Source organism: Rhodoferax sp. U2-2l, from assembly GCF_020594515.1.
Classification (GTDB): Bacteria; Pseudomonadota; Gammaproteobacteria; order Burkholderiales; family Burkholderiaceae_C; genus Rhodoferax.
This window is the reverse complement of record NZ_JAJCTH010000003.1, coordinates 1-115,343: the sequence shown is the minus strand read 5'-3', so window position 1 is coordinate 115,343 and position 115,343 is coordinate 1. Positions and strand designations below refer to the sequence as shown.

At 62.2% G+C, this 115,343-nt stretch carries 100 protein-coding genes and 1 pseudogene; 47 read left to right on the top strand and 54 right to left on the bottom strand.

The genetic code is table 11. The features are described from left to right. Positions 1–4: 4 nt before the first annotated feature. From mreC to mrdA, 3 genes are read left to right on the top strand one after another with little or no spacing between them, the layout of a single operon-like run. Entirely contained in the window at positions 5–928 is a 924-nt protein-coding gene (gene mreC, locus LHU53_RS03735; RefSeq protein ID WP_227330744.1) for a rod shape-determining protein MreC, read from the top strand. Further along, on the top strand, positions 925–1,455 hold the full coding sequence (mreD, locus tag LHU53_RS03730) for a rod shape-determining protein MreD (protein WP_227330743.1): 531 nt from the start codon (positions 925–927) through the stop codon (positions 1,453–1,455). The genes mreC and mreD overlap by 4 nt, the downstream gene beginning before the upstream one ends. A gap of 5 nt (positions 1,456–1,460) precedes the next feature. Beyond that, positions 1,461–3,470: a penicillin-binding protein 2 gene (gene mrdA / locus LHU53_RS03725; RefSeq protein WP_227330742.1), complete on the top strand. Its 2,010-nt coding sequence runs from the start codon at positions 1,461–1,463 to the stop codon at positions 3,468–3,470. Here mrdA and LHU53_RS03720 read toward each other — a convergent pair. From LHU53_RS03720 to LHU53_RS03675, 10 genes are all read right to left on the bottom strand, one after another. Further along, on the bottom strand, positions 3,457–4,479 hold the full coding sequence (locus LHU53_RS03720; protein WP_227330741.1) for a diguanylate cyclase: 1,023 nt from the start codon (positions 4,477–4,479) through the stop codon (positions 3,457–3,459). The two genes, mrdA and LHU53_RS03720, sit on opposite strands and share 14 nt — an antisense overlap. Positions 4,480–4,528: 49 nt before the next feature. Then, positions 4,529–5,287 (bottom strand): TSUP family transporter, encoded by a 759-nt coding sequence (locus LHU53_RS03715; protein ID WP_227330740.1) that lies wholly within the window; start codon positions 5,285–5,287, stop codon positions 4,529–4,531. A gap of 297 nt (positions 5,288–5,584) precedes the next feature. Beyond that, positions 5,585–7,276, bottom strand: a complete 1,692-nt coding sequence (locus LHU53_RS03710; protein ID WP_227330739.1) for a GMC family oxidoreductase — start codon at positions 7,274–7,276, stop codon at positions 5,585–5,587. Positions 7,277–7,298: 22 nt separating this feature from the next. Next, entirely contained in the window at positions 7,299–7,700 is a 402-nt protein-coding gene (locus LHU53_RS03705; RefSeq protein WP_227330738.1) for a rhodanese-like domain-containing protein, read from the bottom strand. Between the two features lie 226 nt (positions 7,701–7,926). Further along, the gene (locus LHU53_RS03700) at positions 7,927–8,079 is read right to left on the bottom strand and encodes a hypothetical protein (protein ID WP_227330737.1); all 153 of its coding nucleotides are present in this window, start codon (positions 8,077–8,079) and stop codon (positions 7,927–7,929) included. A 73-nt stretch (positions 8,080–8,152) separates the two neighbouring features. Then, positions 8,153–8,563, bottom strand: coding sequence for a hemerythrin domain-containing protein (locus LHU53_RS03695; RefSeq protein ID WP_227330736.1), 411 nt, complete (start codon positions 8,561–8,563; stop codon positions 8,153–8,155). A 609-nt stretch (positions 8,564–9,172) separates the two neighbouring features. Further along, entirely contained in the window at positions 9,173–12,820 is a 3,648-nt protein-coding gene (locus LHU53_RS03690) for an EAL domain-containing protein (protein ID WP_227330735.1), read from the bottom strand. Then, positions 12,817–13,026: a circadian clock KaiB family protein gene (locus LHU53_RS03685; protein WP_227330734.1), complete on the bottom strand. Its 210-nt coding sequence runs from the start codon at positions 13,024–13,026 to the stop codon at positions 12,817–12,819. Before LHU53_RS03685 ends, LHU53_RS03690 begins: the two co-directional genes overlap by 4 nt. A gap of 654 nt (positions 13,027–13,680) precedes the next feature. Next, complete coding sequence (locus LHU53_RS03680) at positions 13,681–15,192, bottom strand: aldehyde dehydrogenase family protein (RefSeq protein WP_227330733.1); 1,512 nt, start codon at positions 15,190–15,192, stop codon at positions 13,681–13,683. Between the two features lie 201 nt (positions 15,193–15,393). Next, the gene (locus LHU53_RS03675; protein WP_227330732.1) at positions 15,394–16,488 is read right to left on the bottom strand and encodes a saccharopine dehydrogenase family protein; all 1,095 of its coding nucleotides are present in this window, start codon (positions 16,486–16,488) and stop codon (positions 15,394–15,396) included. A gap of 138 nt (positions 16,489–16,626) precedes the next feature. Here LHU53_RS03675 and LHU53_RS03670 point away from each other — a divergent pair, with 138 nt between their 5' ends. From LHU53_RS03670 to rocF, 3 genes are all read left to right on the top strand, one after another. Continuing rightward, complete coding sequence (locus LHU53_RS03670; protein ID WP_227330731.1) at positions 16,627–17,103, top strand: Lrp/AsnC family transcriptional regulator; 477 nt, start codon at positions 16,627–16,629, stop codon at positions 17,101–17,103. 153 nt (positions 17,104–17,256) lie between these two features. Further along, on the top strand, positions 17,257–18,804 hold the full coding sequence (locus LHU53_RS19660; protein WP_255631903.1) for a PAS domain-containing methyl-accepting chemotaxis protein: 1,548 nt from the start codon (positions 17,257–17,259) through the stop codon (positions 18,802–18,804). 10 nt (positions 18,805–18,814) lie between these two features. Then, positions 18,815–19,738 (top strand): arginase, encoded by a 924-nt coding sequence (gene rocF / locus LHU53_RS03655; protein ID WP_227330730.1) that lies wholly within the window; start codon positions 18,815–18,817, stop codon positions 19,736–19,738. 23 nt (positions 19,739–19,761) lie between these two features. Here rocF and LHU53_RS19790 read toward each other — a convergent pair whose 3' ends face one another. Further along, a complete protein-coding gene (locus LHU53_RS19790; RefSeq protein WP_304621920.1) occupies positions 19,762–21,402 on the bottom strand; it encodes a methyl-accepting chemotaxis protein in 1,641 nt (546 codons plus the stop codon). A gap of 154 nt (positions 21,403–21,556) precedes the next feature. Then, entirely contained in the window at positions 21,557–24,676 is a 3,120-nt protein-coding gene (locus LHU53_RS03645; RefSeq protein ID WP_227330729.1) for an L-glutamate gamma-semialdehyde dehydrogenase, read from the bottom strand. 166 nt (positions 24,677–24,842) lie between these two features. Here LHU53_RS03645 and LHU53_RS03640 point away from each other — a divergent pair, with 166 nt between their 5' ends. The 3 genes from LHU53_RS03640 to LHU53_RS03630 all read left to right on the top strand — a co-directional run bounded on the left by LHU53_RS03640 (position 24,843) and on the right by LHU53_RS03630 (position 28,883). Further along, positions 24,843–27,419, top strand: coding sequence for an EAL domain-containing protein (locus LHU53_RS03640; RefSeq protein WP_227330728.1), 2,577 nt, complete (start codon positions 24,843–24,845; stop codon positions 27,417–27,419). Between the two features lie 6 nt (positions 27,420–27,425). Beyond that, complete coding sequence (locus LHU53_RS03635) at positions 27,426–27,887, top strand: Lrp/AsnC ligand binding domain-containing protein (protein WP_227330727.1); 462 nt, start codon at positions 27,426–27,428, stop codon at positions 27,885–27,887. Positions 27,888–27,968: 81 nt separating this feature from the next. Continuing rightward, positions 27,969–28,883 carry a LuxR C-terminal-related transcriptional regulator gene (locus LHU53_RS03630; RefSeq protein ID WP_227330726.1) on the top strand — a complete coding sequence of 305 codons (915 nt, stop codon included), beginning with the start codon at positions 27,969–27,971 and terminating at the stop codon, positions 28,881–28,883. A 9-nt stretch (positions 28,884–28,892) separates the two neighbouring features. Here LHU53_RS03630 and LHU53_RS03625 read toward each other — a convergent pair whose 3' ends face one another. Beyond that, positions 28,893–29,669, bottom strand: a complete 777-nt coding sequence (locus LHU53_RS03625) for a transporter substrate-binding domain-containing protein (protein WP_227330725.1) — start codon at positions 29,667–29,669, stop codon at positions 28,893–28,895. A gap of 303 nt (positions 29,670–29,972) precedes the next feature. Here LHU53_RS03625 and LHU53_RS03620 point away from each other — a divergent pair, with 303 nt between their 5' ends. Both LHU53_RS03620 and dgcA read left to right on the top strand, forming a co-directional pair. Beyond that, complete coding sequence (locus tag LHU53_RS03620; RefSeq protein WP_227330724.1) at positions 29,973–30,980, top strand: DUF1611 domain-containing protein; 1,008 nt, start codon at positions 29,973–29,975, stop codon at positions 30,978–30,980. Beyond that, the gene (gene dgcA / locus LHU53_RS03615; RefSeq protein ID WP_227330723.1) at positions 30,977–31,960 is read left to right on the top strand and encodes an N-acetyl-D-Glu racemase DgcA; all 984 of its coding nucleotides are present in this window, start codon (positions 30,977–30,979) and stop codon (positions 31,958–31,960) included. The genes LHU53_RS03620 and dgcA overlap by 4 nt, the downstream gene beginning before the upstream one ends. Here dgcA and LHU53_RS03610 read toward each other — a convergent pair. Then, entirely contained in the window at positions 31,957–32,646 is a 690-nt protein-coding gene (locus LHU53_RS03610; RefSeq protein WP_227330722.1) for a YggS family pyridoxal phosphate-dependent enzyme, read from the bottom strand. The genes dgcA and LHU53_RS03610 overlap by 4 nt on opposite strands. 36 nt (positions 32,647–32,682) lie before the next feature. On the opposite strand from LHU53_RS03610, the gene LHU53_RS03605 reads away from it, so the two are divergent. From LHU53_RS03605 to LHU53_RS03595, 3 genes are read left to right on the top strand one after another with little or no spacing between them, the layout of a single operon-like run. Continuing rightward, on the top strand, positions 32,683–33,726 hold the full coding sequence (locus tag LHU53_RS03605) for a type IV pilus twitching motility protein PilT (protein ID WP_227330721.1): 1,044 nt from the start codon (positions 32,683–32,685) through the stop codon (positions 33,724–33,726). A gap of 47 nt (positions 33,727–33,773) precedes the next feature. Continuing rightward, positions 33,774–34,910, top strand: a complete 1,137-nt coding sequence (locus LHU53_RS03600; RefSeq protein WP_227330720.1) for a PilT/PilU family type 4a pilus ATPase — start codon at positions 33,774–33,776, stop codon at positions 34,908–34,910. A gap of 18 nt (positions 34,911–34,928) precedes the next feature. After that, the gene (locus LHU53_RS03595; RefSeq protein ID WP_227330719.1) at positions 34,929–35,846 is read left to right on the top strand and encodes an NAD(P)-dependent oxidoreductase; all 918 of its coding nucleotides are present in this window, start codon (positions 34,929–34,931) and stop codon (positions 35,844–35,846) included. Between the two features lie 7 nt (positions 35,847–35,853). Here the strand turns inward: LHU53_RS03595 and LHU53_RS03590 are convergent, their stop codons facing one another. From LHU53_RS03590 to LHU53_RS03580, 3 genes are all read right to left on the bottom strand, one after another. Then, the gene (locus LHU53_RS03590) at positions 35,854–36,486 is read right to left on the bottom strand and encodes a BON domain-containing protein (protein WP_227330718.1); all 633 of its coding nucleotides are present in this window, start codon (positions 36,484–36,486) and stop codon (positions 35,854–35,856) included. After that, positions 36,483–37,082 carry a phosphoheptose isomerase gene (locus LHU53_RS03585; RefSeq protein ID WP_227330717.1) on the bottom strand — a complete coding sequence of 200 codons (600 nt, stop codon included), beginning with the start codon at positions 37,080–37,082 and terminating at the stop codon, positions 36,483–36,485. Before LHU53_RS03585 ends, LHU53_RS03590 begins: the two co-directional genes overlap by 4 nt. An 84-nt stretch (positions 37,083–37,166) precedes the next feature. Further along, the gene (locus LHU53_RS03580) at positions 37,167–37,559 is read right to left on the bottom strand and encodes a YraN family protein (protein ID WP_227330716.1); all 393 of its coding nucleotides are present in this window, start codon (positions 37,557–37,559) and stop codon (positions 37,167–37,169) included. Between LHU53_RS03580 and rsmI the strand changes: the two genes are divergently transcribed. Then, positions 37,558–38,514, top strand: coding sequence for a 16S rRNA (cytidine(1402)-2'-O)-methyltransferase (gene rsmI / locus LHU53_RS03575; protein ID WP_227330715.1), 957 nt, complete (start codon positions 37,558–37,560; stop codon positions 38,512–38,514). The genes LHU53_RS03580 and rsmI overlap by 2 nt on opposite strands. Positions 38,515–38,527: 13 nt before the next feature. Here rsmI and LHU53_RS03570 read toward each other — a convergent pair whose 3' ends face one another. Then, the gene (locus LHU53_RS03570; RefSeq protein ID WP_227330714.1) at positions 38,528–39,373 is read right to left on the bottom strand and encodes a M48 family metallopeptidase; all 846 of its coding nucleotides are present in this window, start codon (positions 39,371–39,373) and stop codon (positions 38,528–38,530) included. A gap of 148 nt (positions 39,374–39,521) precedes the next feature. Between LHU53_RS03570 and LHU53_RS03565 the strand changes: the two genes are divergently transcribed. Beyond that, positions 39,522–41,645, top strand: a complete 2,124-nt coding sequence (locus tag LHU53_RS03565) for an acetyl-CoA hydrolase/transferase C-terminal domain-containing protein (RefSeq protein ID WP_227330713.1) — start codon at positions 39,522–39,524, stop codon at positions 41,643–41,645. Between the two features lie 111 nt (positions 41,646–41,756). Here the strand turns inward: LHU53_RS03565 and LHU53_RS03560 are convergent, their stop codons facing one another. The 5 genes from LHU53_RS03560 to sucC all read right to left on the bottom strand — a co-directional run bounded on the left by LHU53_RS03560 (position 41,757) and on the right by sucC (position 48,133). Beyond that, a complete protein-coding gene (locus LHU53_RS03560) occupies positions 41,757–44,132 on the bottom strand; it encodes an ATPase, T2SS/T4P/T4SS family (RefSeq protein ID WP_227330712.1) in 2,376 nt (791 codons plus the stop codon). 78 nt (positions 44,133–44,210) lie between these two features. After that, positions 44,211–44,855, bottom strand: a complete 645-nt coding sequence (locus LHU53_RS03555; protein WP_227330711.1) for an FHA domain-containing protein — start codon at positions 44,853–44,855, stop codon at positions 44,211–44,213. A gap of 59 nt (positions 44,856–44,914) precedes the next feature. After that, on the bottom strand, positions 44,915–45,721 hold the full coding sequence (locus LHU53_RS03550; protein WP_227330710.1) for a Stp1/IreP family PP2C-type Ser/Thr phosphatase: 807 nt from the start codon (positions 45,719–45,721) through the stop codon (positions 44,915–44,917). Between the two features lie 280 nt (positions 45,722–46,001). Further along, positions 46,002–46,895 (bottom strand): succinate--CoA ligase subunit alpha, encoded by an 894-nt coding sequence (sucD, locus tag LHU53_RS03545; RefSeq protein WP_227330709.1) that lies wholly within the window; start codon positions 46,893–46,895, stop codon positions 46,002–46,004. A gap of 68 nt (positions 46,896–46,963) precedes the next feature. Further along, entirely contained in the window at positions 46,964–48,133 is a 1,170-nt protein-coding gene (sucC, locus tag LHU53_RS03540; protein ID WP_227330708.1) for an ADP-forming succinate--CoA ligase subunit beta, read from the bottom strand. A gap of 160 nt (positions 48,134–48,293) precedes the next feature. Here sucC and argC point away from each other — a divergent pair, with 160 nt between their 5' ends. Together argC and LHU53_RS03530 are read left to right on the top strand one after the other, a co-directional pair. Next, complete coding sequence (gene argC, locus LHU53_RS03535) at positions 48,294–49,229, top strand: N-acetyl-gamma-glutamyl-phosphate reductase (RefSeq protein WP_227330707.1); 936 nt, start codon at positions 48,294–48,296, stop codon at positions 49,227–49,229. Positions 49,230–49,233: 4 nt separating this feature from the next. Continuing rightward, positions 49,234–49,500 carry a DUF2164 domain-containing protein gene (locus LHU53_RS03530; RefSeq protein ID WP_227330706.1) on the top strand — a complete coding sequence of 89 codons (267 nt, stop codon included), beginning with the start codon at positions 49,234–49,236 and terminating at the stop codon, positions 49,498–49,500. 18 nt (positions 49,501–49,518) lie between these two features. Here the strand turns inward: LHU53_RS03530 and recX are convergent, their stop codons facing one another. Beyond that, positions 49,519–49,968, bottom strand: coding sequence for a recombination regulator RecX (gene recX / locus LHU53_RS03525; protein ID WP_227330705.1), 450 nt, complete (start codon positions 49,966–49,968; stop codon positions 49,519–49,521). A gap of 49 nt (positions 49,969–50,017) precedes the next feature. Further along, complete coding sequence (gene recA / locus LHU53_RS03520) at positions 50,018–51,100, bottom strand: recombinase RecA (protein WP_227330704.1); 1,083 nt, start codon at positions 51,098–51,100, stop codon at positions 50,018–50,020. Between the two features lie 149 nt (positions 51,101–51,249). On the opposite strand from recA, the gene LHU53_RS03515 reads away from it, so the two are divergent. The 3 genes from LHU53_RS03515 (at position 51,250) to LHU53_RS03505 (ending at position 53,960) form a co-directional block, all read left to right on the top strand. Continuing rightward, entirely contained in the window at positions 51,250–51,723 is a 474-nt protein-coding gene (locus LHU53_RS03515; RefSeq protein WP_227330703.1) for a MarR family winged helix-turn-helix transcriptional regulator, read from the top strand. Positions 51,724–51,791: 68 nt separating this feature from the next. After that, positions 51,792–52,466, top strand: a complete 675-nt coding sequence (locus tag LHU53_RS03510; protein ID WP_227330702.1) for a response regulator transcription factor — start codon at positions 51,792–51,794, stop codon at positions 52,464–52,466. Between the two features lie 21 nt (positions 52,467–52,487). After that, positions 52,488–53,960, top strand: coding sequence for a sensor histidine kinase (locus LHU53_RS03505; protein WP_227330701.1), 1,473 nt, complete (start codon positions 52,488–52,490; stop codon positions 53,958–53,960). Positions 53,961–53,975: 15 nt separating this feature from the next. On the opposite strand, the gene LHU53_RS03500 is transcribed toward LHU53_RS03505, so the two are convergent. The 3 genes from LHU53_RS03500 to LHU53_RS03490 are packed head-to-tail and all read right to left on the bottom strand — an operon-like array spanning position 53,976 to position 56,056. Beyond that, on the bottom strand, positions 53,976–54,737 hold the full coding sequence (locus LHU53_RS03500) for an SPOR domain-containing protein (protein WP_227330700.1): 762 nt from the start codon (positions 54,735–54,737) through the stop codon (positions 53,976–53,978). Positions 54,738–54,746: 9 nt separating this feature from the next. Next, positions 54,747–55,568 (bottom strand): biotin--[acetyl-CoA-carboxylase] ligase, encoded by an 822-nt coding sequence (locus LHU53_RS03495; protein WP_227330699.1) that lies wholly within the window; start codon positions 55,566–55,568, stop codon positions 54,747–54,749. Between the two features lie 11 nt (positions 55,569–55,579). Further along, entirely contained in the window at positions 55,580–56,056 is a 477-nt protein-coding gene (locus tag LHU53_RS03490) for an SET domain-containing protein-lysine N-methyltransferase (protein ID WP_227330698.1), read from the bottom strand. 73 nt (positions 56,057–56,129) lie between these two features. Here LHU53_RS03490 and LHU53_RS03485 point away from each other — a divergent pair, with 73 nt between their 5' ends. Beyond that, the gene (locus LHU53_RS03485; RefSeq protein WP_227330697.1) at positions 56,130–59,111 is read left to right on the top strand and encodes a DNA topoisomerase III; all 2,982 of its coding nucleotides are present in this window, start codon (positions 56,130–56,132) and stop codon (positions 59,109–59,111) included. 349 nt (positions 59,112–59,460) lie between these two features. Here LHU53_RS03485 and LHU53_RS03480 read toward each other — a convergent pair whose 3' ends face one another. After that, positions 59,461–60,078 (bottom strand): ParA family protein, encoded by a 618-nt coding sequence (locus LHU53_RS03480; protein WP_227330696.1) that lies wholly within the window; start codon positions 60,076–60,078, stop codon positions 59,461–59,463. 77 nt (positions 60,079–60,155) lie between these two features. Then, entirely contained in the window at positions 60,156–60,986 is an 831-nt protein-coding gene (locus LHU53_RS03475; RefSeq protein ID WP_227330695.1) for a TIGR00266 family protein, read from the bottom strand. Positions 60,987–61,199: 213 nt separating this feature from the next. Here LHU53_RS03475 and LHU53_RS03470 point away from each other — a divergent pair, with 213 nt between their 5' ends. From LHU53_RS03470 to LHU53_RS03455, 4 genes are all read left to right on the top strand, one after another. Next, positions 61,200–62,267: an extracellular solute-binding protein gene (locus LHU53_RS03470; protein ID WP_227330694.1), complete on the top strand. Its 1,068-nt coding sequence runs from the start codon at positions 61,200–61,202 to the stop codon at positions 62,265–62,267. A 156-nt stretch (positions 62,268–62,423) separates the two neighbouring features. Beyond that, positions 62,424–63,587, top strand: coding sequence for an ABC transporter ATP-binding protein (locus LHU53_RS03465; protein ID WP_227330693.1), 1,164 nt, complete (start codon positions 62,424–62,426; stop codon positions 63,585–63,587). After that, a complete protein-coding gene (locus LHU53_RS03460) occupies positions 63,574–64,458 on the top strand; it encodes an ABC transporter permease (RefSeq protein ID WP_370632214.1) in 885 nt (294 codons plus the stop codon). The genes LHU53_RS03465 and LHU53_RS03460 overlap by 14 nt, the downstream gene beginning before the upstream one ends. Then, positions 64,455–65,327: an ABC transporter permease gene (locus LHU53_RS03455; protein WP_227330691.1), complete on the top strand. Its 873-nt coding sequence runs from the start codon at positions 64,455–64,457 to the stop codon at positions 65,325–65,327. The genes LHU53_RS03460 and LHU53_RS03455 overlap by 4 nt, the downstream gene beginning before the upstream one ends. A 124-nt stretch (positions 65,328–65,451) precedes the next feature. Here the strand turns inward: LHU53_RS03455 and LHU53_RS03450 are convergent, their stop codons facing one another. After that, positions 65,452–67,113 carry an RNA-directed DNA polymerase gene (locus LHU53_RS03450; protein WP_227330690.1) on the bottom strand — a complete coding sequence of 554 codons (1,662 nt, stop codon included), beginning with the start codon at positions 67,111–67,113 and terminating at the stop codon, positions 65,452–65,454. Between the two features lie 53 nt (positions 67,114–67,166). Beyond that, complete coding sequence (locus tag LHU53_RS03445; protein ID WP_227330689.1) at positions 67,167–68,147, bottom strand: hypothetical protein; 981 nt, start codon at positions 68,145–68,147, stop codon at positions 67,167–67,169. A gap of 877 nt (positions 68,148–69,024) precedes the next feature. Between LHU53_RS03445 and LHU53_RS03440 the strand changes: the two genes are divergently transcribed. The 8 genes from LHU53_RS03440 to deoA all read left to right on the top strand — a co-directional run bounded on the left by LHU53_RS03440 (position 69,025) and on the right by deoA (position 77,147). Further along, positions 69,025–70,575: an acetolactate synthase large subunit gene (locus tag LHU53_RS03440; RefSeq protein WP_227330688.1), complete on the top strand. Its 1,551-nt coding sequence runs from the start codon at positions 69,025–69,027 to the stop codon at positions 70,573–70,575. A gap of 6 nt (positions 70,576–70,581) precedes the next feature. Beyond that, entirely contained in the window at positions 70,582–72,009 is a 1,428-nt protein-coding gene (locus LHU53_RS03435) for an ethanolamine ammonia-lyase subunit EutB (protein ID WP_227330687.1), read from the top strand. A gap of 1 nt (position 72,010) precedes the next feature. Then, on the top strand, positions 72,011–72,979 hold the full coding sequence (gene eutC / locus LHU53_RS03430; protein WP_227330686.1) for an ethanolamine ammonia-lyase subunit EutC: 969 nt from the start codon (positions 72,011–72,013) through the stop codon (positions 72,977–72,979). A gap of 10 nt (positions 72,980–72,989) precedes the next feature. Then, entirely contained in the window at positions 72,990–73,427 is a 438-nt protein-coding gene (gene cdd, locus LHU53_RS03425; RefSeq protein WP_227330685.1) for a cytidine deaminase, read from the top strand. A gap of 39 nt (positions 73,428–73,466) precedes the next feature. Next, on the top strand, positions 73,467–74,261 hold the full coding sequence (locus LHU53_RS03420; protein ID WP_227330684.1) for a purine-nucleoside phosphorylase: 795 nt from the start codon (positions 73,467–73,469) through the stop codon (positions 74,259–74,261). 24 nt (positions 74,262–74,285) lie between these two features. Continuing rightward, positions 74,286–75,089: a deoxyribose-phosphate aldolase gene (gene deoC, locus LHU53_RS03415; RefSeq protein WP_227330683.1), complete on the top strand. Its 804-nt coding sequence runs from the start codon at positions 74,286–74,288 to the stop codon at positions 75,087–75,089. A gap of 97 nt (positions 75,090–75,186) precedes the next feature. Then, positions 75,187–75,810: a YbhB/YbcL family Raf kinase inhibitor-like protein gene (locus tag LHU53_RS03410; protein ID WP_227330682.1), complete on the top strand. Its 624-nt coding sequence runs from the start codon at positions 75,187–75,189 to the stop codon at positions 75,808–75,810. Positions 75,811–75,827: 17 nt separating this feature from the next. Next, complete coding sequence (deoA, locus tag LHU53_RS03405; RefSeq protein WP_227330681.1) at positions 75,828–77,147, top strand: thymidine phosphorylase; 1,320 nt, start codon at positions 75,828–75,830, stop codon at positions 77,145–77,147. Between the two features lie 58 nt (positions 77,148–77,205). Here the strand turns inward: deoA and LHU53_RS03400 are convergent, their stop codons facing one another. The 5 genes from LHU53_RS03400 to LHU53_RS03380 all read right to left on the bottom strand — a co-directional run bounded on the left by LHU53_RS03400 (position 77,206) and on the right by LHU53_RS03380 (position 81,621). Further along, a complete protein-coding gene (locus tag LHU53_RS03400) occupies positions 77,206–78,837 on the bottom strand; it encodes a B12-binding domain-containing radical SAM protein (RefSeq protein ID WP_227330680.1) in 1,632 nt (543 codons plus the stop codon). A 3-nt stretch (positions 78,838–78,840) separates the two neighbouring features. Beyond that, on the bottom strand, positions 78,841–79,554 hold the full coding sequence (locus tag LHU53_RS03395) for an RES family NAD+ phosphorylase (protein WP_227330679.1): 714 nt from the start codon (positions 79,552–79,554) through the stop codon (positions 78,841–78,843). Next, positions 79,554–79,949, bottom strand: coding sequence for an antitoxin Xre/MbcA/ParS toxin-binding domain-containing protein (locus LHU53_RS03390; RefSeq protein WP_227330678.1), 396 nt, complete (start codon positions 79,947–79,949; stop codon positions 79,554–79,556). Before LHU53_RS03390 ends, LHU53_RS03395 begins: the two co-directional genes overlap by 1 nt. 111 nt (positions 79,950–80,060) lie before the next feature. Beyond that, positions 80,061–80,468: a YchJ family protein gene (locus LHU53_RS03385; RefSeq protein ID WP_227330677.1), complete on the bottom strand. Its 408-nt coding sequence runs from the start codon at positions 80,466–80,468 to the stop codon at positions 80,061–80,063. A 7-nt stretch (positions 80,469–80,475) separates the two neighbouring features. Next, positions 80,476–81,621, bottom strand: coding sequence for a cupin domain-containing protein (locus LHU53_RS03380; protein ID WP_227330676.1), 1,146 nt, complete (start codon positions 81,619–81,621; stop codon positions 80,476–80,478). Positions 81,622–81,743: 122 nt separating this feature from the next. Between LHU53_RS03380 and LHU53_RS03375 the strand changes: the two genes are divergently transcribed. The 3 genes from LHU53_RS03375 to LHU53_RS03365 all read left to right on the top strand — a co-directional run bounded on the left by LHU53_RS03375 (position 81,744) and on the right by LHU53_RS03365 (position 88,522). Continuing rightward, entirely contained in the window at positions 81,744–83,570 is a 1,827-nt protein-coding gene (locus LHU53_RS03375) for a DEAD/DEAH box helicase (protein ID WP_227330675.1), read from the top strand. Positions 83,571–83,624: 54 nt separating this feature from the next. Then, positions 83,625–86,240 (top strand): hypothetical protein, encoded by a 2,616-nt coding sequence (locus LHU53_RS03370; RefSeq protein WP_227330674.1) that lies wholly within the window; start codon positions 83,625–83,627, stop codon positions 86,238–86,240. A gap of 332 nt (positions 86,241–86,572) precedes the next feature. Then, a complete protein-coding gene (locus LHU53_RS03365) occupies positions 86,573–88,522 on the top strand; it encodes a hypothetical protein (protein WP_227330673.1) in 1,950 nt (649 codons plus the stop codon). Between the two features lie 434 nt (positions 88,523–88,956). Here the strand turns inward: LHU53_RS03365 and LHU53_RS03360 are convergent, their stop codons facing one another. Further along, positions 88,957–90,084, bottom strand: coding sequence for a Fic family protein (locus LHU53_RS03360; protein ID WP_227330672.1), 1,128 nt, complete (start codon positions 90,082–90,084; stop codon positions 88,957–88,959). 305 nt (positions 90,085–90,389) lie between these two features. Here LHU53_RS03360 and LHU53_RS03355 point away from each other — a divergent pair, with 305 nt between their 5' ends. Both LHU53_RS03355 and LHU53_RS03350 read left to right on the top strand, forming a co-directional pair. Then, complete coding sequence (locus tag LHU53_RS03355; RefSeq protein ID WP_227330671.1) at positions 90,390–90,899, top strand: DUF1993 family protein; 510 nt, start codon at positions 90,390–90,392, stop codon at positions 90,897–90,899. Between the two features lie 136 nt (positions 90,900–91,035). Then, on the top strand, positions 91,036–91,416 hold the full coding sequence (locus LHU53_RS03350) for a VOC family protein (protein ID WP_227330670.1): 381 nt from the start codon (positions 91,036–91,038) through the stop codon (positions 91,414–91,416). Positions 91,417–91,476: 60 nt separating this feature from the next. Here the strand turns inward: LHU53_RS03350 and LHU53_RS03345 are convergent, their stop codons facing one another. The 4 genes from LHU53_RS03345 to LHU53_RS03330 form a co-directional block, all read right to left on the bottom strand. Then, a complete protein-coding gene (locus LHU53_RS03345) occupies positions 91,477–92,670 on the bottom strand; it encodes a Fic family protein (protein ID WP_227330669.1) in 1,194 nt (397 codons plus the stop codon). A 481-nt stretch (positions 92,671–93,151) separates the two neighbouring features. After that, positions 93,152–96,619: an AAA family ATPase gene (locus LHU53_RS03340; protein ID WP_227330668.1), complete on the bottom strand. Its 3,468-nt coding sequence runs from the start codon at positions 96,617–96,619 to the stop codon at positions 93,152–93,154. After that, positions 96,616–97,851: an exonuclease subunit SbcD gene (gene sbcD / locus LHU53_RS03335; protein WP_227330667.1), complete on the bottom strand. Its 1,236-nt coding sequence runs from the start codon at positions 97,849–97,851 to the stop codon at positions 96,616–96,618. Before sbcD ends, LHU53_RS03340 begins: the two co-directional genes overlap by 4 nt. A gap of 31 nt (positions 97,852–97,882) precedes the next feature. After that, the gene (locus LHU53_RS03330) at positions 97,883–98,518 is read right to left on the bottom strand and encodes a mechanosensitive ion channel family protein (RefSeq protein ID WP_227330666.1); all 636 of its coding nucleotides are present in this window, start codon (positions 98,516–98,518) and stop codon (positions 97,883–97,885) included. 168 nt (positions 98,519–98,686) lie between these two features. Here LHU53_RS03330 and LHU53_RS03325 point away from each other — a divergent pair, with 168 nt between their 5' ends. Continuing rightward, entirely contained in the window at positions 98,687–98,926 is a 240-nt protein-coding gene (locus LHU53_RS03325) for an OsmC family protein (protein WP_370632212.1), read from the top strand. Continuing rightward, positions 98,923–99,828 carry a pirin family protein gene (locus LHU53_RS03320; protein WP_227330665.1) on the top strand — a complete coding sequence of 302 codons (906 nt, stop codon included), beginning with the start codon at positions 98,923–98,925 and terminating at the stop codon, positions 99,826–99,828. The genes LHU53_RS03325 and LHU53_RS03320 overlap by 4 nt, the downstream gene beginning before the upstream one ends. On the opposite strand, the gene rarD is transcribed toward LHU53_RS03320, so the two are convergent. Next, positions 99,803–100,705 carry an EamA family transporter RarD gene (gene rarD / locus LHU53_RS03315; RefSeq protein WP_227330664.1) on the bottom strand — a complete coding sequence of 301 codons (903 nt, stop codon included), beginning with the start codon at positions 100,703–100,705 and terminating at the stop codon, positions 99,803–99,805. The two genes, LHU53_RS03320 and rarD, sit on opposite strands and share 26 nt — an antisense overlap. 104 nt (positions 100,706–100,809) lie before the next feature. Between rarD and LHU53_RS03310 the strand changes: the two genes are divergently transcribed. Continuing rightward, positions 100,810–101,421 carry a DUF1439 domain-containing protein gene (locus LHU53_RS03310; protein WP_227330663.1) on the top strand — a complete coding sequence of 204 codons (612 nt, stop codon included), beginning with the start codon at positions 100,810–100,812 and terminating at the stop codon, positions 101,419–101,421. Between the two features lie 81 nt (positions 101,422–101,502). Here the strand turns inward: LHU53_RS03310 and ypfH are convergent, their stop codons facing one another. The 5 genes from ypfH to LHU53_RS03285 form a co-directional block, all read right to left on the bottom strand. Continuing rightward, complete coding sequence (gene ypfH / locus LHU53_RS03305; protein ID WP_227330662.1) at positions 101,503–102,207, bottom strand: esterase; 705 nt, start codon at positions 102,205–102,207, stop codon at positions 101,503–101,505. Between the two features lie 96 nt (positions 102,208–102,303). Then, the gene (locus LHU53_RS03300) at positions 102,304–102,966 is read right to left on the bottom strand and encodes an ankyrin repeat domain-containing protein (RefSeq protein ID WP_227330904.1); all 663 of its coding nucleotides are present in this window, start codon (positions 102,964–102,966) and stop codon (positions 102,304–102,306) included. 80 nt (positions 102,967–103,046) lie between these two features. Then, positions 103,047–103,538, bottom strand: a complete 492-nt coding sequence (locus LHU53_RS03295) for a heme-binding protein (protein WP_227330661.1) — start codon at positions 103,536–103,538, stop codon at positions 103,047–103,049. Between the two features lie 156 nt (positions 103,539–103,694). Beyond that, positions 103,695–104,321, bottom strand: a complete 627-nt coding sequence (locus tag LHU53_RS03290) for a response regulator transcription factor (RefSeq protein WP_227330660.1) — start codon at positions 104,319–104,321, stop codon at positions 103,695–103,697. Beyond that, complete coding sequence (locus LHU53_RS03285) at positions 104,318–105,790, bottom strand: sensor histidine kinase (RefSeq protein ID WP_370632210.1); 1,473 nt, start codon at positions 105,788–105,790, stop codon at positions 104,318–104,320. Before LHU53_RS03285 ends, LHU53_RS03290 begins: the two co-directional genes overlap by 4 nt. A 181-nt stretch (positions 105,791–105,971) precedes the next feature. On the opposite strand from LHU53_RS03285, the gene LHU53_RS03280 reads away from it, so the two are divergent. After that, on the top strand, positions 105,972–106,745 hold the full coding sequence (locus LHU53_RS03280; protein ID WP_227330658.1) for a tRNA-uridine aminocarboxypropyltransferase: 774 nt from the start codon (positions 105,972–105,974) through the stop codon (positions 106,743–106,745). Further along, positions 106,742–106,999 (top strand): hypothetical protein, encoded by a 258-nt coding sequence (locus LHU53_RS03275; RefSeq protein ID WP_227330657.1) that lies wholly within the window; start codon positions 106,742–106,744, stop codon positions 106,997–106,999. The genes LHU53_RS03280 and LHU53_RS03275 overlap by 4 nt, the downstream gene beginning before the upstream one ends. Before the next feature lie 15 nt (positions 107,000–107,014). Here the strand turns inward: LHU53_RS03275 and LHU53_RS03270 are convergent, their stop codons facing one another. Beyond that, on the bottom strand, positions 107,015–107,659 hold the full coding sequence (locus LHU53_RS03270; RefSeq protein WP_227330656.1) for an NAD(P)-dependent oxidoreductase: 645 nt from the start codon (positions 107,657–107,659) through the stop codon (positions 107,015–107,017). Positions 107,660–107,771: 112 nt separating this feature from the next. Here LHU53_RS03270 and LHU53_RS03265 point away from each other — a divergent pair, with 112 nt between their 5' ends. Next, entirely contained in the window at positions 107,772–108,689 is a 918-nt protein-coding gene (locus tag LHU53_RS03265) for a LysR substrate-binding domain-containing protein (protein WP_370632209.1), read from the top strand. A gap of 44 nt (positions 108,690–108,733) precedes the next feature. Here the strand turns inward: LHU53_RS03265 and LHU53_RS03260 are convergent. From LHU53_RS03260 to LHU53_RS03240, 5 genes and pseudogenes are all read right to left on the bottom strand, one after another. Next, positions 108,734–109,293, bottom strand: a pseudogene (locus LHU53_RS03260) (alpha-ketoglutarate-dependent dioxygenase AlkB). Next, positions 109,293–109,715: a DUF4112 domain-containing protein gene (locus LHU53_RS03255; RefSeq protein ID WP_227330655.1), complete on the bottom strand. Its 423-nt coding sequence runs from the start codon at positions 109,713–109,715 to the stop codon at positions 109,293–109,295. Before LHU53_RS03255 ends, LHU53_RS03260 begins: the two are co-directional and overlap by 1 nt. A 27-nt stretch (positions 109,716–109,742) precedes the next feature. Next, positions 109,743–110,813, bottom strand: a complete 1,071-nt coding sequence (locus LHU53_RS03250) for a bifunctional 2-polyprenyl-6-hydroxyphenol methylase/3-demethylubiquinol 3-O-methyltransferase UbiG (protein ID WP_227330654.1) — start codon at positions 110,811–110,813, stop codon at positions 109,743–109,745. 41 nt (positions 110,814–110,854) lie between these two features. After that, entirely contained in the window at positions 110,855–111,445 is a 591-nt protein-coding gene (locus LHU53_RS03245) for an exopolysaccharide biosynthesis protein (protein ID WP_227330653.1), read from the bottom strand. Positions 111,446–111,674: 229 nt separating this feature from the next. Further along, positions 111,675–112,796: a DNA alkylation repair protein gene (locus tag LHU53_RS03240; RefSeq protein ID WP_227330652.1), complete on the bottom strand. Its 1,122-nt coding sequence runs from the start codon at positions 112,794–112,796 to the stop codon at positions 111,675–111,677. A 103-nt stretch (positions 112,797–112,899) separates the two neighbouring features. Between LHU53_RS03240 and LHU53_RS03235 the strand changes: the two genes are divergently transcribed. After that, positions 112,900–114,024, top strand: a complete 1,125-nt coding sequence (locus LHU53_RS03235) for a DNA glycosylase AlkZ-like family protein (RefSeq protein ID WP_227330651.1) — start codon at positions 112,900–112,902, stop codon at positions 114,022–114,024. A gap of 52 nt (positions 114,025–114,076) precedes the next feature. Next, a complete protein-coding gene (locus tag LHU53_RS03230) occupies positions 114,077–114,955 on the top strand; it encodes a PA4780 family RIO1-like protein kinase (RefSeq protein ID WP_227330650.1) in 879 nt (292 codons plus the stop codon). Positions 114,956–115,343 lie beyond the last annotated feature (388 nt).

The window sequence follows — 115,343 nt, the reverse complement described above, 5'->3', positions numbered from 1 at the left end:
AGCGATGCCCCTGGGTACGCTGGACAGGTCACCGCCCCCATTTTTCCGCCAGGGCCCGTCCGCTCTGTCCAAGCTGGTTTTTTTTGGCGTGCTGGCGGTGCTGCTGATGGTGGCAGACAACCGCTTCGGGCTCATCAAACCGGTGCGCTCGGCCATTGCCACCGTGATTTACCCCTTGCAGTGGTCAATGCTGCAGCCAGTGATCTGGACACGCAACAGCGGCCAGTATTTTGAAGCGCTGAACACCTCGCAGGCCAATGAAGCGGCGGCCCAATACCGGCTGGGCCTGCAATCCCAACGTGCCCAGCAGGTGGAACAACTCAGCCAGGAAAACACCCGCCTGCGCGCCCTGCTGGATTTGCGCGAGCGTGTCAACGCGCCCGCGCTGGCCGCCCAGATCCTGTATGACGCGGCGGACCCTTACCGGCGCAAAGTCATCATCGACAAAGGCGCCCTGGCCGCCGTGCAGCCGGGCTCGCCCGTGCTCGATGAGCTGGGTTTGCTGGGGCAGGTGACCCGGGTGTACCCGCTGGTGAGCGAGGTGACGCTGATCACCGACCGCAACCAGGCCATTCCGGTGCTGAACGTGCGCACCGGCTTGCGGGCGCTGGCGTTTGGCGATGCGGCCTCCAGTGCCGGCTCGCTGGAACTGCGTTTTCTGGACGCCAACGTCGACGTGGAAGTGGGCGACCTGCTGACCACCAGTGGCCTGGATGGTGTCTACCCGCCCGGCCTGCAGGTGGCGCGCATCAAGGCGATTGAACGCGGTGCCGACTCGGCCTTTGCGCAGGTGCAATGCGAACCGGTGGCCGCCGTCTCCAGTGGTCTGCATGTGCTGGTGCTGCAGCCGATGGCCGGCCCCTTCCTGGCCCGCCCGGACGACACCGCCGATCGGCCCAACGCCAAGTCCAAAGGGGACTCACCATGATCATGCCGCGTGGTCAGCAGTTGCTGCTGCCAGCCAACCCCTGGTTCATCTGGGGCAGCCTGCTCACCGCCCTGTCGCTGAACATGCTGCAAAACATGGGCCTGTGGGGACGCGCGGCCTGGGCGCCTGATCTGGTGGCCGTGGCGCTGGTGTTCTGGTCCATTCACCAGCCATTGCGCGTGGGTGTGGGTTCGGCGTTTTTGCTGGGGCTGGCGATGGATGTGCACCACAGCGCCCTGCTGGGCCAGCACGCGCTGGCCTACAGCGCGCTGAGTTTTCTGGCCATCGGCATCCATCGGCGGATCTTGTGGTTTTCAGTCCCCAGCCAGGCGGCCCAGGTGCTGCCGCTGTTTGCCGCCGCCCACTTGCTGACGCTGGCGCTGCGCATGGTGAGCGGGGATGTGTTTCCGGGCTGGTCCATCTTTTTGGCTCCGGTGGTGGAAGCCTTGTTGTGGCCGGTGGTGAACGTGCTGCTGCTGTTGCCGCAGCGTCAGGCGCCCGACCGCGACGATAACCGGCCGCTGTAAACCCGATGACGGTGATCCGTAACGTTCAGGCCGAACTGTCGCGCTTTCGGGTGCGGGTGCTGGTGGCCAGCATCGTCATGGTGGTGTGTTTCGGCCTGGTGGCGGCGCGGCTGGTGTACCTGCAGGTAACCCGCCACGACGACCTGATGGCGCAGGCCGAAAACAACCGCACGGCGATTGTGCCGATCGTGCCCAATCGCGGCCTGATCACGGACCGCAACGGTGTCGTGCTGGCGACCAACTATTCGGCCTACACGCTGGAGGTCACCCCGTCCAAAGTGGCCAACCTGGAGCAGACCATTGACGCGTTGGCCCAGCTCATTGAGATCACACCGCGCGACCGCCGCCGCTTCAAAAAACTGCGCGAGGAGGCCAAAAGCTTTGAGTCCCTGCCGCTGCGCAGTCGCCTGAGCGATGACGAGGTGGCCCGGTTTGGCGCCCAGCGCTACCGGTTTCCCGGCGTCGACATCAAGGCCAGGCTGTTTCGCAACTACCCGTTTGGCGAGGTGGCCAGCCACGTGGTGGGCTACATCGGGCGCATCAACGCGGCTGAAAAAGAGGTGATTGAAGAGTCGGAAGACCCGGCCAACTACCGCGGCACCGACTACATCGGCAAACTGGGCGTGGAGCAGAGTTTTGAGCCGCAATTGCACGGCATCACCGGTGTGGACGCGATGGAAACCTCGGCCGGTGGGCGCGCCACGCGACGCCTGACCACCCAGCCCTCGACCCCTGGCAACACCGTCAAGTTGTCGATCGACATCAAGCTGCAAAAACTCATTGAAGAGCTGTACGGCGAGCGCCGCGGCGCGCTGGTGGCGCTGGACCCCAAAACCGGCGATGTGCTGGCCTTTGTCAGCAAACCCACCTTTGACCCCAACCTGTTCGTGGAAGGCATCGACCAGGAAAACTGGCAACTGCTCAACGAGTCGATTGACAAACCGCTGCTCAACCGCGCCCTGCGCGGCACCTACCCGGCGGGCTCCACCTACAAACCGTTCATGGCCCTGGCGGCGTTGGCGCTTGGCAAACGCACGCCGCAAACCATCATCAACGACCCCGGCTTCTACATGTTCGGTGGCCACCGCTTTGGCAGCCCGGAGAACGAACGTGGCGGCCTGATGGACATGCACCGCGCCATTGTCGAATCGAGCAACGTCTACTTTTACTCGCTGGCCAACGAGATGGGCGTTGACACCATCCACGACTTCATGGCGCCGCTGGGCTTTGGCCAGATCACCGGTATCGACATCCATGGCGAAGTGCGCGGGGTGCTGCCCAGCCAGGCCTGGAAACGCAATTACTACAAACGCCCGGAGCAAAAAAGGTGGTACGCCGGGGAAACCATCTCGCTGGGCATCGGCCAGGGTTACAACAGCTTCACCATGCTGCAGCTGGCCCAGGCCACCGCCATCTTGGCCAACGGCGGCATCAAGCACAAACCCAAGCTGGTGATGGCCACGCAGGATGTGCGCACCCGCGCCATCACCGCACTCAACGCCGACCCGCCCGTCAACCTGGGCTACAAGCCCGAGCACGTCGAGGTCATTCGCCGCGCCATGGTGGGCGTGACGCAGGGCGGCACCTCCACGCGTGTGTTTGCCGGTGCCGGCTACCTCAGTGGCGGCAAAACCGGCACCGCCCAGGCGGTGTCACTCGGCAAGAACGAGCGCTACAGCGCCATCCGCATGGAAGAACGCAAGCGTGACCATTCGCTCTACATTGCCTTCGCTCCGGCCGACGACCCCCAAATGGCGCTGGCGGTGATTGTGGAAAACGCGGGGTTTGGCTCGACCTCGGCCGCGCCCATTGCCCGGCGCGCGTTTGATTACTGGCTGATGGGCCAGTACCCCAGCGAGCAAGACATCGCGGCAGTCAAACTGGGCCAGGCGGGTGCACCGATTGGCAAACCGCGCCTGGCAGCCGAGGTGCCGTTGCAGGCAGAAGCGTCAGCAACACCTGCCGTGCCAGCCAGCGCAACAGCGGCGCCTGCTGCCGATCTCAGCCGCAGGTAACCCGGTTACGGCCTTCCTGTTTGGAGCGGTACAGGGCCGCGTCAGCGCGCGCCGTCAGGCTGCGGGCATCGTCGCCTGCTTGATGCCAGGCCAGGCCGGCGGAAAGGGTGACCGTCAGCACCACGGTCTGGGTCCGCCGGTCGCGAATCTTCAGCGCTTGGGTGCGCAGTCGCACCAGCTCGGCCTGTTTGAGACAGTCGTCGGGGGTGCTGGCGGGCATCAGGATGGCAAACTCTTCACCGCCATAACGCGCCACACTCGTTGCTGATCCGCTCGCCACGCAGCTCTTGAACACCTGACCCACCGCCTGCAAAACCCGATCGCCCATGACATGCCCATGGGTGTCGTTGACTTTTTTGAAGTGGTCGATATCGAACATGATCAGGCCGTGGGCACAGCCCTCGGCCAGCGGCTGCACCAGCATGTGGGCCAGCTTGTCATCAAAACCCCTGCGGTTGAACACCTGGGTCAACGTGTCGATCAGCGACTCGTCGCGCACGCGGGCGAGCTCGCTTTGCAGCCGCTGGATCTCGGACTGGCTGCCTTTGACCTCACTCTCCAGCGCTTGGGCCGAATCACGCATGCGCGCCGTGCTCTCAATGGCCTGCAGCACCATCGGGGTGGTCAGCTTGTCATTGAGACTCTGCAAACCGGCAGCCAGGCTTTGCAACTGCACGCCAAACTGGTCAGCGTTGCTGCCGGTGCTGTCGGCTGCGCTGGCCAGGGTGGCCATGACCTGATGCAACTCACTGCCAATGCGGTGCATGGCCTGCGGATCCACCTCCGCGATGTGGGCTTGGTACAGGCCATGCACATCGGCATCGGTCAACCGGGGCCGACTGCGCAGCAACTGGTCCAGGGCCTGGTTGAGCTTCGCGTTCATGCCCGCAACATACTCAAACCAGACGGTGTAGGTGAGGGGGTTGAAGGCCGCATCATGCTGCCCCATATGCGTCAGCACGATACGCAGCAGCTCCGCGCTTTGTTCTTTGGACTGGGAATAACGCAAGATGATCTTTCTCGGGAGGGGGCGTCCGCGACGCCCGGATCATAGCCATTCAGCGCATGAAAGCGTCGTAACCTGTCTTCAAAATAAGCGCGCTCACCACCAGGATGAACACGCCTCGGACAAAGCCGGTGCCGTGTTTGAGGGCCAGGCGCGTGCCCAGCAGGCTGCCCACCACATTGGCCACGGCCATCACCAGCACAAAGTGCCACCAGATGTGCCCTTTGGAGATGAACAGCGCCAGCGCCGAGATGTTGGTGGCGGTGTTGACCAGTTTGGCGGCGGCCGAGGCGCTCAAAAAGTCGTAGCCCAGCACCCGCACAAACAAGAACACCAGAAAACTGCCGGTGCCCGGACCAAAAAAGCCGTCATAAAAACCGATCAGCAAGCCGATGCCCGCCGCCAGCCACTGCTCTTGCCGGCCTTCAAAATGCGGTGTGTGGGTGCGCCCCAGCTCTTTTTTGGCCAGCGTGTACAGCAGCACCGCCAGCAACACAAACGGCAGCGCCTTGCGCAAAAAGCCGGGCGAGATCACCGTCACCAGCCAGGCACCGGCAAACGAGGCCAGCAGCCCCGCCACGGCCGCGGGCCACAGCGCGGCCCAGCGCATCTGCACACGCCGGCTGTATTGCCAGGTGGCGATACCAGTGCCCCAGACAGACGCACCCTTGTTGGTGCCAAACAAGGTGGCCGGGTGGGCGGTGGGGAACGTGGCAAACAGCGCGGGCACCAGAATCAGCCCGCCGCCGCCCACAATGGCATCCACAAAGCCGGCAAACAGGCTGGCAAGCGAGACAACAACAAAATCCATGCGGCCATTGTCGCATTGACCTGCGCCCCGGAAACTTCAAACTTGATAGCTGCCAGCCCTCTCAAAACCGGGGCGAACGATCCATTTGACACACAAAATAAAAAGGCACCGGGGGTGCCGGTGCCTTGTCTCTTTTTATGTTGGACCACGTTGGGTTTGTCTCCTGGGGCCTTTTCACCACGGATGGACGTAGCGCCCGGGTGATGGGTTCAACTGTACGTGCCGCAGCCCGGCGGAGCCATCAGGACATACCCTTGTCGTGTTTACCCTTGGCGGTCGGCGCCTGTCATAGCCCGGTCACGCGGCTGCGCTGGCGTCAGCCAAGATCCAGCGCGCGGCTTTTTCAGCCAGCATCAGCGTGGGTGAATTGGTGTTGCCGCTGGTGATGCGCGGCATGGCACCGGCGTCCACCACACGCAAGCCCGCGATGCGCCCGCCCGGGCCGCGCACGCGCAGGCGCGCATCCAGCACCGCCAACGGGTCGCCATCACGGCCCATTCGGGTGGTGCCAACCGGGTGGAAGATGGTGGTGGCAATGTCACCGGCCAGCTTGGCCAGTTCATCGTCACTCTGGTATTGCACGCCGGGTTTGAACTCTTGCGGGTGGTATGGGGCCAGCGCGGGCTGGCTGACGATGGTGCGGGTCAGGCGCAGCGAATCGGCCGCCACCTGGCGGTCTTCCGGTGTGCTGAGGTAATTGGGCGCAATCGCCGGGGCTTGGGTGAAATCGGGTGAGGTGATCAACACGCTGCCGCGGCTGGTGGGGTTGAGGTTGCAAACGCTGGCGGTGAACGCGGCAAAGCGGTGCAGCGGTTCGCCAAACGCGTCCAGGCTCAGCGGCTGCACGTGGTATTCAATGTTGGGGTACGGCTGGGCCGGGTCACTGCGGGTGAAAGCGCCCAACTGGCTGGGCGCCATGCTCATCGGGCCGCTGCGTTTGAGCGCGTATTCCAGCCCGATCCGCGTCTTGCCCCACAGCGAACTGGCCTGCGTGTTGAGCGTCTTGACGCCTTGCACCTTGAACACGGTGCGGATCTGCAGGTGGTCTTGCAGGTTGGCGCCCACACCGGGGGCGTCATGTTGCACGGCGATGCCATGTTTTTGCAGCAGCGCGCCGGGGCCGATGCCCGAGAGCTGCAAAATCTGTGGCGAGCCGATGCTGCCCGCGCTCAGAATCACTTCGCCAGCGGCATGCGCGCAGACCTTTTGGCCATCTTTGACCACCTCGACCCCGCTGCAGCGCAAGCAGCCATCGGCCAATGTCTCGATCACCAGCCGCGCCACCTGCGCCTGCGTCCACAGCGTGAAGTTGGGCCGGGTGACACACACCGGGCGCAAAAAAGCCTTGGCCGTGTTCCAACGCCAGCCATTCTTCTGGTTCACCTCAAAGTAACCGACACCTTCGTTGTCGCCCCGGTTGAAGTCATCGGTGGCGGGAATGCCGGCCTGCTGCGCGGCTTGCGCAAAGGCGTCCAGAATGTCCCAGCGCAGACGCTGTTTTTCCACCCGCCATTCACCGCCGCTGCCGTGAAAACGTGCCAGGTCGGCCAGCTTGTGGGGTGTGGGAGCGCTTTGTGAGCTGCCGTCCAACTTGTAATGGTTTTCGTGCTGTTTGAAATCGGCCAGACAGTTTTCCCACGACCAGGCATCGTCACCGGTCAGCTGCGCCCAGGTCTCATAGTCACGCGCCTGGCCGCGCATGTAGATCATGCCGTTGATGCTGCTGCAGCCACCCAGCGTTTTGCCGCGTGGGTAACGCAGGGTGCGGCCGTTCAGGCCGGCATCGGGTTCGGTCTTGTACAACCAGTCGGTGCGGGGATTACCGATGCAATACAGGTAACCCACCGGGATGTGGATCCAGTGGTAGTCGTCGCGGCGACCGGCTTCAATCAGCAGCACGCGTTTGGACGGATCGGCGCTCAGGCGGTTGGCCAGCAGGCAGCCCGCCGTGCCAGCGCCGACGATGATGAAGTCAAAGTCTGTGGGCATGCGCACCCCTTGGCGCGTTGTTTTATTTGGACGCCGGTCCGGTGAGCACTGGCAGCCCGGCCTTGACCCAGGCGTTCATGCCACCTTCCACATTGAGGGCTTGGGTGAAACCGGCTTTGGCCATCAACTCTTGCGCCTGGCCGGAGCGGCTGCCGCTGCGGCAAATCAGCACCACCGGTTTGTCTTTGTGCGCGGCCAACTCCTGCAGGCGGCTCTCCAGTTGGCCCAGCGGGATCAACTGGGTGCCCGGGGCATGACCCGCGGCATATTCGCTGGGTTCGCGCACGTCAATCATCAGCGCGCCTTGGCTTTGCATGGACGCGCCCTGTGCCACGTCCACGCTGGGCGACTTGCCGAAGGCGGTCAGGGAAAGCGATAACGCGATCAATGTGACCGAGGATTTGAAAAATTTCAGAGAAAGCATGCTGTGGTGTCAACGTTGAAAAACGTGAAGCATAAAGGGTGGCGGTTGGGGTTGGGTGATGCGGGGTGAGATTTCTGGCGCTGTGAGGCGGCAGTTCAGCGGTTGCAGGCATTCACGAACGCCCGCATCCAAGTTGGCCAGTTCAATGCCGGTCAGACGCCGTCAGCAGGATTCAGGAAAACTCCCGGATGTGTGTCCAGACGTCTTTAGCACCCATCGCATCAACCTACGCTGGCAAAACCTCGTGCGCCTGTTGCGACAGGCGCCGGATGTGTTGAATCTGGTCGAAATCACCGCGCAATGCCGCCACCACGTCGCCGTCGATGGCGCCATCACCGACCAATTTGTCGAGCGCTGCCAGACACTGTGCGTGCGTCATGCCACTGCTCCAGCTCGTCCGACGGGCGTGGGGCAGTCATCGCCCTGGGAGGTGTCCAGAAGACGCCGACGCGTCAAAGGGCTTCAATGGCCGGATAGAACACCGTGTCTTCCTTGTGCATCCTGGCATGCACGGTCTTGAGGACCGAGTTGGCATCCTTGCGAAACCCCTCCGGGTCTCGGGCCACGTTACCGGCCTGGTTCCATCGTTCGGCAAACCCCATGTAAGCCGTCGCAATGGCGCCCATGTCGTCCTGAAATTTGGTGCCCATACGCGCCAGAACTTCGTTGTTGCCGTTGCGCAAAGCCGGGTACAGCACCTGATCTTCCACCGCCAGATGCAGCTTGATGATGGAGCTCATGGCGATGATGAGTCGGGCGATTTCCTCGGCGTTCTCACTGACGCCGGCCTGGCTGGCTTGTCTGAGTTGGGCAATACAGCCGAGGATGTCAAGGTGTTGACGTTTGAATTTGTCGATGTTCATGAAGTGGGGAGATCGAAGTTCAGGGCATCAAAGAGGGACCATCGTTTGACACTGATACACGCTTAATAGATTCATATTAAATGAATCTATTAAAGCATGCCAAGCAAAAAACTCAAACAATTTTTGTAATCACAGTGCTCAGAAGATGGATAAGCGGGGTGACCAGCTCGGCCGTGCCGAGATCGATCCGCACAGACCGGACGTCTGCATGGTCGATGTGGTCAAGTGGCGCAACCCAATTTGACGACATGGCCGCCACACAGCTGACCCCGGGTCATGTCAGCCAGCAGCGGGCTCGGGTGACGGCAGATCGCCTATCTCTGCTACCAGTATGGGTCTAAAGAGCCAGCCAACCCTTCCCTTCGTTGACCTTCAATAGTGAGCGGTTGCAGTGGGGAAAAAGTATGTCGGTTGTGCAGCGTTACCCGACGGCCACCAATGCCAGCTTCCGGGTGGGCCAATTCCATGCATTTGGAGGTCAGTCAAACGCTGTTCTCAGACTTTGGCCCGGTGCCAATGCGTTAGTTCAGAGCGTTGAGAGCCATCCTCCAGGGTGCGAGACAGCACCTGCTCATCTTTCAACCTCCAATGTCTTAAATTTTCCTTCAGCTATGGAGTACGTTTTCCGGGAGCAACCTCACGCAGCTTCTCTTCGCTGCGCAGCAATTTATCCGTCGCCAGCCGGCGCTCGGTAATATCAACCGTGACACACACCAGGTACAACGGATTTCCGGCCGCATCGAATACGGGTTTCTTGAAGGTATGGCCAAAGCGGTTTTGCTTGAGTTCAGCATTCCAGTAGGTCTCTTCATAGTCGAGCAGGTAGCCGCGCGCGAAAATCTCCTTATCCTTGGCGAGAAAACTCGCCACCTGGTCGGCGGGGAAAACCTGGCTGCCGTCTGTCCCGCGCAGATCGGAGGCGCTCATGCCCCACTGCGATTCACACGCTTTGTTGACCAAGACGAAGCGGCTCGTCGCGTCCTTGGCAAAGATCGCGGCCGGAATGGCGTTAATGACGTCTTGTATCACGCCGATGTCTTCAAACATGTTGGGCGGCCCGGTGTGGCGATTCTCGTCGGCAGTCTCCTTCTTGAGGAAGGCCTCCTTGATTTGCGCACGAAGAATGCCGTCGTCCCACGGCTTGGTCAGAAACTTGTAAATTGCACCATCGTTGACCGCGTCGGTGACCGCTTGCAGGTCAGTGTAGCCCGAGAGCACGAGGCGCACGGTATGTGGATGCAGCGTCTTGATTCGGCGAAGGAATTCGATGCCACCAATGCCCGGCATGCGTTGGTCAGAAACGACGACATCGACCGAATGGGTTGCGAGTAATTCCAACCCCTGTTCCGCACCGGATGCCGTCAGAATGGTGTACCCGTCTTGGCGTAACAGGCGTTTGAGCGATGAAATGATATTTTCCTCATCGTCAACGAGAAGCAGTGTCCTGCTCCGCTGCATGCTGGCAATCATCCTGCTGTCCAGCGACTGCCGCGTACGCAGAAGTGCCGTTGCATCCTCAGCCCCCAACGGCCTGCTGAAATAGTAGCCCTGTACCTCGTCGCATTGGTTGGCAATCAATAAGCCCAGTTGCCCCTCGGTCTCGACCCCCTCGGCGACAACCTTGAGCTTCAAGTTGTGTGCCAAGGTGATGATGGCGCGAGTGATCGACACATCGTTGGTATCGGCAATGATGTCCTTGACAAAAGCTCGGTCGACTTTGAGGCAGTCAATCGGAAAACGTTTCAGGTAAGCAAGGCTGGAAAAGCCGGTGCCAAAATCGTCGATCGAAATTTTCACCCCCATCGCCTTCACGCGTTGCAGGAGAGCGATGCTGTCCACAGCGTCCTTCATTAACTGGCTTTCGGTCAGCTCCAGTTCAAGGAAGGCGGGTGCTAACCCGCTCGTCGCCAGCGCGACTTTCACCGTCTCGCACAGGTCACCCGCTTCAATCTGCCGGCCCGAGATATTGACCGCAATGCTAGGCGTCCCCAAGCCAGTGTCGTGCCATCGCTGGGCTTGAATACAGGCATTCGTCAGCACCCATTCGCCGACCGCAACGATCAACCTGCTTTCCTCCAATAGCGGGATGAACGCGACCGGGCCGACCAATCCTCGAAGCGGGTGCTGCCAGCGCAATAAGGCTTCGAAACCGGTGATTTTTCCCGTTGTGCAACTCACCTTAGGCTGATAGTGGATCAGAAACTCGCCCCTGCTCAGGGCATGACGAAGATCCCTTTCAAGGTCTAGTTTCTCCTGCGTGTTCCGGTTCATTTCCGCGGTGAAGAACTGATAGGTATTGCGCCCCAGTTCCTTGGCTCGATACATCGCCGTGTCGGCATTGCGGATAAGGGTCTCGCTTTCCGCGGCATCGGTCGGGAACAGCGTGATGCCAATACTGGCTGAAACGAACAACTCGTGACCGGCGATCAAGTATGGTCTCGCGCAGCTTTCGATTAGCTTCCGGGCCACCATTGCAGCATCTTCGCTGCTGCCTATTTCTGGCAAAAGAATGAGAAATTCATCACCGCCCAGACGCCCCACGGTATCGGTATCGCGTACACATGAAACCAGGCGGTTAGCGACCTCACGCAACAAGGCGTCACCGACGGTGTGGCCGAGTGTGTCGTTTACGGCCTTGAAGTTGTCGAGATCAACGGACATCACGGCGAGCAGCCCGTCGTTTCGCCGCGCGGCACGCGTTCCCTGTTCCAGGCGATCATCAAGCAGCGTTCGGTTGGGAAGGCCGGTGAGAACGTCGTAGTAGGCAAGGTAGTTGAGCCGCTCCTGCTTGTCGATGTGATCGATGGCGAACGCGATGTCACCGGCGAGATCAGCCAGAAGCTTTAACTCCTCTTCCCGAAAAAATTCGATCTCGCTTGCGTACATGGTGAATACGCCGACGGCCACGTTCGAAACGATCAGTGGAAAGATGGCCATTGAGCGGACGCCGGCTTCGGCGTATTTCCCGCCAAAGACAAGCCGCGGGTCGTTCAGCGAATCGTTCGCCACCGCTATCTCTTTGTCCCTGATAGCTTTCGCGACCATGGTGCTTCTTGCGCCTTCGGCCGATGCAAGGAGTTCCTGGATGTCCGCCAGCAGCGCTTCGTCTTTGCCGGTTGACGCGACGGGCACAATCCTCGTCGTGCTAGGATCAACAATGGCGATCAAGGACATGCGGAAGCCGCCGGCCTCCACCGCAATCGCGCAGGCTTCCTTGAACAGCTCGTCACGACTGGTGGCCCTTACGATCAAGTTATTGATACCGCTGAGCATCGCATAGACACGGGAAAGGTGGATCATCCTGGCTTCCGCGGCCTTGCGCTCGGTGATGTCGTCGGCGATCACCAGCAGGTGCGTCGCCGTTCCGCTGGCGTCGGACAATGCGATCTTTCGCATATGCGCACTGACCGTCCCGCGATCAACCGTGAGCACGGCACGATCAGGAAAATCTTGCAGATTTCTGTTGTCCATCAGCTCCAGATCTGACGCGTGCATACGATCGGCATCGAATTTCGGCCAGAGGTCGTGGACGTTGCGACCGATGGCGTCTTGGCGCGGCAACCCATACAAAGCCTCGGCAGCCTTGTTCCAGATCTGGATGCGAAAATCGTTCTGCACCGATTTGAGCTGAACCGCGGTTGGTATGTTGTCGATGATGCTAGCGAGCAGCTGGCTGACTGAGCGCTGTTCCTCTTCCGACCGCTTCCGGTCGCTGATATTGTGATGCATGATCACGGCGCCAATCAGACGGTCATTGGGGAGAGGCGAGGCTGTTAGCACGAACCAGCGCTGCTCTGCCGGAGAATGACAGGAATATTCGAACGAAAAGCTCTTTGCCCGACCGAGCAGCACCGAACGAATTCCCGCGGCCACCTGGCGGGCCTCTGGCGCGTCCTGTGCGCTGTCACAAATCTCGAGGTAGTTGAGCCCAACGCAGAAGTCCGGGCTCTGCAGCAGATTTTCCCTGCCGAATTGCCGCCAAGCGTCGTTCACAACAACGATGAGCCCCTGCCCATCAAGCAAGGCGATCGGAGCCGGCAGCGAGTCAATGAGGGCGGCCTGTTTAGCCGCCTCGCTGCACCGCAATTGATCGTGCGCCAGCCGCAGCAGTAGCGTCCGGCCGCTGCGATCCGTCACCGAATCGACCGCTCCGCCCGTCAGTTCATCGAGACGCTGCTCGGTATCGTGCAGCGTCTCGATTAATGCCGCGATTTCTTCATTCACGTTCTGCCCAGGCGAGGAATATTCACGGCTCATGCAGTCACGCCTTTCAACCCCAAGGCCAGCAGTACAGTTTGCGTCTGCCTGAGCGTGCCGACGATTCTGCATACCGACGGAGCTACGACCAAGGTTGGCGTCATGAAGATGCCTTTCGCCAAAGCGCGTTTCGGCCCGACGAGCACGTCCACGATCTCAATCTCCTTGTGGTCACAAAGCCCAACATCTGAAAGGGTTGCAGACAAGCATCATCTCCCCACGAATTCTGGAAAGGCCCGGACGGCTAGTGACGCTGCATGGATCACGGGTAGGTCAAAATGACCTGCCGATTATGAATAGCGTCATTTCCAGTCAAAAGAGGGATTCTCGATTTGCCTTCCGCGGCTGTCGGTACGCTAGACCCCGTACGCCGTTATCACTCGCGCCTTACAACGAGAACGGACTGGATTACATTTCGGGACGCTGGCACGGCCACAAAACCGTCACCATGCGCAGTGCACACTGCACACCCGAGCATGACCTTGGAGCCCTCGGAGCTTCCGTTGTTCCCAGCTGCGCTATTCGTCAAATGGATGTGACACGGGCCGCAACCAAATCGTGACACGCAATGTCAGCAATCTCGCGGGCAGATTGGCAAATCGAATTTCCGCAATTAGCCTGAACCTGAACCCCAACACCCCATCCAAACATGTTGAGGGCGGGTGGTGGGGTTGTCGGGCGCAGGCCCTATTCGCGTGACGTGAAAGTCGGCGAACCAACCCAACAGCGACACCTGAGCGCCAGACGGACCAACACCATCACCCGCGAGCAAGCCGGAGAACGGCAACCCCACCGCCCGCCTGGCAGCCGCCACACCCAATGCTCTCGCGTGCCAATGTACTTCCCCTCACCCCCGGTCGTCAGATGTCAAACCGCACCCCCTGCGCCAGCGGCAGCGCGCTGGAGTAGTTGATGGTGTTGGTGGCGCGGCGCATGTAGGCCCGCCAGCTGTCTGAGCCGGACTCGCGGCCGCCGCCGGTTTCTTTCTCGCCGCCGAAGGCGCCGCCAATTTCGGCGCCCGAGGTGCCGATGTTCACGTTGGCGATGCCGCAGTCTGACCCGGTGGCCGACAGAAAGGTTTCGGCCTCGCGCAAATCGGTGGTGAAGATGGCGGACGACAGGCCCTGCGGCACATCGTTGTTGAGCGCGATCGCCTCATCGAGCGTCTGGTACGCCATCACATAGAGGATCGGTGCAAAGGTTTCATGGCGCACCACGCCGCTTTGCGCGGGCATCTCCACCAAGGCCGCGGACACATAAAACGCGTTGGGGTAACGGTCTTGCAAGACCCGCTCACCACCCGTGACCTGGCCACCCTGGACACGCGCCTGCGCCAGCGCAAGCTGCATGGCATCAAACGCGGCCTGGTCGATCAGCGGGCCGAGCAAGGTGCCGGGCTCGTCGGGCGCACCGATGGTGAAGCTGGCATAGGCTTTTTTCAGGCGGCCCACCAGTTCGTCGTACACGCGCTCATGCACGATGAGTCGGCGCGCGCTGGTGCAGCGCTGGCCCGCGGTGCCTGCGGCGGCAAAGGCGACGGCGCGCACGGCCATGTCCAGGTCGGCGCTGGGGGCGACGATGATGGCGTTGTTGCCGCCCAGCTCCAGCAGGCAGCGTCCAATGCGCGAAGCCACACTTTCACCCACCACCCGGCCCATGCGGGTGCTGCCGGTGGCGGACACCAGCGCCACCTTGGGGTGGTCCGCCAGCGCCTGCCCGACCGCGCCATTGCCGAGCAACACCTGGCACAGGTCGCGTGTCAGCTCGGGTTGGCCAAACCGCCGGGCTGCGCGCTCTAACAGCGCGTGCACCGCCAGCGCGCACAGTGGTGCTTTTTCTGACGGTTTCCAGATCACCGCGTCGCCGCACACGAGCGCCAGCGCGGCGTTCCAGGCCCACACCGCCACCGGGAAGTTGAACGCGGTGATGACGCCCACCACGCCCAGCGGGTGCCAGGTTTCCATCATGCGATGGCCGGGGCGCTCGCTGGCGATCGTCAGGCCGTGCAACTGGCGCGACAGGCCCACGGCAAAGTCGCAGATGTCGATCATTTCCTGCACCTCGCCCAGGCCTTCAGAGGACACTTTGCCCACCTCCAGCGTCACCAGCGCGCCCAGCGCCTGCTTGTGGGCACGCAATTCCTCGCCCAGCAGCCGCACCAGTTCACCGCGCTGCGGCGCCGGTACGCTGCGCCAGCGCAAAAAGGCGGCTTGAGCACGCTCGGTGGTGGCGGCCACGTCGGTCAGCGGCGCGGTGTGCACCTGGGCCAGCCGTTGACCGTCGATGGGCGACAGGGTGGCCAGGTCGCCGCCTTGCAGGACTTCGGGGGCCACGCCCAGCGAGCTCATCAGTTCCGTGACAGAGGTGCGCATGTTGGCTCCTGAAAAAGGTGCTATTGGGCCTTATGGCATAAGGTTGCAGGGCTTTTTTACCACTGAACGGGCGACTCGCCAAGGCCACCGGTAGCCCTCTCCCCAGCCCTCTCCCAGCGGGAGAGGGAGGAAAGCCGAACCGTATCAGGCTGCATGGCGCCAGGCTTGAACGGGGGAGCGCAGGCGCTGCGCAATGCCCCCTCAACCAATCGACTCGACCTGGCGTGACTGCTCGTAGGCGCTGCCAAAGCGGTTGGCCAGCAGGTCGGGCAGGGCCACCTGCTCTTGTTTGATGAAGCCGTGCTGCGGCAACTTGCCTTCACGGAACAAGTCCACCGCGGCGCAGATGGCGGCGGCGGTGGTGATCTGGATGGCGCTCATCGGGTTGGCTTCGCTGCGGTCGGCAAAAATCTTGCGGGCAAACACCTCTTGCATGAACTTGCCATCACATTCACCGCTCACCGTCACAAACACCAGCACCACGTCTTGCATGGTCAGCGGGATGGATTTGCGCAGGATGGCTTTGAGCGTCTCCTGGTCGTGCTGCATGCCGAGTTCTTGCAGCAACATTTTCATGATGGCGCCGTGGCCGGGATAACGCACGGTTTTGTAGTCCAGCGTCTGCACCCGGCCCTTGAGCGTGTCACACAGCGTGCCCAGGCCGCCGCTGGTGTTGAAGGCTTCGTATTCGGTGCCGTCAAGGCTGAAATGTTCCATGCCTTCGAGCGGCAGCACCTCGATGACTTTGCCGTCACGGATGGCTTCGCAGGGGTGGCAATACTCGTTGATCAGGCCGTCCACGCTCCAGGTCAGGTTGTACTTGAGCGAGTTGGTCGGGAAGGCGGGCAGCGCACCCACGCGCATCTTGACCTCGTGCAAATCGGTGAACTTCTGGCACAAATGGTGCGCCACGATGCCGATGAAGCCCGGCGCCAGACCACACTGCGGCATGAAGGCGGTCTGGGCGCCCGCCGCCAGCGCCATGATGCCGCGGGTGGCGGCCACGTCTTCGGTCAGATCAAAGTAGTGGCAGCCTGCCGCCTTGGCCTGGGTGGCCACGGTCAGCGCCAGGTGGTAGGGCAAGGCGTTGATGACCGCGTCATAACCCGTCATGCAGGCGCGCAATTCAGCCACGTCCGAGGTGTCGATCAGCGCGGTTTCCACCGGCAAAGCGTTCAGCGCCTTGAGCGCGACCACGCTGCAATCCACCACTTTCACCTGGTAGTCGCCACTTCGCGACAGCAGGGCGGCAATGCTTTGGCCAATGTGACCTGCACCCATCAAAACAACACGCATGACTCTCTCCTTGGTAATGGACATTTACCACCCAGTCTAAGGTGGGTTCATGTCAAACTGCCTTGTGAATATGACGAATCAGCAAGCCAAATTGACGATATGCTGCAACGTTCGTCAAAACGCCATTACCCACACACCATGTTTTCAGACACCCCCAGCACCCCACCCGCCCTGTCGCCCACGGTGCGTGACGCGCTGGACCGCGAACTGCTGGCCCTGCTGCAAACCAACGCCCGCGCGTCGGCGGCCGAGTTGGCACGCCAGCTGGGCACCGCGCGCACCACCGTGTTGTCACGCCTGAGCCGCCTGGAGCGCGAAGGGGTCATTGCCGGCTACACCGTGCGCCTGGCCCAGGATGTGCTCAACCAAGGTCTGCAGGCCTTTGTGGGTCTGACGGTGCAGCCCAAAGCCGGGCGCAGCATCGAGGAGCGGCTGCAGCGCATGCCCGAGGTGCGCCAACTGTGCGCGGTCAGTGGCGAGTTTGACTATGTGGGGCTGCTGCGCGCCGAGTCGGCGGTGCGGCTCAACAACCTGCTCGACGAGATTCGCAACCTGGAGGGTGTGGTCAAAACCACCACCTCGGTCGCGCTGGCCTGGAAGATCGAGCGCACGTGAGGAACTGACGTCAAGGGTGAATAGGGTGTGGTTTTTGCCTTGAACCCGGTGTCATGGGAAGTTGACACGCGCCGCCTTTCGCTACACTGAACGGTCGTTCTGACGTGTCGTTGAGCCAGGCCCCGGCCTGGTAAATAAAAAAAGAGTGTAGCCATGCGTACCAATCTCCCCGTCACCCAGCAGGAGTACCAGTTTCCGGCCGATGAGACACTGCTCTCCACCACCAATCTGGCCAGCCACATCACCTACGCCAACGCCGCTTTTGTGCGCACCAGCGGTTACGCCACACATGAGCTGATCGGGCAAGCGCACAACCTGGTGCGCCACCCGGACATGCCGACGCAAGCTTTCGAGGACATGTGGCGCACCCTCAAAGACGGCCAGTCGTGGCGCGCCCTGGTGAAAAACCGGCGCCAGGACGGTGACCATTACTGGGTCTGTGCCAATGCCGCGCCGATGCGCCGGGGTGGCCAGGTGGTGGGTTATTTGTCGGTCCGCACCCACCCGCCGCGCAGTGAAATCAACGCCGCCGAGCCACTTTATGCCCGCTTCAAGGCGGGTCAGGCCCGTGGCCTGGCTTTTCACCGGGGGCTGATCGTGCGTACCGGCCTGATGCGCTGGGCCAGTGCCCTGCAGTTGCTGCCAACCGCCTGGCGGGTGCGCCTGCCGCTGCTGGGCGTGGCCGGGGTCACGGGCGCGGCGCTGGCAACCAGTGGCCTGGGCTTGACCGCGCTGCTGACCACGGGCGCGGCGCTGGCGGGTAGCGTGCTGATGGCCAACCTGTTCATCGAGGCGCAGATCACCGGCCCGCTTCAACGCATCAAGGTCGCGGCGCAACAGGTGGCCACTGGCGAGGCGGCCCCCGACCTGAACCTCAACCGCTGCGATGACGTGGGCCAGATCGCCCGCGCCATCAACCAGTCGGGCCTGAACCTGCAGTCGCTGGTGGCCGATGTGCATGAGCAGGCTGGGGCCGTGCAGGTGGCCAGCCAGGAGATTGCCGCCGCGGTGAACGACTTGTCCAACCGCACCGAGCAAACCGCCTCCAGCTTGGAGGAAACCGCCGCCGCCATGGAACAACAGACCGCGTCGGTCAAACAGAACTCCGACGCTGCCCAGCAGGCCAGCCAGTTGGCGCACGAAGCCACCGAGGTGGCGGCCAAAGGCGGCGCGGACATGGCGCAGGTGGAAACCACCATGGCGCAAATCACCGCCTCCAGCCGCAAGATTGCCGACATCATCAGCGTGATCGACGGCATTGCCTTCCAGACCAACATCCTGGCCTTGAACGCCGCGGTGGAAGCCGCCCGCGCCGGCGAGCAGGGCCGTGGCTTTGCGGTGGTGGCCAGCGAGGTGCGGTCCTTGGCCGGGCGCTCGGCCATGGCCGCCAAGGAGATCAAGACGCTGATCGATGACTCGGTGGCCAAGGTCGAAAACGGCTCCCGCCTGGTCACCGATGTGGGCCAGACCATGACCGATGTGGTGACCCAGGTCAACCGCGTCAACGACCTGATGCGCGAAATCACGCTGGCCTCCAAAGAGCAGTCCCTGGGCATCTCGCAGGTCGCGCAAGCGGTGGCGCAACTCGACCAGATGACGCAGCAAAACGCCGCCATGGTGGAAGAAAGCAGCGCGGCGGCCATCAGCATGGGCGAGCAGTCCCTGCACCTGGTGGAAGCGGTCAAGGTGTTTTCAGCGTAGAGTGCGCCGGATGCAAACCAACATCTCCCTGATTGGCGCGCCCACCGACATTGGCGCGGGCAGCCGTGGTGCCAGCATGGGCCCCGAAGCCCTGCGTGTGGCCAAGCTGATGCCGGTGCTGCAAAGCCACGGCTTGAACGTGATCGACCGTGGCAACCTGAGCGGCCCGGGCAACCCCTGGCTGGCGCCGGTGGACGGCTACCGGCACCTGGCCGAGGTGGCCACCTGGAACCAAAGCGTGCACGACGCGGTGTATGCCGAGCTGAAGCAAGACCGCCTGCCGATCCTGCTCGGCGGTGACCACTGCCTGGGCCTGGGCTCGATCAGCGCGGTGGCGCGGTTTTGCCGCGAAGTGGGCAAGAAGTTACGCGTGTTGTGGCTGGACGCCCATGCCGACTTCAACACCAACGCCCTGACCCCCAGCGGCAACATCCACGGCATGCCGGTGGCCTGCCTGTGCGGCTACGGGCCGGACGTGCTGACCCGCATCGGCGGCCAGGTGCCGGCCATCAACCCGACATGGGTGCGCCAGATTGGCATCCGCAGCGTGGATGAAGGCGAAAAACGCCTGGTGCACGAGGCCGGGCTGGATGTGTTTGACATGCGTTTCATCGACGAGATGGGCATGCGCGCCGCGATGGAACTGGCGCTGGCACAGGTGGACGCCGACACCCACCTGCATGTGAGTTTTGACGTCGATTTTCTCGACCCCGACATCGCGCCGGGTGTGGGCACCACGGTGCGTGGCGGCCCCACCTACCGCGAGGCGCAGCTGTGCATGGAGATGATTGCCGACACCGGTCGCCTGGCCTCACTGGACGTGATGGAGCTCAACCCGGCCTTTGATGTGCGCAACCAAACCGCCGAGGTGGCGGTGGACCTGATCGAGTCGCTGTTTGGCAAAAGCACCCTGATGCGCAAACCCGCCGCGTAAAGTCACCCAACGGCTGGCCCGGTTTAAAACGTTTCCCACTCGTCATCCGGCGTGGCGCTTGATGCGGCGGGTGACTTGGCGGGTGGTGGGCTGGCTGGTTTGGCGGCTTGGCTGATCTGCGGGGCCCGCGGCTGCACACGGGCGGGTTGGGTGGCGGCCAGCTTGGGCTGCGGCGCCGGGGCCGCCATCGGCTGGCGGGGTGCCGGACGCGGTGCGCTGAAGGCGGGTGGCGCGCGGTAACCAGCGGCGCTGTCGCTGGCCTTGAACACCGCCACGGTCTGCACCAGTTCCTGCGCTTGGGCGCGCAAGCTGCCTGCCGCAGCCGCCATCTGCTCGACCAGCGCGGCGTTTTGCTGGGTGGCCTGGTCCATTTCGGCCACGGCTTCGCTGACATTGGCGACACCCGCGGCCTGCTCGTTGCTGGCGGCGCTGATTTCACCCATGATGTCGGTCACCCGGCGGATCGAGCCCACCACCTCGGTCATGGTGGTGCCGGCCTGGTCCACCAGCGTGCTGCCCAACTCAACCCGCTCCACACTGGTGTTGATGAGGGTCTTGATTTCTTTGGCCGCCTCGGCGCTGCGCCCGGCCAGCGAGCGCACCTCGGACGCCACCACCGCAAAACCACGGCCCTGTTCGCCCGCGCGGGCCGCTTCCACGGCAGCGTTCAAGGCCAGGATGTTGGTCTGGAAGGCAATGCCGTCGATCACGCTGATGATGTCGCCGATCTTGCGGCTGGCCTCGTTGATGCCGCGCATGGTGTCGACCACCTGGCTGACCACCGCGCCGCCCTGCGCCGCCACGGTGCTGGCGTTCATGGCCAGCTGGTTGGCCTGGCGCGCGTTTTCAGCCGACTGAGTCACCATCTGCGTCAGGTGCGCCATGCTGCTGGCGGTGCGCTGCAGGTTGCTGGCGGTTTGTTCGGTGCGGTTGCTCAAGTCCTGGTTGCCGCTGGCGATCTCAGCCGCGGCCAGCTCGATGCTGCTGGAGCCGGTGCGCACCGCCGACACGGCAGAATCCATGCGCTCCAGCGTGCTCTTGAGCGCCTGGCTCGACGGGGTGTCGGTGGCGACACCGGCCACATTGAGCCATATGCCATCGGCCTGGTTCACGCGTGACACCAGCACGCCCAGCTCTTCACCGGCCTGCGCCGCGCGCGCCATGCCAATCACCAGCACGATCTCGACACCGGACTGCACCACCACATACGCGGCGTGCAACAGGATGATCATGAAATTGGGTTCAGACAGGCAATACACACCGTAGCCCGCCGCCTGCAGCCGGTCAAACAGCACATGGTGCACCGCATACATGGCCGCACCAAACACGATGATGCGCCAGTCCCGGTACACCAGCAGCAGCGCCAGCGTGACAAACACGCCAAAGTGAAACTCGATCATGCCCTGCGCCAACTGGATGTGCAGCACCACAAAACCAATCAGCACAAAGGTCAGCACATATTTGCTGAGCGCGCTGCCTTTGGCGCTGGCGTACACCACCCCGGCCAGCAGCGAAAAGATGACCGTGCCCGCCACCGCCAGCGTGGTGTCGATGAATTGGGCGCCCAGAACCAGCGCCGCCAGGGCACTGATCGCAATACCGAGCAAAAGGATACGGTCGCCAAAAAGGGCGGCCGTGCGAGGGTCGGCGGCAGGAGTGGTCATGAGCGTCTCCGTAGGTTGGACAGGGTGCACATCGCCAACGCTGCACCCACCGTTTATGGGCCGGACTATGCCACAAAGCGATAGCACGCCTTGACCAGGTCCCCCGCGCGCGCCAGTCCCTTGGGCGACCCCACCCCCCGTTTTGGCCCCGCGCTCACGCCATCAACTGCACATTACCCCCCGCCGCCGTGGTGTTGATGGTGACGGTTTTCTCGGCGCAAAAGCGATACAGATAATGCGGCCCGCCCGCTTTGGGGCCGGTGCCTGATAGCCCCTCGCCGCCAAACGGCTGCACCCCCACCACCGCGCCGATCTGGTTGCGGTTGATGTAGACGTTGCCGATGTGAGCGGCGCGGGCGAGTTGCTGGGCGCGGCTGTCGATGCGGGTCTGGATGCCGATGGTCAGGCCATAGCCCAGCGCGTTGATCTGCGCAACCACCTTGAGCGGGTCACCGCCCCATCGCACGATGTGCAACACCGGGCCAAAGATTTCTTCCTTGAGGTCGCTGATGTGTTTCACTTCAAAGGCATGCGGGGCGATCAGGTTGGGGAGGGGTTGTGACTCAGGCGCTTCTTTGACCGCCCGCTGTGACGCGCCGGGTGCGCCTGAATCGCCGAGCAAATCCCGGGCCTCGGTGCGCAAGCGCGTCAGGTGGCGCTGGATGCCCGCAAAGGCCTCGGCGTCAATCACCGGGCCGACATCGGTGGCCAGTTCAGTGGGGTCACCCACCACCAGTTCGCGCGCGGCGCCACAGATCATGGCGATCACCGTGTCGGCAATGTCTTCGTGCACACACAGCAGGCGCAGCGCCGAGCAGCGCTGCCCGGCACTGCGAAAGGCCGACTGCATCACCGCGTCACACACCTGCTCGGGTAGCGCGGTGCTGTCGACCAGCATGGCGTTGATGCCGCCGGTCTCGGCGATCAGCGGCACGATGGGGCCGTCCTTGGCAGCCAGCGCCCGGTTGATGTGTTTGGCCACAGCGGTCGAGCCGGTGAACACCACCCCCGCCACACCGGGTGCGGCCACCAACGCGGCGCCCACGGTGTCACCCGAGCCGTGCAGCAGTTGCAGCGCACCTTCGGGCACCCCGGCGGCGTGCAGCAGTTTCACCGCCTCCAGCGCCACACCGGGGGTTTGCTCGGCCGGTTTGGCCAGCACCGTGTTGCCGGTGGCCAACGCGGCGGCCACCTGGCCCATGAAAATCGCCAGCGGAAAGTTCCACGGGCTGATGCACACCCACGGGCCGCGCCCGGTCAGGGTCAGTTCATTGCTCTCGCCGGTGACGCCCAGCAGCGTGTCGCCTTCCATGCCCGGCATCAGCTGCGGGGCCATGATGCGCTCGGCCTGAGCCGCGTAGTAGCGCAAAAAGTCGATGGCTTCACGCACCTCACTCACCGCATCGTTCCAGGTTTTGAACGCCTCCTTGACCAGCAACGCGCAAAACCGCGGCAGCTGGGCCTGCAGGGCATCGGCCGACTGGCGCAACATCTGAGCGCGCTCGGCCACCGGTACCTTGCACCACGTCGTGTAACTTTCCGCACTGATGGCCAAAGACTTGGAAGCCTGTTGGGCATCGAACAGCGGCACGGTTGGCACCTGCAGACTGGCGTAGGCGGCCAGCAGGGGCTCGCGCATGGCGGGCACAGTCAGGTCCAGCCCGGTGCTGTTGGCACGCTGAAAACCAAACAGATCGGGCGGCAGCGGCAGCGCGGCATGGGTTTCCTGGCGCAATGGCGACACCAGAAGTTCGCTGATGGGCACAGACTCATCGGCCAGCTGGTGCACAAACGACGAGTTGGCGCCGTTTTCCAGCAAACGGCGCACCAGGTAGGCCAGCAAATCCTTGTGCGCGCCCACCGGGGCGTAGACACGGCAGGCGATTTGCGGGTTCTTCAATACCTCGCCATACACACCCTCACCCATGCCGTGCAAGCGCTGCAGCTCAAACTGCGCTGCGCCGACCCAACCGGCGCCCGATGGCCCCACAGCGGGTGGCGCGCTGCCAGCGGCCAACGCCGCATGCGATGACGCAGCAGGGCTGCCATCGACTTTGGCAGCCAGCTGGAGGATGGCCGCCACGGTGGTGGCGTTGTGGGTGGCAAATTGCGGATAGATCGCATCAGGTGCATCCAGCAGCGCGCGGGCGCAGGCCAGGTAACTCACATCAGTGTGGTGTTTGTGGGTGAACACCGGGTAGTGCGGCAGGCCCAGCTCTTGTGCGCGTTTGATCTCGGCATCCCAATACGCGCCCTTGACCAGGCGGCACATGAAGCGCAGCTGGTAGCGGCGCGCCAAGGTGATGACGTGCTCGACCAGCTCCTGCGCGTTGGTCTGGTACGACTGCATGGCCAGGCCAAAACCGCGCCACTGCGGCGTGTGCTCGGCCACCCGAGCGGCCAGCGCCTCGAAAACCTCCAGCGAGAGTTCGAGGCGGTCCACCTCTTCGGCGTCGATGGTGAGGTTGATGTTGGCCTGGGCGGCCTGCTGGCACAGGCCCCAGACACGCGGCACCAGCTCGGCCATCACGCGCTCAAACTGCGCGTCTTCATAACGCGGGTGCAGCGCGCTGAGTTTGATGGAAATGCCGTCGTTGAGCTCGCAAGCGCAGGTCTTGTCCGCCGCTTGGGCGATGGCGGTGATGGCGTTCTGGTAACTTTTCAGGTGCGCCAGGGCATCGGCGTCGGTACGCGAGCCTTCACCCAGCATGTCGTAGCTGTAACGCAGGTTGGGCATTTTTTTCTTGGCGGATGTGGCCTCCGCCATGCCCTCGGCCATGGTCTGGCCCAGCACAAACTGGCGCCCCAGCAGCTGCACCGCGCGCAGCGTGGCAGCCACCACCGTGCGTGCGCCCAGCTTGGCCAGCAGACCGGGTTCGCTGGTGGTTTGACCCGCCGTGGGCAAAAAGTGTTTGCTCATGGCAATGGCCGTGCTGGACAGGCGCGACAACACCTTGTCGCTGCTGCCTTCAAAATCGGCGCGGCCCAGCTGGTCGGCGGTGAGTGCGATGGCGGTTTCGGCATCAGGCACCCGCAACAGCGCTTCGGCCAGGCGCATCAAAGCCAAGCCCTCATTGCTGCTGATCGGGTATTCCTTGAGCAGGCTTTCCATGGCCCAGAACGGCGGCGGGTTGTCGCGCACCGCCTGCACCCAGGGTGCGGCCCGGCGGGCCACGGCCACCCAGTCCAGGGCCTGAGACAGCGACTGCAGCCGCTGGGAAACGATCAGCGCCTCAGGGCGATAAGGGCTGGGCAAACGCGACACTCGTGGCATGAAAAATCTCCGTCAACAATAAAAGTCACCATAAAGCGCTATGGTGTCGCTCTTTCAGATAAATTTTTGACTGAATTTCAACTCATAACTAGTGAATTTGATGCCTTGACTACGGGTTATTCGCGGCTGGACAAAGATCTGGCTGGCCCGCCACAATCCATCCATGATGAGACTTCTTCCCCTGTGCTGCCGGCGAAACATCTGGCTCGTTTGGGCGGCGCAGGTGGCCTTGCTGCTGGCGCAGGCCGCCTGGGCCGCCGACCCCGCGCCACGTGTGGTGCGGGTCGGGGTGTACGCCAATGCGCCCAAGATTGTTGCCGCTGAGAATGACCAGCCCAGCGGCATTCTGGGTGACCTGCTGGTGGCCATGGCGCAGCAGGAGGGCTGGCAGCTGGAGCCCGTCCTGTGTGAGTGGCATACCTGCCTGGACGCGCTCAAAAGCAGGCGCATTGACCTGCTGCCTGACGTGGCGTTCACCTCCGAGCGCGCTCAGGTGCTTGGCTTTCACGACACCCCGGCGCTGCTGGGCTGGTCACAACTCTACAAACACAAGGGTGTACCAATCACCTCCTTGCTGGACCTCAAGGGCAAGCGCATAGCAGTGGTCAAGGGCTCGGTTCAGGCCAGCTTCCTGAAAAGCCTGCTGGAGAGTTTTGCCATCGCCGCCGATCTGGTCACCGTGGATTCATTTGAGCGCGGTTTTGAGCAGGCGGCGGCGGGCCAGGTGGATGCGGTGGCCGCCAACCGGTTTTTTGGTGACCTGAGAATCAACGACTACCAGCTTGAAGCCACCACCATCGTGTTCCAGCCGACCCAGGTGTTTTATGCCACCACCAAGGGCCAAAACGCCGACCTGCTGCAAGCCATTGACCGCCATCTGAGGGATTGGCAGGCGCGCGCCGACTCCCCTTACGCCAACATCATGCAGCGCTGGATGCACCACGACGCCCGCACGGCTGTTCCGGCTTACGTCACCTGGCTGGTGGGCGCTCTGGTGCTGCTGTTGGGGCTAACCCTGCTGCTGACCCACTGGCTGCGCCGTCAGGTGGCACAAAAGACGGCCGCCATCCAGGCCACCGAGGAGCGACTGCGTACCATGCTTGACGGTGTGGACGCCGCCATCTACATCAAAGACACCAACCTGCTGTACCAGTACGCCAACAAGACCGTCTGCAAGCTGTTTGGCCGCGAGCTGTCGGCCATTGTGGGCTGCGCCGACAGCGAGTTTTTTGATCCACCCGCCACGCAGCGGATACGCGCCGATGATTTGCGTGTCATCCAGCACGGCGAGCGGGTCGAGTCAGAGGAGGTCTCCCGCGCCGACGGCAAGGTGGAGCGCAGCTACCTGACCGTCAAGCTGCCACTGCGCAACGAACACGGGCAGATTTACGCGCTGTGCGGCATCTCCACCGACATCACCAAACGCAAGCAGGCCGAGGAAACCATCTACCAGCTGGCCTTTTACGACCCGCTCACAGGCCTGCCCAACCGCCGCCTGCTGCAAGACCGGGTGCAGCAGCTGCTGGCTGGCATGAGCCGCAAGGCGCAGTGCGCCGCACTGATGTTTGTGGACGTGGACAATTTCAAGGACATCAACGACACCCTGGGCCACGCGGTGGGTGATCTGATGCTGCGCGAGATGGCCCGCCGCCTGGGTGAGTGTGTGCGCACCCAGGACACGCTGGCGCGCCAGGGCGGCGACGAGTTTGTGGTGATGCTGGTGGATCTCGACACCCGAGCCGAAGAAGCCGCGCGCCAGGCGCAACACATTGGCCAGAAGATTCTGAACCGCATGAACGAGCCCTATTTGCTGGAGGGCCAGGCCTGCCAGGGCAGCATCAGCATGGGTGTGGCGATGCTGGACGGCGCCCTCACCACGTGCGACGAGATATTCAAACAGGCCGACCTGGCGATGTACCAGGCCAAGGCGGGCGGACGCAACACGCTGCGCTTTTTCAACCCGCAGATGCAGGCGCAGGTGATCGCCCGCACCTCGCTGGAGGCCGACCTGCGCTGGGCGCTCAAGTCGCAGGAATTCTTGCTGTACTACCAGCCGCAGGTGGACGCCGACGGGCGCACCCTGGGTTTTGAAGCACTGGTGCGCTGGCAGCACCCGATGCGCGGGCTGGTCAGTCCGGGCGAGTTCATCGCCGCGGCAGAGACCTGTGGCGTGATCCTGCCGCTGGGCCACTGGATCATGCAGACCGCCTGCCAGCAACTGCTGCTGTGGGCCAACCCCGGGCCCCAATCGAACTGGCGCATTGCCGTCAATGTGAGCGCGCAGCAGTTCCGACAGCCCGATTTTGTGGCGCAGGTGGAAGGCGTGCTGCGCCAGAGCGGCGTCAACCCGGCGCTACTGGAGCTGGAGCTGACCGAGAGCCAGCTGGTGGACGATGTGCCCGGCGTCATCGGAAAAATGCGCGCGCTGCGGGCCCTGGGCGTGCGCCTGTCGCTGGACGACTTTGGCACCGGCTACTCGTCGCTGGCCCTGCTCAAGCGCCTGCCGCTGAGTCAGCTCAAGATTGATCAGGGTTTTGTGCACGACATGCTGGACAACCCGCAGGACGCCAGCATCATCCGCGCCATTGTCACCATGGGCGAGAGCCTGCATCTGGAGGTGATTGCCGAAGGTGTGGAACTGCCGACCCAGCGCGACGCCCTGCTGGGCTTGGGCTGCAAGATGTTTCAGGGCTACCTGTTTGGCAGGCCTGCCCCCTTACCCGTACCGCCACTGTCTGCCTGACCCGCCATGGAACTTGACCGCATTGACCGCAAAATCCTGCAAGCCTTGCAAAAAGATGGCCGCATCAGCAACCTGAAGCTGGCCGAGATCGTGACCCTGTCACCCACCGCCGTGCTGGCGCGGGTGCAGCGGCTGACCAAAGACGGCGTGATCCAGGGTTATGAGGCCCGGCTGGACCCGGTCAGGCTCGGCATCGGGCTGATGGTGTTTGTAGAAGTGTTGCTGGACAAAACCACACCCAACGTGTTTGAAGCGTTCAAGGCAGCGGTGCAGGTACGCAGCGAGATTCTGGAATGCCACATGGTGGCCGGCGGCTTTGACTATTTGCTCAAAACCCGCATGGCCGACATGAACGCCTACCGCGCCTTTGCCGGCACGGTGTTGTGGCAACTGCCGGGCGTGCGTGAGACGCGCACCTATGCGGTGATGGAAGAGGTGAAATACACCACGCAGTTGCCCGTCCACTAACTGCGGATCCCACCCCATGCCGGGTAGGCCATGGCAACCGTGGCTGTTGGGCCCGACGCGCGCCTGCTACGCTAGCGACCCATGCAAAAGCCCCCCAAATCACCGTTGTGCCTGCCGCTGGACGGCCCGCTGACCACGGCCTTGGCCACCCTGACCCAGGCCATCGGCAGCGCCGAATGGTTCGATGCGGTGCTGAACCTGTTGGGCACGGTCTGCGACATCGACTCCGGCGGCGCCATGATGTACCACCGCCATCAGCGGCCGCGGCGCATCGTGCACCGTTTTAACCCGCAAGAACGCTCGCTGCCTGAAGACGCCTACATCTCCGGCCCCTACGTGCTGTGCCCCAATTACCAGATGTTCATTCGCGGCTGCCCCAGCGGCGTCTACTGGTTGCGTGACATTGCGCCGGACGATTTTTACGACAGCGAGTTTTACCGGGTGTTTTATTCACAGATTGGTCTGTCCGACTCGATCGACCTGCTGTGGCGCCTTGATGACGACACCGCGCTGAACATCTTTATCGAGCGCAGCATCAGCAGTTGCAAATTTCAGGCTATGGACATGCTGGCCGTCGAGTCGCTCATGCCGATGATTTTTGCGTCGGCCACAAAACACCATGAGCTGACCGCCGCCGCCTCACGCCGCGAAACAGACAACCTGACGCACCGCAAGGTGCAAAGCACCATGGAGAACTTTGCCAGCTCGCTGCTGACCCAGCGTGAGCGCCAGGTGCTGTTTTACATGATCAGCGGTTACTCGTCGGCCTTGACCGCCGAGCGGCTCAACACCACGGAAGGGACGATCAAGATCCACCGCAAGAACATCCATAAAAAGCTGGACATCAGCTCCCAGGCCGAGCTGTTCTCGCTGTTCATCAACTGCATTGCCTTTGCCACGCCCGAGGGCTCGGCCGACCCGCTCACCCGCTACCAGAGCACGCCCGCCGCCGCCCGACCTTTTGCCTTGCAAGCGGCGCGGGCCGCCACCGGCTGAGGTGTCGGCTTACTTGCCGTAAACGTCAAAGTCGAAGTACTTGGCGGCAATCTTCTGATAAACGCCCTGGGCACGAATCGCTTTCAGAGCGGCATTGAAATCGGCCATGAGCTGCTTGTCCTGCTTGCGCATGGCCGCGCCCGTGCCGTAGCCCAGGATCACCGGGTCTTTGACTTCATGGGGGGCGAACTCAAACGCCTTGCCTTCGGGCTTGCTCAGGAAGCCGGCTTTCATCTCGACCAGATTGCCCAGAATGGCGTCGGTGCGACCGGAGACCAGGTCCAGGTAAGAGTCCTGGGTGGAGCCATACGTCTGCACCGTGGCACCGGCCTTGACGTAGTACTTGTCGATGTAATCCGCCTCGGTGGAGCCCTTGAGCACGCCCATCTTCTTGCCCTTGAGCGAGGCCGGGGAGCCGTCCAGACCGCTGCCGCGCTTGACGATCACGCGGTAGGGGATGTCGGTGATCTTGTCGCTGAAGGCCACCGTTTTCCGGCGCTGGTCGGTCACCGTCATGCCGGAGATGATCACGTCGTACTTCTTGGCCAGCAGCGAGGGCACGATGCCGTCCCAGGGTGACTCGACAAACACGCAGTTGCGCTTCATCTCGGCGCACAGTGCGTTGGCCAGATCAATCTCGAAACCCACCAATTTGCCTTCGGGTGATTTGTATTCAAACGGCTCGTAGGTGGCATCGGTGCCAATCCGCAAGTCCTTCAGGTCGTCAGCCTGCGCCGACAGACCACATGCCACAGCAACCGCAGCGAAGACATATCTCAATTTCATTTTGGGGTCCTAACAAAGTGGGAGGGGATGACAAACAGTGGGCGCTGACCCAGACAGGTCGGTCGCATGGTATGCCAGTTAGCCGCTCTGACAACAGCGTCTACCCCCAAAGGGATAGGTCCATTTTTCATAGCAGGAAAGTGAGGCCCGCTCGGCTATCCCTTTGGGTGCAGTGCGTTGCCTCAAGCCCTGTTTTGGTGCTTCGAAGCACCAAAACTGTCTTATCCTTCCGACTGCCAAACTGCTTGGCCCGCGCGCGACTGAGCGATGACAGTCTGTTTTTTTTTGGAATGGTGATGCCCCATGCACAAGCTGCGTAAACCCTATTTGCTGTTTCTGGCCGATGCCCAGCTCAAGTCCGACGCCAAGACGGCGTTTGGCCTGCGCGACTGGTGCACCGCTGACGTGATGGGCGAGTGGCGCCTGCCCGAATCCACCGTCACGCTGGACTTGCCCAGGCTGTCCCCCACAGACGCGGCGCGCCAGGGTGCGGGTTCGATCGTGATTGGTGTGGCCGCCGTGGGGGGCGTGCTGCCACCGCAATGGCTGGCCGCGCTCGAAGAAGCGCTGGACGCCGGTATGGACGTGGTCAGCGGCCAGCACACCCGGCTAACCACCTTCCCCAGCCTGGTGGCCGCCGCCCAGCGCAGCGGTGCCAAGCTGATCGACGTGCGCCATTCGGACCAAACGTTTCCCGCCGGCACCGGGCGTAAACGCAGCGGCAAACGGGTGCTGACCGTGGGCACCGACTGCGCCCTGGGTAAAAAATACACCGCCCTCGCGCTCACCCAGGCCCTGCAGGCGCGCGGTGCCAGCGCCACCTTCCGCGCCACCGGCCAGACCGGCGTGATGATTGCGGGCGAAGGGGTGGCCATTGACGCGGTGATTGCCGACTTCATTGCCGGAGCGGCCGAGCAACTGTCACCCGACAACGCGCCCGACCATTGGGATGTGATCGAAGGCCAGGGGGCGCTGTTTCACCCGGCCTACGCGGGTGTCACGCTCGGACTGGTGCACGGCTCGCAACCCGACGCACTGGTGCTGTGCCACGACCCATCGCGCGACACCATCGAGGGTTACCCCGACTGTCCGATTCCGGATCTGGCCGACGCCATCCGCCGTTATGTGGAAGCGGCCAGCCTGACCAACCGGGCGGTGCGCTGCGTGGGCCTGAGCATCAATTCCTCGTGCCTGTCGGATGCGGCCTGGTCCGACTACGCCGCCACCCTGCGCGCCACCCTGAAACTGCCGGTGGTGGACCCGATGCGCGGCGGTGTGGACGCGCTGGCTGACGCGCTGTTGGCAGCATGATCAGCTGCCAGACCCAGGCCGAGCGCTGGGAGATGATCGAACCGTTCGAAATCTCCCGCGAGGTAATCACGGCCCAGCCGGTGCTGCTGGTGCGCCTGAGCGACGGCCACGGCCACACCGGCCAGGCCGAAGCAGCTGGCGTGGACTACGACGGCGAAACACCTCAAACCCTGGCCGCGCAGATCGACCGTGTGGCACCACGGCTGCACGATGCCATCACCGGGCAGGATCTGCTGGCCCTCTTGCCCGCCGGAGGCGCCCGCAATGCGCTGGACTGCGCCCTGTGGGATTTGCACGCCAAGCAAAGTGGTCTGCCGGTTTGGCAAGCGGCCGGGCTGCCCGCCCCCCAGCCGGTGACCACCGCGTTCACCATTGGCCTGGGCGACGAGGCCACCACCCGGCGCAAAGCCCGTGAGGCGCGCGCCTACCCGCTGATCAAGCTCAAGGTGGACGCCCAGCGCCACCTGGACATGGTGCGTTGGGTGCGCGAGGAGCACCCGGGCGCCCGACTCGTGGTGGATGCCAATCAGGGTTGGACACTGGACCTGCTCAAAGACTTGTGCCCCAAGCTGGCGCGCCTCGGCGTCGAGATGGTGGAGCAGCCGCTGCCGCGCGGCTCGGATGCCTTGCTCGACGGCTTCAAGGCCGCCTTGCCGCTGGCCGCCGACGAATCCTGCACCGACCTCGCGTCCCTGAAAACCTTGGTAGGCCGGTACCAGTTCATCAACATCAAGCTGGACAAATGCGGCGGCCTGACCGAAGCCCTGGCCATGGCCGCAGATGCCCGGGAACTGGGTCTGGGCCTGATGGTGGGCAACATGTGCGGCACCTCGCTGGCGATGGCACCGGCGTTTTTGCTGGCGCAACAGTGCCAATATGTGGACCTGGACGGCCCCTTGCTGCAAACGCTGGACCGGGACTGCCCGATGGTTTACCGCAACGGTGTCATTGACCCGCCGCTGCCCGCGCTGTGGGGTTAGGCATAGTGCCGCGACCCAAAAATCGCTGACCCGACCCGCACCAGCGTGCTGCCACTGGCCACGGCGGCTTCCAGGTCGGCACTCATGCCCATGGACAGCGTGTCCAGCGCCAGTCCTGACGCATTGAGGTCGTCAAAAAGGGTCCTGGCCAGTTGGAAGACAGCGCACTCAGCCACAAAATCAGCCGCAGGCTCCGGGATACACATCAGACCGCGCAGCTGCAGGTGCGGCAGCTGGCTCACCGCGCGTGCCAGCGCCAGCACGTCATCGGGCGCCACCCCCGATTTGGTCGGACCACCGTCGATGTTGACCTGGATACACACCTGCAGCGGCGGCAGATGCGCGGGGCGCTGCTCACTCAGCCGCTGGGCAATCTTCAAACGGTCGACCGTGTGGACCCAGTCAAAATGTTCGGCCACCAGCCGGGTTTTGTTGCTCTGGATCGGGCCGATGCAGTGCCACACCAGCGGCAAGTGGCGCAGCGCGGTGATTTTTTGCACCGCTTCCTGGATGTAGTTTTCGCCAAACGCCGTCTGCCCGGCGTCATACGCGGCCTGCACCGCTTCAGCTGGAAAAGTTTTGGAAACGGCCAAAAGGGTGACGGCATCGTCGGCCCGGCCTGCGGCCTGGCAGGCGGCGTGGATGCGGGCCCGCACGGCCTTCAACTGCTCTTGAATCGTGGTCATAATGGCTTTAGCGTAACAAACAATCCAGGGGGTTTTGTGGATATCACCCAGTTGCTGGCGTTCAGCGTCAAAAACAAGGCATCGGACTTGCACCTGTCGGCGGGGCTGCCGCCGATGATCCGTGTGCATGGTGACGTGCGCCGCCTGAACGTCGAACCACTGGACCACAAACAAGTGCACAGCATGGTCTACGACATCATGAACGACGCACAGCGTAAACACTACGAAGCGTTTCTGGAGATCGACTTCTCGTTCGAGATTGAAGGCCTGGCGCGTTTCCGGGTCAACGCCTTCAACCAGAACCGCGGCGCCGGTGCGGTGTTCCGGACCATTCCGAGCAAGATCCTGACGCTGGAGCAGCTCAACTGTCCGAAGATTTTTGCCGATCTGGCCCTGAAGCCGCGTGGCATGGTGCTGGTGACCGGCCCCACCGGCTCAGGCAAATCCACCACGCTGGCAGCGATGGTGAACTACCTCAACGAAAACGAGTTTGGCCACATCCTGACGGTGGAAGACCCGATCGAGTTTGTGCATGAATCCAAAAAGTGCCTGATCAACCAGCGCGAAGTCGGCCCGCACACGCAGAGTTTTGCCGCTGCCTTGCGCTCCGCCTTGCGTGAAGACCCGGACGCGATTCTGGTCGGTGAAATGCGTGACCTGGAAACCATCCGCCTGGCCATGACCGCCGCTGAAACCGGCCACCTGGTGTTTGGCACCCTGCACACCAGCAGCGCCGCCAAGACCATCGACCGGATCATTGACGTGTTTCCGGCGGAAGAAAAGGAAATGATCCGCGCCATGCTCAGCGAGTCGCTGCAGGCAGTGATCTCGCAGACCCTGTGCAAAACCAAAGACGGCCAGGGCCGCGTGGCGGCGCACGAGATCATGCTGGGCACCAGCGCCATCCGCAACCTGATCCGCGAGGCCAAGGTGGCGCAGATGTATTCGAGCATCCAAACCGGCAACAGCGTGGGCATGCAGACGCTGGACCAGAACCTGACCGACCTGGTGCGGCGCAACATCATCAGCGCCGCTGAAGCCCGCACCAAAGCCAAAATCCCCGAAAACTTCCCAGGCTAGAGGATGGCTCGCCTACCGCACCGGTTTAAATTGCAAGAGGAGTTCAAATGGAACGCGATCAAGCCACCACCTTCATCACCGACTTGCTCAAGCTGATGGTCGGCCGCGGCGGCAGTGACCTGTTTTTGACCGCAGAGTTGCCGCCCGCCATCAAGGTCGACGGCAAGATCACCAAGGTGTCGCCGCAGCCGCTCAACGGCACCCACACCATCGCCCTGGCGCGCGCCATCATGAACGACCGCCAGGTGGCCGAGTTTGAGCGCACCAAGGAATGCAACTTTGCCATCTCGCCGCCGAATCTGGGGCGTTTTCGGGTCAACGCGTTCATGCAGCAGGGCAAAGTGGGGATGGTGATGCGGACCATTCCCAGCGTCATTCCCACCATCGACGGCATGAAGATGCCACCCGTGCTCAAAGACATCGTCAACACCAAACGCGGGCTGTGTATTCTGGTCGGCGCCACCGGCTCGGGCAAAACCACCACGCTGGCGGCCATGGTGAACTGGCGCAATGAAACCACTTACGGCCACATCATCACGGTGGAAGACCCGATTGAGTTTGTGCACGCCCACAAAAACTGCGTGGTGACGCAGCGCGAGGTCGGCATCGACACCGACAGTTGGGAAGCCGCGCTGAAAAACACCTTGCGCCAGGCGCCGGATGTGATTTTGATGGGCGAAATCCGCGACCGCGAAACCATGGAATTGGCCATCGCCTTTGCCGAGACCGGCCACCTGTGCCTGGCCACCCTGCACGCCAACAGCACCAACCAGGCGATTGACCGGGTCATCAACTTCTTCCCCGAAGAGCGCAAGCAGCAGGTGCTGATGGACTTGTCGCTCAACCTGAAGGCCATGGTGTCGCAGCGCCTGATCGTCAAACCCGACGGCAAGGGCCGCACCGCGGTGGTGGAGATCATGCTCAACTCGCCGCTGATCTCTGACCTGATCTTCAAGGGCGAGGTGGCCGAGATCAAGGAGATCATGAAAAAGAGCACCAACCTGGGCATGCAGACCTTTGACCAGGCCTTGTTCAAAGCCTACGAAGAAGAGGCCATCACCTACGAAGACGCGCTGCGCAATGCCGATTCCGTCAACGATTTGCGCCTGCAGATCAAACTCAACAGCAAACGCGGGCGCAGCGGCAACCTGGCCGCCGGCACCGAAAACCTCACCATCATTTGACGCAACGGATCTCACGACATGAGCAGCAAAACCTACGAACCCATCCCCGCCCAGCGTGTCGCCTTCTTGGGCCTGGGCGTGATGGGTTACCCCATGGCGGGCCACCTGGCGCGCGCCGGGCACCAGGTGACGGTGTACAACCGAACCACCGCCAAAGCCATCGCCTGGTGCGCCGAGCATGCACCAACTGACGCGCCAAACGGCGCGTTGAACCACGCCGAAACACCCCGCCAGGCGGTGGAGGGCGCCAGTCTGGTGTTTTGCTGTGTGGGCAACGACGACGACTTGCGCAGCGTGGTGCTGGGCCCCAACGGCGCCTTCGCCGGGATGGCTCCCGGCGCTGTGCTGGTCGACCACACCACTGCCTCGGCCAATGTCGCCCGCGAGCTGTACGCCCATGCCAAGGAACTTGGCCTGCACTTTGTCGACGCGCCGGTGTCAGGCGGCCAGGCCGGAGCGCAAAACGGCGTGCTCACCGTGATGTGCGGCGGCGACCTGGCCGCTTTTGACGCAGCCCGGCCGGTGGCGATGGCGTTCTCCAAAGCGTTCACGCGCTTGGGCGACAGCGGTGCCGGTCAACTGGCCAAGATGGTCAACCAGATCTGTATTGCCGGGCTGGTGCAGGGCCTGAGTGAAGCCATTGCCTTTGGCGAACGCGCCGGGCTGGACATGGATCAGGTGCTCGACGTGATCGGCAAGGGCGCCGCGCAAAGTTGGCAGATGGACAACCGCGGCAAGACCATGGTGGCTGGCCAGTTTGACTTTGGCTTCGCCGTGGACTGGATGCGCAAGGATTTGGGCCTGGTGCTAGACGAAGCCCGGCGCAATGGCGCCAAGTTGCCCGTGACCGCGCTGGTGGACCAGTTTTACGCCGATGTGCAGCAGATGGGTGGCCGCCGCTGGGACACCTCCAGCCTGATCAAACGGCTGAAGTAGCCGCAGGCTACTTCTTGGGCGCGGGTGGCGGCAACAGGTTGCGCAACTCGTCTTCGCTGATGATCTCGAACACCCGCACGACTTTTTGCACACCGCTGGTGGAGCGGGTGATGTCGGTGGCCCGATCCGCCTCGCGCTGGGTCACCCGGCCCATCAGGTAGACGGTGCCGCGCTCGGTCACCACCTTGAACGAGTTGGCAAACAGGTCCTTGGCGTCCACCATGGCGGCCTTGACGCGACCCGTGACCAGCGTGTCCGAGGAGCGCTGCGTCAGCGTGGCGTTGCCCAGCACCGCCAGCTCGTTCACCACCAATTGCACGTTCTCTACCCGGGACACCACCTGCTCCACCAGCTGGCGGTCCTGTGCCGAAGGCACTTCACCGGTCAGCAGCACGCGGCGGTTGTAGCTGGTCACATTCACGTGACCGCGGTCACCCAGGTTGTCACGAATCCGGCTGGCAGAACGCAGCTCGATGCCTTCATCTTCCAGCTGCGCCCCGGAGGTGCGGCGGTCGGTGGCCACCAGACTGCCCCCCACGGCAGCGCCCCCCATCACCATGGGAACGCAGGCGGTCAGGCTGGCGCCCAGGCAGGCGGTGAGGGCCAGCAAAGTCATCAGTCGTTGTGTGGGGTAGGTCATGACGTGCTTTCCGTGTCGCCGAGTAACAAATCATCCACCGCGTCGCACAGACAGTGCAGCGTCAGCAGGTGAACTTCTTGAACGCGTGCGGTGCGGTCATGCGGCACGCAGATGTGAACGTCGGTGTCGCGCAGCGCGCGGGTCATCTTGCCGCCACCGCGCCCGCTCAGGCCAATCACCACCATCTCGCGCTCGTGCGCGGCCTCAATCGCCTTGAGCACATTGGCCGAGTTGCCGCTGGTCGAGATCGCCAGCAGCACATCACCGGCCTGGCCCAACGCACGCACCTGACGCGAATAAATCAGATCAAAGCCGTAATCGTTGCCAACGGCGGTGAGGATCGAGCTGTCGGTGGTGAGGGCGATGGCGGCCAGTTCAGGCCGCTCGCGCTCAAAACGGCCGACAAATTCGGCGGCGAAGTGCTGCGCATCTGCCGCCGAGCCGCCATTGCCACAGGCCAGCACCTTGCCGCCACTGGTGACACAGGCCAGCAAGGCCTGCACCGCGTTGGCGATCGGGCCGCTCAGGAGGGGCGCCGCCTGGTATTTGAGGTCGGCGCTGTCGATGAAATGTTGTTGGATTCGTTGCTCAAGCATGGGCGTGATGATACCCGGCCCACCTTGGCCCACACCTGCCCTGCGCGTTATGGTTGACGCTTGTCACACGTTGTTACCACCCGTTCAGGCAGCGTCAAAGGCAGCTTGCAGCCACACGACGACCCCGGCCTCTACGGCGGCCACGTCAAACCGGCATGGCGGCAGGTTGCGCCAGCGCATCAAATAGTGGCGCGCGGCAAACACGATGCGGCGCTGCTTGATGGCGTTGACGCTGGCGGCCGCCCCGCCGTGGCTGGCCAAGCGGCGCTGACGCACCTCGACAAACACACAGGTCCCGTCGGGTGCGCGCATGATCAGGTCGATCTCGCCGCCACCCCGGCCGGGCGACCGATAATTGCGCTCCAGCAGCACCAGCCCGGCGCGCTGCAAATGCTGCAAGGCGAGCGCCTCGGCCGCATCGCCCACCTGTTTGGTGGTACGGGGTTGGGTCTGCCCGTTTGTCGAAGGAAATTCCATGGTGCTTTCGCCCCCCTCATCTCGTCTCACTAGCACGTTTGCGACAGCCCTGCAAGCCGCGCATGACGCAGCCTCCGGCCAGAATTATCTGCCCGGCGCGCTGTACGTGGTGGCCACGCCCATTGGCAATCTGGCCGACATCACCCTGCGCGCCCTGCACCTGCTGCAACTGGCCGACGTGGTGGCCTGCGAAGACACCCGCCACACGCAGGCCCTGCTGCGCGCCTACGGCATTGACAAGCCCCAGGCGCAGCTGCTGGCCGTGCACCAGCACAACGAGGCGCAAGCCGTGCAAACGGTGCTGGAGCGCCTGCAGCTCGGCCAGCGCGTGGCGTATGTGAGTGACGCGGGCACCCCCGCCATCAGCGACCCCGGCGCCCGGCTGGTGGCCGGCGTGCGCCTGGCGGGCGTGACGGTGGTGCCGCTGCCCGGTGCCAGCAGTGTGACCACCGTGCTGAGTGCCGCCGGTGTCAGCGCCGACCATCCGGCGCAGGGCGGTTTTGTGTTTGCAGGTTTTTTGCCCGCCAAAGCCACCGAACGTGCCCATGCCGTGCAGGGGTTGGCGTCTGAGGTGCGGGCGGTGGTGCTGCTGGAAGCGCCGCACCGCATCGAGGCGCTGGCGCAGGCGCTGGCGGTGCTGGGGGAGCGGGCGCTGACCGTGGGGCGTGAGCTGACCAAGCAGTTTGAACAGGTCACCACCCTGCCGGCCAGCGCGTTCCCCCAGTGGCTGGCGTCTGACGCCAACCGCACCCGCGGCGAGTTTGCGCTGGTGCTGCACCCGGCGGCCACGGCGGTCGACAGCAGCACCGACACCCGCGTCCTGAAGCTGCTGCTGGCCGAACTGCCGCTCAAAATCGCCGTCAAGCTCGCCGCCGAGATCACCGGGCAGCCGCGCAACGCCTTGTACGACCTGGCGTTGGCACTCAAAACCGACCCGGCTGACCAGCAGGATTGAATCGGTCCGGGGTTCAGCCCGGTTTGGAGCGGGAATACAAGGGCAGCACCTTGGGCAGGTTGGCCTCGATGTCGGCAATGCGGGTGGTGCCTGCGGGGTGGGTGGACAACCACTGCGGCGGCGCGCCCTTGCTGGCAATCGCCATTTTTTGCCACAGGCTGACGCCGGCGCGCGGGTCAAACCCGGCACGCGCTGCCAGTTCCATGCCCACCAGGTCGGCCTCGGACTCGTCGCTGCGGCTGAATTGCAAGGTGAGCAGTTGCGCGCCGTAGTTGGTCAACGTCTGGCCCAGATCGCCCAGACCCAGCACCTGACCGAGCAGCGACGCCCCAATGCTGGTGGCGGCGGTTTTGCCCATGCGTTCGCGGGCATGCTCACGCAGGGCGTGGGCCACTTCGTGCCCCATCACGGCGGCGACCTCGGCGTCGGTGAGTTTGAGCTGGTCCAGAATGCCGCTGTAAAACGCGATCTTGCCGCCCGGCATGCAAAAGGCGTTGACCTGTTTGCTGCCGATCAGGTTGACCTCCCAGTTCCAGTCCCGCGCACGCGGGTTCCAGCCCAGGGCGTGCGGAATGGTCTTTTGCGCAATAGCCCGCAGGCGTCTTACCTGCGGGTGGTCCTTGCCTGCCAGCGCCTTCTGCGCCGCTGCCTGCTGCATCATCTGGGCGTACTGCTGGGCGGCCGATTTCTCGATGGTCTCCGCCGGCACCAGCTGGGTAAACACCGAGTTGCGCCCGACATCGACACCTTCGGCATGCGCCAGTTGCAGACCGGTGACAGGTGCCACCAGGGACACAGCGGCACCTTGCAGCAACAAGCGCCGTTGGGCACAAAAGTAACAGGTCGGGCAGTCGTTCATGGTTGAGGTGGGGCTTTCATCAGGGGACGCGCATGTCAAGTAGAGCGAAGCGTCCAGAAAGAACAATCAGTCGCCGTAATTGTGCGTCAAAGCGCGAAAATTCAAGCGCCATAAAACCAACGATGCCCTCAGGGCCAGGAGACACACCATGACCGCCCCGCTCTTCATCACGTCCATCGACGCCTGTGTCGATCACATTCTGGCCACGGTTCCCGGCCCGATCGTGATGGGCATCCCGTTGGGTGTGGGCAAGCCCAACCCGCTGGTCAACGCGCTGTACCGGCGCATCAAGGCCGACCCGGCGCGCAGCCTGCGCATCATCACCGCCCTGTCGCTGGAGAAGCCGGTGGGCCACAGTGACCTAGAAAAGAACTTCCTGAAACCGCTGGTGGAACGCATTTTTGGCGACTACCCGGACATGGATTACGTGAAGGATCTGCGCGCCAACCGCCTGCCGCCCAACATTGAGGTGCAGGAGTTCTTCATGAAAACCGGCGACTACCTGGGCAACGCCGCCGCGCAGATGGGCCATATCTCCACCAACTACACCTACGCCGCGCGCGACATGGCGGTGCAGGGCATGAATGTGCTGGCACAGGCGGTCGGCTCCCAAGGCGCGGGCGACAACCTGCGCCTGAGCCTCTCCAGCAACCCCGACATCAGCCAGGCTGTGCTGGACAACGTGCGCGCCAGCGGCCAGACGGTGATGGCGGTGGGTGTGATCAACCACAAAATGCCCTTCATGCCCAACGGCGCGGAGGTCAGCCCCGGCTTCTTTGACGTGGTGGTGACCGACCCGGCAGGCACCCACGACATCTTTGCGCCGCCCAACAACAAGGTCAGCGCGGCGGACTACGCCATCGGCCTGCATGCGTCGAGCCTGGTGGTGGACGGCGGCACGCTGCAAATCGGCATCGGCTCGCTGGGCGACGCCATTGGCCAGGCGCTGCTGGTGCGGGATCGCCATGGCGCCGAGTACCGGCACATCCTGGAAGCCCTGTGTCCCGCCGGGCTGGCCGGGCGTGAGCTGGGGCGGTTTGACGAGGGCTTGTACGGCTGCTCGGAAATGTTTGTCAACGCGTTTTTGCGGCTGATTGAGGCCGGCATCATCCGCCGCGAGGTGTATGACGACGCCGTGTTGCAGCAACTGCTCAACAGTGGGCACATCCCGGACGCCAACGTCACCCCGGACACGCTGCAGGCCTTGCTGACGGCCGGGCGCATCCGCTCGCCGCTGTCAGACGAGGACGTGTCGTTCCTGAAGCACTATGGCATTCTGCGCGCCAACGTCACGCTGGAGGGCCAGCATCTGAGCGACGGCGAGCACCACCGGTGCAGCAACAACCTGCGCGACCCGGCCAGTTTCGCGTGTGTCAGCCAGCACATGCTGGGGTCGCGCCTGCTGCATGGCGTGATCATGACCGGGGGCTTCTTCCTGGGCCCGCGCGACTTTTACGAGCGCCTGCGCACCATGGCGCCACAGGATCTGGCCAAGATCGACATGACGCACATCGATTTCATCAACCAGCTGTATGGCAACGATGCGCTCAAGCGCGCCCAGCGCCGCAAGGCCCGCTTCATGAATACCACCATGATGGTGACGCTGCTCGGTGCGGCCGCCAGCGACGCGCTGGAGTCGGGCCAAGTGGTCAGCGGTGTGGGCGGGCAATACAACTTTGTCGCCATGAGCCACGCGTTGAACGACGCGCGGCTGATCATGATGCTGCGCGCCACCCACGACAACAAAGATGGCCTGACCAGCAGCATCGTCTGGAACTACGGCAACGTCACCATCCCGCGCCATCTGCGCGATGTGGTGATCACCGAATACGGTGTGGCCGAGCTGCGCGGGCGCTCGGACGGCGAGGTGGTCAAACGGCTGATTGCCGTGGCCGATTCACGCTTTCAGGCCGACCTGGTCAAGCAGGCCAAGGCCCATGGCAAGCTGGAACCGGATTACGAAGTACCCGAGTGTTACCGGCACAACCTGCCCGAAGTCATCGCCGCCAAACTCCAACCCTGGGCCGAGGCCGGACTGCTGCCGGACTTCCCGTTTGGCACTGACCTGACCGAGGACGAGTTGCACATGGTGCGCGCGATGAAAAAACTCAAACGCGCCAGCCACCATCCGTCCGAGCTGTTGACGATGGCGGTGAAAAGCCTGTGGGAAAGCAAGGAAGCGCCGCCCGCCTATCTGGAGCGGCTGGGCCTGGCCGAAGTGCACAGCTTCAAGGACCGGGTGATTCGCCGCCTGTTTGCCAACAACCTCTAAGCCGGCTTCTTCCATTTCCAGATCGGCACGATCATTAAGCGAGAAGCCGCAGACAGTACCAACGTACGGCAAGGCGCAGCAACCACACGTCGGACCGATAGGGGAATGGCATCACTTGATGCAGACCGAGCGCACCATCTTCAGGTCGGTCAACCCCATCATGACCTTTTCCATGCCGTCCATCTTCAGGGTGCGCATGCCGCCTTCCACGGCGGCGGCAAACACCTCGGCCACCCGGGCGCGCTCCTGGATCAGTTTCTTGATGCCGTCGTCGGCAATCAGCAGCTCGTGCAGGCCGACGCGGCCTTTGTAGCCGGTCTGGTTGCACTTGTCGCAGCCGACGTGGCGGAAAAAGCGCAGCTGGCCGTTGTCGGCATACTGCTGCCGCCAACTGGCGATCAGCTTGGTCAACTGGCCCTCGTAGTCATCCGCCCACTGGGCTGAGTGGCGCAACTCATCAGCGTACTCCATGGCAAACAGGCGCAGCTCGTTCTCGTCCGGCACGTAGGCTTCCTTGCAGGCGCACAGCTTTTTGGCCAGGCGCTGCGCCAGAATGCCCAACAGCGCATCGGCAAAGTTGAACGGGTCCATGCCCATGTCCAGCAGCCGGGTGATCGACTCGGGCGCCGAATTGGTGTGCAGCGTGGAGAACACCAGGTGCCCGGTCAGCGACGCCTCCACGCCCATGGCCACGGTTTCGTGGTCGCGCGACTCACCGACCATGATGATGTCGGGGTCGGCGCGCAAAAACGCCCGCATGATCAGCGCAAAGTCGATGCCCGCCTTGCGGTTGATCTGCACCTGGCGCAATCCTTTTTGCGTGATTTCCACCGGGTCTTCGGCGGTCCATATCTTGGTGTCGGACTTGTTGAGGTGCTTCAGGATCGAGTGCAGGGTGGTGGTTTTGCCCGAGCCGGTGGGGCCGCACACGTAGAACAGGCCGTAGGGCTTCTCGATGGTCTGCATCACGCGCGCCATGTTGTGCGCGGTCAGGCCCAGCTTGTCCAGCGGAATCGGCTCGCCGGCGGCCAGAATCCGCATCACCACGTCTTCCACGCCACCCGCCGAGGGGATGGTGGCCACGCGCAGCTCGATGTCGATCGGGCCGTATTTCTTGAACTTGATCTTGCCGTCTTGCGGCTTGCGGCGCTCGGAAATGTCGAGGTCGCACATGATCTTGAGGCGGGTGACCATCGCCTGGCGAAAGTGCGAGGGCACCTCGATGTAGGGCTGCAGCGAGCCGTCAATGCGAAAGCGGATGCCGGTCTTGAACTTGCCCGGCATCGGCTCGATGTGGATGTCCGAGGCGCCCTGGTGATACGCGTCGATGATCACCTTGTTGACGAACTTGACCAGTTCGTTGTCGGCCGCGGCGGATTCGAGTGCGTCGCTCAGGCCGCCATCGTCGTCCATCGGGCCACTGTCCATGTCGGCCAGCATCTCGCTGATGCTGCCCCCCACCGCCTCCAAGCCAAAAATCTGCCCCAGCGTGTCATGGAACTCGGCGTAGGTGGTGACCCGGTACGAAAATTTGGTGACCTTCGGGAACACCTGCTGCACGATGCGCGAACTGCGCACCGCCTCCGGGTCCAGGCACATGATGACCAGCCCGGCGGGTGAATCCTCCAGCGGAATCCAGGCCTGCTCTTCAATGAACTCGCGTTTGAGCGCGCCGTGCAACGGTTCCGAGCGGATGCGCCCTTCGGTCCACGGCTCGTACGGCACGCCAAAAAACTTGGCCAGTGAGGGCCCGATCTGGGCCGATCGCACCTGGTATTGCGTGAGCAAAAGGTTCTCGACCGTGAGCCCCTGCGAGCGCGCATCCTGCAAACATTGCTGCAGCTCAGCCGCCGTCATCACGCCGTCGGACACCAGGCCATCGTATTTGGTGACCATGCGCCGCACGTTGTCTTCCGCCCCATGGATGCGGTGTTTGATGGCCGTGGCCAGGGTTTTGCACAACTGCGAAATCCCCTCCACCTCCAGTTCACCAAAGGGTTTGTCGCTCTTGTTGTTGATGACCTGCAACACGCCGTAGAGCGTTTCGCCCTCCAGGATGGGGGCCACCATCATCTGGCGGGTGCGGTAGCCGGAGCGTTTGTCGACCTCTTTCAGGAACGAGAGCGCCGGGTGAATGGTTTTCAGCGACTCGTCGTCGTACACATCCGGCAGGTTCACCAGCATGTGGCTGAACGCGGCATACCCGGCAATGCTTTGCGGCGAGATCGGCAGTTTCAGGTCGCGGCTGCTGTTGAGCCCGGTCTTGACCTTGGAGACGATCGCCGATTTGTCTTCATTGACCACATACAGGGTGAGCCGATCGGCATTGAACAGTTTGCAGATGTCGGCGCTGGCCTCCAGCATGATCTGCTCGATGTTGTCGGTCTCGTGGATGCGGGCGGTGACATGCTGAAGCTGCTTGTAAAAAAGCGCCTCGAAGGTCATCCCCGCCCGGTCAGGGCTATGCAGTCTGAGGCCGGTATTCATGGGCAGGCCAACTCACAGGGCGGGACGGGGTCCGTGACGAAGCGCATCAAGACGCGCCTGGGCAGTCATCCGCATCCGTCAACCTTGCAGGAACTGCATTTCGGTGCCCGCCAGCATGATCCGGTCACCGTGCTTGAGCACCACGGGTTCTTCACCCACCACCTCGCCGTTCAGGGTCAAACGGTCGCTGCCTTCGACATGGTGGACAAAAAAATTGTGGCGCCGCTGGGTGATCGCCGCCACCGAGACACCCGGTTTGCCCACCGTGGTCACCACCTTGGTCAAGGCCATCTCCCGACCCGCGGCGGCGCCGGTCAAAACCTTGATGGACCCACGCAGTTCGGGCAGAGTCAGCGGGACATTGGGAATGGCAGAGGCGGGCGCCGGTGCCGCCACGCGCGGCTTGTAAAGCATGGTTTTGTCAAACTCGTCCTCGGCCATAGCTTCAAACTTGACCTTGAATTTGCCCATGTCCATGACATCGCCATGGCGCAGCACCTGTTGTTTCACCGCCTTGCCGTCGATGTAGGTGCCGTTGGTGCTGTGCAGGTCTTCCACCGTGACCTGGTTGCCCACCATGACCAGCACCGCATGTTCACCACTGACCGTCAGGTTTTCAATCACCAAATCGTTGTAGGGTCGGCGGCCAATGGTGGTGCGTTCTTTCGTCAACGTGACTTCGTTGTGGACGATGCCGTCCATCATCACGGTTATTCTGGGCATGACTACCTCCTGTGCAACGCAGTATATGGGTTTGAAGCCAACTCGCCACCGCCATGGGTTCAGGGCTTGCCAATCAGCCGCGAGATCAAGCCGGATTTGCTGGCACCCGCGTCGGCCCTGGCCAGCAGCACCGAAATGTTGTCGCGGCCACCGTGCATGTTGGCCTGGGCCACCAGTTCGGTCGCCATCAAGGCCAGCGACGTGTTGGCCGTCAGCACGGCTGCCATCTCTTGGTCGGTGAGCATGTCGGTCAGGCCATCCGAGCACATCAGGTACAGGTCACCCGGCTCGACCACGTGTTCGTGCGTCTCGACGCGCAACATCTCCTCGACACCCAGGGCCCGGGTCAGCAGGTTTTTGCCAGGCGCAAAGGCCGCCTGTTCAGGCGTGAGCACACCCGCGTCCACCTGTTCCTGCAGCATCGAGTGGTCTTTGGTGATTTGCGTCAACACCCCGGAACGCAAGCGGTAACAACGTGAGTCACCCACATGCCCGATGATCAGCTGCGACCCGCGAAACACGCCGGCCACCAGGGTTGTGCCCATGCCGGCGTACTGCGGGTTGGACATGGCGGCGTTCAGGATGGACAGATTGGCTTGATCAAAACACATCTCGATCACGCGCGCCAGCTGTGCGGCATGCAGATGCGGGCCGTTCACGACCAGCCAGCGCACCAGCTCTGACTTGACAAACAGCACCGCCATGCTGCTGGCCACTTCGCCCGCGTTGTAGCCGCCCATGCCATCGGCCAACACCGCCACACCATGATGGGCATCAAAAGCCAGGGCATCTTCGTTGTTGCCTCTGACCCGACCGGAGTCGGTCAGCGCGTGAAAGCTGAAGTGCATCATGCTGAGGGCTGGCATACAGCAGCGAAAGTAGCGCCTGACCCGCCCTGTTTGGCCTCTCCAACCGAGGCGTTGATCGATATCACCAGAGGTTCTCCTGTCGACGGATACAACCATGAAGCGGCCCGCGACGTGTCATGCCATGGGCTGCCAACTGGAACGAATAATAAGTGGAATATCCGCCCGGTCGCCGCGCCGTGCTTGACGTCAGCCCACAAAAAAGGCCGGATTGTCCTTCAAGACAGTCCGGCCCACAGCCTGCCCAGGTTTGGCCTGGGCACCTCACACGCGGTGATAGTTACAACATCGCCTTGAGCAACTTGGCCATTTCCGACGGGTTGCGCGTGACTTTGAAGCCACACTCTTCCATCACCGCCAGCTTGGCTTCAGCAGTATCGGCACCGCCAGAGATCAAAGCACCGGCATGGCCCATGCGTTTGCCCGCAGGTGCGGTGACACCGGCGATGAAACCGACGATGGGTTTTTTCATGTTGAGCTTGCACCAGCGGGCGGCTTCTGCTTCGTCCGGGCCGCCGATTTCGCCGATCATGATGACGGCGTCGGTGTCCGGGTCGTCATTGAAGGCTTGCATGATGTCGATGTGCTTCAGGCCGTTGATGGGGTCGCCACCAATACCGACCGCGCTGGACTGGCCCAGGCCGATTTCGGTCAGCTGTGCCACGGCTTCATAAGTGAGCGTGCCGGAGCGGCTGACCACACCAATGCGACCTTTGCGGTGGATGTGGCCGGGCATGATGCCGATCTTGATCTCGTCAGGCGTGATCAAACCCGGGCAATTCGGGCCGAGCAACAGCGTCTTCTTGCCGCCAGCGGCTTCCTTGGCGCGCATTTTGTTGCGCACTTCAAGCATGTCGCGCACCGGAATGCCTTCGGTGATGCAGATGGCCAGGTCCAGATCGGCTTCCACAGCCTCCCAGATGGCAGCGGCCGCGCCAGCGGGCGGCACGTAGATCACCGACACGGTAGAGCCAGTCTCTTGCGCGGCTTCCTTGACCGAGGCGTAAATCGGGATGCCGAAGATGGATTCGCCGGCCTTTTTCGGGTTCACCCCAGCGGCAAAACAATGTTTGCCGTTGGCGTATTCCTGGCACTTTTCGGTGTGGAACTGACCGGTCTTGCCGGTGATGCCCTGGGTGATGACCTTGGTGTCTTTATTGATGAGAATGGACATGATGTTTCCTAGTCAGTTGAGGACAGAGCTGGCTCGCGTTGCGTAGCTGCGGTCTGTCCCGCAAGGTTTCACGCAGCGGCCTTGACAGCAGCAACCACTTTTTGCGCAGCATCGGCCATGGTGTCGGCGCTGATGATCGGCAGGCCCGACTCGGCCAGCATCTTTTTGCCCAGTTCTTCGTTGGTGCCCTTCATGCGCACCACCAGCGGCACGTTCAGGTTGGTCGCCTTGCAGGCGGTGATGACGCCGGTGGCGATGGTGTCGCACTTCATGATGCCGCCGAAGATGTTGACCAGAATGGCCTTGACTTTGGGGTTTTTCAGCATGATCTTGAAGGCTTCGGTGACCTTCTCGGGGGTGGCACCGCCGCCCACGTCCAGGAAGTTGGCGGGCTCAGCGCCAAACAGCTTGATGGTGTCCATGGTAGCCATGGCCAGACCGGCACCATTGACCAGGCAGCCGATGTCGCCGTCCAGGCTGATGTAGGCCAGGTCAAACTTGCTGGCTTCGACCTCGGCCGGGTCTTCTTCGTCCAGGTCACGGTAAGCCACGATTTCGGGGTGGCGGTACAGCGCGTTGGCGTCAAAGTTGAACTTGGCGTCGATGGCTTTGATGCCGCCATTGCCTTCCAGGATCATCGGGTTGATCTCAACCAGCGACGCGTCGGTGTCCATGTAGACCTTGTAGACCTTTTGCAGCACATCCACGGCCTGCGCCACGGAACCGGCGGGCACGCCAATCGCGTTGGCCAGCTTGGTGGCTTGCTCGGTGGTCAGGCCGGTGGCGGGGTCAACAATCTCGGTGACGATTTTCTCGGGGGTGCTGTGCGCCACTTCTTCGATGTCCATGCCGCCTTCGCTGGAGACGATCATCGCCACGCGTTGGCTGGCGCGGTCCGTCACGGCAGAGACGTAGTATTCTTTTTTGATGTCGGCGCCGTCTTCAATCAACAGGCGGCGGACTTTCTGGCCTTCCGGGCCGGTCTGGTGCGTGATCAGCTGCATGCCGAGGATTTCACCAGCGAGTTTTTTCACATCGTCAATCGAGCGCGCCAGCTTGACACCGCCACCCTTGCCGCGACCACCGGCGTGGATCTGCGCCTTGACCACCCACACGGGGCCGCCGAGTTTCTGGGCGGCTTCCACCGCCTCTTGAACGGTGAATGCTGCAATGCCGCGAGGCACTGGCACACCAGCTTGACGCAAGATGTCCTTGCCTTGGTACTCGTGAATCTTCATGAGGTCTCTCTCAGGAACGGGTGATAAAAGTGCGTCTGAAAGCCGCTTTGCACAACGGTTGACCGGCGCTTGACGATGCGTCGCGGACTGTATCATGTTGAATTGATTCATTCTTTAGCCAGTCTTACAAGGCAGCGCTTTTTCGGGATTTCACTTCACCATGCAAAAAATCTTCATCGACGGCGAAGCCGGCACCACCGGTTTACAGATCCGCGAACGCCTGCAAAACCTGCCCGGCATCGAGCTGCTCAGCATCGCGCCCGAACTGCGCAAGGACGCCAGCGCCAAGCGTGCGCTGATGGCGCAAGTGGACCTGGTGGTGCTGTGCCTGCATGACGAGGCAGCGATTGAATCCGTCACCATGGTTGCCGAGATGGAACAGGCTTCAGGGCAACCCGGCCCCAAGATCATTGACGCCTCCACCGCCCACCGCACGGCGCCGGGTTGGGTGTATGGCTTTGCAGAACTGTGCCCCGGCCAGCGCGAGGCCATCCGCCAAGCCCGGCGTGTGGCCAACCCGGGTTGTTACGCCACCGGCGCCATCGCCCTGATCCGACCGCTCATTGATGCCGGGCTGATCCCGGCGGATTTCCCGCTATGCCTGCCTGCAGTGAGTGGTTACTCAGGCGGCGGACGCCCCATGATCGAGGCCTACGAACAGGGCAAAGCCCCGGCTTATGAGTTGTACGCGCTGGGTCTCAAACACAAACACATCCCGGAAATCCTGGCCAATACCGGCCTGACGCGCCGCCCGTTGTTTGTGCCCTCGGTCGGCAACTTCAAACAGGGCATGCTGGTGCAGATTCCGTTACATCTGGATCTGTTGCCCGGCCAGCCCAGTGTGGCCGACTTGCACCAGGCACTGGCCAAACATTACGCAGGCAGCGAATGGGTCAGCGTGGTGCCCACCGGCTCGGACAGCAAACTCGACGCGGTCACACTCGACGGCAGTGACGCCATGGAGCTGCGGGTGTTTGGCAACCAGGATGGCAACGATAACTTCCGCCACGCGCTGCTGGTGGCGCGGCTGGACAACCTTGGCAAAGGCGCCAGCGGCGCGGCGGTGCAAAACCTCAAGCTGATGCTGGGGCTCTGAGCCCATGGCGGTTGAGCTGTCCAAGGAAACCCGCGCCACGGCGGTGACCTCCATTGAGCGCTGGTTCACCACCCACATGGACATGCGTATTGGCAACATGCAGGCCGCCGAACTGCTCGACTTCTTTTTGAAGGAGCTGGCGCCGAGCGCTTACAACCAAGGGGTGGCTGACGCCCAGGCGCAGATGCTGGCCCGGGTCAACGAGCTCGACATCGATTGCCATGAGAGCGAATTTGCCTACTGGAACGGTGGGCGACGGCGCGGCACCTGACGCCCGGCCAGCGGTCTGTTACTCGTCGTCCGCACCGGCAACCACCCGGCGGATGGTGTCACCACCAAAACCACGACTCGCCAGAAAACGCATTTGTTTGGCCCGCTGGTCGGCGTCTTGCGGGGCCTGACCAAACTTTTTTTGCCACACCTCCCGCGCACGTTCCAATTCGGTGGCGCGCAAAACCTGGACGGTGTCCGCCACCGCCTGCGGGTCCAGCCCCTTGGCTTGCAGCTCCTGCTTGATGCGAGATGCGCCCAGTTTGCTGGCGCGGCGGTTCACCACCGACTCCAGCACCCGCTGTTCGCTGATGAAACCCTTGGCCTGCAAGTCATCGAGCGCGGCGGCCAGACTGCCGGGCTCTTCCTCAAACGGCGCCAACTTGCGCTCCAGCTCCAGCCGCGAGTGTTCACGGCCACTGAGCAGGCGCAGGGCGCGCCCTTTGAGTGAAGGTGTGGCAAAGCCCATTCAGAGGATCACTATGAAAAATGAGCTACCCACCTATATTGAATAAGGGCTAGGCGCCCTTTTTGCTGACAACCTTGGCCGCAACATCGGCCGGTTCGGAACCCGCCAGCAGCGGGATGCCCAGAGAGGCACGCACCTTGTTTTCGATCTCGCGGGCGAGGTCGGTGTTTTCCTTGAGAAACTCGCGTGCGTTGTCGCGGCCCTGGCCGATTTTTTCACCGTTGTAGGCGTACCAGGCGCCGGACTTGTCGAGGATGTTGGCGGTGACGCCCATGTCGATGATCTCGCCCTCGCGGCTGATGCCCTGGCCAAACATGATGTCGAACTCGGCGGTCTTGAACGGTGGCGAGACCTTGTTTTTGACCACTTTGACCTTGGTTTCGTTGCCAATCGACTCCTCGCCCTTCTTGATGGTGCCGGTGCGGCGGATATCGAGGCGCACCGAGGCGTAGAACTTCAGCGCATTGCCGCCGGTGGTGGTCTCAGGGCTGCCAAACATCACACCAATCTTCATACGAATCTGGTTGATGAAGATGACCATGCAGTTGGTCTTCTTGATGTGGGCGGTGAGTTTGCGCAGCGCTTGGCTCATCAGGCGCGCTTGCAGGCCGGGCAGGCTGTCGCCCATTTCACCTTCCAACTCGGCCTTGGGGGTCAAGGCTGCCACCGAGTCGACCACGATCAGATCGACCGCGCCGGAGCGCACCAGGCTGTCGACAATCTCCAGCGCTTGTTCACCGGTGTCGGGCTGGCTGATCAGCAGGTCTTGCAGGTTGACGCCGAGGTTTTGCGCGTACTGGATGTCCAGCGCGTGTTCAGCATCCACAAACGCACACTGGCCGCCGGTTTTTTGCATCTCGGCAATCACCTGCAAAGTGAGCGTGGTTTTGCCGGATGATTCCGGGCCATAAATTTCCACCACCCGGCCACGCGGCAGGCCACCGACACCGAGTGCAATGTCCAGCCCGAGTGAGCCGGTGGACACCACCTGGATGTCTTCGATCACCTCGCCTTCACCCAGGCGCATGATGGTGCCCTTGCCAAACTGCTTCTCGATCTGGGCCAGCGCCACTTGCAGGGCCTTGGCTTTTTCGGCGTTCACGGGGGTGGGGGCTTTGACGGGTGCGTCCATGGCGGGCTCCTGAGGGTTAAAAGTGCGGGGTTTGAAAGCATGAGCATCCTCTGTCCATAACAACAAGCTGGATGCTTGAACAGTAGTTTATAACCAGTCTTTAAATCATAAATCGCTATTTTTAGTCAATTTGATTTACCATTTACCCCATGGTTGACGCACCTCCTGACAGCGGTTGGCGCCAGGCGCATTTGGGCCACTGGTTGGCGCTGGCCCTGCGGCGTTTTGATGCGCGGGTGTTGCAACTCATGGCCCGCAATGACCGGGTACCGCTGGCGCTATCCAACCTGGCGGCGCGCGGCAGCCTGACGGCCTCCCACATCCACATCACCCGGCATCTGGCACTCGACGGCTCGCGCCTGACCGAACTGGCCCAGCGCGCCGGTGTCAGCAAACAGGCGATGGGCAAGCTGGTGGACCAGTGTGAAGCCTGGGGCCTGGTGCAGCGCCAGGACGACCCGCAGGACGCCCGCGCCCGTCGTGTGGTGTTCACCGCCATCGGTCTGGCCTGGCTGCGGGCCTTTGAAGAAGCGGTGAGACAAACCGAAGCCGAGTTGCGCGCCGCCGTGGGTCCCGAAGTGGCCACCGTGATCGCTCTCGGACTGGAAGCTTACGCGGCCTAAAATCACTGCGGCAAGCACCGAATATCCCGTAACCCAACGGCCCCAGCGGCCATCACGAGGAAACCGCCATGCGAATTTTGATTGCCGAGGATGACCAGGTTCTGGCCGATGGTTTGCTGCGCACCCTGCGCAGTTCGGGTGCGGCAGTTGACCATGTGGCCAGCGGCTCCGAGGCCGACGCAGCGCTGATGACCAATACCGAATTCGACTTGCTGATCCTCGACCTGGGCCTGCCCAAGATGCATGGCCTCGAAGTGCTGAAAAAACTGCGCGCCAGGGGCTCGGCGCTACCGGTGCTGATCCTGACCGCCGCCGACAGCGTCGAAGAACGCGTCAAGGGGCTGGACTACGGCGCCGACGATTACATGGCCAAGCCGTTCAGCCTGCAGGAACTCGAAGCGCGCGTGCGCGCCTTGAGCCGCCGTGGCATGGGCGCGGCCAGCAGCACCATCAAACACGGCCCGCTGATCTACGACCAGGGCGGTCGCGTGGCCACCATTGACGGCGTGATGGTGGAGCTGTCGGCACGTGAACTGGGCTTGCTGGAAGTGTTGTTGCAGCGTGCGGGCCGCCTGGTCAGCAAGGACCAACTGGTGGAGCGCCTGTGTGAATGGGGTGAAGAGGTGAGCAACAACGCCATCGAGGTGTACATCCACCGCCTGCGCAAGAAAATTGAAAAAGGCCCGATCCGCATCGCCACCGTGCGTGGGCTGGGCTACTGCCTCGAAAAAATCCCAGGCTAGCCCACACCTTTTCGCCACACCGTGAACGTTTTTCAGCGCGAGCAGCGCTCGCTGTTTGGCGAAATCCTGGACTGGATGCTCACGCCGCTGCTGCTGCTGTGGCCGGTGAGTCTGGTGCTGACCTGGCTGGTCGCCCAAAACATTGCCGGCAAGCCGTTTGACCGGGCGCTGGAATACAACGCCCGCGCGATGGCGCAGCTCATCACGATGCGCGGCAACCGGCCCGAGTTTGTGTTGACGCGACCGGCGCGCGAGCTGTTGCGTGCCGACGACTCCGACACCGTGTATTACCAGGTGAAGGGCTCACGCGGCGAGTTGCTCAGCGGCGAGCGCGAGTTGCCCGCGCCGCTGGCTGAGGAAAAAATCATCCTCGACGAGGTGCGCATCCGCGACGACGTGATCAATGGCTTTGACGTCAAGGTGGCCTACATCTGGGTCAGTCTGCCGGCGGCGGATGCCAAACCCGCGCTGGTGCAGGTGGCCGAGACGCTGGAAAAACGCTCGGTGCTGGCTACCGAAATTGTCAAGGGCGTGATGTTGCCGCAGTTTGTCATCTTGCCGCTGGCGGTGCTGCTGGTGTGGCTGGCGCTGGTGCAGGCGATCAAACCCTTGAGCCAGCTCGAAGAGCGCATTCGCGCCCGCAAACCCGACGACTTGAGCGCCATCGACGCACAGGCGGTGCCGCTGGAGGTCACGCCCCTGGTCGACTCGGTGAACGACCTGCTGCTGCGCCTGAAAGATTCGATTGCCACCCAAAAACGCTTTCTGGCCGATGCCGCGCACCAGCTCAAGACGCCGCTGGCGGGGCTGCGCATGCAGGCCGACCTGGCCCAGCGCGAAGGCGCCAGCGCCGAAGACCTGAAACACTCGCTGCGCCAGATTGGCCGCGCCAGCATCCGCGCCACCCACAGCGTGAACCAGTTGCTCTCCCTGGCCCGGGCCGAGAGCAGCGGCTCGGCCATGCCGCGCGCGGTGTGTGACATGGCCGAGTTGTGCATGTCGGTGGTGCGTGACAGTGTGCCACGGGCGCTGGAGAAACACATCGACCTGGGCTACGAAGGCACCCAGCCGGGCGATCCGGGTGTGAACGTGTACGGCAACGCCACACTCATCAAGGAGATGATCCGCAACCTGGTCGACAACGCCATCAACTACACCCCATCCAGCCTGGAGTCGCCCGGCATGATCACCGCACGGGTGCTGACCGACCCGTTTGGCCGCACGCTGGTGCTGCAGGTGGAGGACTCCGGCCCCGGTGTGCCGGTGGCCGAGCGCGAACTGATTTTTCAGCCGTTTTACCGCGCCCTGGGCACCGAGGTGGACGGCTCCGGGCTGGGTCTGCCGATTGTTTTGCAAATTGCCCAGCAGCACGATGCCAAGGTCAGCCTGGAAGAAACCCGACCGGGCCAGACCCCACCCGGCGCCCGCTTCGTGGTGCGGTTCACCGCCACCGCCGTCACCGAGACACCGGCGCTCGCCTCACCACCCGCGTGAAGGGCCGGGTCCGCTTCAGCGTGCTGCGGGTTCGACCGCCTCAGTCGGGCAAATGTCCAGCGTTTTATCCGCCAGAACCGCCCTGACAGCCGAGAGCGCGGCCTGCTCTGTGCCGCTGATGGCGGGCAGGCGCAAGCGGTAGTGCCGGGTGGAGGGCCGCTCCTGCACCACCCGGGCAGAACGCACGCCCCGCCGGACCAGCTCCTGCAACGCGGTGTTGGCCCCGTCTTGTGAGCTGAAAACCCCCAGCGACAGCCCCGACGCCCAGGCCGGGTTGGCGGGCAGGGAAAATTTCACGTTCAAGTCGGTCAGCTGCTGACGTTTGCGGGCCAGCTCATTGGTATTGGGGAATTTACCCATGTACACCATCCAGCGCGCGGGCAGGCCCAGCTCGTCCAGCACCCAGGCACCGTCGGAAAAATTGGCACTCAGCACCGGGCGCAGGGCCTCGGCCAAGGCCGGGTCGAGGTCGGTGGCCTGCCAACACACCGTGCTGGCTGCTTCGGAGGCTGTCACCGCGGGAGCGGACGCCGGGTCAAGCTCAGGTTCAGACGTTGCCGTAGCGGGTGCAGAGGCCGCAGCGTCGGGCGCCATGGACGCTGCAGACGCGGGCGTGCCCGACAAGATCACCAGGGCATCCGGGCGGATTTGTTGCGCCACCCGCTGGGGCTCATGCTGCGGCGCCACGCCCCAGCCATAGGCCAGCAGCCAGCCCTGACCACGGGCGTAAACCCCCACGTTGAGCAGCACCAACACCAACACCAGCCAACGCAACATGGCAACCCTTTATCCAGGACGTCCAACAGACCCGGGTGCCGGGCGCACGCTGACCTCGGCGCTGGTGACGCGCTGCACACCCTGTGCCGTTTGCACCTGCAAAGCACCATCCACGTCGACCCCCAACGCCACACCCTGCAAACCGTCGCTCAGGTTGACCGGCAGTTGGGCCAGGGCGTCACGCGCGTTGAAAGCCGCCTGGAACGGGCCGAACCCCTGCTGTTCAAAGGCCAGCAGCGTCGCCACCAGCGGCGCCATCAACTTCACCAGCGCCTGCCCGGCGTCGATGCCCGGCAACAACTCAACCAGCCCGGCGGGCTCGGTGGCCAGGCCGGACACACGGGGACACTGGATGTTGATGCCGATGCCAATCACCACACCACGGCTGCCCGGGGCGCCGCCGCTCTGGTTGGCGGTTTCGATCAGGATACCGGCCAGCTTGCGGTGCTGCCACCACAAATCATTGGGCCATTTCAGGCGAATGTCGGGGTGCAGGCTTTGCGCCAGGCTCAAACCCACCGCCAAGGAGAGGCCCGACCAATCTTTGGGCGCCAGCGGCAGACCGAGTGAAAACGTCAGGCTGCCCGGACCCGACGTGTGTGAGGCGCCCGGGCTGCTGTGCCAGGGCCGGGCCAACCGCCCCCGCCCGGCCGTCTGGTGTTCGGCAATCAGCAGCACCGGGTCAGCCACCCCGGCGCGCAGGCGGCGCATCAGCTCGGCGTTGGTGGAGTCGATCTCCGGCACCACCTCCACCGTGAAACCTGGCAGATGGGGCGCAATGGCTTGCCAGATGGCCTCGCTGGGCCAGGGGGTGATGGCAGGCAAGCGCATGGCGGTAGGCACTAGCGACGTCGGCGTTTGGGCGCCAGCAGGGTGCCGCGACAGGCCTCGGCGCCACACCAGCACGGGTACTCGGCCTTGAGCTTGGGGGTGTAGCGCTCATCGAGCATCAGGCCGTAGTCGTAATGCAGCTCTTCGCCTGCGGCAATGTCGCGCCGGGCGACGATGAAGATGCGTCCGTCGCGTTCATCCGCTTCGCAGTTGCCGTCACACGAGTGGTTGATCCAGCGTGAGGCGTTGCCTTTCACGCCGCCATCAATCACCCTTGTGGCGTCCACATGGAAATAAAAGGTGTGGTTGGGGTGCGCCGGGTCATGCGGGTGGCGCGCCTGGGCTTCTTCCCAGGTGATGATCTCGCCCACATATTCAATGACAGTGTCGCCCTCGGCGATGTCCCGCAGTGCGTACACACCTTTGCCGTGAATGCCTGAGCGGCGAACCTGGATGCGGCGGGACTTTGCGGGTGGGTTTGTCGACACGGTTAAAAAATTTGGTATCGTGAACTCGTATGGGTGCGCGTGTGCGCCCGCGAGAAACAGGGATTGTATTCAGATGACTATCGCAGAAAACACAAAAACAGCCGTGGCTGGCAAAACACTGGTCATTGCAGAAAAGCCCTCGGTGGCGCAAGACATCGTACGGGCGCTGACCCCGGTGGCGGGCAAGTTTGAAAAACACGACGAGCATTTCGAGAACGACCACTATGTGGTGTCCAGCGCGGTCGGCCACCTTGTCGAAATCCAGGCGCCCGAAGCCTATGACGTCAAACGTGGCAAGTGGAGTTTTGCCCATCTGCCGGTGATTCCGCCGCACTTTGACCTGAAACCGGTCGACAAAACCAAAAGCCGCCTCAACGCGGTGGTGAAACTGGCCAAACGCAAAGACGTGGGTCAACTCATAAACGCCTGTGACGCGGGCCGCGAGGGGGAGCTGATCTTTCGCCTGATCGAACAATACGCAGGTGGCGCCAAACCGCTGGGCAAACCGGTGAGCCGCCTGTGGCTGCAGTCGATGACACCCCAGGCCATCCGCGATGGCTTCAACGCCCTGCGCAGCGACAAACAGATGCAGCCCCTGGCCGACGCCGCGCGTTGCCGCTCCGAGGCCGACTGGCTGGTTGGCATCAACGGCACGCGCGCCATGACCGCGTTCAATTCGCGCGATGGCGGTTTCTTCTTGACCACCGTGGGCCGGGTGCAAACGCCCACCTTGAGCGTGGTGGTGGAGCGTGAGGAACTCATCCGCGCCTTTGTGTCGCGCGATTACTGGGAAATTCATGCGTCATTTGCCGCCCAGGCGGGGAGCTACCCGGCCAAGTGGTTTGACCCAAAACACAAGCGCGATGCCGAGGATGCCGAGAAAAAGGCCGACCGCGTCTGGACCCAGCGCGAGGCGCAAGCCATTGCCGACGCGGTGCGTGGCCAGCCGGCCACCGTCACCGAAGAGAGCAAACCCACCACCCAAGCGTCACCGCTGCTGTTCGATTTGACCAGCCTGCAGCGCGAAGCCAACGGCAAGTTCGGTTTTTCCGCCAAAACCACGCTGTCCATAGCGCAAAGCCTGTATGAGCGCCACAAAGCCCTGACCTACCCACGGACCGATTCACGCGCCCTGCCCGAAGACTATGTGCCGGTGGTCAAACAGACCTTCGAGATGCTGGCGGATTCGGGCATGCGGCACCTGGCGCCGCACGCCTTGACGGCGCTGAACAATGGCTACATCCGGCCCAGCAAACGGATTTTCGACAACAGCAAGGTGAGTGATCACTTTGCCATCATCCCCACATTACAAGCACCCAGCGGGCTATCAGAAGCAGAGCAAAAGCTGTATGACCTGGTGGTCAAGCGCTTTTTGGCGGTATTTTTCCCGAGCGCCGAATACCAGGTGACCACGCGCATCTCAACCGTGACCACAGCAGCGGCTGCGCACAACTTCAAAACCGAAGGCAAAGTCTTGGTCAAACCAGGTTGGCTGGCGATCTACGGCAAGGAAGCTGCGGATGAGGTGGCAGATGCGAAAGACGGCGACAAGGGCCAGAGCCTGGTGCCGGTGGCGCCTGGCGAGAAAGTCAAAACCGAATCGGTCGAGCCCAAGGGCCTGAAAACCCGGCCACCGGCCCGTTACTCCGAAGCCACCTTGCTCGGCGCCATGGAAAGTGCTGGCAAAACCGTGGAAGACGAGGAGTTGCGCGAAGCCATGCAGGAAAAAGGCCTGGGCACGCCCGCCACCCGCGCCAGCATCATTGAAGGCTTGATTTCTGAGAAATACATGCTGCGCGAAGGCCGCGAGCTGATCCCCACCGCCAAAGCCTTCCAGTTGATGACGCTGCTGCGCGGCCTCGGTGTGGAAGAACTCTCCAAGGCCGAACTCACCGGCGACTGGGAGTTCAAGCTCAACCAAATGGAGCACGGCAAACTCAGCCGCGCCCAGTTCATGGCCGAAATTGCCGCGATGACCGAGCGCATCGTCAAAAAAGCCAAAGAATACGACCGCGACACGGTGCCCGGCAACTACGCCACGCTCAGTTCACCCTGCCCCAACTGCGGTGGTGTGGTCAAGGAAAACTACCGCCGTTATGCCTGCACAGGCGCGGATGGCCAAAGCGACGGCTGCGGCTTCTCGTTTGGCAAAACCCCGGCCGGCCGCACCTTTGAGCCCGCCGAGGTGGAGCAATTCTTGCGCGACAAGAAGATCGGCCCGCTCGACGGTTTCCGCTCCAAGGCCGGTTGGCCCTTCACCGCCGAGATGGTCATCAAGTTTGACGAGGAGACGAAAAACTACAAACTCGAATTCGACTTTGGCGACGACAAAAAGGGCGAGGAAACCGGCGAACTGGTCGACTTTGGCGACCAAGCCAGCCTGGGCCCCTGCCCACAATGTGGCGCGGCGGTGTTTGAACACGGCAAAAACTATGTGTGCGAAAAATCCGTGCCCACCGATGCGCAAGCCACACCGAGTTGTGACTTCAAATCCGGCCAGATCATCCTGCAACAACCCATTGAGCGCGAGCAGATGCAAAAGCTGCTGGCCACCGGCAAAACCGATTTGCTCGACAAGTTTGTCTCCATGCGCACCCGGCGCGCCTTCAAGGCCATGCTGGTCTGGGACGCCGAAGCGGGCAAAGTCAACTTCGAGTTCGCCCCGAGCAAGTTCCCGCCGCGCAAAACCGCCGCTGCGCCGTTGACGCGGGCCGCCGTTGCGACCAAGAAGTCAGCGGCCAGCGCAAGCGGGGCGGCAGCGAAGAAAACGGCAACCAAAGCGGTGACCAAGACCGCGGCCAAAGCACCGCGCAAAGCCCCGGCCGCAGGCACCGGCTCCACCCCCAGCGCGGCGCTGGCCGCGGTGATTGGGTCTGAGCCGATTGCCCGCGCCCAGGTCATCAAGAAGCTGTGGGACTACATCAAAGCCAACAAGCTGCAGGACGCCACCAACAAACGCGCCATCAACGCCGACGCCAAGTTACTCGCGGTATTTGGCCAACCGCAGGTCAGCATGTTTGAGCTGGCGGGGATTGTGGGCAAACATTTGGGGTGACAAGGTGGTCGCAAGTTGCGACTGCCTTGAAAAATACGGTTCGCGGTGATCGGCCTGGCCCAACGGCCTCAAATTGGCGGCTGAATGCACGGGTCATCCTGTGATGTGCTTTCAGCAGTGGTGGGTCATGCGGAACTCGATCACTTCGGGTTCCGGTTTTTGCGTGCTGGAGAACCAAGGCGCTCGCAGCCGCAGGTGGGGGTGCTGGGGACCACCGATGTCGCAAAGCGAAGCGCGTCTGAGGTGGGCGCCGATACCCCACCTGCTGCCACTCAAGACTTGAAACTTTGCCGGGTCGCGTCAAAGGACGCCGCGTGATTCTGGCGCTGCGGCACTGACAAGAACTCGGCTACTGATCCAGCCAGTCACAAATCGGCTGCCACTGCGCCAAATCACGCGCCACACGCTCAGGCGCCAGGTCAAACACAGTCAGGCCGCGGGCGGCGAGCTGGACGTAGTTCTGGGTGCTGCGCAAATTGCCCAGCACCGGCAGGCCGGTGGATTCGACAAAACTGCGCAGTTCCTCCGCCGCGCGGGTGCGCTCATCCACGCGCATGCCGACGATGCCGATCTGCGTTCTGGCGGCCTGGCTGCTCTGGGCCAGCTCGTCGAGAAAATCTTTCGTGGCAAAGATGTCAAACACGCTGGGTTGCAGCGGCACCACCACCTTGTGCGCCAGTTTCAGCACCTCTTTGAGCCGCTTGCCGTGCAGCCCTGCGGGCGTGTCCAGCACCACATGGGTGGTGCCTTTGGGTGGCTTGGCCAGGTTGTCGCGGTCCAGCTCCCAGCTGGTGATGGGCCGCGCGGTGTCTGGCCGCAACGACAGCCACAGCTTGCACGACTGCTGGCGGTCCACATCGCCCAGCATCACGCGCTGGTTTTGCGTGGCAAAGTAGCCCGCAATCTGGCTGGACAAGGTGGATTTACCCACGCCACCTTTCGGGTTGGCAACCACAACAACCGGCATACGAACTCCTGACTGAATCCTTGCCAGCCCTCGTCAATCCAGGGCTGGCGGTAAAAAAACGTGTCGACTTTGGCCGCTTATTCGTCGCTGCCGCCCATCAAGCCACCGAGCAGGCCACCGCCCAACAAGGTGCCGCCGAGGGCCGCGCCGCCCAGCACCGACCCCTGCTCGGCCGAGCGCCCGCCCGCCGCCGGGGCGGACAGGATGATGCGGTTGGCCAGGCGTGACAGCGGCAGCGACTGCAGCCAGATCTTGCCGGGGCCGCGCAGCGTGGCGAAAAACAAGCCCTCGCCACCAAACAGTGCCGACTTGACCTTGCCCACATACTGGATGTCAAAGTCCACACTCGGCTGATACGCCACCACACAGCCGGTATCCACGCGCAGGGTTTCGCCCGGTGCCAACGTGCGCTCCATCAGCGTGCCACCGGCATGCACAAAGGCCATGCCGTCGCCGTCCAACTTTTGCATGATGAAGCCTTCACCGCCGAACAGCCCGGCGCCCAGTTTCTTTTGCAGCGCAATGCCCAGCGACACGCCTTTGGCGGCGCACAAAAACGAATCCTTTTGGCACAGCAGCGTGCCACCCAATGCGCGCAAATCGATCGGCACGATCTTGCCGGGGTAGGGCGCGGCAAAGGCCACGCGCTGTTTGCTGGAGGCGGTGTTCTGGAACACGGTGGTGAACAGGCTCTCACCCGTGAGCAGGCGCTTGCCCGCGCCCATGAGTTTGCCAAACAGGCCGCCTTGCTGGGCACCGTCGCCAAACACCGTGTCCATTTCGATACCGGCCTGCATGTACATCATCACGCCAGCCTCGCCCACGGCCGCTTCGCCGGGGTCCAGCTCAACTTCGACGTACTGCATTTCGTTGCCAAAAATCTCGTAGTCCACCACGTCCATCGCCATCATTCGCTCCTGAAAAACAGAGTGCGCTTTCGCGCCCGGGAAAAACGTGAACGATAGCAAGATTTTGCGACACGGCAGTGAATTCACGACGTTTCATGAAGCCGCCCCGCCAGTGACGCCAAAATGTCATTAAAGTGTCGTACTCTGGCGCGTTGGCGCAGGGTCAACACCTCACCCGGCCTGATTTTTTTCATCAACCGCAAAGGACTCACCATGAAATTCCGCTTCTCCCTGATGGCTGCCAGCATCGCTGCACTGGGCCTGGCCGGCTCGGCACTCGCGCAAGAAAAAACGCTCCGTCTGCTGACCTGGGACGGCTACGTGCCCGCCGACGTGGTGGCGCAGTTCGAGAAGGAAAGCGGCTACAAGGTCGAAGTGACGATGTCCAACAACGAGGAGATGATCTCCAAACTGCGCGCCACCGGCGGCGCTGGTTTTGATCTGGCCCAACCCTCGCAGGATCGTATTGCCGGCCCGCAAGCCGAGTTTGGCATCTACAAACCCATGGACCTGAGCAAGCTCAAGAGCGAGCTGTTCATCCCCAGCATGCTGGAAGCCACCAAGAAAAACACCACGGTGGGCGGCAAGGTGTATGGCCTGCCGCACATCTGGGGCACCGACGGCCTGGTGGTCAACACCCAACTGGCCAAGATGGCCGACTACCCCGACCTGTGCAAGGCCGAGTTCAAAGGCAAGGTGGCCTACCGCCTGAAGCGCCCGACCCTGCTGGCGTTTGCTTTTGCCTCGGGCAAGGACCCGTTTGCGCTGTACAACGACCCGAAAGCTTACGGCGCATTGATGGACGAAGTGGGCAAGACGCTGATCGCCTGCAAAGGCAACGTCAAGTTTTACTGGGACAACAAGGACCAACTGCTGAACGGCATGCGCGCCGGTGAAATCGTCGGCGCCATGATGTGGGACACGGGTGGCTGGAAGCTCAACGGCGAAAAGGCTGAAGTGCAGTTCATCGCCCCCAAATCCGGTGCGCTGGGCTGGATCGACACCTTTGCCATTCCCGCCAAAGGCAAGAATGACGCCGCCGCCTACGCCTGGATCAACTTCAACATGCGCCCCGAAATTGCCGCCAAGGTGGCCGGTGTGGCAGGCAACTTCACCGCCTCCAAGGGCGCTGACCAGCTGATGGATGCCAAGCTCAAAGCCCAGTTTGCCGCCAGCTTCCCCGAAGCCGCGCTGAAAAACGTGAAGTGGTACCCGGCCGTGCCCGCTGGCCTGGAAGAGATTGAAGGCCGCGTGCTGGACCGCATCAAGGCCGCCAACTGAGCTTGCCATGGCGGGACTGACCCGCCCTCCATGGCGTCGATGCATGGATGGCGGGTCGTCGCCCAGCATGACAAGCCTGTCCCGCCAGGCTCATGGGCTGATCATGGCCGTTAGCATGACGGCCCAGTTTTCACGTTAACCACCCAGTTTTCAGATTTGACACATTCACCAACCGATTTCGCTGCCGCCTCCGATGCGACGCGGCCTGACCTGCAAGCCAGCCGCGTGGCCAAGCACTATGGCGCTTTCCGCGCGGTGGATGACTTGTCGTTTGAAGTCGCGCGCGGCAGTTTCTTTTCTATTCTGGGCCCGTCCGGCTGTGGCAAAACCACGCTGCTGCGCATGATTGCGGGCTTTCTGGAAGCCGATGCGGGCCAGATTCACATCGGCGGCAAAGCGATGAACGGCGTGCCGCCCAACAAACGCCCGGTGAACATGGTGTTCCAGCACCTGGCGCTGTTCCCGATGATGAGTGTGGGCGAGAACGTGGGCTACGGCCTGGCGCGCCGCGGTGTCGCCAAGGACGAGATCCAGCGCCGTGTGGGTGACATGCTGGAACGCGTCAGCCTGCCCGGTGCGCAGAACAAGCGGGTGGACCAGCTCTCGGGCGGGCAAAAGCAGCGCGTCGCCATTGCCCGCAGTCTGGTGCTGGAGCCCACGCTGCTGCTGCTCGATGAGCCGCTGGGCGCGTTGGACTTGAAGCTGCGCGAGCACATGAAGATCGAGCTCAAAGCGCTGCAGGCGGCTTTTGGCACCACCTTTGTTTACATCACCCACGACCAGTCCGAGGCGCTGGTGCTCTCTGACCATGTGGCGGTGATGAACCATGGCCGATTTGAGCAGGTGGGCACGCCACAACAGCTGTACTACGAACCGCAAACGCCCTTTGTGGCAGGCTTTGTGGGTGCCAACAATCGCATTGCAGGCCAGGCCACCGAGGTCCATGGCAGCACGGTGACCGCCACCAGCGCATCTGGCCTGGTGATGCCAGCGCGCGCGATCGGCCAAATTGCCCGGGGTGATGCGGTGGAAGCGTTTGTTCGGCCCGAAGTGGCGCGGCTGGCGCGCCAGGCCGCCGTCTTGAAAGACGCCGGGCTGCCCCATTTCAGCGCCCGGGTCGAGAGCCTGCTGTTTGACGGCGCCAACTCGGCTGTGCTGCTGCGCGAAGCCCAGTCCAACACCGAGTTCCGCATCGCCCTGCCGCAAACCGGCGAATTTGCCGACCTGAGCGTGGGTGAAACCGTGGCTTTTGGCTTCGATGCGCAGCGTGCCGTGTGTTTTGCCGCCAGCACCACAGCCAATGAGCATGTCTTCAGCTGACAACCCCTCGCGCCATGCCGCGCGGCTGATGCTGATGCTGTTGCTGGCCCCGGCGTTGTTGTGGCTGTTGGGCCTGATCGTGTTGCCGCATGTGGAGCTGGGCATCTTGTCGATGCGGGCCCGTGTGGCGCCACGGGTCTACGAGCCCAGCCTGGCGCAGTTCCGCACTTTTTTTGAAGAGCCGCTGTACTGGCACACCTTCATGCGCACGGCGCTGATGTCGCTGGCGGCCACCGCCATCACCCTGCTGTTGGCCTTCCCCATCGCCTGGACCATTGCCAAGCTGGTGCGCGGCCAGTCCAAAGCCATGTTGTTCATCATGTGCCTGATTCCGTTCTGGGTGAGTGAAACGGTGCGCACGCTGGGCTGGATGATTTTGCTGCGCGAGTCCGGCGTGTTGCCGGCTTTTTTGGTCTGGCTGGGTGTCACACCCGCACCGGTGGAGCTGCTCTACCACGACGCCACCATCCTGGTCGGGCTGGTCTACACCTCGATGTTGTTCATGGTGATCCCGCTGATCAGCGCGCTGGAGAGCCTGGACGACTCGCTCATCGAAGCCGCCTACGACCTGGGCGGCAACGGCTGGTCGATCCTGCGGCAAATTGTCATCCCGCACGCCGCACCGGGCATTGTGGCGGGCTGCATTGTGGTGTTCATGCTCACCTTGGGCAACTACCTGACACCCACGCTCTTGGGCGGCAAAAGCTCGCAGTGGTTCACCGAGCAGATCTACACCCAGTTCATCACCCGCTTCAACTGGGAGCAGGGCGCGGCGTTCGGCTTTTTGCTGCTGGCCCTCTCCACCGCCATCGTCTGGGCAGGCTTGAAGCTCAGTGGTCAAAAATTTGGTGAAGTGATGCAAAAAACATGATCGCCTCACTACCCCGCCCCTTGTGGTTGCGCGCCAGCACGGTGGTGTATGGCGTGGCCTTTTTCGCCTTTTTGTTCTTGCCGCTGGTGGTGGTCGCGGTGTTTGCGTTCAACGACGCACCTTACCCGGCACCGCCCTGGCGCGGTTTCACGCTGGACTGGTTTGTGGGCCATGACGGCAGCGCGCGCACCGGCCTGTTTGCCGACACCGCCCTGCTGGGCAGCCTGTGGACCAGCGTGGTCGTGGCCAGCTGGGTCACCTTGCTGTCGGTGGTGGTGGGCACCGCCAACGCGTTTTTGATTGAGCGCACGCAGTTTCGCGGCAAGCAGGCGCTCAGCCTGTTGATGCTGGCCCCGCTGGTCATTCCAGGGGTGATTCTGGGCATCTCGATCCTGGCCTTTGCCAGCCGCCTGGCGAATCTGGCCGACGACCTGTGGGGGCTGGAGCTGGAATTTTTGCGCCCGGGTTTGCAGCTGGTGGTTCTGGGGCAGTTCTCGTACATCGTCTCTATTGCCACGCTGACCATCACGGCGCGCCTGAAACGCTTTGATGTCACGCTGGAAGAAGCCGCCTACAACCTGGGCGCGTCACGCGCGGCCGTGCTGTGGACCATCACCCTGCCGTACCTGAAACCAGCGCTCATCGGCTCGGCCGCCATCTCTTTTCTGATGAGTTTCGAGAACTTCAACACCACGCTGATGCTGGTCGGCTCCGACTCGCCACTCACCGTGATGATGTACGGCCGCATGCGCGAGGGCGCCACGCCGGTCTTGAACGCGGTGAGCCTGCTGCTGATGGTGGCCTCGGCGGTGTTGGCGTTGACGATGATGCGAGGGTCGAAGGGCAATGCGTCAGGTCACTCTGACTAACGGGTGATTCGGTTTTGACATGTCGCTGGCCAATATGGCTTGGGTCGGACGGCAACAGGCTGATCTGAGTCATTTGCAGTCGGCTGCTCGTGCGGCAGCGACGCTCATTACCGGTCATTGGAGCTCAGTACGTATCAATCGGCGTCGTCGCGTCGAAGGCAAGTTCCTCACCGGGATCTAGTGCTGTCTCAAGAATCCCGGGGTGGCGAGCGTGTTCTGAAATCCCGTGGAGGCAGGCCATTTCCTTGATGAAGGCTTCACCTGACCTCATCAACTCATGCCCCCGTTCGTTCCATAAAGCGAAGCGATTGAGCTCATCGTCGGACGGGCCGGCAACGCTGATACCGTTTGCTCGCAAGATGGCCAGGCCCTGGCGTTCAGCAGAACCCCAAGATTCGATTTGGCAAGTGATTGTGCCGGTAGTAAGTTTCAGGGGCTGGGCAGCCGATTGGGCTGCATTACTGCCCAGTCGCAAAAGTTGCGTGATGTCTCGTGTGCCGACTGCATGGAGTATTTCTGCAAGCATGGCCAGCTCAGGATATCGCCGCAGCCGCTCTGCAATTAGAGGCAAATCTTCAGCGTTGGCTAGGTAGAGGAGTCTGCCAGCGAAATAACGAATCTTAGGGATGACTCTCTTGCGCGCGTAACCATCTAAATTAGGGTCGGCCTCAAGGAGGTGAAGCAAGCTCCTGGTAAATTCAGTCCGAAGGTTCTGTGCAGAAATCAAAAGCGTGCTTGGCGTAGCCTGTCGGAATATCTTTTTTAATAACCATGGATAACGCCGTAACTGGTCAAAGAAGCGGTCTTGATACTTCGCATCACTGACTTGAACGCTGTAATCAGGCAGCGGAATCCGGAATCCCTCTACAGCAAATTTATTGGCTAGATTGGTACGAGACGAGGGCTGTGAAATAAGGAATTGCTTAATGTCACGTACGAAGCACATCCAGTTGTGTGAGTCCTTGCCGCTGAAATCTGCCTCTCCATCCAGCCAATCAGCAGAAGCGAGCTCAAAGTCCTTACCCGCACCGGTTTCATGCAGGTCAAGCCCTAACTCGCTCAACATCGCTGCCAATTGCGAGCGGCCTGTAGAAACCTCTGCTGGCGAGCCTACAAGGACTACGTCATCCACATAGCGGAAGTAGCGCTTGGGGAAGGCCGCAGACATTGCTTCATCAACATCGCGCAACACAAGGTTGGCAATCAGGTGGCTGAACATGGGGCCGGTCAGTAGTCCTTTGCCATGAGCGGCGTTCTGACATGCCAGTGCGTGGTGAGATAAAAGTTTTATGCCTAAATCACGGGACAAGGCAGGCATTTGAGCTGCATCGCACGCCTTCAGCCAAGCACTAAGTGCTAGCTCACCGGAGATATTGGGATAAAACCGTTTTATGTCGGTGTAGCGTACGACCTGACCTGCGCCGGCTTTGCACGCAGCAGCAATTTGTTGTTGCCGCTCTTGTAATCCCGCGAAGTAAGGCTTGTAGACCCCTTGAGTGTCTTCGCCTTCTGCCAAACGATAGCTGAAGACGAAGCCGGGTGAACGAAATACTGCATGCCGGCTGCACTCGGCGAGCAATGCAGCTTCCGCGAAAGACTCATTGGGGCCGGGCACAAAAATGCTGCGGTAGCCGACTAGGCCGTCAGAGCGAATATCCTTGAAATGCAGGGACTCGAAATAAGCACTGCTGCTGCTCATCACAAGATGAGAAGATACCTCTTCAGCCCAACGATCCCTGCGTGCGCACTGATTGGCAAAGTAATAGCGCAGCCCAAGGTAGGCCATGATGTCTCGTGTGCGGTATTGATTGGCCGCGCGCAGTGCTAGTATCTGTGGCCTCATGCCTTCGCTCCCTTCAAAGGTAAATCGAAGCGCTGAACTACTAGTTGAACGTTGAATTTATGATCCTTTAATGGGTGCTGAACGTCAGCAGCACTCTTTCCAAGGTTCTCGACCACGAGAGCCTCTTGCTCGTCCTTCGTCTGATGTGCTGAAAACAGTTTTTTGAACCAACTAATAGCTCTACCGAAGAATCCCCCGGATCCAAGCACCTGGTTTGTCTGCGGCTCGATCCAGAGCACAAAACTGTTATGAGCTCGGCCATGTAGGAATAAGCTTTCGAATTGTGGAAGAGCCTCCTTCCATTTGCCCTCGCGCTGTAGAAAGCCGGAAAAGTTGGCCAGAACTATGAGGCGGGCTGAACATTCCTGGCCAAGCACGGTCAGGCGGTTAGTTAGTTCTGCTGAAGAAAATTTATCCAACGCATCCCAAGGCAAAAACTCAGCAGATACCCAAATCGCTTGTTCGGCCAATTCATCCTTGATGTGTTCTGTTGCTAGGCTGGCATAGCCTCGGGCGAACTCTGACAACTCACCTCCAACAATCTTGACGTTCAGCGGGTTGCGTGGGATTCGGTGTTGGCGTCGCAACTCACCAATGTTTGCCAGCAACGCTAGTGCTGCCGCGCCTGAACCGCAAGGTAGGTCTGCAAGCAACACGGTTCCACCAGAAAAGATTTTTGCGTAAGCGTCTGCCACCTCAGTAAGTTTGTCTTCTGGATCTAGAAAACTGAGTTGAACCCGTGCCGACGACCCACTAAAGCGCCATGCCAGATGATCGTCCGTATCTTCCTTGCTTAAGCCGCCGATTTTTCCCTCAGGAATAGGTTGCAGAGCCTTATCTTTGAGTCCGGCGTGTAATAGCAAGTGATCCCAAGCTTTTCGAAGTGTCGGGGCAAGATACAAACACTTTTTTTCGGCATGCCAAAGTGTTTCCGGAATATCTGCAGGCTTAATTAGTCGGGACATTACTTCAAGCACGTTGACATGGGCTCTTCTGTCATAGAAGCTTGACTGGCTTACAAGCTTCTATGAGGGGGTCTCAATTGTGTAACAAATATACATTCAACCTGGAGGAGCATGAGCGATAGCTGCTTCAGTCAAGTAAGCGCAGATGCGGTCTTCGGCAGCCAAGGTCAGCAATCGCTGCTTTGCAGTCAGCGACCGACTCTTCCAGAAGCCGCAACTGACTTGGCATAACGCCGTCGCATCAACCGGCACAATCACGCCTCAACCCAGCCTGGCGTTAAGGCCTTTTCAGTAGAGGGGCGGATGTTGTTGGCCGAACCGGCTCCCGAAGCAAAAATTTACGCTTCCCAAGGATTGACAAGGTTCAGCCCCAGGCCGTTGAAATCCCTGACATTTCGGGTCACCAAGGTCAAATCATGTTGCAACGCAGTGGCCGCCAGCAACCCGTCAATGGCCGATCGTGGGCGCCTCGCGTCACTTTGCCAGCGTCCCTAGCGGTCAGCGACCGACGCATCGACGCTCACGAGACGTGACCCCGTTGGCATCAGGCTGCTTGCGCCGTAGCTCAGAGATCACATTAGTGTCCATCAGGTCGCTCACAGCGCCATCTCACGGGACAGGCTGGGGTCACGCTCAAAAACGATGTCGTCCCCGTCGTACAGCAGTGGGCGTTGCCACTGAGCCGGTCAAACAACCCGCGCGACACCACCACAGCCACGGATTTGCCAAGTTTGTTTAGGGCACCTCTCATTCTGATCTGAATGGTCAGAATTTAGCGCGATCGCGGTCAGATGATCGGATATTGACTTTGCTTCGGTTAATTGCCGGGTTCACAACCAAAACGACAGGTGAAAATGCGCTCTGATCGTGGCTGTTTGAGGAGTGTGTTGTGAACGGTGCCCAATCCCTGGTCCAAACCTTGTTGCGCGGCGGTTTGAAAGTCTGTTTTGCCAACCCTGGCACGTCCGAGATGCATTTTGTCGGGGCGCTGGACGCGCACCCTGAGCTGCGTTGCGTGTTGTGCCTGTTTGAAGGCGGCGCCACCGGTGCGGCCGACGGTTACTACCGCATGACGGGCGACATTGCAGCCACGCTGCTGCATCTGGCGCCAGGCCTGGGCAATGGTTTTGCCAATTTGCATACCGCGCGCAAGGCGGGCTCGGGCCTGCTGACGATTGTGGGCGAACACGCCACCCACCATCTGGTGCATGAGAGCCCGCTCAAGGGTGACATTGCCGCCCTGAGCCGCACCATCGCCCACTGGACACATGTCAGCCCGGACGCCACGGCGGTGGCTGGCGATGGCGCCCGCGCCATGGCGGCGGCGCGCTCGTGCAACGGCCAACTGGCCACCCTGGTGTTACCCGCCAACACCGCCTGGCAAGAGGCTCAGGGGCCGACTGACCCGCTGCCAGCCCTGCCTCTGATCCGCCCGGAGCTGGCCCGCATAGAGGCCGCCGCCCACACGCTGCGCCTGCCCGGCGCGGCCCTGCTGGTGGATGGCCCCACGCTGCATGGTGCGCTGGGGCCGCTGGCCGCACGCATTGCCAAAAAGACCGGCGCTCGGCTGATCGCCCCCTACCTGGCCAGCCGCATTCGACGCGGTGCCGGGGCGGTGGCCTTCGAGCGGCTGGCTTACGGCGTGGACGACAACGCCGCCGTGGTGAAGGATGTGCGACACATGGTGCTGGTGGGCGCCCAGCGGCCAACCAACTTCTTTGCTTACCCGGGCAAACCCAGCCTGCCGGAGGCCCCAGGGACGGCGGTGCACGACCTGTGCAGCCGCAGCATGGACGTGGCTTACACGCTGGGTGTGCTGGCCGAGTGCCTGGGCGTCACCGAGGACGACCCGCTGGACAGCTTGCCACTGGCCTTGCCCGAGCTACCCACCGGGCCGATGAACCTGAGCGGCATCGGCCAGGCGCTGGCGCACCTGTTGCCCGAGAACGCCATCGTGGTCGATGAAAGCATCACCATGGCCCGCTTCCTGATGCCACCCACCCAGCATGCCCGCGCCCATGACTGGTTACACACCACCGGCGGCGCCATCGGCTTTGGCCTGCCCAATGCGGTGGGCGCGGCCATTGCCTGCCCGGACCGCCAGGTGGTGGTGCTGACCGGCGACGGCTCGGCCATGTACACCCTGCAGGCCCTGTGGACCATGGCGCGCGAGCAGCTTCAGGTGGTCACCATCGTGTTTGCCAACCGCGGCTACCAGATCCTGCGCGGCGAGCTGGCCAACGTGGGCGTGACCGAGGTGGGGCGCAACGCGGTGCGCATGCTGGATGTTGATGGACCGGCCCTGGACTGGGTCAAGCTCTCCGAAGGCCACGGTGTGCCAGCCAGCCGTGCCACCGACGTGGACAGCTTTGTGGCCGCCCTGCGCGCAGCCCTGGACCAAGCCGGGCCGCATCTGATTGAAGTGGTCTGCCCGGCGTAACCCACCATGCGCTACGCCCACACCATCGGCAGCAGACATTACCCATTTGAGGGCCTGCGCACCTTGCTGGCCAAAGCCAGCCCGCTGCGCTCAGGCGACCAGCTGGCGGGCGTGACAGCCACCCATGCGCAGGAACGTGTCGCCGCGCAAATGGCGCTGGCAGAAGTGCCGCTCCGCACCTTTCTCACCGAAGTCGTGGTGCCCTATGAAGACGACGAAGTCACCCGGCTGATCATCGACACGCACGATGCCGACGCCTTCGCCCCGGTACGCCACCTGACCGTGGGCGACTTTCGCAACTGGCTGCTGGGTGACCAGGCCACACCCACCAGCTTGGCCGCACTCGCGCCCGGACTGACCCCGGAAATGGTGGCGGCAGTGAGCAAGATTTGCCGCCTGCAGGACCTGATGCTGATTGCGCGCAAATGCCAGGTGGTGACGCGTTTTCGCAGCACCCTGGGTTTGCCCGGCCGTCTGGCCACGCGGCTGCAGCCCAATCACCCGACCGACGACCTGCAAGGCATTGCCGCCAGCCTGCTCGACGGCCTGCTGCTGGGCAGTGGTGATGCGGTGATCGGCATCAACCCGGCCAGCGACAACACCGCCCAGGTGGTGCGCCTGCTGCACATGCTGGGCGATGTGATCAGCCATTACGGTATTCCCACCCAGTCCTGCGTGCTGACCCATGTGACCAACACCTTGCAGGCCATCGAGCGCGGGGCGCCGGTGGACCTGGTGTTCCAGTCGATTGGCGGCACCGAGGCCACCAACAGCAGTTTTGGCCTGAACCTGGCGCTGCTGCAGGAGGCGCGCGAGGCGGCGCTTTCTTTGCAACGCGCACCGCTATTGGATGAGAACGGCCAACGCTCAGGCAACGTGATGTATTTCGAAACCGGCCAGGGCAGCGCACTCTCAAGCAACGCGCATCACGGCTGTGACCAACAAACCATCGAGGCCCGCGCCTACGCCGTGGCCCGGCATTTCAAGCCGCTGCTGGTCAATACCGTGGTTGGCTTCATCGGGCCGGAATACCTGTTCAACGGCAAACAGATCACCCGCGCGGGCCTCGAAGACCACTTTTGCGGCAAGCTGCTGGGGGTGCCGATGGGCTGCGACGTCTGTTACACCAACCACGCCGAGGCCGATGGCGACGACATGGACAGCCTGCTGCTGATGCTGGGCGCGGCGGGCTGCAACTTCATCATGGGTGTGCCGGGCTCGGACGACATCATGCTCAACTACCAAAGCACCTCGTTCCACGACGCGCAGGTGCTGCGCCAGCTGCTGGGTCTGCGCGCCGCGCCTGAGTTTGAGGACTGGCTGGCCAAGATGGGCATCTGCACACCGGTTGAGGTCTCTTGCGGCCCGCAGCGGCTGGCCAGTCAATTGGCCGCACCGTTTGCCCCCGCCATTCAACGCCTGAGCGCTGCCTGACATGACCACGCCCGACCCCACGCCATCGAACCGCACGCAGGGCGCTGTGCCTGAACAGTCCGCGCCGCCCGGTCTGCCGGAACTGGTCAGCGCGACCCCGTGGCAGGGGTTGCGCCAATTTACCGACGCCCGCATCGCCCTGGGCCGCGCGGGTGTCAGCCAGCCCACCGGCGCCCATCTGGCGTTTCAACTCGCCCATGCGCAGGCGCGTGATGCGGTGCATCTGCCGCTGGACGTGCCAGGTGTCGCCGCCAGCCTGCACAGCCTGGGCCTGCCCACGCTGATGCTGCACAGCCAGGCGAGTGACCGCGCCACCTACCTGCAGCGGCCTGATCTGGGGCGGCGGCTGGACGCCCCCTCGCTGGGCGCCCTGGCCGATTGGCGAAGCGCGGCGCAGGTCCAAGGCGGTGTGATGCACGGCACTGGCGCCGCGCCGTTTGATCTGGCCTTGGTGGTGGTGGATGGCTTGTCGGCCCTGGCCATCCATCAAAACGCGGCGCCGCTGGTGGCCGAGCTGCTGGCGCGGCTGCAGGCGGACGCCACGCAGCCTTGGTCCATCGCGCCGGTGAGCGTGGTGGAACAGGGCCGGGTCGCCATTGGTGACGAGGTGGGGGCGGCGTTGGCGGCCCGCATGGTGGTGGTGCTGATTGGCGAGCGGCCGGGTTTGAGCTCGCCCGACAGCATGGGGCTGTACATCACCTGGGCGCCCAAGGTGGGCACGCTGGATGCGGCGCGCAACTGCATCTCCAACGTGCGCCCGGCCGGTTTGTCCACCGCGGCGGCAGCCGCAACCGCGCACCAGTTGCTCAAGCGGGCGCGCAGCCAGCAACTGACCGGGGTGGGTCTGAAAGATGAGGTGGATCATCAGCTCTCGCCCTCATCGGCGACAGAGGCCGACCCGCACCCGTTGGCCCTGTGGCACAACGGCAGCGCGCGGCAGCACCCCAAGCGCGCGGATGGTTCGCGCTAAAGTCGGGTCCATGTCACCCTTGACCCTCACTGAACCCCAGCGCCAAGCCTTGCTGCAAGCCGCCCGCGCCGCCCAGCGCATGGCCTATGCGCCCTATTCCCGCTACCCGGTGGGTGCCGCCGTGCTGGACGAGCAAGGTCACATCCACGCCGGTTGCAATGTGGAAAACGCCGCCTACCCCGAGGGACTGTGCGCTGAAGCCGCTGCGCTGAGCGCCATGGTGTTGGCGGGTGGCCAGCGTGCCCGGGCGGTGCTGGTGGTGGGCAACGGCGGGCAAAACCATAGTGCCTGGACCACACCCTGCGGTGGCTGCAGGCAAAAATTGCGCGAATTTGGCGCCGCCGACCTGCCCATCTTCTGCGCCAATAACACCCAACTGGGGCCCAGCTACACCTTGGCGCAATTGCTGCCCGAGAGCTTTGGGCCAGATCACCTGAGCAAGCCATGAGCCACCCCCCCTCACCGCACAACCCCAGCACCGTCCACCATGAACGCCCTTGACACCATCACCCACCGCGCCGGACAGCTGCAGCCACGCATCGCCGTGGTGCTGGGCTCCGGCTGGGGCGGCTTGACCGAGCACATCGTGGATGCCATCCAGATTCCGTACACCGAGCTGGACGGTTTTCCGCAGCCCACCGTGGCCGGGCACGGCGGCACGCTCTGGCTGGGGCGCATTGGCACGCAGCCGGTGGCGGTGATGAGCGGGCGCCAACATGGCTACGAGTCTGGCGCGGTCGACGGCATGGCCGTGCCGCTGCGCACCCTGCAAGCGCTGGGCTGCCACACGCTGGTACAGACCAACGCGGCAGGCAGCGTGCGCCCCGACATGCCGCCGCACAGCCTGATGCTGATCACCGACCACCTGAACCTGCCGCAGCGCTCGCCGCTGGTGGGGCAAGCCGGTAACGACCGGTTTGTAAACATGGTCAACGCCTACGATTCAGAGCTCCATCGCCTTGCAGCCCGGGTAGCAAAAGGGCAAGGAGCGACGCTTTTTGAGGGCATTTACGCCTGGTTTCTGGGGCCGCAGTTTGAAACCCCGGCGGAGATCCGCATGGCGCAGCGCCTGGGTGCTGACGCGGTGGGCATGAGCACCGTGCCTGAGACGATTCTGGCGCGGCACTTGGGGCTGCGGGTGCTGGCGCTGTCCATGATCACCAACTTTGGCGCGGGCATGTCGTCTGAGACCCTGAGCCATGCCCACACTTTGAGCCAGGCGCAAGAAGGCAGCGCGCGCGCCAGCCGCTTGCTGGCGGACATCCTGGCGGCCTTGCCTTGAGGCCGCTTGCGTATTTTTGATCCTATGACACCCCCCAACATCGCCCCCAACATGCCGCAAGACCTGCAAGCCAGCGCCCGCACCGCCCTGAGCTGCCTGGACCTCACCAGCCTGAACGATGCCGATACCGAGGCCGACATCACCCAACTCTGCCAACGCGCCCAAAGCCCGCTCGGCCAGGTGGCGGCGGTGTGCGTCTGGCCGCGCCTGGCCGCTTTTGCCCGCGCGCAGTTGCCTGCCCACATTGCGGTGGCCGCCGTGGCCAACTTTCCGCATGGCAACACCGATGTGGACGCTGCGGTGCGCGACACGCTGCACATCGTGGACGCCGGTGCGCAAGAGGTGGATGTGGTGCTGCCCTACCGCGCGCTGATGGCCGGTGACGATCAAGCGGTGACCGCGCTGCTTGGCGCCGTACGCAACGCCTGCCCGGGGCTGCTGCTCAAGGTGATTCTGGAAACCGGCGAGCTGAAAACGCCAGAGCTGATCCACCGCGCCAGCCAGCTGGCCCTGCAAGCGGGGGCTGACTTCCTGAAAACCAGCACCGGCAAAACCCCGGTCAACGCCACACTGGAGGCTGCGCAAGTCATGCTGGCAGCCATTGCGGCTGGCCCGGCGGCCAGGGAAAAAGTGGGTTTCAAGGCCTCAGGCGGCATCCGTACCGTGCAGGAAGTCATGCGGTACGAGGCGCTTGTGGCACACGCGCTGGGCGCCGAAGCGTTGACGCCAAAGCGCTTTCGCATCGGCGCCAGCAGCCTGCTGGGCCACATTGAGACGGTGCTGAACCCGTCTGCGACCCCCGCGCAAGCGCCTGCCAGCGGGTACTGAACGCCGCGCCCCACGTGCCCAGCTTGGGCACCTTGCTCAATAATGTCCGGCCCGCCTTGGCCGCGGGCCCCTTCGTCCACACCACAGGAGACACACCATGCGCTTGCCGTTCGTCAAACTGTTTTCCGTCGTCCCTGGCGCCTGCGCCCTCGCGCTGGGGCTGGCCGCCACACCCGCCAGCGCGCAAAAAGGACCGTTTATGTTGTCCAGCCCGGACCTGGCCATGGGCACCTTCGACAACAAATTTGTGCTGAACGGTTTTGGCTGCCAGGGCGGCAATGTGTCACCCGCACTCGTTTGGCAAAACGTGCCGCCCGGCACCAAGTCACTCGCGCTGCAGGTGTTTGACCCCGACGCCCCCACCGGCGCAGGCTTTTGGCACTGGACGGTCTACAACCTGCCGCCCACACTGACCGCGCTGCCCCAGGGCGCGGGCAATGCAGCGGCCAAGCTGCCCGCCCCGGCCTATGGTGGTGCCACCGACTACCTGGACACCGGCGCCACCGGTGGTAACGGCAACTACGGCGGCCCCTGCCCGCCCGAGGCCGACAAACCGCACCGCTACATCTTCACCCTCTACGCGCTGGCGGTGGATGACCTGGCCAAAGCCGGTGGCATCCCCAAAACCGGCAGCCCGTCGCTGTATTCCTTTGTCTTGAACAAAGGTCTGGGCGCCTTGCTGCTGGACAAAGCCAGCTTCACCGCCACTTACGGCCGCTAAACACCCACAGGCCCCCCATGCTCGCCCAGGAAATCATCCGCATCAAACGCGACGGCCACACGCTGGAACGCCCCCACATTGACAGCTTTGTCAAGGGCTTGGTCGACGGCTCCTGGAGCGAGGGCCAGGCCGCCGCGCTGGCCATGGCCATGTTCCTAAAAGGCATGGGCCGTGACGAGACCGTGGCGCTGACCCAGGCGATGACCCACTCGGGTCTGGTGATGGACTGGTCTAAGGCCAACTTGAGCGGCCCGATCCTGGACAAACACTCCAGCGGCGGAGTCGGTGACAAGATCAGCCTGATGCTCGCGCCCCTGGTGGCGGCCTGCGGTGGTGTGGTGCCAATGATCTCTGGCCGCGGCTTGGGCCACACCGGCGGCACGCTGGACAAACTCGGCAGCATCCCGGGCTACAAGACCACGCCTGACGTGGCCACGTTACACCACGCCTTGCAGGCGGCAGGCTGCGCCATCATCGGCCAGACGGCCGATCTGGCCCCGGCCGACCGGCGGCTCTACGCCATCCGTGACGTGACCGCCACGGTGGAGTCGGTGCCACTGATCACCGCCAGCATCCTGTCCAAAAAACTCGCGGCCGGGCTGCAGGGGCTGGTGATGGACGTGAAGGTGGGCAACGGCGCGTTTGCCGACTCGCTCGACATGGCCAGCACCCTGGCCGAGTCGCTGGTGCAGGTGGCCACCGGCGCCGGTTTGCCCACGCGCGCTTGGATCACCGACATGAACCAGGTGCTGGGCCACACCGCGGGCAACGCGCTGGAGGTGCTTGAAGCGGTGGCTTTCCTCAAAGGCCAGGCCACCGAGCCGCGCCAGCTGGAAGTGACCCTCCGCCTGAGTGCCGAGCTGTTGCTGATGGGCGGTCTGGCCGTGAATGAGGCCGAAGCGCTACAAAAAATAGACCGCGCTTTGCAAAGTGGACAAGGGCTGGAGCAGTTTTCGCGCATGGTGGCGGCACTCGGTGGCCCGGCCGACTTTGTGGACCGCCCGACCCACTACCTGGCCAGCGCGCCGGTCACACTGGCCGTGCCCGCACCCCGCAGCGGTTTTGTCACCAGCATGGCCACCCGCGACATCGGCCTGGCCGTGGTGGAACTCGGTGGCGGCCGGCGCCTGGCCAGCGACACGGTGGACCCGCGTGTCGGCTTCTCTGACTTTGCCCAGATTGGCCAAGCGGTGCAGGCGGGTGACCCGCTGGCGATGGTGCACGCGGCGGATGCGGCCTCGGCCGAGCGCGCACGCCAGTCCCTGCTGACGCTGATTCACATCGGTGATGCCCCACCGGTGCTGGCGCCGGTGTTGGTCAGATACATCACGGCTTGATGCTAATAATGGCTTGTAGCCCTTTGAATCAAAGGGCTGGCAGCTACAAAAACAGTATTTAGACGCGGTGCCGCTCTTGCCGCGCCGCCAGCGTGCGGGCTGCCTTGGCGGGTGCGGGTGGCTGGCGGGGCAGCAGGCCTTGCAGGGCCTGCGGGTTGGCGCGGGCGCCGCTGCTGAGGTAGTCGGCCAGCAAGGCTTGGCGCACGGACTCGGGCGGCAGGCTCTGGCTCAGGTAGGCAAACAACGTGTCCACCAACAGCTCAGGCGTCAGCTGGTGGGTGCTGCCCAGGCGCTGCCACAGCCAATCCGACAGCAGCCAAAACCGCCAGAACGGCGACGTTTGCGCGGCAGCCTTTTCTGCCTCGGTGCCACCCAAGGCGCCCATCACCTCGGCGGGCGGTGTTTGCAACAGCAAAACCAGCGTCTGGGCAAAACGCCCCGAGTTGGCCAGCAAATCCCAGTAACGCACCAGACGCGTGAAGTGCAACACGGTGTCGGCATCGACCACGCCGGTGTGTTGCACCGTATAGGGCGGCTCGGGGTCATACACCATGCCATGCACCTCGGTGTGCCGCGCCACCGGTGCGCCGCGCAGGCGTTTGAGCACACCAAGCTGGATCTCGTGGGGGCCAATGACCAGCAGGCGATCAAACCCCTCGGCAAAACTGGCCAGCGTCTCGCCCGGCAGGCCAAAAATCAGGTCGGCATGGATGTGGGCGTGGCTGTGGGTCAGCAGCCAGCGCAGGTTGGCTTCAGACGCGGCGTTGTCCTGGCGGCGCGAGATGGTGTGTTGCACCTCGGCGTTGAAACTCTGCACGCCCACTTCGAGCTGCAACACGCCCGGTGGAAACTGCAGCAGCATGGCCTTGAGCCGATCGGGCAGGTGGTCGGGGATCACCTCAAAGTGCAAAAACAGCTGCTCGTTAGCCGGGGCACCTGCGGCGGGTAGGCGGTCTAGGAAAAACTGCAGGATGCGCACCGAGTGCTCGACCTTGAGGTTGAAGGTACGGTCGACAAACTTGAAGTTGCGCGCACCGCGTTGGTACAGCGCTTCCAGTTCAGTCAGCACCCGCTCCAGCTCAAAGGCCCAGGCGGTTTTGTCGAGTGAACTCAGGCAAAACTCACACTTGAACGGGCAGCCGCGTGAGGCCTCTACATACAGCAGGCGGTGCGCCAGGTCGGTTTCGCTGTATTCGGCATACGGCAGCGCGATGTCGGCCAGGTCGGGTTGCTCGCCGGGGATGATCTTCATCAAGGGCTGCGGGCCGTGGATCAGCGCGCGGCAGAGCTTGGCAAAACTCACGTCGCCCCAGCCGGTGATGACAAAGTCGGCCAGTTGGGTGATGGCTTGCTGAGCCGTCTCATGGCTGACCTCCGGGCCGCCCAGCACGACCTTGATGTCTGGCCGCGCCGCTTTGATCAGGCGCAACACCGCCAGCGTTTGCGTCACGTTCCAGATGTACACCCCAAAACCGACGATCTGCACCGCGCCCGTGGCCTCGCCCAGCGTGGCCAGCAGATCGGCCACCACCTCTTTGGGATCACGGGAAATTGTGTATTCGCGCAGCTGAGCCACATCGCGCAAACCTGGGCCGCCATGCCGGTCCAGATTGGCCAGCAGGTAACGCAGGCCCAGCGAGGCGTGGATGTAACGCGCGTTGAGCGTGGCCAGGACGATGCGCGGTGCCATGGTTCAAAGCGCCTCAGTCGCCACATTCAGCCACACCACGCCGGTTTGCTTTTCAATCACGATGCTCGCGCCGTCCAGCCGATAGGTGACTTGGCAGTGCAATCGCGGGTTGGACAACACCGCGGGGTTCAAGACGACATAGTTGTGCCCTGGCGCATAACGGACTGAGCCCGTCACCAGCCCGGGGTGGCCTTCGCGGTGCAACCGGGCACCGACCGACTGGGTGAAGCTGTAATCGGTTTTGTGCATCAGGCCGGGGTGCTGGGCGGTCAGAGGCCGCAGGTCCAGCAGTGCCGCGTCGCAGGCCACGTCATACAGCTTGCGCTCACCCACCACGGGCTCGTTTTCAAACCCGGCATCACGCAAAAACCCGTTGAACCAGTGGTAGGCCGTCTCGTACACCGAGGTTTCGGCTGAGTCACAGCCGTACCAGACACCGAACGACCCGTCAGAAAACCGGCTGGTTTGCCAGTGCTTGAACGGCCAGCCAATCGCGTTGGCCCAGGCAGCGTCTTCAAACGGGCGGTGAATCACGGGTGTTCCGGACTGATAAGGTGGGGGCTTGACCACATCTTCCACCTGCTGCGCCAGCGCCCACTCGGCCGGGTTGCTGCTCAGATCGTCAAACAGGTCTTGCGACGTGCCGATGGACACGATGTTGCGTATGACCGTGCGGTGAACGTCGGCCAGCTTCAGGTGGGCAAACAGGCTGTCCATCACACGCCGCGCGCACGGTCCAGGTAGGCGCGCACCATCAGCAGGCCGGCAAACCCCCAGGCTTTCACCACCTCCACCGGCGTCAGGTTGTCAAACGCCTTGTTGCGGGTGGACATCCAGCGGTAAGCCAGATCGCGGTTTTGCGGAAAAAGCAGGCGCAGATTTTTGTGGATACCCAGCAGGTGGCCAACGCGTTCAAACTGGTCACGGCTGGTGCCGATGGGTTCGCCCTTGCGGTAACGCGTGAGCGCGGCACGGTTGCTGGCGGCTATGCCCAACAGCGCGGCCTGATCCTCGGTGGGCAGCGCCCAGTGGTCCAGCAGGGACATCACCATTTTGGCCAGCGCGCCCCGGTCTTGCGAGACGGCGGGTTGTGGCTCAAGCACAGCGGTCATGTGGGGCTCCTGTGGGGCGATCAAATGGCGGCAAGGTTGCCATTCGTTTGTGACTATTAAAACACGAATTGTTTTAATAGTCACAGTTTGCGGCTTTGACCGCGCGGCAGGTCAGTCTTTGCCCGGATGCGTGCCGTCGATGTAGAGCCAGCGGCCGTCTTCGCGCACAAAGCGGCTGATCTCATGCAGGCGCGCGCCGCGCCCTTGCTCGCGCAGGCGGGCGACAAACTCGACCACACCGGCGTCGCCCGTCATTTCCGCATGGCGAATATCCAGCTCCAGCCATTTCACCGGCGGCAGCTCCAGCTCACCCGGTGCGGTGCTGGGGTGCCAGGTGGCCAGCAGGTAGTCGATCAGGCCCAGGCCGTAGGCGCTGTAGCGCGAGCGCATCAATGCCTCGGGCGTGGGGGCGTGCAAGCCCGCACGCCAACCGGCGTGCCATTGGCCACAGCAGGCGGCGTAGGTTTGGCCGCTGCCACAGGGGCAGGCGGCGCTGGCAGCGTGCGAAGACTTTTTCATGCTCGGCTTATTCCTGAAAGTACCAGAACCCGGCGTTGACCCACTCGGTCAGCTGGCGCACAAATTCCGGGTTGGCAAAACCACTTTGTAGCACGGCATAAACGGGCTCGTCCTGGTCACACAGCGCCAGCACCGCGTCCTTGCAGGCGGGGCCAAAGTCAAAGCGTTCACCGTCCACGTAACACACACCCTGCGCCACGGTTTCGTCCACATAAAAACAGCGCAGGCCACCGGTGCGCACCAGCGGCTGCTCTTGCAACATATTGATCAGCTCGGCCGCGTCCAGAGGTTCGTCCAGCGCCTGCAGGTCCAGCGCGCATTTGGTTTTGGAGAAGTAGCTGCCCGCAAAGTCGGCCAGCAGCGCATCGTTGTCCAGCACACTTTGCAGGTGGGCCTTGATGCGGGCAAAGTCAGCTTTGTCGATCTGGCCCTGGTGTTGCGCAATCGGGCGGTGCGGGTCGGTCAACAGGTGCTGGGCCTGGTCTTTGTCGATGGCGTAGTCGGCCAGGCCGCTGAGCATGTCGCAGGCCGACTTGGCGCGAAAGCCGACCGAGAAACTCATCGACTCTTCCAGCGTGACGCCGTCATGCGGAAAACCCGGCGGGATGTAGAGGATGTCACCGGGCAGCAGTTCGGTGTCGATGATGGCCTCAAACGGGTCGGTGTGTAAAAGCGCGGCATGCGCGGCAAACTGCCGGTGGTTGCCCACGTCACCCACGCGCCAGCGCCTGCGGCCGCTGCCCTGGCAGATGAACACGTCGTACAGGTCAATGTGTGGCCCCACACCACCGCCGGGCACCGCGTAGCTGATCATCACATCGTCGAGCCGCCATTTGGGGATAAAGGCAAAGGGTTTGACCAGCTCGGCCACCTCGGGCGACCAGTGGTTCACCGCCTGCACCACCAGCGTCCAGCCGCTGTCGCCAAAACGTTCGAACGACTCAAACGGGCCAAACTCGGCCTGCCATTGCTCGCCTTGTTTGTAGACCATGCGCGACTCGACCTCGTCCTCGCAGGCCAAGCCAGCCAGTTCGTTGGGGGAAATCAGGTCGGCCCAGGCTTTGAAGCCCTGGCGGATGACCACCGGCTTTTGCTGCCAGTAGTGGGCCATGAAGTGTTCGAGGGAGAAGTCAGAGAGGTGGAGTTTGAGCATGCGCGGGAGTATCGGGGCTGCCAGCCCCGCGCCGCGTGGTGCCGGGTTGCGCCAAATCAAAGGGCATGCAACTAGCGCCCCCCAAAATGGGGCGACATCATTTCAGGGACGGAATACACAAGATGGCGACACTGATACCGGCGCTGGGCGCCTGCAGCTTTGACAGCACGGGCGAGCGCCGCCTGGCCGGGCGGCTGGAGCAAAAGCTCGACGACGACTACCTGCTCTGGCACAACGTCCCCATTGGCCCCAAACAAACCCACCCCGACTTTGTGCTGCTGCACCCGCGCCGCGGCCTGCTGATTCTGGAAACCAAGGACTGGAAGCTTGACACCATTCAGCACGCCACCCGCCAGCAGTGGACCCTGCTGGAGAACGACCGCCCCAAGGTGCTCATCAACCCGCTGGCGCAAGCCCGCCACTGCGCCATCCAGGTGGTCAACGCGCTGGAGCGCGACCCGCAGCTGGTGCAGACCAGCGGCGCCCACCAGGGCAAGCTGGCTTTTCCGTGGGGCCACGGTGTGGTGTTCACCCGCATCACGCGCAAACAGTTTGAGAGCTCCGGGCTGGGCGAGGCCATTGAGCCGCACTACGTGATCTGCAGAGACGAGATGGAAGAGTCTGCCGACCCAGAGGCTTTTCAGCAGCGGCTGTGGCAGATGTTTCCCCACGCTTTTGGCGGCGCCTTGAGCCTGCCGCAGCTGGACCGCGTGCGCTGGAATATGTTCCCGCAAGTGCGGGTGCAAATCCAGGGCGCCTTGTTTGACGACAGCGACCCCGACGCTGAGCTGCCCAGCATCATGCGGGTGATGGACCTGCAGCAGGAGCAACTGGCCCGCAGCCTGGGCGACGGCCACCGCGTGATCCACGGCGTGGCCGGTTCGGGCAAAACCATGATCCTGGGCTACCGCGCCGAGTATTTGGCCAAGGCCTGCACTGCCAGCAGCAAACCCATCCTCATCCTGTGTTTTAACGAACCGCTGGGCGTGAAGTTGCACAGCACGATGGTGGCCAAAGGCCTGAGTGAGCGCGTGCATGTGCGGCACTTTCACAAATGGTGTCGTGAACAACTGGTGGCATTTGGTCAAACCCTGCCCGCCAACAACCTGCCAGTGGACACCAAGATGCTGGAGATGGTCCAACGCGTCATCCACGCGGTGGACCGAAAGCAAATCCCCAGCGGCCAATACCAGGCGGTGCTGATCGACGAAGGCCACGACTTTGCGCCCGAATGGCTCAAACTGGTCACCCAAATGGTGGACCCCGCCACCAACAGCCTGCTGGTGCTGTACGACGACGCCCAAAGCATTTACGAGCGGGCGCGTGCCAAACAGTTCAGCTTCAAAAGCCTGGGCATCCAGGCCCAGGGCCGCACCACCATCCTCAAAATCAACTACCGCAACACCCAGCAGATTCTGCAAACCGCCAGCCTGGTGGCGGCAGACCTACTGACCGCCAACGACAAAGACGACGACGCTGAAAATGGAGACGGTGTGCCGCTGGTGAAACCCATCAGCTGCGGGCGCAGCGGCGAGGCCCCGCTGATCATCCGGCTGCCCAGCCTGCGCGACGAGGCCTACGCCATAGCCGACAGCCTGCGCGCCGCCCACAACGAAGGCCACGCCTGGGGCGACATGGCCATCCTGTGCCGCGACTGGCAGACCATGGACCTGTGCGCCACAGCACTCCATCAGCGCGGCGTGCCACACAGCGTGCGCAAACGCACCGGCGACTTCCAGCCCGCTGCCGACCACATCCACGTCATGACCATGCACGCCAGCAAAGGCCTGGAGTTCCCGGTGGTGGCCCTGCCCGGCGTGGGCCACATGCCCGCACCCGGTGAGCCCGAGAAAGACGAGGCGCGGCTGTTTTATGTGGCGGCGACGCGGGCGACGCAGAGGTTGGTTTTGGGGGTGGGGGGAGATGGGGGCCTTGGGAAGAACTTTTAAAGGACCAACAGGGAACCGCAGTTTAAAAACTAATATATTTTAGGGAGTAAAAATATGAAAACAAACGCAATTGAAGTAACTGATTTCCGAGGATTTCCAGCAGGTTATCAATATAGGCCGCACACTTGCAAAGAATTCACTAGATTATTAAAACTCGGATCGGAGAGTAACGTACTTTTTATAGAAGCTCGGCCAGGGATTGGTGCAAGTAGTCTGTGTGCCGAGATTTTTGAATCTCTTGATAGTCCGGCTGTTCTTCTCACTATTGAGGCAGGAAGTAGAGCTGGATACTCCATCCCAATACTTCTTAGTCAAGCTATTCGCCAAGCGAATTTACAACTAGGTATTTCGAGTGAAAACGTAGCTGGTGAAAATTCCGTCGGTGAGTGGCATACCCTACTCATGAAGTTGCAACGGCGGGCACGTAGCGCAAGAACGCAGCTGTACATAATAATAGACGGCCTATATCAAATACCTATCGAGGATAAAAGATATCTTCAGGATGTAGTAAAGGATGTTTTGTCATTAGGCGTAGCAGGTATTGCCCATATCATAACTTGGTCCGAGGATTCAAAATTTCCCGATTTTATTAATTTCTCCAATGCCCGAAGAGTAGCTGTGCCTGCACTTAGCGACAACGAAGCAACAAGTTTTCTTTTAGCTAACGGCATAAACGGTGATGAAGTAAAAGAGATAATTTTATCGACTGCCTGTGTTCCAGCTAAACTTGCTTCTGTTGTTCGTTTAAGTCAAAATGGCACTCTGGATATTTCAAAAATTAAATCATCACTAAGTGATTTTTATGAGTTAGAGTGGGCAACTCTAAAGTCGAAATCAATAATTACAGAAAATGAATTAGAGTTAGTATTCTCCTTCTTTATTTACTCAAAAAGACATTTATCCATCCCCGAACTTGCTGATTATGCTAAAGTAAATATTTTAATTCTGAAAAAGCTCTTGGAGAAATCTGGGTTTGTTCGAATTAATGATACTGAAGTGGTGTCGCCAGCGAGCAATACGCATCGGGCTTTTCTGATGGAAAAGCTACTATTTAATAGAGATTATGTTATTGGTAAGTTCGTTGAATCTTTATTGAATAACGTTGCATCGCCAGAATCTGTCCAACTGCTTCCAAGTTATTACGAAGAGTTGGGGAGAGATTCTGATATTGTTGCCGTACTTACACCAGAAAATCTTGACTCATTTCTTGGCGAAACCCAGTCACTTGCTGCTCTACGGCGTCGCACAGAATTAGGTTTTAATGCGGCAATCAGCTGCCATATGGAAGTCGAGGCCTATCGCTTCGCATTGCAAACTTCGGTGGTCCGCAGTTTGGAACTGAGCGACGACAATGAGTCAAGGTTGGCAGCACTAGCTGCGACTGACAGACTAGATGAAGCCTTAAATCTCGCACTGGGCAGTCCGACAAAGGAAGAGCGACTATTACTGCTGGCTCAGTATGCGAAGGCATTGTTTGCCAGAGGAATTCAGGTAGATCAAACAATTGCAGATGGCATCTCCTCATTGATAAGAGATGTTGACCTATCTGCTGATCGAGAAAGGGCGCTGGCGATTGCAGAAAAATTGGTTGGGCCATTGCCAGATCAAAGCATTGCAATTGTTGAACAGGCATCTGGTGGTGCCAAGGATTATCAGGATGCAGCATTCACGCATCTGGTTTTGAATAGCCAAAAACAGCAATCGACCGGTCAGCAAGTTTCTTTGGAAAAATATCGGACAAGAATTGCAGATTCAGATTTACAGGGGTTTCTTCGTGCAACTGAGGCTGTTTTTGGGGAAAAGTCCGCAGATGAAATTAAGGGTTCCACGGCTGGCCTTGATGGTCGTCAGAGGTCGTTTTTTCTAAGGCTATGGATAAGATCACATACAACTGATCCAGAAGCTTTAGATATAGCAGACTATGCATTAGATGAAGTTGCAAGGGACACAGCTTACCTACCAACTGCGGCAGATCTCATAGATATTTGCTCTCCGTTAGCAGATGCTGTTGATATTGAAAGAGCTAAACTAATACTGGGGCGTGTCGAAGTTCAACAATCGGCCTTACTTGACGCCACACCAACCATTGACAAATATCGACTAGAGCTAGAAATTGCCCGTGCTAAAACAGCGTTTTGTATATCAGATGTTGACGAGGCACTAAGCGATATTTTTCTTCGTATTGGTTATCTTGATGATGATGGTGTAAGGCTTGAATGTTTTTCCTGGATGCGGTCAACGCTGGAGCAGTTTAGCAACGCACCTGAAAGCGTAGTAACATGTTTTCGAAATTTATTGAATGATAGTATTCAAGAAACTACAGAAAAATGTTTGAGCACAACTGCAGAGCATTTAGATGTATTTAGTGGTGCCGTTACAGCATTGACTGAATATAGTCCAAAGCAAGCCATCGATTTAGTTGCAAAGCTGAACATTCAACCCCGTAGAGATAAAGGATACAGGCTTTTCGCAGAAAAGCTTCTAACGAGAAGATCTGTAGTACCTATTGAGATGGCACTTCTTTTGCGAGCATTAAACTCAATAGTTTCTAAAAATATTCGCTGGACAGCCACCTTCAATTGCTTGAGCCTTGTGGCAAAGCGCAAGCCTTTATTTGATATTTCACCAACTGGTCTAATTGCTTTTGGGAAGGCGTTGAAGATCCCTTAGGTCGCGCTCTAGCACTTACTCAGATTGTTTTAGTCGAAAAACACTATTCTCTAGTTTCCAACTTAGACAAAACGATATCTGAATTTGATGAGGCAGTTACGCGAATTGACCAACGCTGGTTGGTGCCCGAAGTATGTTTCAAGTTTGTGGAGGCGATAGCTAGCGTAGATAAATCGATCGCTAGCAAGAGGCTTTCTAACTTTCAGAAACAGATAAAAATTCAACCCATACCTTCACTGGAATATGAAGAACTAATTGCCGAACTCGCAAGACTTACCATAGTTTCCTTCGCTGGCACTTTGAATTACAAGAATGACTCAGACGAGTCCCTTATGTCTGTAATTTCGATTATTAATGAGTCAGCTTCAGCAATAAGAAGATCAATACTTTACTCTGATCTTGCTATGCGTGCATATACATATTGTCGAAAAGATATCCTTGACAAGATATGTGAGCAATGTCTCTTGCCTTTAATCAGAGCCTCAGAGTCCGAAGGTTCTTACATTTACCATCGTGTAATAGAATGTTCATTCGTCGCGCTACATCTGCATAACCAGTCATTCGCAAATAATCTCTTAAACCCTATTGAAAATGACAGACAGGATGATTGCCGCCAAGAGGCAGTACTTTTCTATGTCACCGGACATACAACGCATGAGCCTCATGATGATAACCTGTTGCGCAATGCAAAATTAACGTGGCAGGCAGCTACTACTACTGTAGATTTGATTTTAGATATATCGACAGATAGCGCAATGGTTGCATCGATACAATATTTCGTACATTCGTGTCTTGCTAGATCTAGCGTTAACGAAATAAATGCAAGTCAGCGAGTTGGATTGGCCGGGCGGGTTTTAGAAAAAATAGCTCGAGATCTTCCAGATCTAAAGAATATTAAACACAATGGTTGGAAGATTATTGCTAAAGCCCTATGTTTCAAGCTTAAAGATGAGTCAAATTCGAATGCGTGGAAACAGCTGATAGTCGAAGCAGAAGCAGTCCCAAATACTTCAGATAGCGTATATGTTCTAAGCTCCATAGCACCGTGCTTCCCTTCGAGATTGTCCGCTGAAAAGTTGGCTTTAATGAAGGAAGCAGAGCGCCGACTAGCTTCAATTCCATCGAAGGTTGACCGAGTAAGACGGTCTATTTCAATGTCCAGTGATTCCTTTACGGCTGAAACTGAAAATGCGATCGCTAAGCGACTGTTGATTAAGGCAATGAAGGATTCTCTTTTACTCAGAGATAGTGAGGCAGCAACTGAATCACAACGGGACATTATTGATCAAGCGTACCAAATCGATAAAGATTTCGCAGAAGATCTAATTAAGCAAATTGACGATGACCCAGCCAGATCACGTGCACTTCGGTTGGCTAAGGATCGACTTAAAACGAATAGAGTAAAAGGTGCCATGCTTGAGAAACGCTATGATGATCCGGGCATGAACGCACGTGATATTGGTGCTGTTGGTTGGCAAATGCTTGGTGGTTTGAATGCGAACAAACAACAGGCTCAAAGACAAGAAGAAATTGGTCAACTTATGGGTCGAGTTTTAAATACCAGCATTCAGCAATCATTGGGTTTTTATTGGTGGTATCTAAGAAATATTCAAATCAAGTATCAGCATAGCGCCAATCAATCTAAAGCTGTTTTACCACCAGTTTTTGAGGTAACGCGTTTGGCGGCATTACTAACAATTAAGCTTGGTAAGCGCATTTGTGGAATTAGTAATATCAATCTGGAAAAAGATAATTTAGATCACGATAACTTACTTATTGCATCAGGATCGCGTGAATTGGCTTTGACCCATATTAAATCTTGGCTCGATCAATGCGATAACAAAGAAGTATTATTGTGTGATCCTTATTTCAAGCCTTTAAATCTTGATTTCATTAAAGATCTTTATTTTCACAAGGATGTATTGTCGTTCGTCATCCTTTCTTGCACTTCCGAGATTTCATCTGGAGATTTAGATTGCGAGTACAGTGCAGCGTGGGCGGACATTGCTCATGTTGAACCACCACCTTTAAAAATTGTTCATGTTTATTTTGACGGCGTGAAATCAAAGTCAACAATCCATGATCGTTGGCTTTTATGCGGAAACAGTGGATTGCGTATTGGTACATCTATAGGAACAATTGGAACTTCAAAACTTTCGGAGCTTTCTCGTCTTGATGAAGGCGAGGTAATGGAAATTCGCAAGGCGTTGACACCATTTCTAACGCTTAATGAACGCTGGCTCGAAGGTCGCAAATTGAAGTACCGTGTTGTTCAGTGGTGAAGATAACCTTGCACAATAGATTAATAGTCCTGGTGGTGATGCTATTTCAAAAATTGGATGTTTGATTGATTTTAATAAGGTCATCAGTATTTTTTTTTGTAACTGCAACTGGTTCATCAAGAACTCGTCGAAAGGACAACAAGAACGAGGGGGCCAGCACAATGGGACCAGGCTCGAATTTCTGCCTTGGTCAGACACTGGCCCCAGCCGTGTTCAGCTACTGCATGGATCGAAGAACTCAATTCGGCAACCGTGCATATTGCATGCAGCAACAAAAAGACTTTCCAGCTGTGCGCTGACGCGGTTCGAAGGATTGGAGTCGTGTTCGACTTGGTGAGGAAGAAACGGTCTCACTCGCGTCGTTGCTAGTGATGCGACCAGTCATCGCTATTTTAGTAATAGCTGCTTTCGCATATTTCACAATGGCTACAGCCCTATTTAACCAACAAATACCCTGTGCTCCGCCCACCACCCTCCAGCCTCCCCAGCACGCCACGCGCCAGCAGGTCGTTGATGTCGCGCAGTGCCGTGTCTGCGGAGCATTTGCCAATGGCCGCCCATTTGGCGTTGGTGAGCTTGCCTTCCATGCCGTCCAGCACACGGTTCAGCACCAGCGTTTGCCGCGCGTTCATTGGGGTACCTGCCCAGCGTTGCCAGAACTGGGACTTCATCAGCACGCCAGCCAGCATGCCTTCAGCACCCTGCACGGCGCGAAGCAGGCAGGCCAAAAACCAGTCCAGCCACGGCGTGACGTCCAGCGTGCCGCGCTGGGTGGCTTCTAGCTGGTCGTAATACTGTTTGCGCTCGCGCTGAATTTGGGCGCTGAGGCTGTAGAACCTTTGGGCCGTGCCCTCGGCGCGCGCCAGCGCCATGTCACCCACGGCGCGGCTGATGCGGCCGTTGCCGTCGTCAAACGGGTGCAGGGTCACCAGCCACAGGTGGGCCAGACCGGCGTGGATGAGGGCGTCGCCCACGGGGGCGGCGTTAAACCATTGCAGAAAAGCAGCAGTCTCTGCGGGTAGTGCGGTGGCGGGCGGCGCCTCAAAGTGCACTTTTTCTCTGCCCACGGGGCCGGACACCACTTGCATGGGGCCTGCGGCGTCGTTGCGCCAGGTGCCCACCTGGATGCGCACCCGGCCGATGAAGCCGGTGGGGAACAGGGCCGCGTGCCAGCCAAACAGGCGCTCTGCGGTGAGTGGCTGGGCGTGCTGCTGGGTGGCGTCCAGCACCATGTCGACCACGCCGTCCACGTTGCGGTCGGCGGGGGCCAGCGCGCCAATGTCCACGCCCAGCCTGCGGGCGATGGAGGAGCGCACGGCGTCCAGGTTGAGCGCCTCGCCTTCAATGGCGCTGGTGGTGATGACTTCTTGGGTGAGGGCTTGCAGCGTGGCCTGGTCGCGCTGCGCCAGCCCCAGCTCGGCCATGCGGCCCGCCAGATGGCCCTGCGCGCGGTGCACCTGCGCCAGCGGCGCGGCCAGCGCAGCCGCGTCAAACCGCCACTGCGGCCAGTCGGGGCGCTGCCAAAGGTAGGTGCGCCGGGGTTGGGGTCTGTCGGTCAACATGCGGTGATTATGGGGTTTATTCACCGCTCTATGTGCGGCAAATAAAGGTGGCATTCGCCGCGCCGGGTGCAGTGCATGCACGGTGCAAGCATCAGAGTCCACACAATTACTTTATTTTTAATAGCTGTTTGCGCATATTCAACGTGGGCTAGAGGCCGATTTGACATAAAACCCTGCAGCAATAACTCGTTCAGCAAAGCTGGGGTTTCAACCTTACAGCGCAGGTGCGCGCAGCTACCGGGTACATTGCCCAGCGACACGGCGGACCCGCCTTTCTCCCTCCCCAACACTTACAGGAACACTTTATGACCAGCGCTATGTACACCCACTCGGTTCCCGTCTTCAAGCAGATGCTGACGGCTTTGAAAACCATTCTTGCGCAGGCAAGCGACTACGCTGGCGCCAGGTCAATCGAGCCTGACGCCTTGTTGCAGGCGCGGCTGGCGCCCGACATGTTTCCGCTGGTCAAGCAGGTGCAGATTGCCGCCGATTTCGCGCGTGGTATCTCGGCACGACTGGCGGGGGTGGAGGTGCCAAAGTTGGAAGGGCAAGAAAAGAGCTTTGCCGATCTGGATGCGCTTTTGACGCAGACCCTGGCCTTTTTGGACAGCGTGAACGCTGCGCAGTTTGAAGGCAAGGAAGGCGCTGAGATCGTCTTGCGCCCCGGCACGCCGAAGGAGAAAAAACTCCATGGGCAGGCCTACCTGGCGAACTATGGTTTGCCACAGTTCTTCTTCCACGTGACGACCGCCTACGACATCCTGCGCCACAACGGCTTGCCCATCGGCAAGCGCGATTTCATGGGCGTGTATTGAAGGCAGCCGGGGAAGGTTCAGGCGCCAGGCTCACGGTTCTTTTTTGATAGCTGCTTGCGCATATTCAACAAGGTCTAGCGGCCGATTTGGCGTATAAATACGTGCATTGTCCAACCCACCCCCAAAAGGCCACGCCATGCAACTCGGCTACACCATCCTCTACGTGCCAGACGTGCCCGCCACGCTCAGGTTCTATGAAGCGGCCTTTGGGCTGACGACACGGTTTTTGCACGAGGGCGGCGACTATGGCGAGCTGGACACCGGCAGCACCACGCTGGCGTTTTCAGCCCACCGCCTGATGCAGCAGCTGGGCAAGAACCCGCAGGCGGCCAATGCACACGCGCCCTGTTTTGAGATTGCGTTGTGCACGCCCGATGTGCCCGCCGCGCTGGCGCAGGCCGTTGCCGCCGGTGCCACGCCCATGCGCCCGGTCGAGGTCATGCCCTGGGGCCAGACCATCGCCTATGTGGCCGACATCAATGGCTTTCTGGTGGAGTTGTGTACGCCGATGGCATAGCTGCTTCAAAAGCAATAGCTGCTTGGGCAGTATTTTTGAGGCTAACGGCTACTTCCTCCTTCAAACATCAACCGAATCCGCCTCCGCCTCGGGCCACAGCTGCGGGAACATGAAGCGCAGCGCATGCTGCGGCAGGCCGAAGCGCACCTTGCCTTGCGGCGAGTCGGATTTGAGCAGGCCGCGTTTGACGAGCGCGCCCAGTGCATCGGTGGCGCTGCGCTCGCCCATGCCCAGCATGGCTTTGAAGTCGCCACGCGGCATTTCTTCGCCGCTCAAAAACAGGTAGTGCAGGCCGCGCAAGGCCTCGGTGCGCACGCCTTGTTTGCGCACGGTGGCCTCAAACACCAAGCAGGCTTCGATGCGGGTTTTGATGGTCTCAAAGTCCAGCAGGCCGGCCATGAAGCGCACCTGGTCCAGACAGGTGTCCAGAACGTAGTCGGCCCAGGCAATGAGAGCCTGTTCGCTCAGGTTGCCGCGCCCGTCCAGGTCGCCGCGGCGCAGGCTGTCGGCATCCGCCAGCAGCGCGTAGTAGCGCTCGGTGCTGCGGGCAAAGCCGCGCAGGGGTGACCACAGCCCGCCGGTGTAGCCTTGTGCCATGAGCCAAGTGTGGGTGTGCAGGCGCATGACGCGACCATTGCCATCGATAAAAGGGTGAACCCAGCCCAGTCGTTGGTGCGCACAGGCCAGCGCCACCAAAGCCGCCTCGCCCCGGCGCACACCGCCATAAAAGCCAGCCCAGCGCTGCAAAAACACGGGCACGCTGGCATGTGCTGGCGCCACATGCTGACCCACGCGCACATCGCGCTGGCGCAGTGCACCGGGAACAATGGCCTCTTGCTCGGGCGCGAACAAGTCGGCAGCAGGCAGGCTGGCCAACAAGGTGTGGTGAATGTCTTGCAGCGCCTCTGGCGTATACAGGCTGGCAGCGCCTGCGGGGCCAGGGTAGCGCTGCTCCAGCGCCTGTTCGGCTTGTATGTGGGCGATGGCCAGGCGCTGTTTGGCGGCCAGCGCTGCGTCCTGTGAAAAGTCTTGCCGCAGGGCCTGGTCGATTTCGTGCGGGCGGGTGTGTTGCCCCTCAATGCGGTTGGTGTAGTACGAGTTCATGTTGCGCAGCAGGCTGCGCAGTTCCAGCGGCACACGGGTGCCCGCCAGGGTGGTGGCCAGACGGGACAGGTCATGCGCCTTGGCCAGCAGAGGCTCCATGCGGGCATCGGCGGGTAGCAGGGGTTCGAACTGGTGGACTTGGGTGTACATCAGACTATTTTGCCAAGTTTAGTTCTTTTGTAAAGCATTGATTTTTAATAGATTTAAATCTATTTCACCAACGTTTTTGCCAATCTATCTTCCAACCTGCCGTTGCACCGTTCGGGGCTGAACTGGTTTTGCTTTTTTATAGCTTCATTCTGATCATTCACGATGGCTACAGCCCAATTTGGCCAACAAATACTTCGTACTCCGCCCCCTACCTTCCAGCCAGCCAACCCGAACGCCCCCAGCTTTGAGATTGCGCTGCGCACCCCCGATGCGCCCGGTCGAGGTCATGCCCTGGGGCCAGACCATCGCCTATGTGGCCGACATCAATGGTTTTCTGGTGGCGTTGTGCACGCCCGTGGGCTGAGCCATGTCGCCATGGGTATTGATGCAACCTCGATAGCTGCTAGCCCTTATTCAACAAGGGCTAGCGCTCATTTTTTACCCAATGCCAGGGTTTGAAGCGGCCCTCGCGCTAGTTGCACTACACCAGCAGCCGCGAGTGCCCGATGCCGCCGCCTTTCTCGACCCGGATCTGCGCCGTGATGCGCTCTTTCATGGCTTCCACATGGCTGATCACACCAATCATCTTGCCGCTGGCGTTGAGTGAGTCGAGCGCGCTCAGCGCGATCTCCAGCGTGTCGCCGTCCAGCGAGCCAAAGCCTTCGTCCAGAAACAGCGAGTCGATCGAGGTCTTGCTGCTCACCAGATCTGACAGCGCCAGGGCCAGGGCCAGGCTCACCAAAAAGCCCTCTCCCCCCGACAGCGTGCGGGTGTCGCGAGCCACGTCGGCTTGCCAGGCGTCCACAATTTCCAGCTCCAGCTCACCCGTGGCTTTGCGGCGCAACAGGTAACGCCCATGCAGGCGCGCCAGGTGCCGGTTGGCCAGTTGCAGCAGGTGGTCCAGCGTGAGGCCCTGGGCAAATTTGCGGAACTTGTCCCCTTTGGCCGAGCCAATCAGCCCGTCCAGCCGCTGCCACAGGTCCGACTCGGCGCTCTGGCGGCTGATCTGCGCCAGCAAGCTTTCCTGGTTGGCCTGCAACTGGGCATCGTTGGCCAGCAGCGCGCGGTGGGCGCCGATCTGCTCGCTGTAGCGGCTGCGTTGGGCTTCCAGCGCGGCCAGGCTGGCCGCCAATTCATCAGGCGTTTGTGTTGTCAAGGCTTGCGCGTGCAGATGAGCGAACTTGTCTTGCGCCGCCTGCCAGAGCGCGCTGCTGCGCGCTTGTGCGCCCAGCAGGCTGTCGCGCAGGGCCACCAGGCGCTGACGCTCTGGCTCGGGCAGGCGTGCCGCTTCAAACGCTGCCAGATCGGCAAACGGGCTTTGCCGCAGCGCTTGCTGCCAGGCCTGTGTGGAGGCCTCCAGCGCGGTGGTCTGCTCGGTCAGGCTGGCTTGGGTTTGGGACAGGCGCCCGGCCAGGTCGGCCAGCTTGCGGGCCAGGTGGCCGATGGTCTCAACACAGGCGGCGAAGGCGTCGGGCAGCGCAGTGTCAGAGACCGAGACCGCTTCAGTGGCGGCACTGGTTTGCCCTCCCGGGGTGGTTTGCAGCACCGCCCAGCGCTGCGCCCAGGTGTCGGCCTGTGCTTGCGCCGCATCGGCTTGTGCTTGCTGGCGGGTGAGGGTCTGGGCCAGCGTTTGCAGCTGGGTTTGGGTGCTGCGCCACTGCTGCCATTGCGCCTCGCGCTCAGCGAGCCACGGCAGCACGTCTGTGGGCAGGGTGTACCCGGCTTCCTCCAAAGAGGCTTGCAGCGTGGCGAGCAGCAGCGCGGCCTCGGCCTGCAGCTGGTTGATGTCTTGCACCAGCGCCGCTTCGCTGGCCTGTGCGGTGTGGGCGGCCTGCTGCAACAGCGCCAGCTGGTGCTGCGCCGCCTGGCAGGCCTGGGCGCATTGGCTGGTGAGGCTTTGCGCCTGTTGCACCCGCTGTTCACCGGCTTCGGCAGCCTGCAGCTGATCAGCGAGTTGGGCCAGGGCATGGGCTGCGGCTTGTTGGCCTGCCAGCAAGGTATCTGTGTTTTGCCAGTCGTCTGCCGTCAGCGGCGGCTGGGCGGCCACGGCTTGGCGGGCGCGGGCCCAGCTGGCTTGCCATGTCTGCAAAAGCTGTTCGGTTTTGGCCTGCTGCGCCTGGCGCTCGGCCAGCATGGCTTTGCAGCGCTCCAGGCTGGTGGTCAGGCTCTGGCCTTTGGCCTCCAGCGCCTCCAGCTCGGCTTGTTTGTCTTGCAAAGCCAATTGGGTGGCCGACACGTCGAGCGCCTGGTAGGCGGTCAAACCGGGGTGCTCCGTGGCGCCACACAGGGGGCAGGCCTCGCCGGGCTGCAGCGCCTGGCGGTGCTGGTCCAGGCTTTGGATGCGGCGCTCTTGCTCAAGCAGCTTGTGTTTGTCGGCCACTTGTTCCTTGAGGGCCTTGTACTGGTCGCGCAGGGTCAGGCGCTGGGCTTCCTGCTCGGTGAGGGTGGTCTGGCCTTGCTGAATTTCGCGGCTCAGCACGCTTTGCTGGTTGGCCAGGTCGCGGCGCTGGTGTGCCAGCTGGTCCACCTGCTTCCAGCCCATCAGCTGGTCTTGCGCCGCCTGCCAGCGTGCGCGCATGGCGCTGGTGCTTTGCCCGCCCAGGCGCTGCTGTTGGGCCGCTTGGGCACTGCGCAGTTCGGCCTCGGACTGGGCTTGCGCCTGCACCGCGGTTTCCAGCTGCTGGCTCTGGCGGGTGATCTCGTCGTTGCGCTGGGTGTTGAGGGTTTGCAGCTTGTGCAGGGCGGCTTGCTGCGCCACGGCTCTGTCTGTTAACTTATGGTGCTGCTCAAACTGCGCCCGCCAGGCGCCCAGACGCTCACCCAAAAACGCATGCTGCGGGTGGGCGTTGTGATGGTCAAGCAGGCGTTGGTGTTCGCCCTGTGTCTGCGCCAGCTGGGCCTGGGCAGCCCAGGCGATGCGCTGCGCCAAGGTGTGGGCCTGGGCGTGTTGGTGGTGGTGCGCCGCCGACTCGCGCTCATGCTGGACTTGCAAGCTGGCCAACAGCGTTTGGCTGCTGCTGCAAGTGGCCTGCGCCTGCTGCAGGGCCTGGTGCAGCGCCAGCAGGGCTTGTGCGGGTTCGCTGTCGGCCAGGCGCTGCAGCTCTGGCGCGGCCGCTTGCACCGCTGCTACGGCTGCGCGGTGGGCCGCTTCGGCCACCTCCAGCTCGTGCTGGCGGGTGGCCAGGTTGATTTGCCATTGGCGTTGCGCCTGGGTGGACGCGGCGGCTTGTTGCACCTCGGCCAGCGCCTGGGTCCACTGCTGGATGTCGGCCTGCATGGCCTCGCGCTGCGGGTCGGACAGCCGCTCAACCCCCTCGGCCCGGGCTTTGAGCTGGTCAAGCTGTTGTTTGGCCAGGCGTGCTTGCTCAAACACTTTGCTGGATATCTCGCCATAAATCTCGGTGCCGGTCAGCTCTTCGAGCAACTCGGCCCGATCGTTGGCGCTGGCATTCAAGAAGGCGGCAAAACCGCCCTGCGCCAGCAGCATGGACCGGGTGAAGCGCGCAAAGTCCAGCCCGGTGATGTCGGCCGTGCGTTTGAGTTTGTCGGTGCTTTGGTTGCTCAAGATGGTGCCCAGCCCGGTGGCCGGGTCCACGCTGGCCAGTTCCACCTTGGGGTTTTGCAGCTCACCGTCAAGCTTGTCGCGGGCGCGGCGCTGGCTCCAGAAGGCCCGGTACACCGCCCCTTTGACCTCAAACTCCACCTCGGCCAGGCAGTCGGCGGTGTGGCGCGTCATGATGTCGTTGGCCGATTTGGACACACTCTTCAAGCGCGGGGTCTCGTGGTAGAGCGCTAGGCAAATCGCGTCCAGCAGGGTGGACTTGCCCGCCCCGGTGGGGCCGGTGATGGCAAACAAGCTGCTCTGGGTGAATGGCGGCTGGGTGAAGTCAACCGCCCAGTCACCCTTGAGCGAGTTCAGGTTTTTCAGGCGCAGTTTGAGGATTTTCATGAGGCGTCCTCGGTCAGGCTGGCCAGCACCGCGCGAAAGCGCTGGCCCAGGGCGTCTTGCACGGCGGGCTCCAGGTCTTCTTGCGCCAGCCGCCGGGCAAACACCTCGGCCGGGCTGAGTTCGTCCAGGGTTTCCAGCGGCTGGCCCGCCAGTGTGGCGGCGGTGCTGGCGCGTTGGCGGCGCACCCGCAGCACCTCAACCGGCAGGCCTTGCGTCATCTCGCTGATGCGTGCGGGCAGGTCGGACAGGTAGTCGTCATCAGCCACGGTCACTTCAAGCCAGACCGGCTGCTCGGCCGTGCCTTGCGCCGCAACGTCCTGGATGGCGGAGGCCAGCGTCATCAGGTTGCCACTCACCGAGACCATGGCCTGGAAGCGGGGCACCGGCAGCGCGGTGATGCCAGCCAGGCCGGTGGCGTCCAGGTCCACCAGCAGCACTTCTTTGGTTTGCCGGGCCTCGTCAAAACCGAGCGGGATGGGCGAGCCGCAGTAGCGAATGTGGTCCAGGCCGCCCACTTTTTGCGGCTTGTGGATGTGCCCCAGCGCGATGTAGTCGGCCGCCGGAAAAGCCGCGGTGGGAAAGGCATCGAGCGAGCCCACGTAGATCTCGCGCACCGACTCATTGCTGCTGGCTCCCACGGTGGTGAGGTGCCCGGTGGCGATCAGCGGCAGCGTGCGGCCCAGCGCCAGTTGCAGCTCGGCCTGCCGCGTTTTGCCCGCCGCAAACACCGCCTGGTAATGGGCCTGGATGGCCGCCTGCATGGACTGCTGCTTGTCTTGTGCGCTTTGGCCGGCCTGGCTTTGCAGCACATCACGCGCACGGATGAAGGGCACGGCGCACACGATGCAACCCGGTTCGGCCGGTGTGCCGCGCTTGGGCAGCAGCACCAGCTGATCGGCAGGGGGCTGGACCTCGGCCACCACGGTGGCGCTCAAAAAGGCCAGCAAGGCCCGGCTTTCGCCCAGCGTGGCCACCGAGTCGTGGTTGCCACCCAGCAACAGCAGCGCCACCCCGGCACGGTGCAGCTGCACCACCAGGTGGTTGTAAAGCTCGCGTGCGTAGCTGGGTGGGGCGCCGGTGTCAAAAATATCACCCGCAATGAGGACCGCGTCCACCGCATGCGTTTCCACCTGAACCAGCAGCCAATCGATCAGCGCCTGGTGTTCGGCCTGGCGGCTCTTGCCCATGAAATGCTGGCCAAGGTGCCAGTCTGAGGTGTGGAGGATGCGCATAGAGGTGGGTGGTGGGTGACCCAATTGGGCACTACAAACTGCGCGGTGGCGTCTGCTCGGTGGCTGGGCTGAGGCTGCTGGCGGGTGGCATGGCGGGCGTGGGCGCTTGCCCGCCCTTCCAGCGCCGGACCACCCGCTGGAAGATCAGCGCGTTGGGAATCTGCAGCAGCGTGCCCGGGGTGGGGCTGTCACTGTCTTCGAGCGAGGTGTAGAGCAGGTTGATGTCAACCACGCGGCCACGGGCGCCGGGTTTTTCGGCCACGTCCAGCAGCTCGATGCTGTCACCCAGGCGAAAGGGCCGCACGGTGAAGATCAGGAACGCGCAAAACAGGTTGGAGAGCACGCTCCAGGCGGCAAAAAAGGCCACCGCACCCACGGTGGCAAAGCCGGTGAAGGCGGTCCACAGCACCGTCGCCGATACCCCTAAGCGCTCCAGCACCAGCATCAGGGCCGAGATCATGATGGTCCAGCGCAGCAGGCCTTTGAGTGGCATCGTCAGCTCGACCGGCAGCAGGTAATGCCGGCCAACGCGGTTTATCGCCCGGCGCAGCAGGTATTGCAGCAACCACGCCACCAGCAGGATCAGCAGAATCTGCAGGCCAGGAACAATGATTTCCAGCCAGTCGCGTGTCCAGTCGGGCAGGTAGGAGGTAAAGGGTCGAAGCATGGGGGCGGTCAGGGCGGTTGCCAGAAAGCCCGCATTTTCCATGCATCGGCCGCAACACCCCGACGGGCCTATGGGCAGGGCCACTTTGAAGGGGCACTGTGCTGCAGCGCCACGCCATCGGGCGGCCGGTCTTAAACTGAAATCCACCCACTCTGGAGACCCGCAACCATGAGCATTCAGTTGCAACGCAAGCCAGGCACCGCGCTGGCCCAGACCCTGCACATCCGCGCGCATGCGCTGTCTGCCGATGTGTCCGCCGCCGAAGGGGGTGGGGACGAAGGCCCCAGCCCGCACGACCTGTATGACGCTGCCCTGGGTGCCTGCAAGGCACTCACCGTCATGTGGTTTGCCAAGCAAAAGGGGTTCGCGGTGGACGAGGTCACAACCACCGTGGAGCGGGCCGCATGAGCGCGCCGCAGCTGCTGGGTGCCCATGGCCACGACCTGGGCGGTGGTTTTGTGGTGCGCCGCCTGTTGCCAGCCGCGCAACGCCAGGCCGTGGGGCCGTTCCTCTTTTTTGATCACTTTGGCCCGGTCACCGTCACACCGGCAGACAACCACGATGTGCGGCCACACCCGCACATTGGCCTGGCCACGCTGACCTATTTGTTTGAGGGTGTCATCATGCACCGCGACAACCTGGGCTACAGCCAGCGCATCGAGCCCGGCGCCATCAACTGGATGACCGCGGGCAGTGGCATCGTGCACTCCGAGCGCAAGCCCGAGGCCGAGCGCCACAGCACGTACGTCAACCACGGTCTGCAGCTGTGGCTGGCGCTGCCGCAAGACCAGCAGGAGGTGCCTGCCAGTTTTGTCCACACCCCGGCCAGTGCCATCCCCGAGGTGCAGGACGGCTGCGCCCAGGTGCGTGTGCTGGTGGGCCAGGCGCTGGGCGCCGAGTCGCCGGTGCAGCCTTGTTCACCTACGCTGTATCTGGATGTGGCGCTGCCCGCCAACGGCCAATGGACGCTGCCCATGCTGGCCGAGGAACAGGCGGTGTATGGGGTGCACGGGGCGCTGGCGCTGGACGGCCAGCCACTGGCGCCCCATACCTTGGCCGTGCTGAGCGAAAGCACCGTGCTGCAGGCCGGGCCAGAAGGCGCCCGCCTGGCGGTGGTGGGTGGCCAGCCGCTGGGGCGGCGCTTGATGTGGTGGAACTTTGTGGGCACCAGCAAGGCGCGTATTGAACAAGCCGCGCAAGCCTGGGACACCGGCGATGGCAGCCAGGGCATGGCCCAGGTGCCGGGTGAGACCGAACGAATTCCGTTGCCCGAGCGCAGACAAGTCAGCGCGAATCGGGATGACTTTTAGCAACTGGCGCGCGACGGCGCATCAGCCACACACTTTCGGCGCTGTAAACCACCAAGGCGGCCCAGATCAGGTAAAAACCAATCGCGCGTGTTGGCTCAAAGGGCTCCCCGTACAGCCACACGCCCGCCAGCATTTGCAAGCTCGGTGAGATGTACTGCAGGATGCCCATCGTGGCCAGCGGAATGCGCCGGGCGCCAGCGGCAAACAGCAGCAGCGGAATGGCGGTCAGCGGCCCGCCCAGCATCAACCAGCCCAGGGTTGCGGGGTCACCTTGCACCAGCGCGCCCTGGCCGTGCCAGGCCCACCAGGCCAATAGCCCCGCCGCCATAGGCAGCAGCATCACGGTCTCCAGCGTCAGGCCCTCCAGCGCGCCCAGTTGGGCCACTTTGCGCAGCAAGCCATAAGTGCCAAAGGTCACCGCCAGCACCAGGGCCACCCAGGGCAATCGGCCTGCCTGCAGCGTGAGCCACAACACACCGCTGGCCGCCACGGCCACCGCCAGCCACTGCGCCGGGCGCGGGCGTTCGTGCAAAAAGACAAAGCCCATCGCCACATTGACCAAAGGCAGGATGAAATAGCCCAAACTGGCATCCACCACGTGGGCGTTTTGCACGGCCCACACGTACACCGACCAGTTGGCGGACAGCAGCAGCGCCGACAACCCAAAGGCCATCAGCACACGCGGTTGGCGTGCCACATCGCGCAACCAGGCCCAGCGCTTGAGCACCAGCAACACACCCATCAGAAAAACAAATGCCCACACCATGCGGTGCATCACCACCTCCACCGCATTGACCTGGACCAGTTGCTTGAAATAAATGGGGAAAAGGCCCCAGGCCATGTAGGCCAATGCGGCGTAAAGCAAACCAGGATTCATAGAGGGCAGGCAGCCGGGTGACGGGCTTTGAGGGGGAGGGCTCAGAGTCTAGTGGCTGATGCACAACATGATCAGCGCACAATGGCTTTGAAAGGATCTCTGGCATGCGCCGCCGACATCTGATTCCCCTTGCCCTGTGTCTTCCTCTGAGTCTGTCGCCAAGCGGTCTGACCTGGGCCGCGTCGACCGATGCCGAGTCGCCATCGGATGGCGAGCCGCAAGCACTGCCGCAGTACAAGGTGTCTGTGGTGGTGTTGCAGCAAGCCGTGGCGCAACGTTTTCCGCTGCGCTACCCCGTCCAGGGCTTGCTGAATCTGGATATGCAGGCGCCGCGTTTGACGCTGTTGCCAGCGCAAAACCGCCTGGGCGCCGAGATCGACCTGGTGGCCGCAGGTCCGGCGCTGCAGGGCAGTCACCCCGGCACGCTGGCGCTGGACTTTGCGCTGCGTTACGAGGCCAGCGACCTCAGCGTGCGTGCCCACCAGCTGCGTTTTAAACGGCTGAGCATGCCCAGCCTGCCGCTTGGCGTGGTGGCGCTGCTCAACACCTATGGCCCGGTGTTAAGCGAGCGTGCCCTGTTGGAGGTGGTGCTGCATCGCCTGCAGCCCCCTGACCTGGCCCTGCCCAGCAGCATGGGCATGCAGCCCGGCAGCATCACCGTGACTGACGCCGGGTTGGTGATTGGGTTTGTTCCCAAACCACTGAGCGCGCCCTGAAACCACCCGCGTACCCGCAGCGCGTGGCGGCCCTGGCTTATCTCTGGCTTATCTCTGGCTTATCTCTGGCTTATCTCTGCCTTATTCCCGGTCGCCGGATTGGGCAGAAGCGGCTTGCTGGGCCGCCGCATTCAGCACCGCGTCCCAGTGGTGTTGGGGGATGTGGCCGGTCAAGCGCTCTAGCACCAGCTCAATCACGTCGGTGGTGATGTCGTGGCCCAGGTAGGGAATGACATCTGCCGTGAGATCTGCCCCCAAGGCCACCAGCTGCTCTGCAGCGGCCACACAGTGCCCGTAGTGGATCACCGGGTCGGACTTGCCGTGGATGAAATGCAGCGTGGTTTTCTCGGGCGCATGGGTGGGTAGCCGGGCATACCGCCCCGACAAGGCGACGATGCGCCCGGCCAGACCGGCATGGGCCTGCGCGGCCTCCAGCGCCATGATGGCGCCTTGTGAAAACCCCAACACCGCGGTGGCGCCGGGCTCAACCCCGCTGGTGTGTTGCCAATAACGCAGGTTGTGGAGGAAGGCGGGCATGGCTTGTGCCACCCGCTCGGGGCGGTTTTCGTCAGTGATGCCTTGCACCGAGAACCACTGGGCACCGCTGGCGCTGATGTCGCTGGCATAGGGGGCGTGCACACTGACGATGAAAGCAATGGGGAATTGCAGCGCCAGTTGCTGCCCCAGCGGGACCAGCTGCTGGGCACTGGCGCCCACACCATGGTGCAGCACCAGGAGTTGCTGGGCGGCTTGGCTGGGTTGCTGGATGAGGATGGATTCAGGCACGGTGGGGCGTTGCGCGGTAGTCCGCTACGGGTTGGTCAAATGGCATGGCAGTTTAAATGCCTGCGGCTGCAGCCCGTGCAACCGCCATGGCGGGCGTCACGGCTTTGGGTCTGGCGCCAGCTTTTCCAGCAGGGCGACCATGGCCGGGTAGCCTCGGGCCTGGGCCAGCGCCAGGGGCGTATTGCCTGCGCGGTCGGTGAGCCGGGTGCTGGCACCCGCGTCCAGCAAGGCCTGCAACACGGCCTGATGTCTGGCACCACCATCGCCAAGCACAATGGCCTCAATCACAGCCGTCCAATGCAGGTTGTTGACGTGGTCCAACGGAGCGCCTGCGGCAATGAGTTGCCGCACCACACCGACGTGCCCCAGGTGGGCGGCTGCGATCAGGGCGGTGCCGTCGTAGCGGCTGGTGGTGAGTTTGGCGCTGGCGCCCAGGCTGAGCAACAGCCGCAACGTGGCTTCATCGTCGGCCACCGCCGCGATGGTGACCGCGTCATACCGGTCGTTCTCCAGCAGTTCCAGATTCGCACCGGCCTGCGCCAGTGCGCGCAATACCCCGGCTTGTCTGGCAAAAGTGGCCACATGCACGGCCGTGCGGCCAAAGGCATCGCGTGCATTCACAGGGGCACCGGTGGACAGCAGCTTGTTCAGTAACGGCAGGTCGCCGCGGTGGGCGGCCGCATGCAAGCCGGTGTAGCGTGCGGCCTCGGCGGCGCTGGGGGCCACCTGGGCGTGCGCCGCTGGTGCCAGAAAACTCATCGCCACCAGCGCCGCCGTCGACCATGCCGCGAGGGAACGTTGTCTTGTCATCACCTGTCCTGCAGTGGTTTGAAACCAGCTTACTTGAGCATGTCCTGCACGCTGGCAATACCCGCCAAGGCGCACTTTTCGTCCAGATGACCGCCGGGTGCACCGCCCACACCGACCGCGCCAATCACTTCGTCGCCCACCTTCACCGGCACCCCACCGCCCAGCAGCAGGTAGCCGGGGATCATGGCCACGTTGGCCGATGCCGGGTTCTTTTGCACCCCTTCCCACATGGCAGCGGTGGTGTTCTTGCCAGACGCCGAGGTGAAGGCCTTGGCCTGGCTGGCGGCCAGGGTGTGCGGGCCAGCGTTGTCAGCGCGCTGCACGGCGCGCACGCCGCCTGCACGGTCCACCACGGTGGCGGTCACATTGAACTTGTCGGCACTGCAGGCCGCCACGGTGGCGGCGGCAATTTTGTTGGCCAGTTCAAGGGACATGTTCTTTTCGACACGAACGGTTTGGGCGATGGCGCCCAATGTGGCCAAAGACAAGATGAGGGCGCTGGCGCAGTGAAGGGATCGCATGGGTTTTCTCCTGTTAAATGGGTGGTGAAACACCGTTCACCCCCTGGAGAAAATGTAATCACCCGGGTGCTTGCAGGCCATTCGTGCAGTTACGCGCCAGGCTCCGTATAACTACGCAGACCGCCCGGGCGCAAGCCCCACAAGAAGCCTGCGGCGTCAGCTGTTGGCCGGCGCGGCCAGCGTGGCGTAGTGGCGTATCAGGTGCGCCAGCGACTCCACCTGCAATTTGGCAAACAGGTTGGCGCGGTGGGTTTCCACGGTGCGGGGCGACAGGCCCAGTGCGCGGCCAATCTCCTTGTTGGTCAGGCCTTCCACAATCAGGCCCAGCACCTCGCGCTCACGCTCGGACAGCTGCGCGTAGCGTTCACGCGCCTGGCGACTGGCCTGGTGGCGTTCACGCGAGCCCACATGCTGGCGCACGGCGATTTGCAGCGCTTCCAGCAACACCTCATCGTCCACCGGTTTTTCCAGAAACTCGGCAGCGCCCGACTTCAGCGCGCGCCGACACAGCTCCACGGTGCCGTGCCCGGTGAGCATGATGACCGGATGGTCCACACCTTGCGCCATCAAGGCATCCAGCACGGTCAAGCCGCTAATGCCGGGCATGCGCACATCCAGCACGATGGCACCGATGCTCTGGCGGTCAAAGCTGCGCATGAATGCCTGGGGGTCCGCCCAAGCCTGCACGCGCAGCCCCACCGTGCCAATCAACAGCGCCAGACTGGCGCGCACGGCGTCGTCGTCGTCAATCAAATGGATCAGCGGAGACAGGGGGGCGCTCATGAGGCGGGCGCCAGGGGCAGTGTCAAAACAAATACCGCACCGCGTGGCTCGTTGGCCTGCGCGCACAACTGGCCGCCCATGCCGCTGGCAAGTGTTTCGCACAGGCTCAGACCCAGCCCCAAGCCGCCTTCACGGGTGGTAAAAAACGGCTGGAACACATGGGGCAAGGTCTCTGGCGCGATGCCCGGCCCGGTATCGGCCACACGCAGCACACCCATGCCCTGGTTCGACGCGATGTCAATGCGGAGTTGGCGCTCGCTGGCGGGCACCAGGTCCAAGGCTTGCAGCGCGTTGGTCAGCAGGTTGTGCACAATTTGCTCCAGCGCCACACGCTCGGCCAGCACCCGCACGGGATGCGCCAGGTGTACCGAGGGCACCACCGCGCGAAGCTTGCATTCAGGCTCCAGCAGGTCAATCGCGTTGCGCACCGCCTGCGCCAGATCAACCGGCTGGCCTGACGCGGCAGGGCTGGGCTGCTCGACCGTGCGGCGCAAGCGCCCCAGCACCTCGGCGGCGCGGCGCGCCTGGGCTGCGGCCTGGTCCATGGCATGCAATGCGGTCGTCAGCTCAGGTGGATCGTCCTGCAGCAAGCGCCTGGCGGCCTGGGTGTTGGCCAGTATGGCGGTCAGGGGCTGGTTGAGTTCATGCGCCATGCCCGCAGCCAGCTCGCCCAAGGTGTTCAAGCGGGCGACTTGCCCCACGCGCAACAGCTCCTCGGCACGCCGACGTGCACTGCGCTGGCGCTGCCAGGCTGACCAGATGGCCAGCGCAGCAGCCACCACCAATACCCACAGCACCATGGCGCCCCACGGCAACTCTGACCAGCGCACTTGCCGTAGCGCCACCACCTCAAAAGGCTGGCTGGCACTGGCCAAAGGCTTGCGAAACTCAAAACGCCAACCTGACCCGGTGATGTGTCCCGGTTGCACCACAAACACCTGCCCCGCGTGCTCCAGGGTGACACGTACCGGACTGCTCTGCACCGGCATGGGCCAGTCGCTCCAGGGCACGGTGCCATACACGTCAATCAACAGGGCGTAGCTGGCAGGTTGGGCTGCCAGCACCAGTTGGTAGCGACCCCGTGCCGAGGTGAAATCAACATTGGCCAGCACGGCGGTGTGGCTCTGGCGGGATGCCTGCTCGGCCTGCGGCAAGGTGGTGTCCGGCCAGGTGCTGACCGGGTCGCGCCGCAGCACGCTGAGAATTTGCGGGTAGACGGATGGCAGGCGCTGCTCTGCCGGGTCGGCGCTGCCAGGCGGCGAGGTGGGTTGCAGCAAGGCCAGGGTGGCCAGCACCGCCTCGTGCTGGACCACACGCTGGCTGAGCAGGCGGTGGCTGATGCGGGCATCGGTCTCAAACGCTTCGCGCCACTGCGCCAACTCCGAGCGGGCCAGCAGCACCCCACCGATGACCGACAGCACCAGCCACACCATGAGGCGTGGTCCGTGAACTTGGAGTGCGTGAGGCATTGGCAATTTTTGCATACAGGGGACGGCGGAAAACCATTTTGGCGTGGACGGGATGGTGGCCGTGTGAAGCTGATCAAATGCCGGGCACGTCACGGCGGTTTTCGCTCTTTAATTTATAGCTTCACGTGCTTTAATGTCAAGCTCTACAGGCCATAATTCCCCCCCTACTCTGCAACTCACCATGCCCCTCTTCCCTCACGCTGTGTCCCGTTTGCGCACCGAGCGCCTGGCGCGCGCTGTCAAACCGTTTGGCATGCGCGGTGGCCCGGCCGAACGTTGCCCCGGTTGCCGGGTCATGGCCAGCCACTGTTTTTGCAACTTGCGCCCGAACGTGAGCACCCAGGCGGGCGTCTGCCTGCTGATGGCCGACATCGAGCCGCTCAAACCCAGCAACACCGGCTGGCTGATTGCCGACGTGGTGAGCGACACCTTTGCGTTCAGCTGGGCGCGCACCTGGGTTGACCCGCGTTTGCTGACCCTTCTGGCCGACCCGCAATGGCAGCCTTATGTGGTGTTTCCGGGGGAGTTTGTGACACCCGAGCGGGTGGTCAATGCTTTGCTGCCCGAGACGGCCACGCCAGAGCAGACGCCCAAGCGCCCGCTGTTTGTGCTGCTGGATGCGACCTGGGCCGAGGCCGGCAAGATGTTTCGCAAAAGCCCGTACCTAAACAGTTTTCCGGTGCTGAGTCTGCACCCTGAGCAGGTGTCCAACTACCGGCTGCGCCGATCCAGCCGCAGCGACCACTTCTGCACTTCGGAAGTGGGGGCCTTGTGCCTGGAACTGGCTGGGGAACACCACGCGGCCGAGGTGCTGGCCACGTACCTCGATGTGTTCACCCACCACTACCTGCAGGCCAAGAACCAGCAACGGCTGGACCTGGACGATGCCGCCCACCTGCGCTTGCGCGATTTGAGCGCGCAGCGACAATCAGGCGCTTTAAGAGCCACCCTATGACCCCAGACCAGACGCCACCCACTGATGCCACCCACGCGGGGATGTGTGAGCCCTGCGCCGCTGTCCAGCAAAACTGGCGCCGTGCGCCCGGCCATGCTGAACTGGTGCAGGGCGCCAACCGCAAAGAGTTGCGTGGCGAGAAAACGGTCACCGTCACCCGCTACCGCTGTGACCACTGCGGCACGGTATGGGACTACGAAAACAACAAGGCCAACCAGCACGCTGGCTGGTCGGTCGTGCCCCGCCGGGTCTAAAACAGCACCAGCGGCCTAATTGGCCACGGTAAAGCGCTGCTGGATGTGGCGCGGCTGTTCCAGCTCGTCGACGATGGCCACGGCCATGTCTTCCACCGAAATGGCGGCAGGTGCCTCACCCTCGCCGGGCAGCGGGTTGTCAAGACCGGTGCGGTACTGGCCGGTGCGCACACCTGGTGCCAGGATGATCGGGGGCGACAAGAAGGTCCAGTCCAGCGAGGTTTCAAGCTTGAGCCGGTTCAGCGCCTCACGCGCGGCCAGGGCGCCTTGTTTGTACTCAGCCGGGAAGCCAGCGGTGTCCACCAGCTGCACACCGGGCGCCACAAACAGGCTGCCTGCGCCACCCACCATCAGAAAACGTTTGACACCGGCTTGCTTCGTGCCGGCCACGATGGCGGCGGTGCCTTCCAGGAACAGGTCGTGGATGCGCGGCTCGGTCCAGCCCGGGTTGTAGGCGCTAACCACGGCGTCATGCCCGGCCACGGCTTGTGCCACTTGGGTGGCGTCCAGCGCGTCGGCCTGCACCACGGTCAAGCCGGCCTGGGCGCTGAGTTTGGCGGGGTTGCGGGCCAGCACGGTGACCTGGTGGCCCCGGCTCAGAAACTCGGTCAACAAGGGTGCGCCAACAAAACCTGTGGCGCCAATGAGTGCAACTTTCATGGTGATCTCCGGTGTGTTTAAGATGCTGATAGTGTCTGTGCTTCACAAAGCATTGACTAGACGGTCAATCTGACTAACACTGTGAAGTAAAACTAACGAATAAGGCCAAAAAATGGCGCAGATGGATCAACTCAAACGCATGGCGGTGTTTGCTGAGGTGGTGGCGACGGGCTCGCTGTCGGCGGCGGCGCGTCAGCTGCAGATGACGCCCTCAGCGGTGAGCCAGCACCTGCGCCAGCTGGAGTCGGCCCTGGGGCTGGCGCTGTTACACCGCTCCACCCGCAAGCTCACGCTGACCGAGGCTGGTGAGCGCTACATCGAAGGCTGCCGCGCCATGGTGGCGGCTGCCCGCAGCGCCGACCAGGCGCTGGCGCGCCACCGCGACGAGCCTGAGGGTGAGCTGCGGATTGCCGCGCCGATTGGCATGGGTGGCCTGCTGGCGCAGGCGCTTGCGCCCTTGCGCCAGCACCCCCGGCTGACGCTGCGCCTGCTGCTCGACGACGCGCTGATCGACTTGATTGAAGAGCGGGTGGACATCGCCCTGCGTGCGGGCAAGTTGCCTGACTCCAGCCTGGTGGCGCGCAAGCTGGGCAGCATGGCCGCGCAGATGTGTGCCGCACCGGCCTACCTGGCCGAGCGCGGCTGGCCGCAGCAGCCGCAGGATCTGGCCGCGCACGACTGGCTTGGCGGCAGGCCCTCAACCGGTGGTGACGACAACTTGCTGTTGCACAACGCAGCCGGTGACGAGGTGGCGGTGCAGGTGCACAGTCGCGCCCACGCCAGTCAGGTCACCGCCTTGCACGCCCTGTGTGTGGCGGGTTGGGGCATCAGTGTGGTGGTCAGCGACGATGACCGCCGCGCGCTGGTGGACGGGCGCCTGCTGCCAGTGCTGCCGGGCTGGCAGCTGCCCGTCATGCCGATCTACGCCATCACCCCGCGCCGGGGTGAACAGCCCGCCAAGGTGCGCCATGCGCTGGCGCTGCTGACCGCGCACTTTGAACAGGCGCCCAAGCAGCTCCTGGGTTCATAGCGGCCTGCCCTTGTTATCGAAGGGCTAGAGGCCAAAAAAAGCCTTCAGGTGCGGCGCCTGACCTGGCGAAACGTCAGGTTGATGCGCCGCCTGCCCAGCAGCGCGTGTTCGCGCTCGGCCAATGGCGCCACACCATGAAAAGCCAGCCGCGATGGGCCACCCCACACCACCACGTCGCCATGCACCAGCCGGTAACGCTGCGGCCGGTCTTGGCGGCTGGGTGTGCCAAACAAAAACACCGCAGGCAGGCGTCCGGTTGAAAGTTGGCGTAACCGGCTTGCGCGGCGGCACGCTGCGCCAGATCCAGACAGCAAGCAGGCATCTGCGGCCAGGGCTGGCCCGAGATGGTGTCCAGCGCGGTGTAACGGTAACCCGTGGGGTCTGACACCCAGCCCAGCGCGCCGCAATTGCTCATGGCCACCGACATGGTGAAGCCGCCGGGCGTGACCATGTGGCGCAACGGGGCTTGCTGCAACACCGCTTCAATAGCTTGCAATAACGCCGCAGCCTCAATCAAAGCCAAGCCACGCAGCAGCACCGCGCCCGGCGCAAGCGGTAATGGCGCGGCATCCGGGTCTGGCGGCAGGTTGTCAAAGAACGGCATCAGACGTCCACCGTGACGGTGTGCGGGTGGTTTTTATCCAGCCACGAGCGGATGATTTTGAGGTTGCGGGTGTTTGATCTGAAAAACAGATCGGGCACCATCCCAACCACCGGCACCGCCCCGAGCAGCGCATCCAGCGCGATGTTGCCCGCCATGCGGAAAAAATACAGCCGGGGCATGCCCAGGTTTCGGGCTTCCCAGGCCATCCACGACCCCATCGCGGCCGCCATCACGCTGCCGCCAACTGGCAGCACCCCCATCAAGGCATCCAGACCGACGCGGAAGTTGGTGCCGGGGATGACAAACAAGCCCTCCAGAATGTTTTCCATGGCCTCGACTCGTTTGCGCACCGATGCCGGGTCACGGCCAAGTAACGCGTCTGCCGGGCGCTGACCTGACGTGTTGGGGTCACTGGCGGGCATGGCGTACTCCTTGAAAAACAATTCTCTTCAAATTGGGGACGTTTTCATCGATTTAAAGGCGGGGCCTTTCGCAGAGGTCAGCAGGCGGCCATCCTGGTAGAGGGCATCCAGAAGGCTTCGCGCCGATGAAAAGCCGCGCACCGCTCGTTTCTCTGCCTGGCGCAGGCGTTGCTTGCGCAGCCAGCGGCCGCTGCGGAGTTGGTCCGCCAGGTAGGCGGGCCATGTGCGCCGGTTCTGGGCTTCAATCAGCGCGCGACTGGGTTGCCAGTTGATGGGGACTTGTTCCGGGCCAGGGTCGGGGGCTGGGCGAGCCAGCAGCCTCAGATCGTCATCGTCGGCATGGTTGTGCGCCACCACTTCCCAACCGCCCGCCTGCAAGGTCTGGTGCAGTGAGATCTGGGTGAAATACAGGGTGTGGGCCCTGAAAAACATATAACGAGGCGCACAAAATCGCGTCGCATTCGGCACTTCGATGAACAAATGACACGTGAGCGACGCTTTGCTGGCGAGCAGGCGCAACGTTTCGACCGGGTCAACCAGGTGTTCCAGGACGTGGAACATGCTGATGAGGTCGTAACGCTTGTCTGCATGGCCAGGCAGAACGTGGTGCAGCGCGCCGTGCGCCACCGCCAGGCCCAAAGCCTCGCGGGCGTGGGCAGCGTAGCCTGCGTGGGGCTCAATGCCGTGGGCCTGCATGCCACGCTGGCGCATCAGGTCGACAAACTCCCCGCTGGATGCCCCGATGTCCAATGTGACGCTGGAGGCAGGCAGAGGCACAGAACCGTGCCCGAGTTGTGTTTGCAGCCACTCCCATCGGTTCAGGGCATGGCGACCGGCCCGCAGCACGTGGCGCAGCGCGGGTGATGCGGCTTGTTTGTATTCCTGTCGGTAGCGGTGGGTGTACCAGGCCTCCAATTCCGGCCGGGTCGGCAAGGGGTCAATACGTCCCAAACCGCAAGCGCTGCAGTGGACGGTAAGCAAGGGCTCGCCCGTTTTGCCATCGACGCGGGCGATGGGTTCAGCGTGTTGGGAGCCGCACACGGGGCAGGGTGTGAGGGCGTTGGGGGATGTGCGCATGGACAAAGGCATGTGGGTCATGGGTTGTGCAGGTGGGTTGTGCTGGTAGGTTGTTCGTGCCGTCAGCGCCAAAGCACCGACAGCAGTTCTGTGACCACCACGGAGCCGCCCCACCACAACAGCATCACCGAGGCCACCGCAATGGCGGTGGCGAGGTAGCCGGCCAGAAGCAGGGCGCCGTCCCGAAGCCGCAGACCCCATGACATCAGGACGATGGCCAGCGCCGGCAGCACATTGTCAAAACTGATGATCAGGACGGGCACCGCCATGGAGAGTCCGGCGGCAAGCAGCATCAACCCGTTGAGCATGCGCGCTGGCTTGTTGCTCAAGGACAGCATGCGGGGCCGACTCACCGGCCCGATGAGGTTGACCGCGCGGCTGACCATGCCCGCCAGCAGCGTCTGGACGCGCGCATTCAATTCCCGTCTGGCAAGCCACCGTGGCAAAGGCACCGATTGGCCGGTACACAGCCCGAGTGCGACAAGCATGCACAACACGCCGACGGCCGTACCCATGCCTGGCAGGGCAACCGGAAACAGCAGCGGCATGGCCAGCAAACCGAGCCAGACCAGCCGCTGCCGGGCGTTTTCACCAATGGTGTCAGCCAGGGTGCTGCCCATGGACGCGACTTGCGCCGTGGCAATGCGTTCCACGGCCGCTCGTCGCCTGTTTGGCGGCTTGTCTGATGTATTGGCAGGTGGGTTGAGCGTTCGTGACATAGGTATCCAGAGCAAAAGCGCCTGTCTGGCGCGTCAGGTTGCAAAGGCGCGAACTGTAGACGGACGATTTACCTGAAACCAGTAGTTTTTTGAAACCTCAAGCATCGAAAAAAACTGAACGACTACCCCGGCTACCCATGAAAATTCATGGGTGTTTCAGTTTTCAGATGCGGCCAGACACCAGCTCAAATGCCCCCAGCGGCTGGGCCTGGCCATTCAGCAATACGTCCACCCGGTGCCGCCCGGGGTAGTGTTTTCGGGTGGTCAGCTCGGCCAGTGACAGCTTTTTGGATAGCGCTGCGCTGCCACCCGGCGCCAGGTCCAGGGTGCTGAGCTTGAACACTTTGGCGCGGGTCTGGCCGTTGGCCTTGACGTAGTGCACCGCCAAATCCACCAGCACACGCTGCGGCTGGTTTTGGCTGTTGGTCACTTCAAAACCGATCTGCACCGCACCACCCGTCGTCGCCTGGCCCGGCGTGATGTGGGCGCTGCCGACGCTCACCTGGGCGGCAGCGCCAAAGCCCAGCACCGAAAGCGCGCCGCTGTCCCCGCGCTTCACCGCCGAACGCAGCGCGTGGCCGACGATCCAGGCACGCTCGGGGCTGGCATCCTTCAACCAGTCTCGCGCGGTTGTGGCCAGCAGGTCGGGGTGATCCTTGCCAATGTCGTTGAGGTTGTTGGCCACCGAGCGGCGCACAACCAACTCCGGGTCATCCTTGAGCACGTCGAGGAGCGCCAGCACCGGCGTGGGGTCGGCCTGAAACTGGCGCAAGCGCGGGGCCCACGGCAGGCGTGGCCGGGTGCCTTCAGACACCAGCCGCCGCACCAACGCATTCGGGTCGGTTGCCCACACACGCAACTGGCGCAGCGTTTCCTCAGGGTGATGTTTCAGAAAAGGGCGGATGCTGAACTCGGCGGTGAAGCGCTGCGTTAGCGCGTGCTGGGCCTGCATCGACAGCTCAAAGTGCTCCAAACCAAACTCCGCTACAAACAGCGTGTGCGGCAGGTACAAAAATGCGCCCAGCGTCAGGGTGGGGTCGCGGCCATGCGGCTGCTGGGCAGATGCCAACAAGATGGTCAGCGCCTGCGCGTAGTCATGCAGCAAATACTGGCGCAAAGCCCGGGCGATCTTTTTGCCGCGTGCCATCAGCGCCAACGTGTCATAACCGTCCAGCACCTCGCGCACAAAACCCGCGCTGTCAAAAGCCGGGTAGACGTTGGCGATCATGCTGGCGATGGCGTGCGGCACGTCCACACCGTACTGGTTGACCAGGGGTTCAGCCATGGCGGGGCAAGTTTGTCATCAGGGGTCTCGGCAGTAGACTGGTTCACAGGGTGGCCGAAATATATACTGTTTTTATACACAGCTTTAAAACTGCCTCAGCTTCATGGACGTCACCCTCGACCACCTGCGCCGGTTTGCGCTGGCCCGCAGCCTGTTCGCCCCCACCACGCTGTCTGCGGCCATCGCCAAGCTGGGTTTTGTGCAGGCCGACCCGATCCGCGCCCCGGCGCGCGCGCAAGACCTGACCCTGCGCCACCGCGTCAAGGCTTACCGTGCCGGTGATCTGGAGCGGCGCTACCCTCAACTTGATGTCGAAGAAGATTTTTTTGTTAACTACGGCTTTGTGCCACGCAGCACCCAGGCGCTTATGCACCCACGTGTGCCGCAGGCGGAGTGGACCCCGGAGCGCGCTGCGCAGGCGCAGGCGGTGCTGGACTTTGTGCGGGCCCATGGTGTGGTGCACCCGCGTGAGGTGGACACCCACTTTGCCCATGGCTCGGCGCGCAACTGGTTTGGCGGCTCGTCCAACGCCAGCACCCAGTTGCTCGACGACATGCATTACCGCGGCCTGCTGCGTATTGCCGGGCGTGTGAGTGGTGTGCGCACCTATGCCGCGCGCGACGGCATGTCAGAAGCCGCGCCGGACCCGGCCCAGGCCATGGACGCGCTGGTGGATGTGATCGTGAACAAATACGCCCCCCTGCCCGAGCGCTCGCTCGGTGAGCTGATCAGCCACCTGCGTGGTGGTACGCCGCAGTGGGCAACCCAGCGTGCCGCTGCGTTCCAGCGGGCCAAACAGCGCCTGGCCAGCGCCCAGGTCGATGGTGTCACCTGGTACTGGCCCGCCGATGAAAGCCCGGCGACCCGCCGCCAAGCCAATGGCGACATGCTGCGGCTGCTGGCGCCTTTTGACCCAGTGGTGTGGGACCGGCGCCGGTTTGAGCTGTTCTGGGGCTGGGCCTACCGCTTTGAGGCCTACACCCCGGCGCCCAAACGGGTGCGCGGGTATTACGCGCTGCCGCTGTTGTGGCGCGAGCAGGTGATTGGCTGGGGCAATCTGGCGGTGCGTGGTAACCAGTTGGATGTGGCCCTGGGTTACGTGGCGGGCAGTCCACCGACGGATGCGGCGTTTGCGCAGGCGCTGGAGGAGGAGCTGGCACGCTTGCGCACATTTCTGGCACTACCTGAAACAACCCCAGCAGGGCTTCAGCCAGACGCCTTGGGCTGAACTAGGCGCTGGGGCTGACAATCCAGCTCCCCCAGCCCCGACTCAACGCCCCATGAAACCACCTGCCCGACTGATCTCCCTGATTGAAGAGGGCCTGATCGACAGCGTGGTGCGCCAGCTCATGAGTGGCAAAGAGGCGATGGTGTTTGTGGTGCGCTGCGGTGGCGAGACCCGCTGCGCCAAGATCTACAAAGAGGCCACCCAGCGCAGCTTTCGCCAGGCGGTGGACTACACCGAAAACCGCAAGGTGAAAAACTCGCGCTCGGCCCGCGCCATGGCCAAGGGCAGCAAGTTTGGCCGCCAGGAACAAGAAGCCGCCTGGCAAAGCGCCGAGGTCGACGCGCTCTACCGCCTGGCCGCCGCCGGTGTGCGGGTGCCCCAGCCCTACAACTTTTGCGACGGCGTGTTGCTGATGGAGCTGGTGACCGACGCCCAGGGCGACGCGGCCCCGCGCCTGAACGATGTCGCCTTCACGCCCGAGCAGGCGCGCCAGCACCACACCACGCTGATCAAAGAAGTGGTGCGTATGCTGGGCGCTGGCGTGGTGCACGGCGACTTGTCCGAGTTCAACATCCTGCTGGCGCACACAGCCAGTACGGATGGGGCCGACGGTGTGGATGAACCGGTGATCATCGACCTGCCGCAAGCGGTGGACGCGGCGGGTAACAACCACGCCCAGCGCATGCTGCTGCGCGACGTGGCGAATCTGCGCGACTTCTTTGGTCAGTTTGCCCCCGAACTGCTGGCCACCGAGTACGGCCCGGAAATCTGGAGCCTGTACCAAGCCGGGCTGCTGCGTGTGGACACACCACTCACAGGTCGTTTTGAGCGCTCACAAGCCAGTGTCGACATGCAGGCGGTGCTGCGCGAGATTGACGACGCGCGGGCCGAAGATGCGGCGCGTCGGCTGCGGATGGCGACGGCGGGCTGAGGCTGGTCCTGCGGGACAAAGACCGAAGAACGTCTTACGTCTTGGGTGGCAGCGGGCGGGGTATTGGGACCCACCTCAGACGCGCTGCGCTTTGCGACATCGGTGGACCCCAACACCCCACCCGCTGCAGCGCGCACATTGGTTCGCCACCGTTCAACAGCCGGATCCCGGACATGCAATGACACCCGCGACTCTCGCTGGCCATGTGGGGTTAGCCGGGGGGCCGATGTCGCAAAGCGCAGCGCGTCTGAGGCTCCCCGGCTCTCAAGAAACACCACACAACTGATTGATTTGCATGGTGTTTTCAAACGGGATTTTCAGTAGCCACGAGTTGCATCCCCATGGTCTTGGCACGCTGGGCGAGGTTGTGCAAGACCCGCTGGCGGTA

Bases quoted from the DNA above. Each gene is read 5' to 3' on its own strand.
- sbcD (WP_227330667.1), bottom strand. From the start codon at position 97,851: ATGCGCATCCTCCACACCTCAGACTGGCACCTTGGCCAGCATTTCATG.
- LHU53_RS03280 (WP_227330658.1), top strand. From the start codon at position 105,972: ATGCCCCTCTTCCCTCACGCTGTGTCCCGTTTGCGCACCGAGCGCCTG.
- LHU53_RS03570 (WP_227330714.1), bottom strand. From the start codon at position 39,373: ATGAACGACTGCCCGACCTGTTACTTTTGTGCCCAACGGCGCTTGTTG.
- LHU53_RS03395 (WP_227330679.1), bottom strand. From the start codon at position 79,554: ATGGACAGCCTGTTTGCCCACCTGAAGCTGGCCGACGTTCACCGCACG.
- LHU53_RS03530 (WP_227330706.1), top strand. From the start codon at position 49,234: ATGGCGGTTGAGCTGTCCAAGGAAACCCGCGCCACGGCGGTGACCTCC.
- LHU53_RS03560 (WP_227330712.1), bottom strand. From the start codon at position 44,132: ATGAATACCGGCCTCAGACTGCATAGCCCTGACCGGGCGGGGATGACC.
- LHU53_RS03680 (WP_227330733.1), bottom strand. From the start codon at position 15,192: ATGCGCACCTCTGTCACGGAACTGATGAGCTCGCTGGGCGTGGCCCCC.
- mreD (WP_227330743.1), top strand. From the start codon at position 925: ATGATCATGCCGCGTGGTCAGCAGTTGCTGCTGCCAGCCAACCCCTGG.
- sucC (WP_227330708.1), bottom strand. From the start codon at position 48,133: ATGAAGATTCACGAGTACCAAGGCAAGGACATCTTGCGTCAAGCTGGT.
- eutC (WP_227330686.1), top strand. From the start codon at position 72,011: ATGACCACGCCCGACCCCACGCCATCGAACCGCACGCAGGGCGCTGTG.
- LHU53_RS03555 (WP_227330711.1), bottom strand. From the start codon at position 44,855: ATGCCCAGAATAACCGTGATGATGGACGGCATCGTCCACAACGAAGTC.
- LHU53_RS03475 (WP_227330695.1), bottom strand. From the start codon at position 60,986: ATGGCGATGGACGTGGTGGACTACGAGATTTTTGGCAACGAAATGCAG.
- LHU53_RS03300 (WP_227330904.1), bottom strand. From the start codon at position 102,966: ATGAGTTTTCTGGCACCAGCGGCGCACGCCCAGGTGGCCCCCAGCGCC.
- LHU53_RS03585 (WP_227330717.1), bottom strand. From the start codon at position 37,082: ATGCTTGAGCAACGAATCCAACAACATTTCATCGACAGCGCCGACCTC.
- LHU53_RS03290 (WP_227330660.1), bottom strand. From the start codon at position 104,321: ATGAGCGCCCCCCTGTCTCCGCTGATCCATTTGATTGACGACGACGAC.
- rarD (WP_227330664.1), bottom strand. From the start codon at position 100,705: ATGAATCCTGGTTTGCTTTACGCCGCATTGGCCTACATGGCCTGGGGC.
- LHU53_RS03250 (WP_227330654.1), bottom strand. From the start codon at position 110,813: ATGACCCACATGCCTTTGTCCATGCGCACATCCCCCAACGCCCTCACA.
- LHU53_RS03230 (WP_227330650.1), top strand. From the start codon at position 114,077: ATGAAACCACCTGCCCGACTGATCTCCCTGATTGAAGAGGGCCTGATC.
- LHU53_RS03390 (WP_227330678.1), bottom strand. From the start codon at position 79,949: ATGACCGCTGTGCTTGAGCCACAACCCGCCGTCTCGCAAGACCGGGGC.
- LHU53_RS03670 (WP_227330731.1), top strand. From the start codon at position 16,627: ATGTTTTCAGACACCCCCAGCACCCCACCCGCCCTGTCGCCCACGGTG.
- deoA (WP_227330681.1), top strand. From the start codon at position 75,828: ATGCTCGCCCAGGAAATCATCCGCATCAAACGCGACGGCCACACGCTG.
- LHU53_RS03330 (WP_227330666.1), bottom strand. From the start codon at position 98,518: ATGCTTCGACCCTTTACCTCCTACCTGCCCGACTGGACACGCGACTGG.
- LHU53_RS03325 (WP_370632212.1), top strand. From the start codon at position 98,687: ATGAGCATTCAGTTGCAACGCAAGCCAGGCACCGCGCTGGCCCAGACC.
- LHU53_RS03355 (WP_227330671.1), top strand. From the start codon at position 90,390: ATGACCAGCGCTATGTACACCCACTCGGTTCCCGTCTTCAAGCAGATG.
- LHU53_RS03510 (WP_227330702.1), top strand. From the start codon at position 51,792: ATGCGAATTTTGATTGCCGAGGATGACCAGGTTCTGGCCGATGGTTTG.
- LHU53_RS03625 (WP_227330725.1), bottom strand. From the start codon at position 29,669: ATGAAATTGAGATATGTCTTCGCTGCGGTTGCTGTGGCATGTGGTCTG.
- LHU53_RS03705 (WP_227330738.1), bottom strand. From the start codon at position 7,700: ATGCTTTCTCTGAAATTTTTCAAATCCTCGGTCACATTGATCGCGTTA.
- LHU53_RS03515 (WP_227330703.1), top strand. From the start codon at position 51,250: ATGGTTGACGCACCTCCTGACAGCGGTTGGCGCCAGGCGCATTTGGGC.
- LHU53_RS03265 (WP_370632209.1), top strand. From the start codon at position 107,772: ATGGCGCAGATGGATCAACTCAAACGCATGGCGGTGTTTGCTGAGGTG.
- LHU53_RS03640 (WP_227330728.1), top strand. From the start codon at position 24,843: ATGAGACTTCTTCCCCTGTGCTGCCGGCGAAACATCTGGCTCGTTTGG.
- LHU53_RS03375 (WP_227330675.1), top strand. From the start codon at position 81,744: ATGGCGACACTGATACCGGCGCTGGGCGCCTGCAGCTTTGACAGCACG.
- LHU53_RS03635 (WP_227330727.1), top strand. From the start codon at position 27,426: ATGGAACTTGACCGCATTGACCGCAAAATCCTGCAAGCCTTGCAAAAA.
- recX (WP_227330705.1), bottom strand. From the start codon at position 49,968: ATGGGCTTTGCCACACCTTCACTCAAAGGGCGCGCCCTGCGCCTGCTC.
- LHU53_RS03275 (WP_227330657.1), top strand. From the start codon at position 106,742: ATGACCCCAGACCAGACGCCACCCACTGATGCCACCCACGCGGGGATG.
- LHU53_RS19790 (WP_304621920.1), bottom strand. From the start codon at position 21,402: ATGACCACTCCTGCCGCCGACCCTCGCACGGCCGCCCTTTTTGGCGAC.
- LHU53_RS03320 (WP_227330665.1), top strand. From the start codon at position 98,923: ATGAGCGCGCCGCAGCTGCTGGGTGCCCATGGCCACGACCTGGGCGGT.
- LHU53_RS03435 (WP_227330687.1), top strand. From the start codon at position 70,582: ATGCGCTACGCCCACACCATCGGCAGCAGACATTACCCATTTGAGGGC.
- LHU53_RS03565 (WP_227330713.1), top strand. From the start codon at position 39,522: ATGACCGCCCCGCTCTTCATCACGTCCATCGACGCCTGTGTCGATCAC.
- deoC (WP_227330683.1), top strand. From the start codon at position 74,286: ATGACACCCCCCAACATCGCCCCCAACATGCCGCAAGACCTGCAAGCC.
- LHU53_RS03380 (WP_227330676.1), bottom strand. From the start codon at position 81,621: ATGCTCAAACTCCACCTCTCTGACTTCTCCCTCGAACACTTCATGGCC.
- LHU53_RS03235 (WP_227330651.1), top strand. From the start codon at position 112,900: ATGGACGTCACCCTCGACCACCTGCGCCGGTTTGCGCTGGCCCGCAGC.
- dgcA (WP_227330723.1), top strand. From the start codon at position 30,977: ATGATCAGCTGCCAGACCCAGGCCGAGCGCTGGGAGATGATCGAACCG.
- LHU53_RS03485 (WP_227330697.1), top strand. From the start codon at position 56,130: ATGACTATCGCAGAAAACACAAAAACAGCCGTGGCTGGCAAAACACTG.
- LHU53_RS03345 (WP_227330669.1), bottom strand. From the start codon at position 92,670: ATGTACACCCAAGTCCACCAGTTCGAACCCCTGCTACCCGCCGATGCC.
- LHU53_RS03255 (WP_227330655.1), bottom strand. From the start codon at position 109,715: ATGCCCGCCAGTGACCCCAACACGTCAGGTCAGCGCCCGGCAGACGCG.
- LHU53_RS03410 (WP_227330682.1), top strand. From the start codon at position 75,187: ATGCGCTTGCCGTTCGTCAAACTGTTTTCCGTCGTCCCTGGCGCCTGC.
- LHU53_RS03645 (WP_227330729.1), bottom strand. From the start codon at position 24,676: ATGCCACGAGTGTCGCGTTTGCCCAGCCCTTATCGCCCTGAGGCGCTG.
- LHU53_RS03610 (WP_227330722.1), bottom strand. From the start codon at position 32,646: ATGACCACGATTCAAGAGCAGTTGAAGGCCGTGCGGGCCCGCATCCAC.
- LHU53_RS03690 (WP_227330735.1), bottom strand. From the start codon at position 12,820: ATGAGCCGTGAATATTCCTCGCCTGGGCAGAACGTGAATGAAGAAATC.
- LHU53_RS03620 (WP_227330724.1), top strand. From the start codon at position 29,973: ATGCACAAGCTGCGTAAACCCTATTTGCTGTTTCTGGCCGATGCCCAG.
- LHU53_RS03450 (WP_227330690.1), bottom strand. From the start codon at position 67,113: ATGGCCTACCTTGGGCTGCGCTATTACTTTGCCAATCAGTGCGCACGC.
- argC (WP_227330707.1), top strand. From the start codon at position 48,294: ATGCAAAAAATCTTCATCGACGGCGAAGCCGGCACCACCGGTTTACAG.
- LHU53_RS03310 (WP_227330663.1), top strand. From the start codon at position 100,810: ATGCGCCGCCGACATCTGATTCCCCTTGCCCTGTGTCTTCCTCTGAGT.
- LHU53_RS03675 (WP_227330732.1), bottom strand. From the start codon at position 16,488: ATGCGTGTTGTTTTGATGGGTGCAGGTCACATTGGCCAAAGCATTGCC.
- LHU53_RS03295 (WP_227330661.1), bottom strand. From the start codon at position 103,538: ATGCGATCCCTTCACTGCGCCAGCGCCCTCATCTTGTCTTTGGCCACA.
- LHU53_RS03385 (WP_227330677.1), bottom strand. From the start codon at position 80,468: ATGAAAAAGTCTTCGCACGCTGCCAGCGCCGCCTGCCCCTGTGGCAGC.
- LHU53_RS03470 (WP_227330694.1), top strand. From the start codon at position 61,200: ATGAAATTCCGCTTCTCCCTGATGGCTGCCAGCATCGCTGCACTGGGC.
- sucD (WP_227330709.1), bottom strand. From the start codon at position 46,895: ATGTCCATTCTCATCAATAAAGACACCAAGGTCATCACCCAGGGCATC.
- LHU53_RS03360 (WP_227330672.1), bottom strand. From the start codon at position 90,084: ATGTTGACCGACAGACCCCAACCCCGGCGCACCTACCTTTGGCAGCGC.
- LHU53_RS03350 (WP_227330670.1), top strand. From the start codon at position 91,036: ATGCAACTCGGCTACACCATCCTCTACGTGCCAGACGTGCCCGCCACG.
- LHU53_RS03365 (WP_227330673.1), top strand. From the start codon at position 86,573: ATGTCTGTAATTTCGATTATTAATGAGTCAGCTTCAGCAATAAGAAGA.
- LHU53_RS03600 (WP_227330720.1), top strand. From the start codon at position 33,774: ATGGAACGCGATCAAGCCACCACCTTCATCACCGACTTGCTCAAGCTG.
- LHU53_RS03590 (WP_227330718.1), bottom strand. From the start codon at position 36,486: ATGACCTACCCCACACAACGACTGATGACTTTGCTGGCCCTCACCGCC.
- LHU53_RS03495 (WP_227330699.1), bottom strand. From the start codon at position 55,568: ATGCGCTTGCCTGCCATCACCCCCTGGCCCAGCGAGGCCATCTGGCAA.
- LHU53_RS03715 (WP_227330740.1), bottom strand. From the start codon at position 5,287: ATGGATTTTGTTGTTGTCTCGCTTGCCAGCCTGTTTGCCGGCTTTGTG.
- LHU53_RS03400 (WP_227330680.1), bottom strand. From the start codon at position 78,837: ATGGCACCGCGCATCGTCCTGGCCACGCTCAACGCGCGTTACATCCAC.
- LHU53_RS03550 (WP_227330710.1), bottom strand. From the start codon at position 45,721: ATGCCAGCCCTCAGCATGATGCACTTCAGCTTTCACGCGCTGACCGAC.
- LHU53_RS03240 (WP_227330652.1), bottom strand. From the start codon at position 112,796: ATGGCTGAACCCCTGGTCAACCAGTACGGTGTGGACGTGCCGCACGCC.
- rsmI (WP_227330715.1), top strand. From the start codon at position 37,558: ATGGTGCTTTCGCCCCCCTCATCTCGTCTCACTAGCACGTTTGCGACA.
- LHU53_RS03285 (WP_370632210.1), bottom strand. From the start codon at position 105,790: ATGCCTCACGCACTCCAAGTTCACGGACCACGCCTCATGGTGTGGCTG.
- cdd (WP_227330685.1), top strand. From the start codon at position 72,990: ATGTCACCCTTGACCCTCACTGAACCCCAGCGCCAAGCCTTGCTGCAA.
- LHU53_RS03695 (WP_227330736.1), bottom strand. From the start codon at position 8,563: ATGAACATCGACAAATTCAAACGTCAACACCTTGACATCCTCGGCTGT.
- LHU53_RS19660 (WP_255631903.1), top strand. From the start codon at position 17,257: ATGCGTACCAATCTCCCCGTCACCCAGCAGGAGTACCAGTTTCCGGCC.
- LHU53_RS03480 (WP_227330696.1), bottom strand. From the start codon at position 60,078: ATGCCGGTTGTTGTGGTTGCCAACCCGAAAGGTGGCGTGGGTAAATCC.
- LHU53_RS03370 (WP_227330674.1), top strand. From the start codon at position 83,625: ATGAAAACAAACGCAATTGAAGTAACTGATTTCCGAGGATTTCCAGCA.
- LHU53_RS03595 (WP_227330719.1), top strand. From the start codon at position 34,929: ATGAGCAGCAAAACCTACGAACCCATCCCCGCCCAGCGTGTCGCCTTC.
- LHU53_RS03270 (WP_227330656.1), bottom strand. From the start codon at position 107,659: ATGAAAGTTGCACTCATTGGCGCCACAGGTTTTGTTGGCGCACCCTTG.
- LHU53_RS03580 (WP_227330716.1), bottom strand. From the start codon at position 37,559: ATGGAATTTCCTTCGACAAACGGGCAGACCCAACCCCGTACCACCAAA.
- LHU53_RS03500 (WP_227330700.1), bottom strand. From the start codon at position 54,737: ATGTTGCGTTGGCTGGTGTTGGTGTTGGTGCTGCTCAACGTGGGGGTT.
- recA (WP_227330704.1), bottom strand. From the start codon at position 51,100: ATGGACGCACCCGTCAAAGCCCCCACCCCCGTGAACGCCGAAAAAGCC.
- LHU53_RS03455 (WP_227330691.1), top strand. From the start codon at position 64,455: ATGATCGCCTCACTACCCCGCCCCTTGTGGTTGCGCGCCAGCACGGTG.
- mrdA (WP_227330742.1), top strand. From the start codon at position 1,461: ATGACGGTGATCCGTAACGTTCAGGCCGAACTGTCGCGCTTTCGGGTG.
- LHU53_RS03460 (WP_370632214.1), top strand. From the start codon at position 63,574: ATGTCTTCAGCTGACAACCCCTCGCGCCATGCCGCGCGGCTGATGCTG.
- LHU53_RS03630 (WP_227330726.1), top strand. From the start codon at position 27,969: ATGCAAAAGCCCCCCAAATCACCGTTGTGCCTGCCGCTGGACGGCCCG.
- LHU53_RS03700 (WP_227330737.1), bottom strand. From the start codon at position 8,079: ATGACGCACGCACAGTGTCTGGCAGCGCTCGACAAATTGGTCGGTGAT.
- mreC (WP_227330744.1), top strand. From the start codon at position 5: ATGCCCCTGGGTACGCTGGACAGGTCACCGCCCCCATTTTTCCGCCAG.
- LHU53_RS03420 (WP_227330684.1), top strand. From the start codon at position 73,467: ATGAACGCCCTTGACACCATCACCCACCGCGCCGGACAGCTGCAGCCA.
- LHU53_RS03340 (WP_227330668.1), bottom strand. From the start codon at position 96,619: ATGAAAATCCTCAAACTGCGCCTGAAAAACCTGAACTCGCTCAAGGGT.
- LHU53_RS03710 (WP_227330739.1), bottom strand. From the start codon at position 7,276: ATGCCCACAGACTTTGACTTCATCATCGTCGGCGCTGGCACGGCGGGC.
- rocF (WP_227330730.1), top strand. From the start codon at position 18,815: ATGCAAACCAACATCTCCCTGATTGGCGCGCCCACCGACATTGGCGCG.